We start from the raw sequence: 111,216 nt of genomic DNA, 5'->3' as shown, positions 1-111,216 counted from the left end.
GGCGGGTGCTCTTCGCGGCCGGCCTGACGCTGGCGCACGTCCACCTGGGCCTGTCGCGGGTCCGCGCCGGCGCCGAGGTGGGCAACGTCGCGAGCGCGCGGTCGCTGCAGGCGGCGGGGCTCGCCCGCGTCGCCGGCCCGCCGACGTACCGGCTGCCCGACGGCCGCGTCACCGAGGCGTGGTGGTTCCAGCACGACGTCCCTCGGCCGACGCGCTGCGCCGGACCGCAGGCGACGTGGTTCCCGGCGTCGCCGTTGCTCTGAAGCTTCGGTCGGCGCCGACGTTTTCCGTGGCTATTTTCGGCGCATGACTTCGCTTTCCGCTCCGGTTCCGCCCGTGCCTTCCGACGTTCCGGCGGGGACCATTGCCTGGCTGCGCGCGTCCGTGGCCCGGTTCAGCAACGGCTCCGACCACGTCCGGCGTCGCGCGCTCGCGGTGGACGCCCTGACGTCGATCGACGCGGATGCGTTGCAGGCGAAGGCTTTCTCGCGTACTCGCCGAATCATGGCGGGCCTCGACGTCGTCGACGTGATGGCCGAGATCGCGCGGCCGGTGCCGGTCGGCGTGCTCGCGGAGGCCCTCGGCCTGCCGGACGTCTCGGCGGAGGTGGCGCTGGTCGCGGCCGCGTACCACCCGCACGTCACGCCCGATGCGGACGCCGAAGCCGCGCTCGGACGGCTGATCGCGCACTGCGGCGGACCGACCGAACTCGCGGCGGCCCGGATCGGCCTGCTCGTCCAGGCCTGCGACGCCACGGCCGGACTCATCGGCAACGGGCTTTTCGCGTCGCTGACCGGAAAACCCGCCGAGCAGCCGGTGCTGCGCACGCGCCGCCGGATCGACGGTTCGGATGTGACAGTGCCCCTCGACGGGAGGCCGTTCGGTGCCGGACCGCGCGAATGCCCGGGGTCGCGGCACGCGATCGCCCTCGCGGCCGGCGTTCTCGAGGCGTTGCGCGGGTTCCGCCTGACAGAAACGGAAACGACGTGGATTTCTTCGCCGAATCTCCGGATGCCCGCGGTGCTGCGGGTGACCCGCGGCTGATCTGCTAAGAATTACCGCGTTCATCTTCTTTGGGGGAAGGCCGGAAATTGCTGTACTTCGATGGTCTGCTGGGGTTCGTCACGCTCGGGCTGTGGATCTTCTGCCTGGTCGACGTGATCACGACGGACGAGTCGTCCTGCCGCAACATGCCGAAGGGGCTGTGGCTGCTGGTGGTGCTGGTGGTGCCGCTGATCGGCTCGATCGTCTGGCTGGTCGCGGGCCGTCCGCAGCAGGTGACGCGGGCGCGCGGGCCGTACGAGCGGAGCGCGCCGGCGTTCCCGGAGTACGACCGCCCGGGCCGGTTCGCGGCGACGAGCCCGGAGGACGACGAGGAGTTCCTCCGCAAGTGCCGGGAACGCGCGGAGGCCCAGCGCAAGCTGGCCCGCGAAAAGCGCGGCGAGGACTGACTCGTCAGCAGGCGGGGCCTTCGCAGGTGCCGCGCTCGTACGCCTCCAGCGTCGTGATCACCAGCCGGCGCTCGGCCGGGGTCAGCGGCGTCAGGGCGTCGCTCCACGCCTTCGCGCCGCGGGCCAGCCAGGCGTCGACCGCCGGGCGTTTGTCCTCCGCGATGCTGACGATCGTGCGGCGGCGGTCGGCCGGGTCCTCGTCGCGGTTCAGGACGCCCTGGCGGCTGAGGTCGCCGATCATCAGGCTCGCCGTCGTCGGCGCGACCTGCAGGCGGGTGGCCAGCTCGGTGACCGTCATCGGGCCGTCGAACAGCAGGTAGGACAACAGCGAGAGGTGCCGCGGCGCCAGCGCGCAGCCGTTCAGCTCCTCGGGGACCGGCGTGCGCTTCGCACGGCCGACCAGGCGTGGCATGAGCAGCAGGAGCTGCCGCACGCCGTCTTCGACACTCGGTCCGGCCTCCGTTGACACCGCTCACCTCCCGTCGGTAATTTTGTTTGCAAAGCAAACACTCCGCCCGAGCGTACCTCGCGCCGTTCGAGCCTACCGGCCAGAAACAAGGGGATCCCATGACCGCACCAGCTGACATGAACGAGTTCAACAAGCAGATCGTCGAGGAGTTCCGCGCCAACGACGGCGTGGTCGGCGGCATGTTCGAGGGCAAGAACGTACTGCTCCTCACCACGATCGGCGCGAAGAGCGGCGCCGAGCGCCTGTCGCCGCTGGTCTACACCCGCGACGGCGACCGGTACGTCATCGCCGCGTCCATGGGCGGCGCGCCGAAGAACCCGGCCTGGTACCACAACCTCGTCGCGAACCCGAAGGTCACCGTCGAGGTCGGCAGCGAGAAGTTCGAGGCCACGGCCACCGTGATCGCAGACCGCGCCGAGCGCGACCGCCTCTACGCCGGCATGGTCGCCCACGCCGAGGGCTTCGCCGAGTACGAGACGAAGACCACGCGGGTCATCCCGATCGTCGTCCTCGAGCGCTGAGAAACTCGAACGCCAGGTGTGATGTCCGGGGAGGTTGTCCCGGGTTTGGGGCGGTGACGGCCTGTCGTGCCGACAGGTGAAAGCCTCCGGTTGTGAAGTGGAGCTGTCGAGGAACCACGTCAGCTGTCCGGAGGCCTTCGTGTCCCACCCTGACCCCACGAACCCGGCTGCGGCTGACCCGCTTGATCGTCGAGCAGGGCTGGACCTAAGTCGAAGCGACGAAGATTCATGGTCGCCGCCAAGACCGCGCAAATGGGCCGACCGCGCTACCGGCACGAAGGCATGGCCGGGGTGGTCGGCCGTAGCTCGCGTCCCGCACTCCGGCCCCGGTGGTGCGGCAGATCCTCCCCGGACAGCACAGCTAGGGAACGGGCGCGGGCCGGGGCTCGGGTTCGACGCGCGGTCCGGCGGGCTGCCGGGCCGCCTCCCGCTCCGCCCGCCGCGTCTCCTTGCGGGCGATGATCCGCTTGCCGACGTCGATCAGCGGCTTCTCGACCCAGCGGTGGATCAGGTCCGCGATGGCCAGCCCGACCAGGAACACCACCACCGCGGTGGTGGTGTGGTTCCGGCCCAGCCCGGGCACCGCCAGGATGACGACGAAGTGCACCGGTCCCTGCAGCAGGTACAGCGAGTACGACCGCTCGCCGACGAACCGCATCGGCGCCGTCCCCAGCAGCCAGCGCAGCGGGCCCGGGCTCACCAGCACGACCAGCAGCAGCATCGTCGCGAACGCGTACGCCACGAGCAGCCAGAGGTTCATCCGCGTGGCGTGCCACAGGCTGTCGAGGTTCGTGTGGAACACGAGGAACCCGCCCACGATCGGGATCGCGGCCAGCGGGTGCGTCAGCGGCTTGAGCAGCGCGTACCCCCGCCCGTAGTGCATGAGGATCGCGAGCAGGCAGCCGGCCGCCAGGATGAAGTAGTGCACGGTCGAGCGGTAGATCGGCACGTTCGCGCCGTTGAGCAGCCAGCCGCCGGTGGTCACCGGCACCAGCGCCAGCAGCACGACCATCGCCGCGCCGACCAGCAGGAACTTGCGCTTCGCCGCGCCGATGCCGATCGCGACCAGCAGGAACGGCCAGACCAGGTAGAACTTCTCCTCGATGCCCAGCGTCCACGAGCCGCTGAAGAAGTTGTCCGTGCCGTTGGTGAACGACGGCAGGAACTCGTTGAGGAACGTCAGGTAGAACCGCAGCGCGTTGGGGAAGTCGCGGTCGTGGAACTCGCCGCGCAGCAGCACGAACGCGACGATCCCGCCGAGGATGACCAGGTACGGCGGCAGGATCCGGAAGACCCGCCGGATGTAGAAGTTCGACAGCGAGATCCGGCCGGTGCGGTCCTGCTCGCGCAGCAGCAGCGTGGTGATCAGGAAACCGGACAGCACGAAGAAGATGTAGACGCCGACCCAGCCCGACAGCCACGTCCAGTTCGGACCGCCGAAGTGGAAGAAGATGACCATCGTCGCGGCCAGCGCGCGCAGGCCGTCGAGGCCGGGGAACCGTCTTTGGCCGAGGTAGTCCTCGTGGCTCATCGTGCGCAAGGCGGTTCCCCCATCGGTGTGATCGTCCGGGCGAGTATAGGACCTCCCTTTACCGGCCTTTTTGTCCGGCCGGTCCCGCCGGGAAGACGTTCCCCGTGTCCCAGCGGCGCTTGATCTCCTGAAGCCGCCGAAGATCGGTAGCCGAAAAAACGCTCTCCGCGACCTCTCCCGGCGCGTGTTCGCCGTACACGAACGGCAGCAACCGGCCGGTCGTCCACGGCGCCAGCGCGTCGAACAGCTTCCCGTGTGCGCGCCGCACAGCCGCGACGCCGTCGTCGCCGACCATCGACAGGGCGCGGACGACGTATTCGGCCGAGCTGTCCCAGCCCACCCCCGGCGTCTCCGGCTTCCGGGCGAGCGCGCCGCCCAGCAGGTCGACGATCAGGACCGGCGGTGTGGCCGTGCCCGGTCCCGCGTGCTCGAGGATCGCGTCGAGCATGGCGTCGTTCAGCTGGGAGACGGTCGCGTTGGTGCCGTGGTAGCCGTGCGGCTGCCGCGGCTCGGCCGCGATCGACCCGGACTCGGTGAACGGCATGGTCCGGAGCGTGTCGGCAAGGGTGGGCGCGGCGGCCCGCAGCGGTGCGACGAGTTCGTCGCCGTCCTCGCCGAGGTAGGCGATCCGGACCTGCGCGATGTGCCGTCCGCGCAGGGGTTCGGGCACCATCGGCAGGTCGGGGTACTGGATCATGGCCAGTGACGTCGTCAGCGTGTCCGGCGCGGCCGCCGACCAGGTGCGCCAGGCCCGCAGCGCCGCCGGCACGTCGGCGGTGTCGAAGGTGAGGCTGCCGCCGTAGAGCTCCGCCACCGGGAAGAGGGCGAACTCCATCGCCGTGACGACGCCGAAGCCGTCGCGGCCGCCGCGCAGCGCCCAGAACAGGTCCGAGCCGGGTTCGACGCGTCGCAGCTCGCCGTCGGCGGTGACGACGTCGAGCGCGCGGACGTGGTCGGCCGCGCGGCCGTACCGCCGGGCCGTCAGCCCGAAGCCGCCGCTGAGGGTGTAGCCGACGACGCCGACGTCCGGCGACGAGCCGCTGAGCGGCGCCAGGCCGTGCTTCCCGGCGGCTTCGATCACGGCCTCCCAACGGGTGCCCGCTTCGACCCGGGCGGTTTTCGCGTCGGCGTCGATCTCCACGCCGGTCATCCGGCGGGTGCTGATCAGGAGCCCGTCGGTCCCTGAGGTCAAGCCGTGCCCGGTGGCCTGGACCGCGACGGACAGGCCGTGCCCGGTCGCGTACCGCACGGCAGCGACGACGTCCTCGGCGCTTTCGGCGGCGACGACGGCCGCGGGCGAGCTGGGCACCGCCGTCTGGAACCCGGCGACTTCTTCGGCGTACCCGTCCTGACCTGGGCGGAGGATGTTCATCTCGGCTCCTTTCTTCGCTGCTTCCAGCTTCGGGCAGAGTCGGTCAGAAGTCCAAGATCTGGTTTTTCTCTCTACTAGAATCAACGCTTATGGAACTGCACCAGCTCGCGTACTTCGTCGCCGTCGCCGAGGAAGGCAGCTTCACGCGCGCCGCGGAACGGCTGCACGTGGCCCAGCCCGGGGTCAGCGCGCAGGTCAAGCGCCTCGAACGCGAGCTGGGGCAGGAGCTGCTGGACCGTTCGGGCCGGACCGTCCGGCTCACTGACGTCGGTGCCGCCGCCCTGCCGCACGCCCGGGCCGCGCTCGCGGCGGTGCAGGGCGTGCGCGAAGCCGTCGAAGAGCTGGCCGGGCTCGTCCGCGGCCAGGTCGCGATCGGCGCCGTGACGTCGGCCGGGCCGGTCGGGCTGCCGGACCTCCTGGCCGGCTTCCACGGGCGGTACCCGGCCGTCGAGATCACGCTGTCGGAAGCCAACTCCGACGTCATGCTCGCGGACCTGCGCGAAGGGCGCCTCGATCTCGCCGTCGTGGGTCTCGCGACCGACCCGCCACCGGGGATCGCGACGCAGGTGCTGCTCGACGAGCCGTTCCTGGCTGTCACGGCACCCGCCGGTCCATTGGCCGATCGGACGGCGGTCGACCTCCCCGAACTGGGTGATGTTCCGCTGATGGCCCTGCCGAAGGGGACGGGCCTGCGCACGGCGCTGGACGCCGCCTTCGCGCGCGAAGGATTGACGCCGCGGATCGCCTTCGAGGCGGCCGACCCGAACGTCCTGGTCCAGCTCGCGATGCGCGGGCTCGGCGTCGCGGTCGTGCCGGAGTCGCTGGCCCGGTACCACCAGGCCGACCTGCGGATCCTCGACATCGCCGAGGCCGGGCTGCGCGGCGTGCTGGCGCTGGCGTGGCGGACGGGCGGGCCGCTGAGCCCGGCCGCACGCGCGTTGATCGCGTTCGCCCGGGCGGCTTACCGCTCTTGACATGGCGTCAACAAGGTCGTTCCCTTGACTGATGACCGAGAACGCCCTTCGCGACGCCGTCGTCGGCGCCGGGCTGCTGGCCGGGAGCGCGAACGTGATCATGCAGCTCTCCCGCGCGCCGGTCGGGTACGGCGTCCTGGAGAGCCGGGTCGACAGCGGCAACCTCTTCCGCCACCCGGCGAAGCGGACCCGCACCACGCTGACTTACCTGGCGGTCGCGACGATGGGGACCGACGCCGAGCGCGCGGCCTACCGCCACGGCGTCAACCGGGCGCACGCGCAGGTGCACTCGACGACGTCGAGCCCGGTCGCCTACAACGCCTTCGACACCGACCTGCAGCTGTGGGTCGCGGCCTGCCTCTACAAGGGGTTCGAGGACGTCTACCGCGCCTTCGTCGGCGGCGATCCGGAGCGGTTCTACCGCGACTCCGCGAAGTTCGGCACGACCCTGCAGGTCCAGCCGGAGATGTGGCCGGCGGACCGCGAAGCCTTCGAGAAGTACTGGACCGCGGGGCTCGACGAGGTCGCCGTCGACGACACCGTCCGCCGCTACCTCACCCGGATCGTCGACCTGGAGTTCCTGCCCCGGGTCTTCGCCGTGCCCGGGCGGCGGTTCCACCGGTTCGTCACCACCGGGTTCCTCCCGCAGCGCTTCCGCGACGAAATGCGGCTGCCGTGGACGGCCGCGGACCAGCGCCGGTTCGACGCGCTGCTCGCGGCGCTCGGCCGGGTCGTCCGCGTCCTGCCGGGGCCGGTGCGGCGGTTCCCGTTCAACTTCTTCCTCGTCGATCTGCGGTGGCGGCTGCGCACCGGACGTCCGCTTGTCTGAGAGTTGACCGCTTCGCGCAGGAACGCGAAGGTGGGCCGATGAGCGACGAGATGCGGCACGGCGTCAAGCTGAGCAGTCTCGACCAGGAGGTCTTTCCCGGCGCGGGAGTCACCAAGCGCGAACTGCTCGACTACCTCGAAGCGGTGGCCGGCCGGATGCTGCCGGAGCTGCGCGACCGGCCGCTGACCGTGCTGCGGGTCCTGCGCGGGCAGGGCCCGTTCATGCAGAAGAACCTGCCGAAGTACACCCCGGAGTGGGTCGAGCGGGTCACGATGTGGGCCGAGACGTCCAAACGGGACGTCTCCTACGCGTTGTGCAACGACCTGCGCACGCTGGTCTGGTTCGGCAACCAGCGCGCGATCGAGTACCACACGGCCCTCTTCCGCGGCGACCCCGCGAGCGGTCCGACGCACCTGATCCTCGACCTCGACCCGCCCGAGGATGGCCCGTTTTCGCTGGCCGTCGGCGCGGCGAAGCTGGTGCGGGAGGCGTTGCGCAACGACGGCCTCGACGGCGCGGTCAAGACCAGCGGCTCCAAGGGCGTCCACGTCTTCGTGCCGCTCGCGCCGGGACAGTCCATCGAGGACATCGCCGCGGCGACCCGCGCGGTCGCGGCCCGGGCCGAGCGCATCGACCCGGCGCTCGGGACGACCGAGTTCGTCCGCGAGCGCCGCGAAGGCAAGGTGTTCCTCGATTCGACCCGGGCCGGCGGGGCGACGGTCGTATCCGTCTACAGCCCGCGTCACCGGCCGGGGGCGCCGGTGTCGTTCCCGGTCCGCTGGGCCGACCTCGACGGCGTCAAGCCGGCCGACTTCACCGTGCACACGGTCCCGGACCTGCTCGGCGATGGCGACCCGTGGACCGGGGAGATGCCGGAGCCGTTCGTGCTGCCCGCCGACCTGGTCGAGGAGGGCCACACGATCCCGATCGCCCGGGTGGTCGCGATGCACGAGGGCAAGCGCCGGGCCCGCGCGGCCCGCAATTCGAGCACCTGACAGGGAGCTTTCACGTGAAAGCTCGGGTCAGGCGGCCTGGTTGTGGCCGTAGCCGAGCGGGCGGCGCAGGGTCGGCCGGGTGAGGTGGACGATCCGGCCCGGGGTCCGGTCGGCGACCCGGTGGCGGGCCAGCCAGACGACGTCGCGGCCGAACGACCAGGTCAGCGAGGTCAGCGCGAGCGCGACCAGGGCCAACGTCACCGACGGCGGCAGCAGCCGCGAGACCGCGACCACCAGCACGACACCCTGCACCGCGGCCACCGTCTTCCGGGCCATGCTCGGGTACAGCGGCGCGGTCAGCCAGGGCATGGCCCACGAAGCCGCGACGAAGACGTACCGCATCAGGCCGATCGCCAGCACCCACAGCCCCAGCGTGCGGGACACCTGGACGCACAGCAGCAAGATCAGGAACGCGTCGACCTCCATGTCGAACCGCGCGCCGAACTCCGACGCCGTGCCGGTGCGGCGGGCCACCTGGCCGTCGAAGCCGTCGAGCAGCAGCGCCACGCCGACCAGCCCGACCAGCCACCCGAGAGAAAAGTCACCCTCGGCGATCAGTTCCGCGGCGCACCCGACGAGCGTCGCGCGGGCGAACGTGATCCAGTCCGCCGGCCCGAAGGCGGGGCGGCCGCTGCGGCGCAGCCCCCACTCGGTGAGCAGCACGAGCGCGAGGCCGTAGACGACTCCGGTCGCCCAGGCGAGGAGGGTGAAACCGCCCGCGACGACCCCCGCGGCGAGCACCGGCGCCGGCACCACCGCGCGCAGGAGAAGGTCCTGTTTGATCATCGTCGACTCCGCGAATTGCTCATAGGGTGTGGCGACACCAGCCTCCGGTCGCCGCTGAGGAGAAACACGTGGAACAGGCCTTCTGGGTTCAAAGTCCCGGCACGGGACAGCTGCGGGAGGCGGTGCTGCCCGAGCCGGGGCCGGACGACGTGCTCGTCCGCACGCTGTACTCCGGCGTGAGCCGCGGCACCGAAACCCTCGTCTTCCGCGGCGGTGTCCCGGCGAGCCAGCACGACGTCATGCGCGCGCCTTTCCAGGAGGGCGAGTTCCCCGGCCCGGTGAAGTACGGCTACCTCAACGTCGGCGTCGTCGAACGTGGCCCGGCGCACCTCGAGGGCAAGACCGTCTTCTGCCTCTACCCGCACCAGACCGCGTACGTCGTCCCGGCGAGCGCGGTGACGCCGGTGCCGGACACCGTCCCACCCGGACGGGCGATCCTCGCGGGCACAGTCGAGACCGCGGTGAACGCCGTGTGGGACGCGCGGCCGCGGCTCGGCGACCGGATCGCCGTCATCGGCGCCGGGATGGTCGGCTGCAGCGTCGCGAAGCTCCTCAGTGGCTTCCCGGCGACGCGGGTGCAGCTGATCGACGTCGACGAGTCCCGGGCGGAGATCGCCGGCGCGCTCGGTGTCGACTTCTCGACTCCCGGCGAGGCGCTCGGCGAGTGCAACCTCGTCGTGCACGCGAGCGCCAGCGAGGCGGGGCTCGCCCGTGCGCTGGAGCTGCTCGCGCCGGCAGGGGAGGTCGTGGAGATGTCCTGGTACGGCGACCGCCGGGTCAGCGTCCCGCTCGGCGAGAACTTCCATTCGCGGCGGCTGGTGATCCGCAGCAGCCAGGTCGGGACGGTCGCGCGGCCGGACCGCAGCTACGCCCAGCGGCTCGGCGTCGCCCTCGATCTGCTGGCCGATCCCGCGTTCGAAGCGCTGGTCAGCGCGGAATGCACGTTTAAGGATCTTCCTTCCGTGCTACCCCGGCTGGTCGCGAATGAACTTTCCGCCCTGTGCCTCCGTGTCATGTATCAGCCGCAGTGACCACGTCCACCCGAACGCATCGGAGGTCTTGGTGTTCAGCATCACCGTCCGTGACCACGTGATGGTCGCCCACAGCTTCCGCGGGGAGGTCTTCGGACCCGCGCAACGCCTGCACGGGGCGACCTTCGTGGTGGATGCGACCTTCCGCCGGGCCGAGCTCGACGAGGACAACATCGTCGTCGACATCGGCAAGGCCACGGAAGAGCTGGGGGCGGTGCTGAGCGACCTGAACTACCGCAACCTCGACGACGAGCCGCAGTTCAAGGGCATCAACACGTCCACGGAGTTCCTCGCGAAGGTCATCGCCGACCGCCTCGCCGACGCCGTCCACGCCGGACGCCTCGGCGCGGGCGCCCGCGGCCTCGACGGCATCGCCGTCTCCCTGCACGAGTCGCACGTCGCCTGGGCGAGTTACGAGCGTGCCCTGTGAACACTCTCTACGTCATCCTCCCCGGGGACATCGACGACACGTCGGTCCCGAGCGGCGGCAACACCTACGACCGGCGGATGTGCGACCGGCTCGCCGCGGCCGGCTTCGACGTGCACGAGATCGCCGTCTCCGGCAGCTGGCCGCGCCCGGACACCGAGGCCCGCGCGGTCCTCGGCCACCTCCTCTCCGCGCTGCCCACCGGGTCCGCGGTGCTGCTCGACGGCCTGGTCGCCTGCGGCGTGCCCGAGGTCGTCGTCCCGCAGGCGCGCCGGCTGTCGGTGTCGGTGCTGGTGCACCTGCCGCTGGCCGACGAAACCGGCCTGCCGCCCGCGCTCGCCGCCGAGCTGGACGCGCTGGAGCGCGAGACGCTGCGGGCCGTCGGCTCGGTCGTCGCGACCAGCGAGTGGGCCGCGCGCCGCCTGATCAGCCACCACGGCTTGGCCCGGCACCGGGTGCACGCGGTCACGCCGGGCGTCGACGAGGCGCCCCTGGCCATCGGCACCGACGGCGTGTCCCGCCTGGTCTGCGTCGCCAACGTGACCCCGCGCAAGGGCCAGGGCGTGCTCGCCCAGGCCCTCGAGACCGTCGCCGACCTGCGCTGGACCTGCGAATGCGTCGGCGGGATCCGCCGTGAGACCAAGTACGTCGAGCGGCTGCGCGAGCACCGGCTCGGCGACCGCTTCAAGCTCACCGGCCCCCGCACCGGCCGGGCGCTCGACGCGACCTACCACACCGCCGACCTGCTCGTGCTGCCTTCGCGCGCCGAGACCTTCGGCATGGTCGTCACCGAAGCCCTCGCCCGCGGCGTGCCGGTGCTGACCACCGACGTCGACGCGCTGCCCGACACCGTCGGCGTCGCGCCGGACGGCTCGGTGCCCGGCATGCTCGTGCCCGGCGACGACGTCGAAGCGCTCGGCGCCGCCCTGCGCCGCTGGCTCACCGAGCCGGCGCTGCGGACGCGGCTGCGCGCGTCGGCGAAGCTGCGCCGCGAGACCCTGACCGGCTGGGACGACACCGCCCGCCGGATCGCCGACATCCTTCTCCGGCAGGAGGCGGCGGCATGAGCGCGTTCGAGCCTGACTGGCTGTACCTGCGTGAACCCGCGGACGCCGCGGCCCGCGCCACCGAGCTCATCGACCCGCTGCGCGCCCACCTGCCCGAGGACTTCGTCGTCCGCGACCTCGGCTGCGGCACCGGCTCGCTCGGCCGCTGGCTGGCCGCGCGGCTGCCCGGCACCCAGCACTGGATCCTGCACGACCACGACACCGAGCTGCTCAGCCACGCGCAGGCGAGCCTCCCGGGCACCGCGCTCGACGGCAGCCCGGTCGACGTCGTCGCCGAGCAGCGGGACGTCACCGCGCTGCGGGCGGCGGACCTCGCCGGGACGTCGCTGGTCACCGCGTCCGCCCTGCTCGACCTGCTGACCAGGGACGAGATCACGGCGCTGGCCTCGGCGGTCGTCGAAGCGGGCTGCGCGGCGCTGCTGATGCTGTCGGTCACCGGCAAGGTGGAGCTCTCGCCCGCCGACCCGATCGACCCGGCGCTGGCCGCCGCGTTCAACGCCCACCAGCGGCGGGTCACCGAGGACGGCCGCCGGCTGCTCGGCCCGAACGCCGTCGACGTCGCCGCGACCGCGTTCAGCAGGCTCGGTGCCACGGTCGTCCGCGCGGACAGCGCGTGGCGGCTCGGCCCGGACCAGGCCGAACTGCAGCGGCAGTGGCTCGAAGGCTGGGTCGGCGCCGCCGTCGAGCAGCTGCCCCAGCTGCGCCCGGTCGCCGACGTCTACCTGCAGCGGCGGCTCGAGATGGCGGCGGCCGGCGAGCTGCACGCGGTGATCCACCACGGCGACCTGCTGGTCCTGCCGCCGAGCCTGGAGGTGGCGGCGTGAAGCGCGCGCTCGCCTGGCTGCGGATCGCGGGCGCGCTCGGCATCCTCGCCGTGCTCGTCTGGCAGCTCGGCAGCGCCGCCTTCCTCGACGGGCTCGGCCGGATCAGCGCGCCCGGCGTGCTCGCCGCCCTGGTCATCGGCCTGGCGACGACCGTGTTCAGCGCGGGCCGCTGGCAGATCGTCGCCACCCGGCTCGGCCTGCGGCTTTCGCTGCGCACCGCGGTCGGCGACTACTACCGCGCGCTGTTCCTCAACGGCGTGCTGCCCGCGGGCGTCCTCGGTGACGTCCACCGCGCGGTGCAGCACGGCCGCGACAGCGGTGACGTGCCGCGCGGTGTGCGGGCCGTCGTCCTGGAACGCACCGCGGGCCAGGTCGTGCTGATCGCCTCCGCGGTCACCGTCGTGCTCGCGGCTCCTTCGGTCGTGCCCGCCGCGTTCCGCGAGATCGTCGTGGGCGCCGGGGTGGTCGTCGTGCTCGCCGCCGTCGCCGGGCTGGTCGTCGGCCGCCTGCTCGGCGGGAAGTGGATCCACAGCTCGTCGAAGTGGCGTCGCGGCTTCGCCGTCACCCTCGCCGACGTCCGGCTCGGCCTGCTGACCCGGGAGACGTGGCCCAGCGTGGGCTTCCTGTCCGCCGCGACCCTGGCCGGGCACCTGGCGCTGTTCGTCGTCGCCGCCCGCGTCGCCGGGGTCGGCGCGCCGGTGTGGCAGCTCGTGCCGCTGATGGTCCTCGCGCTGCTCGCGATGGGCCTCCCGCTCAACGTCGGCGGCTTCGGCCCGCGCGAGGGCGTCTGCGCCCTGCTCTTCGGCGCGGCCGGTCTGGGGGCCGCCCAAGGTGTCACCGTCGCCGTGGTCTACGGCGTGCTCACGCTGGTCGCGAGCCTGCCCGGCGCCGGTGTCCTGCTCGTCCGGAGCGTCGCCGGGTTCCGCGAGACCCGCGCTCCGCACACCGGTGCCGTGCCCGCTCCGCGCGTCGCGGCCGGCACCGGGATCGAAACGGAAGTGGGGTTGCAGTCATGACCGCAAGTGAGATCGTCGGGGATCTGCCGCGCCGGGCCGTGGTCGAGCGGGTGGTCGAGACCCGGCTGCCGACCCGGCACGGGACGTTCCGCGCGGTCGGGTACCTCGACCGCACCGGCACCGAGCAGGTCGCGCTGGTGTACGGAGACGTCTCCCCGCTCGGCGCCCTGACCCGGGTGCACAGCGAGTGCCTGACCGGCGACGTCTTCGGCTCGACGCACTGCGAGTGCGGCGACCAGCTGGCGGCGGCGATGGACCGGATCGTCGAGGAGGGCTCGGGCGTGCTGGTGTACGTCCAGGGCCACGAGGGCCGCGGGATCGGCCTGCTCGCGAAGCTCGAGGCGATGCGGCTGCAGCAGGACGAGGGCCTCGACACGGTCGACGCGAACGTGGCGCAGGGCCTGCCGGTCGACGCCCGCGACTACCACGCGGCGGCGGGCATCCTGACCGATCTCGGCATCCGCTCGGTGCGGCTGCTGTCCAACAACCCGAAGAAGGTCGAACAGCTCACGCGCTACGGAATCCGCATCAGCGAGCAGGTGCCGCTGCTGGTTCCGCCGAACCCGGAGAACCTGCGGTACCTGCGGACGAAGGCCGAGCGGATGGCCCACCTGCTGCCGCACCTGGACCAGGTCTTTTCAGGCGCCTAACACCTCGAGCACCCCGGCGAAGCGCTGGACCAGCGTGTCCAGCAGGACGTGCCCCTTGGCCGCGCTCGCCAGCGAAGGACGGCCGACCACCCCCGACTCCGTGTACGCCCGCAGGCCCAGCGTCAGCAGGTGCTCCCGGTCGGTGACGTGGTCGGCCGTTTCGTGTCCCGGCCGGACCAGGTGCGGGTGCGCGTGCAGCAGGATCGACGTCTCCAGTTCGCCCGCGTGCATGTCGTCGTCCAGTGACGTCCGCAGGCCGGCCGCGGTGTGCGCCGCCTGCCAGTCGGCGACCCCCGGGAACAGCGCCATCGCGCCCGCCGCCTCCTGGACCACATTGGACAGTACGTAGTTGCCGCCGTGCCCGTTGACCAGCACCAGCCGGTCCACGCCGGACGCTTTCAGCGACGCGGCGACGTCGGTGACGACGGCGTGCAGCGTGCGGGCCGAGATGCTGACCGTGCCCGCCCACGCCGCGTGCTCGTGCGAGCACGAGATCGTGATCGGCGGCAGGTGCAGGACGGGGTACGCGTCGGCCAGCGCCTTCGCCAGGGTCGCCGCGATGACCGTGTCGGTCGCCAGCGGCAGGTACGCGCCGTGCTGCTCGAAGCTGCCGATCGGCAGCACCGCCACCGACGCCCGCCGCTCCCGCTCGTCGGCGGTGGTGGCGAGCGGGAACAGATCGGTCATCTCCGCGGCCCTTCACTAGGTTGGTGGCATGACCGAGCATGCCGCACTACTGGACGTCGCGCGCGAGGCCGTGGCGAAGGCGACGGAGATCGTCAGGTCGCGCCCGAGTTTTTCCGTTTCCGCGAAAGGCGATCGCGACCTGGTGACCGACGTCGACACGGCGGTCGAGGACGCGCTGCGGGAGTTCCTCGCCGCCGAGACGCCGGAGATCGGTGTCCTCGGCGAGGAGCGCGGCCGCAGCGGGGACGGCGGCGGCCGCTGGTGGGCGCTCGACCCCATCGACGGGACGGCGAACTTCGCGCGGGGAATTCCACTCTGCGGGATTTCCCTGGCGCTCGTGGACGGCGAACACAGCACGGTCGCCGCGATCACGCTGCCGTACCTCGGAGTCACGTACACCGCCGCGCGCGGCGAAGGTGCTTTCGCGAACGGAGAGCGCGTTGGCGCGTCGGCCGCGACGGAACTGCGTGACGCGATGATCGCCGTCGGCGACTTCGCGATCGGCGAGCTCGCCGAGGAGAAGAACCGCGCCCGGCTGACGCTGCTGTCGGACCTCGGCGCGCGGGCGCAGAAGATCCGGATGCTCGGCACCGCGGCGATCGACCTCGCCTGGGTCGCGGACGGAAAGCTCGACGCCGCACTGATCCTGTCCAACAATCCCTGGGACACCATGGCCGGCGTGCTGCTCGTGCGCGAGGCCGGCGGCGCCGTCGTCGACCGCGACGGCAGCGAGCACACGGTCGGTTCCGCGGCGACGATCGCCGTCGGCGCCGGGCTGCGCAAGGAGATCGTGGACGCACTTGATCGCGCGTACGGGGTTGTTCGTTAGGATTTCCGGGTACACCGTGGGCGGCGCCACAGCGCGAGTTTGCATCGTCGGGATTGCGCTGTCCGCGCAAGGTTTTCGGCTACGTTGGTACCGGTCGGCTCCCCAGCCTGGCATGCTGACCGGATCTCGTCGGCCACTCGGAGAATGGTGGATGCTCGTGGAAAGTCGCCGGATCCGCGATCGGTACCGGCTGCTCGAGCCGATCGGCGGCGGGGCGATGGGCACGGTGTGGCGCGCCCAGGACGAAAAGCTCGACCGCACGGTGGCGATCAAGGAACTCCTGCTGCCGCACGACCATGACGAGCAACGCACCGAAGAGGCGAAGAACCGCGCGATGCGCGAGGCGCGGATCGCCGCCCGGCTGCAGCATTCCCACGCGATCACCGTGTTCGCCGTCCTCGAAGAGGAGGACCGGCCGTGGCTGGTGATGGAGTACCTGCCGTCGAAGAGCTTGGCGGCCACGCTCGCCGACGGGCCGGCCACGGTGGACGACGCCATCCGCGTCGGCGTGCAGATCAGCTCGGCGCTGGCGGGCGCGCACCGGGCCGGGGTCGTGCACCGCGACGTGAAGCCGGCCAACATCCTCGTCGCCGAAGACGGCACGGCGAAGATCACCGACTTCGGCATCTCCCGCGCGATCGGTGACGTCAAGCTGACGGCCACCGGCGAGATCGCCGGCACGCCCGCGTACCTCGCGCCCGAGGTGGCCCGCGGCGAAGACGTCGACTTCGCGGCGGACGTCTTCTCGCTCGGTGCCACGCTGTACGCCGCCGTCGAGGGACAGGCGCCGTACGGCACGGCCGACAACCCGATCGCGTTGCTCTACAAGGCGTCCAGCGGCGAGACCATCCCGCCGGAGAAGGCGGGCCGGCTGACGCCGCTGCTGGAGCGGATGCTCGCCACCGAGCCTGCCGAGCGGCCCTCGATGGACGAGGTCGAGCGGGAGCTGCGGGCCCTGCTGCCCGAGGCGGAGCCCGGTGAGTCGGTACTCGCCGCGACGGTCCCGGAGGCCACCCCGCCGGCCGTGCCGACGGTGCCGGCCGCCGTCGCCGTGCCCGCGGCCGAGGTCACCGCGGTGTCGCCGGGCGCGCGCAAGGGCCTGATCGCCGTCGGGGCGGGGGCGGCGCTGCTGTGCGTCGCGGTCGTCGTGGCGATCCTGCTGGTCGTGCGGCAGAAGCCGCCGCAGGACACCGCCGCTCCGCCGGTCACGCCGCCGCCGTCCACCTCGGCTTCCGCGACGCCGTCGACGCCGCCGTCGACCCCGCCGACCTCCGCGCCGTCCTCGGCGACCTCCGCTCCGCCGCCCACCTCGCCGACGGTTTCGACCGTGTCCTCGTCGAAGACCGCCGTTGACGCCCTCACCGCTTACTACGGGCTGCTGCCGGGCAACCCGGCGGCGGCGTGGAACTTGCTCACGCCCCGTTTCAAGGCTTCCCGCAACCAGACCTACGAGACGTACAAGAGCTTCTGGGGAAAGTACAAGTCGGTGCAGGTGACCGGGCAGAAGGAGGTCGGGCCCGGCCGGGTGACCGCGCACGTCACCTACGACGGCGGCAACCCCGAGAACGACACCTTCACCCTGGTCCAGGTGGGCGGGGTCTGGATGATTGACGCACAGAGCTGAACCGTCCCGGCTTGGGGTGCGTGTGACGTATGAGCCGTCACCGCCGTCGACCCACGCTGGAGGTTGCCGTGTCCGTTCCCACCGACCTGCCCCGGCGCGCGCGATGAGAGCCGCCGACCCGATGGTGTTCATCCTCCCGGCCGCCCCGCCGGGCAGCGACACCTACGACAAGCGGATGTGCCAGAACCTGCCCGCCGTCGGCCAGCCGGTGCTGGAGCTGCCGATCGCCGGAGGCTGGCCGGAGCCGGACGCGGCGTCGCGGCGGCGGCTGGCGCGGTCGCTCGCCGCGCTGCCCGACCGGACCGTGGTGCTGCTCGACGGCATGATCGCCTCGGGCGTGCCCGAGATCGTCGTCCCGCACGCGCGGCGGCTGCGCCTGGCCGTGCTGGTGCACCAGCCCCTCGCCGACGAGCCCGGCCTCGACCCGGCGCACGCCGCCGAGCTGGACGCCTGCGAGCGGGAGACGCTGCGGATGGCCGGGATGGTCGTCGCGACCAGCCCGTGGCTGGCCCGGCTGCTGATCGACCGCCACGACCTGGACCCGAGCCGCGTCTACGTCGCCAAGCCGGGCACCGACGCGGCGCCGCTCGCGGCGGGCGCGGACGGCGTGTCCCGGCTGCTGTGCGTCGGCGACGTCACCCGCCGCAACGGCCACGACCTGCTGGTCCAGGCCCTCGGTGAGGTCGACCACCTCGCGCTGTCGTGCGTCTTCGTGGGCTCGCTGGAGGCGGACCGGGCGTTCGTCGACGAACTGGGCTGGTCGATCGAGCGCCTCGGCCTCGGCAACCGCATCACCCTCGCCGGCGACGCGGTCGACCTCGGCGCGGCCTACAACGCGGCGGACCTGCTGGTCGTCCCGGCGCGCGCGGCGACGCCCGGCATGTTCGTCGCCCAGGCGCTGGCCAGGGGCATCCCGGTGCTGGCCGCGGAGGTGGGCGGGGTGTACGACGCGCTGGGCGTCGACGCCGACGGCGAGATGCCGGGCCTGCTGGTCGAGCCGGACGACCCGTTCGCACTCGCCGACGCGCTCCACCGCTGGTACGCGGACCCGGAGCTGCGCCGCTCCCTGCGCACGGCGGCGCTGGGCCGCGGCAGCGCGCTGGAGGAGTGGGACGTCGCGGCGCGGCGGCTCACGCACGTCCTGTCGCGGCTGGCGTCCGAACCCCGGATCGTCGCTTGACGGCCTTGCCGGGGTGCTGAGATTCCACGACCCTGGCCCGATGCCGCCTCAACGCCCGGTGCCCGGTCGCACCCTCGATTCCGAACGCGGGTTCCTCGAAGTCGCCGGTCGTGATCCGGGCCGTTCGCTGCGTGACTCGCTGCTCGCTTTCCGGGACCTGATCTCGGGCGACATGGACTGGGTGGACAGCCGGAAGAGCCAGTTCCGCCGTCGCGCGTCGATGGTCCGGGTGAGCGCCCTCCTGCTCACGGCGGCGTCGACCGTGGTGCTCGGCATCCCGGAGATCCCGGCCAGGGCGTCGATCGCGCTGCCGATGGTCGCGCTGGTCACCGTGCTCGGCGGGCTCGAGACGTTCTTCAACTGGCGTTCGCGCTGGGTACTGATGACGGAGACGCGTTACCGCTTCAACCGCCTTCGCGACGAGGTGGACTACTACATCGTCACGACACCCGAGACCGAGCTGAGCCGCGAACGTCTCGAGGAGTTCTTCGCCCGGCACCAGGTCGTCTGGGACGAGACCAGCCGCCAGTGGGTCGAGTTCCGCAAGCTCGACCGCCCACCGCAAGCGCCCGAAGTCCGCGGCTGACGCCGTCACGTCAGGGTGAGCGCGTAGATCTCCACCCGCGGGTCGTTCGGCAGGCTCACCGACTGCAGCGTCTTCCCGCCGTCCACCCCGGCCGAGATGCCGAACAGCCGGACCGGCGGCCCGTCGACGCCGCTGCCCGCCTTGATCCGGTGCGGCATCTCGAGCAGCACCGGACTGCCCGACCCGGCCCAGTCGCCGAACGTCAACGCCAGGTCCGCGCTCGTGCCGTCGGTGTAGTGCGCGGTCAGCGTCGTCGACACCGGCCCGTTGTGCGACGCCCCGACGAGCTTCAACGCCGTCCGCTGGCCTGCCGGGAGCAGCAGCGACTGGCCGCGGGCCTCCACGAAGTTGGGTGAAGTCCCCGAAGCGTCCGGCGCGGCGTAGGTGACGCCGTCCCAGACCACCGGGCCGGCCGCCGGGAGCAGGGCGGCGTCGTAGCTCCAGCCGCCGCCGTCGAAGTTGCCTTCCGACGACGCCGTCACCGTGGCCGTGCCGTCGTGGTTGCGGTCGCGGCTCAGGTCCACCGCGCACTGCGGTCCGGAGGAAGCGCACGCCGAGGGCGTCCGGACCTCGACCGTCGCCGACCGCGTCACGGTGTTCGCGCCCAGCCCGGACACCGTGACCTGCACCGGATACGTCCCGGGCGCCGCGCCCGCGGGCACGGTGACGGTGATCGGCACCGTCTTCTGCACCGGCAGCCGCCCGGACCAGACCACGTCGAACGGTTGCATCCGGGCCTTCCAGCCGGGAGCCGAGACGGAAACCGTGACCGGCTGCAGGGCCGGGTTCTGCGCGAGGACGTCGAGGTCGAGGTGCACCTGCTGGGCCGCACCGGCGGGGATGACCACGGACGTCTGCCGCAGCGACGCGTCGACGTGCCGACGCAGATCGCCGGCGGCGTTGTTCACCGAAGGCGGCGCCGCGGCGGCGGACGTGCCCCAGTCCGACGGCTTCGCGCCGAGCTTGTGGTTCAGCGACCCGCCGTGGGCGATGGCGGCCCAGTCGAGGGACGTCTGCCGGACGGCGCGGCCGTTGAGGGAGACGCTCTGGATGTACCGGTTCGCGTCGCTCGCGCCCGGCGCCGACACGGTCAGCGTCCCGCCCTGGGAGGTTCCGTACTGTCCGATCCGGACGGTCGCCGACTCGAACTGCGGGCTCGACAGCGCGAGGAAGTTCGCGCCGCTCATCGTCGGGTAGAGCCCGAGCGAGGAGAAGACGTACCAGGCGGACATGGTGCCGAGGTCGTCGTTGCCGGTCATGCCGTCCGGCCCGGTGGTGAACAGCGTCATCGCCGCGCGGACGACGGTCGCGGTCTTCGCCGGCGCCCCGACCCAGTTGTACGTGTAGGGCGCGAGCAGATCGGGTTCGTTGTTCGGGTTGTAGGTGGCCTTGCCGTAGTAGTCGTAGGGGCTGGCGATCCAGTCCTTCCGCGCGGTACCGGCGGGGTCCTTGAGAAGGTTGTCGTACGCGAAGAAGGAATCGAGGCGCTTCTCGGTCGCGGTCCGGCCGCCCATCAGGGAGACGAGCCCGGCGGGGTCCTGCGGCACGAGCCACTGGTATTGGTGGGCGCCGCCCTCGTGGAACTGGTGATCGGCGTCGACGGGGTTGTACGGCGTGAGGAAGGTGCCTTCGGTGGTGCGCGGGCGGAACTGCCGGATCGTGGAGTCCCAGAGGTTGCGGTACCACTGACCGCGGTCGGCGAACATCCGCGCGTCGGCCTGGTGGCCCAGACCACGCGCCATGAGCGCGAGCGCCGCGTCGGCCGCGGAGTACTCCATGGTCGCCGAAGCCGGGTGCTCGCAGTCGTTGTCGCCGCCCTTGGCCGCGCAGTCCTTGCCGAGCTCCAGCCCGCTCGGGATGTACCCGCGCGCGTTGTAGTAGTCGACCCCGGACCGCCCGTTGTACGGCGAATCGGCGGGTGGTGTGCTGGTCGCGTTCTTCTTCAGAAGCGCGTAGGCCTCTTCTTCGTGTCCGGCGAGCAGCCCCTTCGACCACGCCTCGACGAGGAACGGCGTCACGGGATCGCCGGTCATGATGTTGGTTTCGCTCTCGGCGAGAGCCCACCGCGGAAGCCACCCACCATCCCGCCCGATGGCGACGACCGACAAGGCGACGTCCCGCGCGACCTGCGGTTCGAGCATTTCGAGGAGCTGGTTCTGCGGCCGGTAGGTGTCCCACAGGGAGAAGTTCTGGTAGGGCGTGTAGCCGTTCGCGGTGTGCACCTTGCCGTCGAAGCCGGTGTAGGCACCGTCGGTGTCGCCGGCGAGGTTCGGGTGCAGCTGCGCGTGGTAGAGCGCGGTGTAGAAGGCCGTCTGCCGCTCGCTGGTGCCCCCGGCGATCTTGATCGCACCCAGTTTGTCGACCCACTGCTGGTGCAGCGCGGTCTTCGTCGCGTCGAAGTCGAAGCTGTCCTTGGTCTCCGCCGCGAGGTTCTTCCGCGCGCCGTCGAGCCCGGTGTAGGACAGGCCGACCTTGAGGACGACGTCGTGATCGGTGGCGGCGTCGAAGCTGACCCAGGCACCGTTCCCACCGGTGCCGGCGGCGTCCCGGCTGCCTTCGGTGCGCGTCGAGCCTCGCCAGGTCCCGAAGGAACTGAAGGGGCGATCGAAGGAGGCGGTGAAGTAGACGGTGTGCTCGTCATGCCCGGCACAGAACCCACCGGCTTTGACCCGCCCTTCGAGGGTCCGATCGCCGACGACGTGGATCTCGGAGTCCTTGACGGACTGGTTGGCCTGACCGGTGTTGAACAGGACGTTCGCCTGCCCGGTGGCGGGGAAGGTGTAGCGCTGCCACCCGGTGCGCGCGGTGGCGGTCAGCTCGGCATCGATGCCGTACTTCTTGAGCCCGACGCGGTAGTACCCGGGCTCGGCATGCTCGTCGTCGTGGCGGTATTCGGACTTGTAGGCATCCTTGTCAACGTTGTCCACGGCGCCGGTGGTGGGCATGATGGGCAGCTCACCCATGACCCCGCAGCCGACGCCGGAGAGGTGCGTCTGGCTGAAGCCGTAGATGGAGTTCTGCAGGTAGTCGTAGCCACCCTGGCCACCGGTGTCGGGACTGACCTGCACCATCCCGAAGGGCGCACTGGCGCCGGGGAAGGTGTTGCCGAAGTTCTGCGTACCGACGAAGGGGTTGACCAAGCCCACCGGATCGACCGTCGTGGCGGCGTGCGCGGTGGCTTGCGTCGTGGCGGCGACCACGAGCCCGATGGCCGCGACCGCGGCGAGCCGTCTGCCTTGCGACCCCATGGCGCCTCCCGGGTGACAACGTTGTCAGAAGCTGACTGGTCAAAAGCTTTTCACATCGGGCCGCTTTTGAGAAGGCGGCAACCAGGTCAAGCCGTTGTCATCGCGTGGTCGGGGTAGCCGTAGGCACTCGTGCCACGATGGGTGGCGATGAACATGTTCGACGTGACCAAGCCTGCCCAGGACTGTGCGGCTTTCATCGAGATTCGCCGGATAGCGGAGTGGGTGGGCGACGGCAAGCCTGTGACATCCAAAGGCGTGCTCCGCCCGGCAGACCTGCGGCGTGCGAGCGCGGAAACCGGGATTCCGGTCCCGGAGAGGTTCCGCTCGGCCGGGGACATCCCGCATTGGAACCGCTTGTGGACAGCCGCGTTGGCCGTAGGGGCCATTTCGCTCGAAGGCGGCGTCGTGAAGGCCGGTCCGCCGATGGAGGTCACCCCATCGCTGTGGTTGCGGGCTCTCGCGGCGGCGCTCTCGGCGAACTTCGAAGACGAGGATCCCGTCGAGGCGCTGGCCGACGGCCATGCGGCACTCACCGCGCTCGCGGCAGGCGAACCCGCGCGGTCCCGTGCGTTACCGGTCGAGATCCTGATCGAGTTCGGCGCCGTGACGAAGCGGCGGCAGCTCACCGACCTCGGCCGTTGGGCACTGGGAGAACTCGCCCGCGGCGCCACGGTGTCCGCCGATCCGCATGTGGAACCAGGCCGGATCTGCCAGCTGAAGGTCACCCTGACGGGCATGGGTTCTTGGCGGCGCGTGCTGATTCACTCGGACGCGACCCTCGGCGACCTGCACCGGGTGATCCAGGTGGTGATGCGCTGGGACGACGAGCACCTGCACGGCTTCACCGTCGGCAACCGGCAGTACGGCAGCCCGGGCTACGACATGAACGACGAGGAAGAGATCACGGTCGGCGAGGCCTTCACCCGCACCCGCAAGCGCCTCGGCTACACCTACGACTTCGGTGACGACTGGCGCCATGACATCGAGCTGGAGCAGGTCTTGGACGTCGATCCGTCGCTCACCTATCCGGTGTGCGTGGCCGGTCGTGGGGAAGTGCCGGTCGAAGACACCCAGTTCCGGGTGATCCGGTTCGACCAGGACGACATCAACCGCCGCCTCAGCGGTGCTGTGGCCGAGCCGGAGGAGTCACCGTTCGACGCGGTGATCGAAACGGTCGTCACCCACGGCTGGTACGAGGATGAAGTCGAGGCATTCGCCGAGGCTCTGGAAACCGAGCTGGATCTGCCGGCTGAGGCGATCGCGAACGGCGAGCCGGTGAAGGTGCTGGAATTCGGCCGCGGAGACTGGCTGCGTCCTCCGTTCGCGGTGTGCCGCAGGGCCTCGGAAAATATCGAGCTCGACCTGGCGGACATCCGCTTCCCACCCGAGACGGCGGCTGCTTGGCTTCACGCCGCCTACCGGCACTATCTGGGGCTTGAGCCATTCCCGGCGGAGCCGCACCCGGATTGGAGCTGGCCCGAGTCTTGACGTTCCGATCGAGTCGTCAACCGCTTGCCCGCCGCGGGTCCGGAGAACGCGCCCGACGTACTGGACCAGACGGCCCCTGAACGCGATCGCAGCCGCAAGGAACAAGGTGTCGACCACCGGACAGTCGAACCCTTCGCCGACGTACGGTCCCGTGGCGACGGCCAGCAATGGTGCTTCGGCGGAAGGTACGAGTCGCTCCTGGGCGCCCGCGCGTGCTTTCGCGCCCATGCCGCCCCGGAGAACCACAGGGTCGAATCCCTTGCCGCGCAGCGCTTCGGCGAACCGTTCGACGTGGTTCGGGTCACGGTGACCTCGACGCCGAGCACCTCGGTCTTGAACGGCCTGGCCAGTCGCCCTGAGTGCAGTCTGCAGGGGCAGCGTGCCAGGTGACGGCGGCGGTCGGTGAGCTCGTCTGACTGCGCACGCCGCTTTGGCCAGTTGCTCTTGGGTGTCTCACGGCAAATCAGGATCGGAGTGCTCGGCAATGAATCGATCGGCGGTGTCACGGTCGATGAGTTCGTTGTCGGCGAGCCATTCCACCGCGCGACGTCGCGCCCGGATGTCACTGAATTCGTGCCAAGCATCGAGAAGTTCCGGGTACTCCTCATGCAACTCGTCCTTGAAGCGGCGAAAGGCACCTTTGCCGCGAATGGCTCTCGCCAGCCGCTGGCCGGCTCGCTCATCGCTGATAGCTTCGGCGAAGTCCGCCATGTCCTGGTACCAGACGTAGGAGGGCAGTGGCTGGATCGCGATCAGGTCCAGGTCGTCGAGGTCGACCGGGTGCCGGCCGTCGATCCCGCAGTCCCGGGTCCAGAATCCCATCTCGCCTGTTCGCGGGTCGACCAGGTGAAAGTGCTCGTAGTCGGTCTGGTCCTGCAAGGCCATCGCGATGTCGTCGAGGTCGAACTTGTCCAAGCCGAGCATGCGGACAGACTATCCCTGGCGCTCAATCCGGCATGCTCAAGCCGTGGGGCTGACCGACCGGGACAGCCGCGCTCCACCCCGCATCATCTGTCACATCCGTCGCAGATCCAGCTCGGGCGGCATGGCGCGGAAGAAAGGTCGGCACCGACCGATATCTTGCGGGGCATGCAGCGAGTCACTCTGCTCGACATCGATCCCGACGAGATCGAAGCGGTTGTGGGCCCGACTTTCTTCGCGAGAGGCGTCGACTACGCGCGCCGCAACGCGGTTCTGTCGTCGCGATGGAGCAACTCGGAGCACGCGCTGCACGGGCAAGTCCTGGGTAGGGGTGAAGTCTACGAGACGTCGGCCTATTTCTCCGTCGTCGACGGGCAACCCTACGGGTTCGAGCACGGCGAATGCACCTGCCCGGTGGGCTTCAATTGCAAGCACGTCGCAGCTCTGGCGCTCACGGCCGTCGCCGACGAGGAGCCGCCCGTGCGCGTTCACAAGCCGCGGACCGTGCGGGTCGGACGTCCCCTGACGCCGAAAGCCCCGAGCTGGGCGGCGTCCCTCGACTCCCTGCTCGGCTCAGCCGATCCGGCACGTCGGCCGGACGCCATCCCGCTGGCCATCGAACTGGCACTGTCGCCCGCCGGGCGGGCGACGGCAGTGTCCGCCCGGTTGGTCCAGCCGGGCCGGACCGGCTGGATCGGTGGCTCGCTGAGCTGGAGCAAGCTCGGCTCCCTCACCCATCAGGGCTATATCGAGGCACAGGTGCGGGTGCTCAGGGAATTCTACGCCGTCCATCGCACACGCGATCCGAATTCCGGCTACTACGCCGACGTGAAATCAATCGACTTCGCCGCGTTCGAGAGCCGGCGGCTTTGGCCACTTCTCGACGAAGCGGAAGCTGTCGGCATCCGTCTGGTGCACAACCGGAAAGCTCTCGGCGAGGTGGCGCCGTATCACCCGGCCGAGCTTTGCCTCGACGTCACCGATGAGGGGGCGTTCGTGGTGCGCCCAGCTTTCTACGTCGACGGCAAGCACGTGGACGTCGTGCCGATCCGGTTCGTCGGGCAAGATGGCCATGGGCTGGTCTACACCGACCCCACGGACGTGCAGGCCGGCGACGACCCCCGCCACTGGCACATCCGGCTTGCCCGGCTCACCAAGCCCGTGCCAGTGCCTCTGCAGCGGATGGTGCTCGCCGGCCAGAGCCTCGAGATTCCCGCCGAACAGGCATCCCGGTTCCGGGACGAGTACTACCCCCGGCTGCGGCACATTGCCCCGATCGTGTCGTCCGACGAAACCTTCACCCCACCGGTCATCTCGGATCCGACGCTGACCCTGCACGCGACCTACGGGACGGGCCACGCGCTGGAGCTCAGCTGGGAGTGGGCCTACCGGATCGACGAATCGGAGGTCCGTGCACCGCTGGGACCGGCCCGGCCGGAGGACGGGTACCGCGATGCCGCCGCGGAGCGGGCCGTCCTGACCTCGCTCGAGCAGTCCGGCCTGCCCATGCCGGGTTCGGCGGAGACGACGCTCGCCGGAATCGACACGATGCGGTTCACCACGGAAATGCTGCCGCAGCTGGCCGATCAGGCAGGCGTCGCGATCGAGATCGACGGCACCCCGGCCGACTACCGCGAAGCCGGCGACTCTGTGTCCATCGGCGTTTCCACCAAGGCCGGCGCGGGCGAAACGGACTGGTTCGACCTCGATGTCACGATCACCGTCGAGGGCCGGAAGGTCCCGTTGACGTCGGTGTTCACGGCACTGGCCACGGACCAGCCGTACCTGCTGCTCGACGACGGCGCGTACTTCTCCCTCGAGAAGCCGGAGCTGCGCACTCTGCGTCAGCTGATCGAGGAGGCGCGAGCCCTGCAGGACTCGCCCGGCGGCCCGCTGCGGATCAGCCGCTACCAGGTCGGGCTCTGGGACGAGCTCGCCGCGCTCGGAGTGGTCGGCCGCCAAGCCAAGGCGTGGCAGCGCCAGCTCGCGGCGCTGCGGTCGATCGACGAGGTCGACACGACGAACCCACCGGCGACGCTCGACGCGCGGCTGCGCCCGTACCAGCTGGACGGGTTCCGCTGGCTGGCGTTCCTGTGGAAGTTCCAGCTCGGCGGCATCCTGGCCGACGACATGGGGCTGGGCAAGACACTGCAGTCCCTGGCCCTGATCTGCCACGCCAAGCGGGAAGACCCCGCGCTCGCGCCGTTCCTCGTCATCGCGCCGACCAGCGTGGTGACGAACTGGGTGACCGAATCCGCCCGGTTCGCGCCCGGCCTGAACGTGGTGCCGATCGGAGACACCACGAGCCGCCGCGGCGGCACGCTCGCCGAAACGATCGCCGGCGCGGACGTCGTCGTCACCTCGCACACGTTGTTCCGGCTCGACTTCGACGAGTACGCCGAGCTCCCGTGGTCGGGCTTGATCATGGACGAGGCCCAGTTCGCCAAGAACCACCAGTCGAAGATCTACCAGTGCGTGCGGCAGCTGCCGACCTCGTTCAAGCTGGCCATCACCGGCACGCCGATGGAGAACAGCCTGATGGAGCTCTGGTCGCTGCTGTCGATCACCGCACCGGGCCTGTTCCCGAACCCGGCCCGGTTCGCCGAGTACTACGCGCGCCCGATCGAGAAGCAGGGCGACGCCGACCTGCTCGCGCGGTTCCGCCGGCGGATCAAGCCCCTGGTCAAACGCCGCACCAAGGAGCAGGTAGCCGCCGACCTCCCGCCGAAGCAGGAACAGGTCCTCGAAGTGGACCTCGCCCCGCGGCACCGCAAGATCTACGAGACATACCTCCAGCGGGAGCGGCAGAAGGTGCTGGGCCTGATCGACGACCTCAACCGGAACCGGTTCACCATCCTGCGTTCGCTGACCCTGCTGCGCCAGCTCAGCCTGCACGCCGGACTGGTGGACGAGAAACACGCCAAGCTGTCTTCCGCCAAGGTGGAGGCCCTGCTCGAACAGCTGCACGACGTCGTCGACGGCGGGCACCGAGCCCTGGTGTTCAGCCAGTTCACGGGATTCCTCGACTTCGTGCGCCGGAGCCTCGACGCCGCCGGGGTGCCGTACTGCTACCTCGACGGTAAGACCCGGAACCGGGCCGCCGTGGTGAAGCAGTTCAAGAGCGGCCAGGCGCCGGTGTTCCTGATCAGTCTCAAGGCAGGCGGGTTCGGGCTGAACCTCACCGAGGCGGACTACTGCTTCCTGCTCGACCCCTGGTGGAACCCGGCGACCGAGGCACAGGCGGTGGACCGCACGCACCGCATCGGCCAGACCAGGAACGTCATGGTCTACCGCCTCATCGCGAAGGGCACGATCGAAGAGAAGGTGATGGAGCTCAAAGCGCGGAAAGCTGCCCTGTTCGCCGGCGTCATGGACGAAGGAAACGCCTTCGGCAGCAACCTGGACGCCGACGACATCCGCGGACTGTTCGGCTGAGCCGTCGCAGCCGGACACATCGGCCCGAGCCGCGATTGACGGCGGAGATCACGGCAGGGCGGGATCGGAGTGCTCGGCAATGAACCGATCGGCGCTCCGCTATTTGGCATCATTCGCACGCGCGCAGACCACGACTATTCGATACAACAACCGCCAACGCCTGCCACCACAACACACAATGGACTCGACCGATACACCGCTCGACGAACCATCTGCAGTGTCGCCTGGACCAACGTCGCCCTGGGCCGGCCCTGCAGGAGGAACAGGGGCGACCGGTCGAAACGCCTGGTCAGTGAGTGCCCCCGGCAGGATTCGAACCTGCGACACCCGCTTTAGGAGAGCGGTGCTCTATCCCCTGAGCTACGAGGGCCTGCTGCTGCGAGGCAAGCTTAGCTTGCCGAAGGGTGGCCCAGCACCAGGGGCACGGATGGAGCAACCCGACGGTCGTAGTCACCCAGGTGAGTGGTTCTCACCCGCAGCCGACAGGCGGGGTACACCCCGCCGCAGGGGCCACCGCACCTGACCTGGACGGACCAGTGCCTCACCTGGTCGTGTCTGGTTTCGAACTGCTGAACAACAGTAGGTAACCTTCGTTAACGGGATGCGGGGAGCCGCCTCCACCGGCTGCTGCGGAGGGCTTCGTTGATCAAGCTCATGTTCGCCGACGACGAGGAACTGGTGCGCTCGGGACTGCGCGCGATGATGTCCGGGGCCCAGGACATCGAGATCGTGGGCGAGGCGAGCGATGGCAGATCCGCGGTGGAGGTCGCTCGGCGGTATCACCCGGACGTGGCGCTTCTCGACATCAAGATGCGGGCTCCCGACGACGGCATCCGCGCGCTCAGGGCCATCCTCGCCCTGCCCGATCCGCCCACTGTGGCCATGCTGACCACCTTCGACATCGACGAATACGTCAGCCTCGCGCTCAGGCTGGGCGCCAACGGCTTCCTCCTCAAGGACATCGATCCGGCGGCGCTCCTGCGCGCGGTCAGGGACCTGGCCAGGGGCGGCGCCGTGCTCGATCCCGGCGTGGCCGCGCGGATGGTTCAGTCTCATCGGGACGAACAACGCGCTGCTCAGCCCGCCCGCAAGCTGCTCGCCTCGCTGTCCGAACGCGAACGTGAGGTCGTCGCCCTGATCGGCCAGGGACTCTCCAACGCCGAGATCGGTGGGCGGCTTCACCTCTCCGAAGCCACCGTCAAGGGGTACGTCTCCGCCGTGCTCTCCAAGATCGGCGCCGCCAACCGGGTGCAGGCCGCGCTGCTGGCCTACCGCGGTGGACTCCTAGACCAATAAATGCTGCTCACGGCCCTGGAGTTCGTCGGGCTCGTCGCCTTCGCGGCGTCCGGGGCGCTCGCCGCCGTGCGGGCTCGGCTCGATGTCTTCGGTGTTGTCGTCGTCGGGCTCACCACCGCGCTCGGCGGCGGCGTCATCCGGGACGTCCTGCTGGGCATCCACCCGCCCACGACCCTGCGGAACTGGCCCTACCTCGCCGTCTGCGCCGGGACCGCCCTCGTCGTCTTCGTCTTCCACCCGCAGGTCGCGCGGCTGCGGCGGGGCGTTCTCCTCGCGGACGCGCTCGGGCTCGGTGTCTTCGCCACCGCCGGGACCACCATCGCGCTCAACGCCGGCGCGACCGTCTACGCCGCGTGTCTGATCGGGATGACGACCGGCATCGGGGGCGGTGCCGTGCGCGATCTCCTGCTCCGGGAAATCCCGCTCGTCCTGCGGAAGGAGATCTACGCCGTGGCCGCGCTGGCCGGCTCGGCGCTCGTCGCCGTCGGTCACGCTGTGCGACTGCCCGAAGGTCCCGTGACCGTCGTCGCGGCGGCCGTCGTGGTTTCCGTCAGGATGGTCGCGCTCTGGCGGCACTGGAACGCGCCGGTCGCGCGCGGTCCCGAGTGAGAAATCCTTTGTGAGTTCTGCGTGTGTTCTTAGGCGGGTCTCAGCACGCTGCGTAAAACTAGCGCCATGCGCATCCTTGTGGTGGACGACGACCGCGCCGTCCGTGAGTCGCTTCGGCGGTCCCTGGAGTTCAACGGCTACCAGGTCCAGCTGGCCAGTGACGGTGCGCAGGCGCTGGAGGCGATCATCGCCGACCGGCCGGACGCGATGGTGCTGGACGTCATGATGCCCCGGCTGGACGGCCTCGAGGTGGCCCGCCGCCTGCGCAGCACCGGCGACGACCTGCCGATCCTCGTGCTCACCGCCCGCGACACCGTCTCCGACCGCGTCTCCGGGCTGGACGCCGGCGCCGACGACTACCTGCCGAAACCGTTCGCGCTCGAGGAGCTGCTCGCCCGGCTGCGGGCGCTGCTGCGCCGCGCCGTCCCGGAGGGCCAGAACGGCCAGGCGTCGGAGGTCCTGTCCTTCGCGGACCTGACCCTCGACCCCGGCACCCGGGAGGTCCGCCGCGGCGGCCGCGAGATCAGCCTGACCCGCACCGAATTCGCCCTGCTGGAACTGTTCCTTTCCTACCCGAAGCACGTCCTCACGCGTGGCCGGATCCTGGAGGAAGTATGGGGTTACGACTTCCCGACGTCGGGCAACGCGCTGGAGGTCTACGTCGGCTATTTGCGCCGCAAGACGGAGGCGGAGGGGGAGCCGAGGCTGATCCACACGGTGCGGGGGGTCGGGTACGTCCTGAGGGAAACCCCGCCGTGATCGAGCCCGGCGACCCCCGCGGCACGCGCTGGGGGACGCGCCGGTTCTCGCTGCGGGGCCGGGTCACGCTGCTCGCCGCCGCCTGTGTCGCCGGCGCCGTCGCGCTGGTGTCGATCGGTGCGTACATGGTCGTGCGCAGCAACCTGTACCAGCAGCTGGACGACGGCCTCATGGCGCGCGCCCAGGCGGCGGTCGACTCGCCGCAGGTGCAGACCGAGCTGCGGCAGGTCCCCGGCGCGTTCCTCGCCAGCGCCGACCTGCAGATCGGGCAGCTGAACGCCGCTCCCGACGTCCAGCACGCCGTGATGACCTACCCCCTGTCGAGCTCGGCGCCGCCGTTCGACCAGCGCGAGCTGGACGTCGCGAACGGCGACTCGCCGCAGTCGCTGCGGACCGACTTCCGCACCGACAGCCGCGTGGTCGCGCTGCCGTCCGGGCACGGCGAGGCGATCGTGCTCGCCCAGTCAATGGGGCCGACCAAGCGCACGCTGAACGAGCTCGCCCTGGTCCTGTTCCTGATCGGCGGCGCGGGCATCCTGGTCGCCGCCGCGGCCGGCACCGCGGTGGCGCGCGCCGGCCTGCGCCCGGTCGACCGGCTGACGTCGGCCGCCGAGCGCGTCGCCAAGACCGGCGACCTGAGGCCGATCCCGGTCAGCGGCGACGACGAGCTCGCGCGTCTCACGCAGACCTTCAACACCATGCTCGGCACGGTCGCGGACTCGCAGGAACGCCAGCGCCAGCTGGTCGCGGACGCCGGGCACGAGCTGCGGACGCCGTTGACGTCGCTGCGCACCAACCTCGAGCTGCTGCTCGCGGCGAGCAAGCCGGGGGCGCCGCCGCTGCCGGACGAGGACCGCGCGGACATCGTCGCGGACATCAGCGGCCAGCTCGACGAGCTGACCCAGCTCATCGGCGACCTGGTCGAACTCGCGCGCCAGGACGAGCCGCGCGAGCGCTTCGAACGCGTCGAGCTGCTGGACGTCGTCGAGCGGGCGCTCGACCGGGCACGCCGGCGCGCGGGCGAGATCAACTTCGACGTCTCGCTGCAGCCGTGGGTGCTCACCGGCGACAACAGCTCGCTCGAGCGCGCGGTGCTGAACCTGCTCGACAACGCGGTGAAGTTCTCGCCGCCCGACTCGACGGTCTGGGTGCGGCTGTACCCGCTCGGCGACGGCACCGCGGTCGTCGAGGTGGCGGACGCCGGCCCGGGCATCGCCGAAGAGGACCTGCCCAAGGTGTTCGACCGCTTCTACCGCTCGTCGGAGGCGCGAACGCTGCCCGGCTCGGGCCTTGGGCTGGCGATCGTGAAGCACGCGGCCGAGCGGCACGGCGGCGCGGTGTACGCGTCTCGGGCTCCGGAAGGCGGCGCGTTGATGACGATCCGGTTGCCGGGGGCTCCCGGCTGAGCCGTTCTCGGCCAGTATCCGCGGATGTCGTTTCGCGAATGGGCCCGCCGTTGCCTGGTGTCGGCGGTCGGCGGGGTGCTCGCGGCGCTGGTCCTGCTGGTGGTGCCGGCGCACCTGTGCACCGGCACCGGCTGCTGGGTCGTGCCCATCCTGCAGGAGCCGCTCCTGTTCGCCGGTGCGTGGCTGCTCTCGGCGGCGGCGATGGCGCTGGGCCGCGTCCGGCCGGCGTGGCCGGTTGCTTCGGCCGGGCCGTTCCTCGCGCTGGCGCTGGTCGTTCCGGTCGTCGACACGGCGAACCGGCCGGTGGTGGCGATCTTGGCCTTGACCGCCGCCGGCTACGCGCTCGCCGCGATCGTCACCGCGGCGGAGCTGCCGCGGGCGTGGCGGGTTGCGCTCTTGACGCCCGCGGTGGTGTTGTTCGTCTGGAGCGTGACACCTCATCTCCTGCCTGCGCCGTGACCTGCTGTTTCGAAGTTCACCCGCACTGACCCTGCGGATCCTGTGTTGAATCGTGTAGGATTTTGTGTGGTTGAGGTGCGGACGGGACGGAGTTGAACGGTGCTGGCGCGTCAGCGACAGGCGGTGATCCTGGAAGAGGCACGCCGGACCGGCGCGGTCCGGGTCAGTGACCTCGTCACCAGGCTGGGCGTGTCCGACATGACGGTGCGCCGCGACCTCGACGTCCTCGCCGGGCGCGGGCTGGTCGAGAAGGTGTACGGCGGCGCCACCTCGGTCGTCGGCAAGAGCACCGATGAACCCGGGTTCGAGGCGAAGTCCGTGCGTCAGCGGGCGCAGAAGGAAGCCATCGCCGAACTCGCCGCGACGCTCGTCCGGCCCGGCACCGCGATCGGCATCTCCGCCGGCACCACCACGTGGACCCTCGCCCGCGCGCTCGACGCCATCCCCGGCCTCACCATCGTGACCAACTCGATCCAGGTCGCCGACGTGCTCCGCGGGTCGACGCAGCCGGACCGCACGGTCGTGCTCACCGGCGGGGTGCGGACGCCGTCGGACGCGCTGGTCGGCCCGGTCGCCGTGCACAGCCTGCGGTCGCTGCACCTCGACGTCGTCTTCCTCGGGGTGCACGGGATGGCCGACGGGCCGGGGTTCACGACGCCGAACCTCACCGAGAGCGAGACCGACCGCGCGCTGGTCGAGGCCGGGCGCAAGCTGGTCGTGCTCGCCGACCACACCAAGTGGGGCACCGTCGGGATCTCCACGATCGCCGACCTGGACGAGGCCGACGTCGTCGTCACCGATGACGGGATTCCCGACGAGGCCAAGGAAATACTCGCCGAACGGGCGGGAGAACTCATGATCGCCGAAACGGCGGAGACGGACGAGGCCCAAGAAGCGTGAAGCGCACCGTACGACACCTGGCCGACGGCCGGGAGATCATCTACTTCGACCAGTCCGGCGCGCCCGACCGCGTCGCCGAGGACACCCGCGACCTGCCGCCGGTTTCGGCCGCGTCGGAGATCCGGCTGGACCCGCTGACCGGTGAATGGGTCGCGATGGCCGCCCACCGGCAGACGCGGACCTACAAGCCGCCCGCGGACCTCTGCCCGCTGTGCCCGAGCAAGCCCGGCAAGCCGAGCGAGATCCCGGAAAGCGATTACGACGTCGTCGTCTTCGAGAACCGGTTTCCCTCCTTCGCCGAAGACGTCATCGGCGAGCCGTCCACTGTGGATGGTCTCGGGCTGGTGCCGGTGCGGCCCGGCCGTGGCCGCTGCGAGGTCGTCTGCTTCACCAGCAACCACGACGGCTCCTTCGGCGGGCTGAGCCCGAAGCAGGTGCGGGCCGTGGTCGACGCGTGGGCGGACCGCACGGCCGGGCTGTCCGAAGTGCCCGGAGTGGAGCAGGTCTTCCCGTTCGAGAACCGCGGCGAGGAGATCGGCGTCACGCTGTCGCACCCGCACGGGCAGATCTACGGCTACCCGTTCGTCACGCCGAAGACCGAGCGCATGCTCGAAGTCGCCCGCGCCTACCAGGCCGAACACGGCCGCCCGGTGCTCGGCGACGTGCTGGCGGCCGAGCGCAAGTCCGGCGCGCGCGTGGTGGCTTCCGGCGAGCACTGGACGGCGTATGTGCCGCCGGCCGCCCGCTGGCCGGTCCAGGTCCAGATCGTGCCGCACCGGCAGGTCCCGGACCTTCCCGCGCTGACCGACGCCGAGCGCGACGACTTCGCCGACGTCTACCTCGACGTCCTGCGCCGCTGCGACGCGCTGTACGACCGGCCGCTGCCCTACATCGCGGCGTGGCACCAGGCGCCGGTGCGCCGCGACCGCGACCTCGGCTGGCTCCACCTGGAACTGTTCTCCGTGCTGCGCGCGAAGGACAAGCTCAAGTACCTGGCGGGGTCCGAGTCGGGCATGGCGGTGTGGATCAACGACGCGACGCCGGAGCAGATCGCGGAACGGCTCCGCGCGGCGGGCTGAACCCGGCCATACTCATCTCCGATGCACAGGTTCGGCTCAGGAACCTCTCAGGACCATCGCGCAAGGTGAGGACATGACCGAGAACGACCCCAGCGCACACGACCCCGCGGCGCCGAGGCACCCCGAGACCGGCCGGCAGGCGGCTCAGGGCGGTTGGCCGGGGAGCTCGTACGGTGAGCAGGCCCAGCCCGAGTCCGGCGGCGCGCCGCAGTACTCCGAGCCGTCCTACCACGCGGTGACCGGGGCCGATCCGTCGTACGGCGCGCAGCACGCGAACCCCTGGTCCGCCCAGGGTGCGCAGATGCCGTCCGGCCAGAACCCGCAGAGCGTCTACCCGCCGCCGAACCCGTACGGGCAGCCCGGCACGGCCGTCTACGACGCGGCCCCGCCGCAGCCGAAGCGGTCCGGCGGGAAGCTGCTCGCCGGCGTCGCGCTGGTCGCGTTGCTGGTCGGTGGCATCGCGGGCGGGACGGTCGGGTACCTGACCGGCGGGACGTCCGGCCCGGTCACCAACGCGCTCAACGCGCCCAAGCCGGCCCAGCAGACGGGCAACGCGCCCGCCGGCACGGTCGAGGCGGTCGCCCAGAAGCTGTCGCCGAGCGTCGTCGAGCTGCAGGTCAGCGGGCAGCAGGGGGCCGGCGAGGGGTCGGGGTTCATCCTCAGCACCGACGGCTACATCCTGACCAACAACCACGTCGTCGAGGTTGCCGCGAACGGCGGGCAGATCCAGGCCGTGTTCCAGGACGGCAGGAAGGCCGCCGCCAAGGTCGTCGGCCGCGACCCGACGACCGACATCGCGGTGGTCAAGGTCAGTGGCGTCGGCAACCTGACGCCGGTGGAGCTCGGCCGGTCCGACGACCTGCGCGTCGGCCAGTCGGTGGTCGCCATCGGCTCGCCGTTCGAGCTGGCCGGCACGGTCACCTCGGGAATCGTCAGCTCGCTGCACCGGCCGGTGCGCGCCGGCGGCAGCACCGGCGACCAGACCACGGTGATGGACGCGGTCCAGACCGACGCGGCGATCAACCCCGGCAACTCGGGCGGCCCGCTCGCGAACATGGCGGGCCAGGTCATCGGCATCAACTCCGCGATCTACAGCCCGCAGTCGGCGAGCGGCAGCGGCCAGGGCGGTTCGGAAGGCGGCAACGTCGGCATCGGCTTCGCCATCCCGATCGACCAGGCCCGCCGCACCGCGGACACGATCATCAAGACCGGCCAGGCGGTGCAGACGTTCATCGGCGCCCAGGTGAAGGACGCCCCGCAGGGCGGCGCCGAACTCGGCGCCATCAGCCCGGGCAGCCCGGCGGAGAAGGCCGGCCTGAAGGCCGGCGACGTGGTCGTCAAGATCGACGACCGCGCCATCGACAAGGCCGACACGCTGGTCGCGGCCGTCCGCACGCGGGCGCCGGACGAGAAGGCGACGTTCACGCTCGCCGACGGCCGCACGGTCGAGGTGACGCTCGGCGGACAGCCCGTCCAGCCCAACTGATCCGTTTCCCAGTCGCTCGGCCGCCTGGTGCGGCCGAGACCAACTTCGGCTCGACCCCCGCTTCCGGGGCCGGACCCACAAGGCCACGCGCGACCAGGCACTCGATGCCGGTCGCGCGTGGCCGCATTCATGCCCGGGTTCCGGTGCCCGGAGGGGCGGCTGGCGTGCCTGGAGGGTCGGTTCGCGTGTCGCGGGGGGCATCTCGCGTGATTGGGCGGGCATCACGTGTGATTGAAGGGGCATCACGTGTGATTGGAGGGGCGACGCGGTGGGCCAGGGCCGTCAGGATGGCGACGAGCCAGACCGTTGCCACGGTGAGGGTGAGGCCGAGGGTGGGGTTGCCGTCGTGGAGGCCGGGCATGGGTGGGGTGCCGTACGGGCGCCAGAGCAGCGGGAACGCGAGGATCGCCAGCACGCCGGTGATCACCGTGGCGGCGACCACCGGGGTCTTCCACGGTGGCGGGAGGAGGCGGGCCAAGGCGACGCCGAGCAGCGCCGTCAGCGGCGCGACGACCGCGTCGTTGAGGATCGGGCCGCCGACGATCCAGCCGACCGTGCCGAAGACGTCCGGACGCAAGGGCAGCGCGTATTCGGCGAACAGCACCACGCCCCACGCCAGCGCGGCGAGGCCCGGCAGGGCGAGGAGCGCGCGAGCGATCTTCACAGCGCCTCCAGCTTCGTGACCCATTTCGTCTGCAGTACGCCCGGACGGTTCGGGGCGATGATCCGGCACGGGAAGCCGTGGTCGGGGGCGAGGACCTCGCCGTTCAGCTCCAGCGCCAGCAGCGTCAGTTCGTCGGCCGTGTGCTCGCCGGGCAGCACGCTGACGCCGTAGAGCCCGGAACGCTCCGAAGAGGACACTCGCAGCGGCATCCCGGGCGGTTCCCCGACGGCTTTCAGCAGCGTCGGCAAGGAGATTCCACGCCAGGTGGCCGACTGGCTCCAGCCTTCCACGCACGCGATCGGCAGCTCGGCCGTCGTCTGCGGCAGGGCGCGCAGCTCGTCGAGCGAGAACTTGGTCGTGCCGCGCGGGGTCACCACCGAGAGGCGCCAGGCCGGCGACCACGTGACCCCCGCGGCCGCTGCCGTGCGGTTCACCGGGAGGTCCTGGGGGCCTTTGCCGGTCTTCCAGGAAAGCCCGGAAACGCCGCGGAGGAACGGGACGGTCGCGCCCGCGGTCGCCACGACGGCGACGCCGGTCGCCAGCCCGGCGGTGAGCAGGAATCCCCGCCGGGACAACCCCTCGGCCGGCGGTTCTTCGGTGGTGGGCCGGCTCAAGGCACGCCGGATGATCGGCAGCTTCACCGCGACGTGCACCAGGATCGAGCCGATCGCCAGCCACGCGACCGCGTAATGCACCTGCGGGAAGTAGAAGCCCCAGGGGTAGTTCTGCGCGACGTTCAGCAGCCCGGTCGTCAGTTCGAAGAACGCCGCGCCGGACAGCACCAGGATCGAGAGCCGCTCCAGGGCGTGCGGAAGCGAGCGGACCAGCGGACGGCCGAACAGCTTCGGGTAGACGCTCCAGAGTTTCGCCAGGAGCAAGGGAATCGACGCCACCCCGGAGATCACGTGCAGCCCCTGCGTGACGCGGTACAGCCCGGCCGGGCGGCTGGGCCAGGAGAACCACGTCGGCGGGTGCTGGATCAGGTGGCTGATCAGGCCCGTCACGAAGCACGTCGTGAACGTGACCGCGAGCGCCAGCCCGATCTTCGACGTCACCCGTTCGTCGTGCGCGGCTGCCTTGAACTGGTCTTCCTGGGGAATCGGCAGCTTCACGGCCGCTCCAGCCGTGCGAACCAGCGGTGGCCGTGCCGGGTCGTCCAGGCGACCCGCAGCCCGGCGCGCAGGGCGACTTGGGCGATCGCGTCCACCCCGACCCAGGCCCAGGTGAACCATGCGACAGGAGCATTGGCAGTATCGGCATCGGCGCGTCCGGGCCGCAGCCGGACGCGCTCGTGCCGCAGGCCGTGCCCGGGCGGCTCCAGCTCGACGAGGACGTCGCCGTCGGCCGCGATCAGCCGCGCCACGCGCCGCAGCAGCGCCGCCGGGTCGCCGCCGATGCCGATGTTGCCGTCGGCGAGCAGGGCGTGCCGCCACCGGCCTTCGCCCGGCAGGTGGTCGAAGACGTTGCGCAGCAACGCGTTTCCGCCGCGGCGGCGGGTCAGGTGGACGGCCGTGCGCGAGCTGTCCACCCCGAGCGCGACGATCCCGCGTCCGGCCAGCGCCGCGGTGAGCCTGCCGGGACCGCACCCGATGTCGAGTGTGGGACCGGAACAGGCGTCGAGCAGGACGTCGTCGCCGTCGGAGGGAGCGGACCAGCGTTCGACCGGCAGCTCGATCCGCTCACCGTTCGCCAGTTCGAGCCAGCACCGGTGGCCGAGCAGGCCGTGGTCGAATTCGTTGCCGGTCGTCGCCGGGGCGGTCATCACGCGACCGCCCGTCCGCCGACCGCCGCGACGGCGCGGGCGAACCGGCCGTCCGGGCACGCCGCCGCCACCGCACGGGCGTCCGCCATTGTGTCCACATCGGACAGACGGGGGGTGCCGCTCGGCCTCAACCCACTCGCCACCAGAGCCTGCAGTGTGCGTATGCCGGTGTCGTCGCGGGACATCGGGACGTTCGCCAGGACCCGGGCGTGCCGCGGGTCGGCGAGCCCGAGCGCCCACCAGCCGCCGTCCACGGCGGGGCCGAGCACCGAGTCCTGCCCGCCGTGCCGGATCGGTGCGACCGCCGCGCTGAGCGCCGCCGGCGTGACCTGCGGGGTGTCCATGCCGATCTGCAGGATGGGCAGGCCGGCGTGCACCGCGGCGGCGTCCTCGTGGGCGTTCGCCAGCCGGGCGCCGAAGTCCCGGCCACGCTGCGGGATGGTGGTGACGTGCCGCAGCGCCTCGGCGATTTCGGCGGTACGGGCCGCGGCGCCGAGGTTGCCGGTCATGGCGACGACGGGCATGGCCCCGGGCACCGCGCAGACGGCATCGAGCGTGTCGAGCAGCGCGGCCGCGGCGATCTCGGCGGCCTGCGGCGGTGTCGCGGGCGGGCAGAGCCGGGTCTTGGCCAGTCCCGGGACCGGCGCCTTGGCCACGACCAGCAGGACGAAGGGGTGTGTCATCGGGCCAGCACCCGCCCGAAGTCGCGGACCGCGCGCAGCGTGCCGCGCACCGAACCGGACACCTTCGACTTCGTGCCCTTCGCGCGCTCGCCGTAGCGGACGTCGAACTCGCGGACCCGCCACCCGGCGCGCTGGGCCTTGATCAGCAGCTCGAGGGGGTAACCGAACGCCCGGTCGGCGACGCCGAGGCGCAGCAGCGCCAGCCGGTCCGCGGCCCGCAGGGGCGCAATGTCCCGCACCGGCAGCCCGCGGCTGCGCAACAGCTGCGCCAGCACGACGTTGCCCGCTCGCGCGTGCCACGGCCACACCCCGGGCCCGGCCGGCACCCGGCGGCCGACGGCCAGGTCCGCGCCGCCCTCGACGGCGGCCACCAGCCGCGGCAGGTCGGCGAGGTCCAGGGACCCGTCGGCGTCGGCGAAGCACACGACGTCCGCGGTGGCGACCTCGAGTCCCGTGTGCACGGCCGCGCCGTAGCCGCGGCGCGGCTCGTGGACGACCTTCGCGCCGAGCGAGGCCGCCACTTCGGGCGAGCCGTCGGCCGAACCGTTGTCGACCACGATCGCGCGGTAGCCCAGCGGGAGGCCGGCCAGCACGCCGGGAAGGGCACCCGCTTCGTCGAGGCAAGGGAGGACGACATCCACTTCTGAGTCAGTCACGGCGCCGACCGTAGAGCCGGACGATAGGCCGCAGAACCCTTGCGGGGCTTACCGAATCATGACATCGGACGAGTTCTTACCGCGTCGTTACGGCTGCCGCTCCCGGGGCGCGAATCGCCCTTCGCGGACCTAGGGTGGGCGGCGATGAGCGAGCCGAACCCGGCAGCCCGGCTCGTCGAGCCGCCTGCCCGCGACCCCGATGCGGAACCCGAAGCCCCGGTACGCGGCCGCCGCGCCGACCTCCTCGCCGTGGCAGCGGCCGTGGTGCTCGTCGCCGCGGCGACCGCGGTCGGCCTGTACTACAACCGCCCGAACTCCGGCGTGGTCATCTTCGTGTCGGCGCCGCCGTTGTTCGCCGACTGGCTGCCGCACGTCGGCCCGGGCTCGGTGTTCGCCGTGCTCGTCGCCGTCGCGGTGGTGCTCCACGGCCCGGCACTGGCCGCCCGCCTGCCGTGGCGCCGCGCGCTCGCCGCCGGCTATCTCGCCTCGCTCGCCTGGATCTTCTCGCTGGCCATGGTCGACGGCTGGACCCGCGGGTTCGCCGGCCACCTCACCATTCCGCAGGAGTACCTCCACGAGGTGCCCGGCATCACCGACATCCCGCGCATGCTGCGCGAGTTCTCCGCCCGAATCCTCGACTTCCAGCCGAACTCGTGGACGACGCACGTGTCCGGCCACCCACCGGGCGCGACGCTGGTCTTCGTCTGGCTGGACCGGATCGGCCTGCACGGCGGCGCGTGGGCGGCCACGGCCGTGGTGCTCGTCGGCAGCCTGGTCGCGGTGGCCGTGCCCGCCACGGTCGCCCTGCTCGGCCGGGCCGAGGCCGCCCGCGAGGTGCTGCCGTTCGCCGTGCTCACCCCCGGCGCGGTGTGGATCGGCGTGTCGGCCGACGGCCTGTTCGCCGGGGTGACCGCCACCGGGCTGGCCCTGCTTGCCTTGTCCGCGAAGGGTTTCGCCCGGGGAGGCCGGTACGCCGTGCCGGCCGGGCTGGCGGCCGGCGTGCTCCTCGGCTTCGGGATCTTCCTGTCCTATGGCCTGGTGCTGCTCGGCGTGCTCGCGGTGGCCGTGGCCGTTCTCGGCAGGCAGTGGCGCGCCGCGGCCCTGGCGATCACCGCGGCGCTGGCCGTCGTCGGCGTGTTCGCTTGGGCGGGTTTCTGGTGGCTCGACGGCTATCACCTGGTCGTCGAGCGCTACTACCAGGGAGTCGCGCTGGTCCGCCCCTATTCGTACTTCGTCTGGGCGGATCTGGCGGCGGTGGCCGTCGCCCTCGGCCCCGCGGTGGTGGCCGCTCTCCGGCGAGGGCTCGCCGAGACGTTCCTGCCGCCCCGCCGCGCGGTGTTCGCCGACCCCGTCCTGCTCCTGGGCATCGCCGCCCTGCTCGCCATCGTCTTCGCCGACGTTTCTGGCCTGTCGAAGGCCGAAACCGAGCGGATCTGGCTACCGTTCGGGGCGTGGTTGCTGCCGATGACGGCGTTGCTGCCGCGGCCCGGACGCCGGTGGTGGCTCGCCGCGCAGGCGGTGACGGCGCTGGCGGTCAACCACCTGCTGCTGACCGGCTGGTGAGGGAGACGTGATGAACGATCAGGCCGGGCGGGTGCTCGTGGTCGACGACGACGAGACGGTCCGCGACGTCGTCCGCCGCTACCTCGAGGTGGCCGGGTTCGTCGTCGACATGGCGGGCGACGGCGCCGAGGGGCTGGCGAAGTTCGCCGCGCACGCGCCGGACCTCGTCGTCCTCGACGTGATGATGCCCGGGATCACCGGCCTGGAGGTGTGCAAGCGGCTCCGGCAGACCAGCCAGGTGCCGATCGTCATGCTCACCGCCCTCGGCGAGGAGGAGAACCGCATCGCCGGGCTCCAGCTCGGCGCCGACGACTACGTGACGAAACCTTTCAGCCCCCGGGAACTCGCCCTGCGCGTGGCCTCGGTGCTGCGCCGCGTGCGGATGCCGCGCCCGGAACCGGTCGCCGCGGAGCTCGTCGACGGCGACCTGTGCCTGCAGATGACCGCGCGCACCGCCACCCTCGGCGGCCGCGAACTGCCCCTCACCACCCGCGAGTTCGACCTGCTGGCGTTCTTCCTCGCCCACCCCGGCGTCGCCTACTCACGCGCGGACCTGCTGGAAAAGGTGTGGGGCTGGGACTTCGGCGACCAGTCCACAGTGACCGTCCACGTGCGACGGTTGCGCGAGAAGATCGAGCGCGACCCGGCCAAGCCGGTCCGGGTGGCGACGGTGTGGGGCGTCGGCTACCGCTACGACCGGGGGCAATCGTGATCGGCTCAGGCGAATCCTTCCCGGAGATGCTGGCGCATCTCTGGCACATCCTGCCGTTGGCGCTGCTGTTCTCGCTGCCGGTCGCGGCGCTGGGCGGCGTGACGCTCTACATCCTGCGCCGCGGTTCGCTGGCCACCACGCTCACCGTGCTGGTGCTGATCCCGGTGCTCGCCACCCTGGTCGGCGTCCTGGGGATCAGCGGGTTCATGTTCACCCCCGCCCTGACGACGATGCTGCTGGTCTGCCTGCTCGTCGGGCTGGTCACCGTGCCGGCGGCGATCATCCTCGGCCGCGCGATCGCGCGCCGCAGCGTGTGGGAGCGGGAAGCGCGCGAGCGGGAACGCGCCGCCGAGGCGTCCCGGCGCGAGCTGGTCGCGTGGATCAGCCACGACCTACGCAGCCCGCTGGCCGGCATCCAGGCGATGGCCGAAGCCCTGGCCGACGGCGTGGTCTCCCAGCGCCACGAAGTCGCCGACTACGCCCAGCGGATCAGTGGCGAGACCCGGCGCCTGTCCGCGATGGTCGGCGACCTGTTCGAGCTCTCCCGGATCACCGCCGGCGCCCTGGAGCTCACGATGTCGGCGGTGCCGCTGCGGGACGTCGTCAGCGACGCCGTCGCCGCCCAGTCCCCGGTCGCCCAGCGGAAGCGGGTACGGGTGCTCGCCAACGCGTCGACCTGGCCGGTGGTGACGGGCAGCGACCCGGAATTGGCCCGGATCGTCCGCAACCTGGTGTCGAACGCGATCCGCCACACCCCGCCGGACGGGACGGTAGCGGTCCAGATCGGCGTCGACGGCGATGAGGCCCTCCTGGCCGTCGACGACTCCTGCGGCGGCATCCCGGACGACGAGATCAACCGGGTGTTCGACGTCGCGTTCCGCGGGACGCAGGCGCGGACTCCGGAGCGCGGGGGCACCACCAGTGGTGGCGGGCTGGGGCTGGCCATCACCAAGGGCCTGGTCGAGGCCCACCGCGGGAAGATCGGCGTCCACAACCACGGACCGGGGTGCCGGTTCGAGGTCCGCCTGCCCTTGGCGATGTCCTAGCCGGCCCGGGTCTGACTGGGATCTGACCGGTCTGGACCGGCTGGGCTCGGTCTGGACCGGCTCGGCCTGGCGCAACCCGGCCTGGACCGGGCTGGGCCCGGCTCGGCCCGGCCCGGCCCGGCCTGGCTCGGCCCGGCCTGGCTCGGCCCGGCCCGGCCTGGCCTGGCTCGGCCCGGCCCGGCCCGGCCTGGCCTGGCTCGGCCCGGCCCGGCCCGGCCTGGGCTCGGCCCGGCCTGGCTCGGCTCGGCCTGGCTCGGCTCGGCCCGGCCCGGCCTGGCTCGGCCCGGCCTGGCTCGGCCCGGACCGGACCGGACCGGCCAGGCATGACTTGGCTCGGCCTGGACCGGCCTGGACCGACCAGGCATGACTTGGCTCGGCTTGCATCGGCTCGGCCTGGGCAGGGCTGTCCTGGACCGGCCACTGGATTGGCCCGGCTTGGATTGGCCCCGCTTGGACCGGCCCCGCTTGGACCGGCCCCGCTTGGACCGGCCCGGTCTGGACCGCGCTGCGCCGCGCGGATGGACCGGGCCGAACCCGGCTGTGCTGGACCCGGGGCCGCGCCGTGCGGCGGTCCGGTCAGAGGGAGACCGGTTCGCGGAGTTCGGCCGTGGCGAAGTCCGCCATGCCCTTCGCGAAGCCGATTTCCGCGGTGAACCCCAGCAGCTCGCGGGCGCGGGCCGGATCGGCCACCACATGCCGGACGTCGGCGGCACGCGCGCCGCCGACCACCTGCGGTGCCGGGCCGTCGCACGCCCGCGCCAGCTCCTCCGCCAGCTCACCCACCGTGTGCGGGGTGCCTGAGCAGACGTTGACCGGGGTGATGTCGCCGGCCGGGCCGGCTGTCCTGAGGGCCAGGACGTTCGCCCTCGCCACGTCGTGCACGTGGACGAAGTCGCGCTGCTGGCGTCCGTCCTCCAGGACTCGCGGTGCCTCGCCGCGCACGAGTGCCGAACGGAAGAGCGACGCGACCCCGGCGTACGGCGTGTTCTGCGGCATCCGCGGGCCGTAGACGTTGTGGTAGCGCATCGCCCACACACTGCCGCCCGTCTGGCGCGCCCACGCACCGGCCAGGTGTTCCTGCGCGAGCTTCGTCGCCGCGTACGTGCTGCGCGGGTTCAGGGGTGCGTCCTCGGGTACGAGCTCCCAGCCCAGCTCGGCTTCACACGAGGGACACCGCGGCTCGAACCGCCCGGCGTCCACATCGGACGGGCGGCGCGGCGACGGCGTCACCACGCCGTGGTCCGGGCACGAGTACCGGCCTTCGCCGTAGACGACCATCGACGACGCCAGCACCAGCTTCCGCACCCCGGCCGCGTGCATCCCGGCCAGCAGCACCGCCGTGCCGTAGTCGTTGTGCAGGGCGTACGACGGCGCGTCCGAGGGGTCGATCCCGTGCCCGACCACCGCCGCCTGGTGGCACACCGCGTCGACGCCGTCCAGCAGCTCCGCGACGATTTCGGTGTCGGTGACGTCGCCGCGCAGGAAGCGGTGCCTGCCGGTGTACGGCGGCGGGGTACGGGTTCCGTGCGCCGTCGGGAGCAGGTTGTCCAGCACCACGACGTCGTCACCCCCGTCCGCCAGGAGATCGGCGATGTGGGACCCGATGAACCCGGCTCCGCCGGTGACCAGCACGCGCATACCGGCCACGCTAGGGGGCCGGGGCGGGGCTCGGTCCGGCTCGCGTGCCCACGTCACCGAATCGTCAGAACTCACCCGGCACCTCCCGGCGCCGGGTGGTCGAAACCGACTACGGTGGGCGCCATGGAACGGAGTGCACAACGGCTGGGCCGGGCCCTCGTGGTCATCGTGGACGATCGCGTGGCGCACGGCGAGCACGAGGACACCAGCGGCCCGCTGGTCACGGAGCTGCTCGAAGAAGCGGGCTTCATCGTCGACGGTGTCGTGGTCGTCGAGGCCGAGACCGCGGGGATCCGCAACGCGCTCAACACGGCCGTGATCGGCGGCGCCGACCTGGTGATCACCGTCGGCGGCACCGGTGTGCTGCCGCGTGACCGCACCCCTGACGCCACCGCCGGTGTGCTCGACCGCCCCATCCCGGGCATCAGCGAGGCGATCCGCGCGTCCGGCCTGGCCGCCGGCGCGGTCGACGCCGGGATTTCGCGCGGGCTCGCCGGCGTGTCGGGCAGCACCCTGGTGGTCAACCTCGCCGGCTCGCGGTCCGCGGTCCGCGACGGGATGGCGACGCTGACCTCGCTCGTGCCGCACGTGATCGACGAGCTTTCGGGTATCGAAGAGGTGTGACCGGGCCGGACCTCGGCCAGATCGAGCCGGGTCACTCGGGGAGTGGCTGATCGCTGGGCCGTGCAGCGGCTCAGCGACGACTTCGCGGACCGGTCTCGGCCGGGCCGCCTCCGGTCGACGTTCTCTCTGGAGTTGTCAAACAACGCGTCGTGGGAGACTGGGGACATGCCCGGTCAGAAACGCGACCCCAAGGCCGACGGCGACCAGCGCCGCCGGGTCGACGAGATCTTCGGGGACGTCCTGCCCGAGACGACCTCCGACGAACGCGATCCGGAGCGGCGCTCCGGGCTCCCGGACGACTGGTACCGGGAGAACCGGCCACCGCACCACGACCGCTGACCGCGTCAGTCGCGGCCGCTGTCGCGCTGGTACTGCGCGCGCAGCAGGTCGCGGATCTCGATCAGCAGTTCCACGTCCGTCGGCTCCGACGGGCCCGGCTCCTGACCGCGCTTGCGGCGTTCCTGCAGCTTCTTCACCGGCATCACGATCACGAAGTAGACGACCGCCGCGACCAGCACGAAGTTGATCGCCGCGTTGATGACGCCGCCGAAGTCCAGGAACGTCGAGGGGTTGCTGGGGAAGATCTTGAAACCCAACCCCTGCGCGGCGTCCGTGCCGCCGATCGTGTTGATCAGCGGCTTGATCAGGCCGTTGGTGAACGCCGTGACGATCGCCGTGAACGCCGAGCCGATGACCACCGCGACGGCGAGGTCGACGACGTTGCCACGCATCAGGAAGTCCTTGAAGCCTTTGAACACCTTGCTCTCCTCACGAACCGGGAAGGGGACGCCGTCGCCCGTCTCGGCGGGCGTGGGCTAGCGGAGAGTAACCGTTACCGGACGCTCCAGTGAAATCGCCGCCACCCTGGTCGCGATCGCTTCGGGGAGCCGGAGCAGCACGAGCGGTCCTTTGTCGGGTGGGCCGAGCGCCTTCGGCGACGCGTCCTGGCGCCCCACCTCGACCACCGTCGCGCCGGCGGCCAGCACGGACGCGGACGCTCCCGGTTCGGGCGGGGCCACGACGTCGACGTGCCGGCCGGGTGCCAGCAACCCGGCAACCGCCGCGTCGGCCAGCCGGACCGGCACGGTCGCCGTCCCGGGATCACCCGAGGCGGCGAGGGCCGTGGCCAAGCGGACGTCAGTCAGGGGTTCACCGGCGCGGACGGCGCCCGCCAGCTGGCGCCCTTCGACGACGTCCAGAGTGCTCAGCGCGCCCTCGGGCCGGGTTTCGCCGGGGAAGTCGGCCAGCCGGACGTCACCGGCGTGCAGACTCGCGCCGGCAGGGAGGTCGCGGGCCGCGACGACGGTCGGAGTCGTCGGCGCACCTCGCGCGGAGCCGGGATGGGCGAACAGCACCACCCCGGTCACCAGCAGGCAAGCGGCGAGCCAGCGGCGGATCAGCCGCGTCCGCCTGCCCGGCAGCCGGGTGAAAACGGGTGGGTGGAGCTTCGACAGGACGTCCACGGTGCCCCCTCGGTCGGATCGGATGCGGCGGTGTGCCGCACGAGATCGACGTTAGGGAAGCCGGACGGACCGCCGGAAGGGCCGCGTCCGGCATCTGTGGACAACTGGGGTGTTGTGGACAACCTCCGGCGTCAGGACGCCGCGGCCGCCGTTTTCGTCGTACCCGAGGAGGACGATGTCGCGCTCGTGTCCGGCTTCGACTCGGTCTTGGTCTCGGTCTTCGCCGGCGTCGCGGCGGTGCTCGACTTGCCCGAGTCGCGCGAGTCGGTGCGGTAGAACCCGCTGCCCTTGAAGACCACGCCGACCGAGCTGAAGACCTTGCGCAGTGCGCCGGAGCACTGCGGGCACACGGTCAGGCTGGGGTCCGAGAACGACTGCACGGCTTCGAACCGGTGGTCGCATTCTTTGCAGGCGTACTGGTACGTAGGCACTGACGGCTCCTTTGCTGGCACTCATCCGACCAGAGTGCTAACCCGATTGTGCTTGAAAGCATTCCCCGAAAGCAATTCCTCGTTGCTCACATCGGCAGCTCGAGCACGCCTCGACCCGGCGTCAAGGCCCCGCTCATGCGCACGTCGTGAGGTTCCCCGGGCAGCCGTTCGACCAGCTCTTCGTCGCGGACGACCGCCAGCAGCGTCGCGCCGGCCGCGGCGAACACCAGCGAGCGATCGTAATGGCCGGCACCCCGGCCCAGCCGGACGCCCCGGCGGTCCACGGCGAGCGCGGGTACGAGGACCAGCTCCGCCGTCCCCACGGCGTCGGTACCCAGGCGTTTCCCGCCGGGCTCGCGGATGCCGCGGAACCGGCTGGGCACGAGGTCGGCCTCGCCCGTGTACTCGGCCCACTCGAGCGGCTCGGTCCGCGAGAGGATGACGGGCAGCAGCACCCGCGCGCCGCTGGCCGCGAGCGCGTCGACGAACGCCGTCGTGCCCGGTTCGTTACCGAAGGGTAGGTAGGCGCACACGGTGCCGACTGTGACCTTCGACACTGCATTGACCAGCGCGGATGCTTCGCGAGCGTGCGATTCCGCTGTCTGGTCCGCTCGCGCGCGCGTGAGCCGGTCGCGCCACTCCGCCTTGCTCAGGTGCTCATTGCCCAGCGCATGCATGACCTCACGTTAGGCTTTGCGCCCATGACGGGCGCCGCAACCACCCAGACGTTCAGAACCGCCATCGTGCCTGCCGCCGGCCTGGGGACACGGTTCCTCCCGGCGACGAAGGCCGTGCCCAAGGAACTGCTGCCGGTGGTGGACACCCCGGGGATCGAGCTGGTCGCGGCCGAGGCCGCCGCCGCGGGCGCGGTACGCCTGGTCATCGTGACTTCGCCGGGCAAGGACGCGGTCGTCAAGTACTTCGAAGCCCAGCCCGAGCTGGAGCAGAACCTCGAGGCCAAGGGCAAGACCGAGCTGCTCGCCAAGGTGCGCCGCGGGTCGGACCTGCTGGCCGTCGAGACCGCCATCCAGGAGCAGGCGCTCGGTCTCGGCCACGCCGTCGCGCAGGCCGAGCCGAACCTGAAGCCCGACGACGAGGCCGTCGCCGTGCTCCTCCCGGACGACCTGGTGCTGCCCACCGGCGTGCTGGAGCGGATGAGCGCGGTGCGCGCCCAGTACGGCGGCAGCGTGCTGTGCGCGTTCGACATTCCCAAGGCCGAGATCTCGCCGTACGGCGTCTTCGACGTCACCGACACCGACGACGAAGACGTCAAGCGGGTGCACGGGATGGTCGAGAAGCCGAAGCCGGAGGACGCGCCGTCGACCTACGCCGCGGCGGGGCGCTACCTGCTCGACCGGGCGATCTTCGACGCGCTGAAGCGGATCACGCCGGGCAGCGGTGGCGAGCTGCAGCTGACCGACGCGGTCGCGCTGCTGATCAGCGAGGGACACCCGGTGCACGTCGTCGTCCACCGCGGTGGACGTCACGACCTGGGGAATCCGGGTGGTTTCCTGCGCGCCGCGGTCGATTTCGCGCTTGAAACGCCCGAGTACGGTCCATCTTTACGGGCGTGGCTGACGGAACGGATCGGGACAGAGCGCCCATGACGGAATCCCTCGACGCGGCGCGGCCCGAGGTGGCCGGGGACGAGGCCGAGCTGCGCTCGGTGGACGCGCAGATCTCGATGACCTTGGAAGCCGCCGTCCGGCCCCAGCCGGTGCGCGTGGCGATCTCCGAGGCCCAGGGCCTGCTCTGCGCCGAGGAGGTGGTCGCCGAGCACGCGCTGCCCGGCTTCGACCAGGCCGCGATCGACGGGTACGCCGTGCGCAGCGTCGACGTGCGCAACGCCGGGCAGGAGCCGGTGCAGCTGCCGGTCGTCGGGGAGATCGCGGCGGGTTCGCGCCAGCCGAGACGGCTCCAGCCCGGCCAGGCCGTGCGGGTCGACACCGGCGCGCCGCTGCCGACGCTCGCCGACGCGGTGGTGCCGCTCGCCTACACCGACGGGCACCAGGCTCGCGTCACCGTCCACCGCTCGGTGCCTTCGGCGGGATACGTGCGCCGGGCGGGCGAGGACGTCCAGATCGGCGACGTCGCGGTGCGCCGCGGCGACACGATCGGGTCGGCGCAGGTGGGCCTGCTGGCCGCGGTCGGCCGGGCGAAGGTCCTGGTCTACCCGCGACCGCGCGTGTCGATCGTGTCCGTGGGCGACGAGCTGGTCGACATCGACCGGACGCCGTCGGTCGGGCAGGTCTACGACGTCAACTCCTACGCGCTGGCCGCGGCCGCCCGGGACGCGGGCGCCGAGGTCAGCCGGGTCGGCATCGTGCCGAGCGAGCCCAAGCGGCTGCGGGAAGTCGTCGAGGGCCGGCTGCTGATGTCGGAGATCGTCGTGGTCGCGGGCGGCGCCGGGGGCGCCACCGGCGACGAGGTGCACGCCGCGCTGTCCGACCTCGGCCGGATCGACATGACGCGGGTGGCGATGCACCCCGGCTCGGTCCAGGGCTTCGGCAGGCTCGGTCCCGACTCGGTGCCGACGTTCCTCATCCCGGGCAACCCGATGAGCGCGCTGGTGGTGTTCGAGGTGCTGGTGCGGCCACTGATCCGCGCGGCGCGCGGGACCCGCAACCCGCACCGGCGGATCGTCGGGGCGCGGCTGCTGTCGCCGATCACGTCGACCGAGGGCAGGCGGGGCTTCCTGCGCGGCCAGCTGCTGCGCGACGAGGCCAACGGCGAGTACCTGGTCCAGCCACTCGGGCAGTCCGGGGCGCATCTGCTCGCGTCGCTGGCCGAGGCGAACTGCCTGATCAACGTGCCGGAGGAGCTGACCGAGGTACCCGCCGGCGACCAGGTCCAGGTCACCTTCCTGGCGCAACGGGCCTGATGAACTCCGTGTCGGGCGTGTCCTACCCGGTCGAAAGCCGGCACCCGGGCTGGCCGGCCCGGCTCGGCCCGTTGCGGGTGCCCGCGGGCGAGGTCGCGATCCGGCCGGTGAGGCTGCGCGACGCGGGCGAGTGGAGCCGGATCCGGCTCCGGGACCGGGCGCACCTCGAGATGTGGGAGCCGACCGGCGTCGGGCCGTGGCCGGAACGCAACGCCTTCTGGTCGTGGCCGTCGCAGTGGGCGGCGTTACGTTCGCTCGCTCGGCGTGGTCAGTGCCTGCCGTTCACGATCACCCTGGACGGGCGCCTGGCGGGTCAGATCACTGTCGGTAACGTCATCCGGGCCTCGCTGAGATCGGCCTGGATCGGCTACTGGGTGTCGTCCGAAGTGGTCCGAGGCGGGGTAGCGACGGCCGCCGTCGCCCTCGTCACCGACCACGCCTTCGGCCCGGCCGGGCTGCACCGGCTGGAGGCCACCGTGCGGCCGGAAAACGCCGCCAGCCTGCGGGTGCTCACCAAGGCGGGGTACCGGCAGGAGGGGCTGTTCGAGCGGTATCTCGACGTCGCCGGCGCCTGGCGGGACCACTTTTGCTACGCCGTCACGCGCGAGGAGACCGGGGCCGGGCTGGTGTCGCGGCTCGTCGCGTCGGGCCGCGCCGACTACGCCTGAAGGTGACTACCCACCCGGGTCAGTAGCCGCGTTACCACATGCTGTGAGTTTCACCTAATCCGGTGAGGCATTTCCGTGATCGAAACCGGCGAGCCTCCGCCCGATCTGTTACTCCTGTGACTAGCGTGATTCATGGTGGAAGGATCGGGGGAGGTGACGGGAGATGCCCAGCTCCGTGATCATCGTCGCGCTCGCCGCGGCATGGCTCGTCGTTCTCGTGCCCATGGTCGCGCGCCGGCGGCAGCAGGTCGCGAGGACGACCGACTCGGCGCTCGCGGCCAGGGTCGTACGTAGTGGACGCAACGAAGACCGGGAGGAATTCGCCATGTCCGATCCCGGGAAGTCCCGGCCTTCGGTCGAGGACGACCTCGCCGAGCTGGAGGCCGAGCTCGAACTGGAAGACGACGTCGACGAGCCGGAATCCGAGCCGGAGCCGCTCCCGCAGCCGAAGCGCGGTTCACGAGCCGAACGCGACCGGCCGAGCTACCGTCCCGGCCGAGGTGGCTTCGACCCCGAAGCCGCGGAGATCGCGGCGCGCGCGAAGTACAGCTTCCGGCAGCGCGTGGTGGTCATCCTGCTGGTGATCGCGGTGAGCACTGGCTTGGTGGCCGGATTCGTCATCCCGCTGGTGTGGTGGGGCCACGGCGCGGTCGACGTCGTGCTCGTCGGTTACCTGGTGTACCTGCGCCGCCAGGTGCGCATCGAGGAGGAGATCCGCCAGCGCCGTCTTGCCCGCTTCAACAGCACCCGCGCGCCGCGGCGCGCGTCTTCGCCTCCGGCGCCTTCAGTGCCTCCGGCAGCGGAAGAAGAGCCGCCGGAGGTCGAGGACGTCGAGGTCGTGGAGCCGGTCCGCCGCGAGGTGGTCGAGCGCCGCCCGTCCCCGACATCCCGCGTCCGCCGCAGCGCGGTGGTCGTCGACCTGGACGACGAGGACCCGGCATTCGAGGAGCTCGACGAGCCTGGGACCGGCCCCTACCGGCGTGCGGTCGGAGAGTGACCCCCCTGCGGGAGGTGCTCGTAGGGCACTGCTAAGCTCTACGAGCACAACCAAGGGGCTGTAGCGCAGTTGGTAGCGCGTCTCGTTCGCATCGAGAAGGTCAGGGGTTCGATTCCCCTCAGCTCCACAGGCACGAAACACCGCCCGCCGGATCAAGAGATCCCGCGAGGCGGTTTTTTCGTTGCACCGCCCGCGGTCGGAGAACTCGGGCGGGTGCCGGCCGGCGGATGCTGGGGGTGTGACCGGAATGGAACGACGGGTCGCGTTGGTCACCGGTGGAGCGTCGGGCATCGGTGCCGCTACGTGTGTGGCTCTTCACGAGGATGGGTTCGACGTCGCGGTGCTGGACCGCGATGGGCGCGGTGCCGATGCCACGGCGAAGCGCTGTGCCAACGCGCTGGTGCTGACCGTGGACCTTCGCGACGAACGCGCCGTGCGCCAGGCCGTCGCGGACGTGATCGCGTGGCGTGGGCGGCTCGACGTTGTCGTCAACTCCGCCGGGGTGCTGCACCGGACCGGTCTGGCCGACACCGACGCCGAAACCTGGGCGAGGGTGCTCGACATCAACCTCACCGGCGCCTTCCGGGTCTGCCAGGCCGCTCAACCCCATTTGCTCGACGGTGCCGAGCGCGGGACCAAGAGGATCATCAACATCGGCTCGTGCGCCGGCGAGATCGGCTACGCCTATCCCGCGTACACCGCCTCGAAAGGCGGGATCATCGCCTTGACCCGGCAGCTCGCCGCGGAACTCGCGCCTTACCGGATCACCGTCAACGTCGTCAATCCGGGGTTCATCCGCACCCCGATCAACGACGACGCTTTCGCCGATCCCACGCGGATGGAACGCGTCGCCGAGCGTATTCCGCTGGGCCGTATGGGACATCCTGAGGAAGTGGCCGCGGCCGTCCGCTTCCTCGCCTCACGCGGCGCCGGGTACATCACCGCCGAGACGATCCGGGTCGACGGTGGCCAGACCGCCATCGGTGCGATCGGATCCCCGAAGACGACCGGGGGCACGGAATGAGCGAACCCCTGCCCCAGCGCCGCAAGGAATCGGCGCGAACCTTGGCGTCGGCCCACCCGACGCACGTCGGTGGCCGACCGGATCCGGCAGGCGGAACGACACACGACGGCGGAGAGTCCGCTCCCGGCCGCGGTTACCTGCTGGACAACGCGCGCGCCGAGGCCGGCGAGCGATTCCGCTGGCTGGCCGAGCTGTTCGACGGTGTGACGCGCGGGCACTTCGATCGGCTGGGGGTCACGGCCGGCTCGCGTTGCTGGGAAGTGGGGGCCGGTGGCCGCAGTATTCCGGAGGCGCTCGCCGCGGCCGTCGGTCCGAGCGGGTACGTGCTGGCCACGGACATCGATCCGGCATGGCTGGAGGCGGGCGACGGGTACGAGGTGCGCCGGCACGACGTCGCCACTGATCCGGCTCCGGAGCCGGGGACCTTCGATCTGGTGCACGCCCGGCTCGTGCTGGTCCACGTACCCGACCGGGCCCGGGCGCTGGCCACCATGGTGGCGGCGCTGCGGCCCGGCGGCCGGCTGCTGGTCGAGGACGCCGATACCGCTCTGCAGCCACTGGCGTGCCTGGACGACAGCGGCCCCGCGCAGCGGCGGGCCAACCGGCTGCGCGACGCGGTCCGGGAACTGCTGACGCGCCGCGGCGCGGACCTGCGCTATGGCCGGACACTGCCGCGGGCACTGCGTGAGGCCGGCTTGGTGGACGTCGCCGCGGCGGGCTCCTTCCCGGTCGGTGGGCTTGCCTGCGACCGGCTGGAGGCGGCGACCATCCGGCTCGTGCGCGGTGAGCTGCTCGCGGCCGGCCTGGCCGACGACGCCGAGATCGACGCGCACCTGGCCGCCATCCACGCGGGCGAACTCGATCTGACGCTCGCGCCGCTGATCTCGGCCTGGGGACGTCGCCCAGCGGCAGGAGACCGCGGTGGCAGCTCGCTGTCAGGGAGCCTGTCCGGCTAGCGCCGAAGGCAACCGCCAAGGCCGACACGACCTTCTCCGAGTACTGCTGCTGCACCGCTGGGCTTTCAACCGGTGAGCAGGTCCGGGAAGCCGAACAGCACCACCAGCGCCGGGTCGTGGAACTCGGTCACCCGGGTCACTCCGGTGGTTGTCGGGGCCAGCACCACGATGCCGTGGGCCTGGAGCGTGCCGTCGGTGCGGTGGTACACGGCTGCCGCCGGCTGGCCGTTGGCCTCCGTGGCGATCATTCGCCAGTCGCCCGGTGTGCCGAGGACGTGGTCGGCCAGCATGTCGAGGCAGTTCTGCTTGCCCGCGTACCAACTGTGGAACGGCGTTGCCTCCAGCGTGGCGTCCGTGCGCAGCACCTTTTCCAGCAGGTTCGGGTCCGAGCGTTCGAAGGCTGTGATGTAGCCGTCCAGCAACGCCCGCGCTCGCTCGTCCGTGGGTTCGAGCAGTTCGCCGGGCTGGGGTTCCAGCTCTTCCAGGCGAGCGCGGGCACGCTGCAGGCCGCTCTTCACCGCCGCCGTTGTCGTGCCGAGGATTTTCGCCGTTTCGGGGGCGGAGAAGGCCAGCACTTCGCGCAGGATCAGGATCGCGCGCTGGCGGGGCGGCAGGTGTTGCAGGCTCGCGATGAGCGCCAGCCGGAGCGACTCGCGTGCCACCGCCGTCGCGGCCGGGTCGTCGGTGGTCCAGGTGTTCGGGAACGGTTCCAGCCACGCGACCTCGCCCGGCGCGACCTGGCTCGGTGGGCCGTCGTGCGGGCCTGCCAGACCCGATGGCAGGACCCGGATCGGGCGCGGCCGACCCGCCGTCAGGCAGACGTTCGTGGCGATCCGGTAGAGCCACGACCGGATCGACGCACGGCCTTCGAAGCCTTCGTAGGACCGCCAAGCCCGCAGGTAGGTCTCCTGGACCAGGTCTTCGGCGTCGTGCGCCGAGCCGACCATGCGGTAGCAGTGCGCCAGCAGCTCACGGCGGAACCGCTCGGTCTCCGCCGTGAACCGGTTCCGGTCCGCCGCGGCGGATTGCCTGCCTGTCATGTGCTGCTCCTTCGCTGCCGGTCACCGGCAATATGACCCGGATGCCGGTGCGAAGGAATCGAAACGCAGGTCAGCCGGCACGTGCGGAGCGAGCCAGGTTCACGACGAATCGCGCCGTCACGGGCGCAGGGCCAGTTTGCCGGTGGTCGCCCTGGCTTCGAGTTCCGCCAGGGCCTTCGGGCCGTCCGCCAGGTCGTACGTCGTGGGGTGCGTCGGAGTGAGCACTCCCGTGGCGATGAGCGCCGACAGCTCGCCCATCACTGTGCCGAAGACCTTCGGTGCGGCCTGGATCAGCACGCCGAGGTTGAGGCCGATGACCTGGACCTGGTGCCGGTACACCAGGTCCCAGTTGGTGACCGGGGCTTCGCCGCCCGCCAGTCCGTAGACGACGACCCGGCCCGTGACGCGCTTGGCCGCGGCCAGGCTCGCCTCGAAGGTCGCGCCACCCGCGGACTCGAGCACCAGGTCGGCGCCGTCGGTCAGCCGGCGCACCTCGGTGGCGAGATCCTCGCCTCGGCTGGAAAGCACGTGGTCGGCTCCCAGCGCCAGCACCGTCTCGTGCTTGCCCGGTGACGCCGTGGCGATGACCGTCGCGCCGTAGTGCTTGGCCAGCTTCACCGCGGCCTGGCCCGTTGCTCCCGCCGCGGCGTGGATCAGCACGGTCTCCCCGGCGGCCACGCGGCCCAGCGGCCTGAGCGCCGCCAGCGCGGTGGGCCAGTTCACGGCCAGGCCCAGCGCCTGCTCGGCGCTCCAGCCGGCCGGTACCGGCGTCGCCGCGGCCGCCGGGAGGACCAGGTACTCCGCGAACGCTCCGGAGCCGACGCCGGCCACGAGGTCCCCGAGCCGCGGGGCGGCCACCCGCACACCGCGTGCCACGACTTCGCCCGCCGCCTCGAAACCCGCCACATATGGTGGGCGTGGTCCGTCCAGGAACGTGCCGTGGGCCTTCGAGATGTCGGCGAAGTTGACCCCGGCGGCGGTGACCCGGACCAGGACCTCGCCCGGACCCGGGGCCGGCACCGGCGCGCCGGGGAGCAAACGCATGTCCTGTGGACCCCGCAGGGAGGTCTGCTCCAGGGCGCGCATGGTGGTGGGAATGCTCACGGCCATCTGCTTTCTGCTCGGCGGTGTCGTCGAGCGGGTAGACCGTCGCCGCCGCGGAAAGGAATCGGTGTTCAGGGCCGATACGTCAGGCTTACGAGGCTGTCCCCGATGATGCGGCTGTCCGTCAGGCGCAGGGGTTTCCGGCGCTCGACCGGGCGCTCGCCCTCGCCGAGCGCGAACGGGCACACGATCAGCCGCAGCTCGTCGAAGATGTCGCGCTCGATCAGTGACTGCACGAGCCGGCCGCTGCCGTAGACGACTATCTCGCCGTCCACCTGCTGCTTCAGCTTCATGACGTCGCCCTCGAGGACCGTCGAATTGGCCCACGTGAGGTCTTCCAGCGTCGACGACACGACGTACTTCGGCAGCGCACGCAACCGGTCCGGCCAGTCGCCGTCGCGGGACGCCCAGCCTCGCGCGACCAACCACTCGTAGGTGCGGCGGCCCATCAGCAACGCTTCCGCGCCCATCGCCTCCTCGAACCCGGCCTTGGCCCACGCCTGGCGGTCCGCGTCCGTGAGCTGGTCGAACCAGCCGGCGAACCGGAAGCCCCCGGCGCCCACCGGGTCCTGGAACACCCCGTCGAGCGATACGGTTTCGCTGATCACGATCTTTCCCATGGCGGTTCTCCTTCGCTTCTCGACAGCCGGCGATACGGACGCCGCGAAACCGGAAAAGGGGTCGCGCCCCCTTTGAGCCGCGGCCGGCGTCCGTACCCGATGGAAAGGTGGTGCCAGTGGAAACAGACCTGATCAGCCGGGCGCGGGCCGGGGACGACGACGCGTTCCAGGCGCTGACCGAGCCGCACCGGCGCGAGCTGCAAGTGCACTGCTACCGGATGCTCGGCTCGTTCCAGGACGCCGAGGACGCCCTCCAGGACACCCTGGTGTCGGCCTGGCGAGGTCTCGGCGGGTTCGACGGCCGTGCCTCGCTCCGCACCTGGCTCTACCGGATCGCCACCAACCGGTGCCTGAGCACGCTGCGCTCGGCCGGCCGGCGGCCGGCCACGGTGTGGGACATCCCCGGCGTGGAACCGCCGGAGCCGACCCGGCTCGGTGAGATCGTCTGGCTGGAACCCTATCCGGACGCCCTGCTCGACGGGGCGATCCAGGTGCCACTCGGCCCGGAGGCCCGGTACGAGCAGGCCGAATCCATCTCACTCGCTTTCGTCACCGCGTTGCAGGCCCTGCCGCCTCGCCAGCTCGCCGTGCTGATCCTGCGTGACGTCCTCGGTTTCCCGGCGAGCGAGGTGGCCGGCATGCTCGACACGACCGTCGACTCGGTCAAGAGCGCGCTCAAGCGGGCCCGGGCGACCCTGCGGCGCAACCGGTCGCCCGAACCACCTCCCGCCGTCGCATCGCCAGCGGAGAACGAGGTCGTGGCGGCCTTCGTGCGTGCCTGGGAGACCGCCGACGTCGACGCGCTGGTGGCGCTGCTGACCGACGACGTCTTCATGTCCATGCCGCCGCTGCCGCTGGAGTACCAGGGCCGGGACGTCGTCGGCCGCTTCTGCGGTGCCATCTTCGACGCGGGCCGCAGGTTCGCCCTGGTGCCGACGCGTGCCAACGGCCAGCCGGCGTTCGGCGCCTACCTGGCCGGTCCCAGCGGCGTCCGCCACGGGACCGGCCTGTACGTCCTGACCCTCGCGGGCGACCGGATCAGCGCCATGACCCGCTTCGAGAACAGCATGCTGTCGGCGTTCGGGCTGCCTCGGTCGCTTCCCTCATGACAGGGACTTCAGCCAGCCGGCCGTCACTCCGAAGTAGTCCGGGGCGTCGGGGGCGTAGTCGATCGCGTGGCCGTAGCCGTTCAGGATGTACGTTTGGAGGTTCGGCGTGCCGAAGAACGGGGCCTCCGAGGCGCGCAGGGCTTCCGGGGACGAGCAGTCGCTGCCCAGGGTTCCGCAGAAGTTCGGGTCGTTGCCGACCACCAGCAGGACCGGGGCCGTGATCTGCTGGGATGCCGGGGTGACCACCGTCGTCAGGGTCAGGCTGTCCACTGCCTCCGTCGCCGCGAAGACGTCCTTTGTGGACTCGTCGTACGCCATCGCCGCGTCGTCGTACGGGCCCGGGGTGTGGAACGCCGCGTAGCGGGTGCCCGGGTCGGTGGTCAGGTAGCCCGCGTCGCGGCCGGGGAGGTTCGGATCCAGCGGGGCCGGCATCATCTGGGCCAGCGTCGGGATCACCGAGACCAGGTTCATCCGGTGCGTCATGCCCGTGACCAGCACGCCGTCGACGTCGTGGTAGCGGCCGGCCTCGATCATCGCCATCGCCGCCCCGATCGAGTGGCCGCCGACGACCACCTTCGCGAACCGGGGTCGCACCGACTGGATCACCTGGTGCGCCGCCGTGGCCTGGACCGAGGCGCTCAGCAGCGTGCTCAACGGCTTCGAACTGCTGCCCGTGCCCAGGCGGTCCAAGGCCAGCGTCGCCACGCCCGCCTGGTTCATCGCCAGGCGGAACGACCGGATCTCCGGTGTGTAGCCGATGTCCCAATAGGACGCGTTGTACGTGCCGCCCGGGATCAGGACCACCACCGTCGACGCCTGGGGCGGCGCGCACAGGCGGCCGTGCATCGTCTGCGGGAGCAGGGCCACCGTCACCGGGACGTTCAGGTCTTCGCAGCTCGTGGCCGCGGCGGCCGGGGCAGGGGTGAATAGTGCCGCCAGCAACAGGAAAACGGCAGCACAAAAACGTGGGCGGGACAAGGAGAACGACCTCCAGCTAGCGGGGGACTGCCGTCATCGGCAGGCTTTCGGGGTAGGCGGCGGAGGTGAACTTCACGCGCACCGGCCGGCCCGGGATCGGGACCAGCCGCCAGCGCGCGGCCACCGTGGCCACCGTGATGACGATTTCGTTCTGGGCGAAGCGGTTCCCGATGCATTGCCGGTTGCCCGCCCCGAACGGGACGAACGCGCCCTTCGGCACGTCGGTGGCCCGCTCCGGCGCCCAGCGGCCGGGATCGAACCGGTCCGGGTCGGCGAAGGACGCGGGGTCGTGGTGGAGCGCGAGCGGGCTGACGATCACCTCGGCGCCCTCCGGGAGGCGCACCCCGCCGAGGTCGACTTCGGTGAGGGTGCGGCGCATCAGCATCCACAGCGCGTACCGCCGCAGCACCTCGTCGACCACCTGCCGGACGTAGGTCAGCCGGGGGAGGTCGTCGACGGTGACCGGGCGGCCGCCCAGCACCTCGTCGATTTCGGCGTGCACCCGTGCTTCCACTTCCGGGTGCTCGCCGAGCTCGTGGAACGTCCAGGCCAGCGCGAGCGCGGTCGTCTCGATGCCGGCCGTGAGCAGGGTGAGCACTTCGTCCCGCGCCTGCTCGTCGGTCATGCCCGCCAGCAGCAACGTCGAAAGCAGGTCGCCGCGGTCGGTGCTCTCGCGCCGCCAGTCGCGGATCACCTCGACCACGATTCCCTGCATCCGCGCGATGGCCTCGTCGAACCGCCGGTTCCCGGGAACCGGGAGCTTTTCCACGAACTTCGGGGACAACGCGCGGATCATTCCCTGCTGGATGATCACGAAAATCGAACGGCGGGCCTCGGCGATCGCCTCTTTGCCCAGGTCGGTCGAGAACAGGGCCTCGCCGACGATCGTCACCGCGAGACCCTGCATATCCGCTTCGACCATTCGCACTTCACCGGCTCGCCACGTGCCGCTCAGGCCGGCCGCCGCGCGTCGCATGATCTCCGCGTAGGCGGCCAGGCGGTCGCGGTGGAACGCCGGCTGCATCAGCCGTCGCTGCCGCAGGTGGAAGTCCCCGTTCGAAAGCACCAAGCCATTTCCGACGAACGGCCGGAACTTGTCGAACATGGCGCCCTTGCGGAACTTCGGTCCCTCGGTGACCAGCACTTCGTGGACCAGTCGCGGGCTCGCGACGAAGTAGACGGGCGACGGCCCGAGGTAAAGTTTTACGATCTCGCCGTGTTCGTGCAATGAGTTGGTGAACGCGAAGCGTTGCCGCAGCAGTGCCGGAGTGTGCCCGAGAAAAGGCCACCGGCCCGGCGCGACCGGGACGCTCATGCGGACTCCTCGATTGAGCCATTCGTTCGGGTCATTGCGTGGATTCCCAAGGAGACGGTCTACGGTAGGCGCGTCCGGGCGAACGGGACAGTGCCCGATCGGGTGGTGCGGGCTCACGCATATGGCGCAGTAGCCGATCCGTGGGGAATCGCTAAGCTCTTTCCGGTCCGATCAGACGAGAAGGTGTTCTTCGTGACACGATCACCGGAATGGGTACCGGCGGGTGTCGATATCTCGGTGCCGAGCATCGCCCGCCTTTACGACTTCATGCTCGGCGGCGGCCACAACTTCGCCGTCGACCGTGCGGTGGGCGAGCAGATCGAACGCACGATGCCCGGCCTGCGTGACTCCGCGCGCGTGAGCCGCGCGTTCCTCGGCCGCGCGGTGCGGTTCATGACCGGACAGGGGATCCGGCAGTTCCTCGACATCGGCTCGGGGATCCCGACGGTGGCGAACGTCCACGAGGTGGCCCAGGCGCAGGACCCGGACTGCCGGGTCGTGTACGTCGACCGCGACCCGGTCGCGGTCGCGCACAGCGAACTGATGCTCGCGGGCAACGACCGCGCGGCGATCGTGCAGGCCGACATGCGGGACCCGGAAAAGATCCTCGACTCGCCGCAGGTCCGGGAGCTGATCGACCTCGACGAACCGCTGGGCCTGCTGATGCTGCTCATGATGCACTGGGTCCCGGACGAATCCGGTCCGCTGGAACTCGTCGGGCGGTACCGCGCGGCGCTCGCCCCCGGCAGTTTCTTCGCGATGACCCATGTCAGCGGCGACCACCAGGGCCGGAAACTCGGCGAAGCGGCCGAGGTGATCAAAGAGAGCCGGAGTCCCGATCAGGTGACCCTGCGGACGCACGCCCAGGTTTCCGCGCTTTTCGCGGGATTCGAACTCGTCGAACCGGGCTTGGTCGGCTGCGGGGAATGGCGGCCGTCCGGGCCGGCCGATATCGCCGACGCGGCCGCGATGAACATGCTGGTTTACGCCGGAATCGGCCGGAAGAGCTGAGCGGGCGCCACGCATGCCGATGATCGACAAACTGCCGGAACCGCAGCCCACGCGTCCCGAGGAGGACCGCGGGCGGACCGTGCTCGCGCGGAAATGGGCCTACCTGCTCAGCGGCGTGACGGTCGTTTCGCTGAGCCGGGAGGAGCTCGACCGGGAACTGCGCGACCTGCTCGACACGCTGGTCGACAGCCTGCAGCGCGGGTCCGCGGACAGGACGGCCGCCGAGCGGATCGGCGCGCGGCTGGTGACGCTCGGCTACGTCGGCGAGCGGGGACTGCGGTGCACGCTCGACGTCCTGGGCAAGGGGCTGCCGTCACTGCCCGAACTCCAGTCGGCGGACCGCCTCACCGAACGCATCGTGCTCGCGCTGGGAGCGCTCTCGTGCGGGTTCCTGCTCGCGCACGAACGCAGCGTCCTCGACCAGCAGGAGATCATGCACCTGGCGCTGCTCAAGGCGGTGCGGGACGCGCAGTGGAACCTCAAGCAGAGCGAAGCGCGCTTCGACGAGGTGGTGACGTCGTCGGCGAGCGGCATCGCGCTGGTCGCCCTCGACGGCCGGATCGTGCGGGCGAACGCGGCGCTGGCCGAGATGCTCGGCCACCCGGACGGGGAGCTGACCGGGACCCTGCTGACCGACGTCGTGCACCCGGACACCTACGAGGTGCTCCGTGACGCGATGGACGCGTTGATCGACGGCGGCAAGGACCGGATCCGGCAGTCCCAGCGGCTGCTGCGCAAGGACGGCGACGTCGCCCGCATCTCGCTCACCGCGTCGCTGCTGCGCGACGCCGAAGACTGCCCCGGTCACTTCGTCTTCGTCATCGAGGACGGCACCGAGCTGATGCTGCTGCAGGGTGAGCTGAGCCGCCAGGCCCTGCACGACGTCCTCACCGGGCTGCCGAACCGCCAGTACTTCGGCACCCACCTGGAGGCGGCGCTGCGGCGCGCCGACCCGGTGTACGGCGTCACGCTGTTCCACGTCGACCTCGACGCGTTCGGCATGGTCTGCAACAGCCTCGGCCGCCGCGTCGGCGAGCAGCTGCTGGTGCACTTCGCGCAGCGCCTGAAAGCCGTGATGGCCCGGGAGAAGGCCATGATCGCGCGGTTCCACAGCGACGAGTTCGGCATCCTGGTCGAGAACACCGAAACCACCCCCGACATCGACACGATCGTGCGCGCGATCAACGACGAGCTCGCCGAGCCGTTCTTCGTCGACGGGCACGGGCTCGCGCTGTCGGCCAGCGCGGGCGTGGTGCACCGGCCGGCGAAGGGCATCGACCCGCTGGAGCTGCTGCGGCAGGCGGACCAGACGCTGCGGCGCGCCAAGGCGCGGCGGCGCGGCCAGTGGAAGATGTTCGACCGGGAAGCCGACGCCCACGACCGGCGGACGCAGGCGCGGGCCGTCGGCATGGCCGGCGCGTGGGAGCACGGCGAGATCAGCGTGCGGTACCGGCCGGTGGCCCGGCTCGAGGACGGCGCCACCGCCGGCCTCGAAGCCCGCCTGCACTGGGACCGGCCGGACGACAAGGCGCTTTCGCACGAGTGCTGCGTGGAGCTCGCCGAGTCGACCGGGCTCGTGCTGCCGCTCGGGGACTGGCTGCTGCGCGCGGCGAGCCGTCAGGGCGAATGGTGGCGCCAGCGCGCGGGGTTCGGCCTCCCGATGCTCGCCGGCCTGACCGGGCACCAGGTGTCGGACGACGCGCTCGGCACGCGCGTGACGCGGCTGCTGGCCGACACCGGCCTGCCGCCGGAGCAGCTGATGCTCGGCGTCCCGGTCGGCGCGCTGCCGGTGTCGGGCGTGCTGGAGAACGTCATGGCGTTGGCCGACCTCGGCGTCCACGTCATGCTCGACGAGTTCGGGCTCGGGCCCGACGACCTGCGCGCGATCGAGGACCTGCCGGTGGACATCGTGCGCGTCGACCGGCGGCTCGCCGAGTGGCAGGCGTGGTCGGACTCGACGTTCCTCGGCGCGCTCGTCCCGCTGGTCCGGCAGGTCGGCGCGACGCTCGTCGTCGACGGCATCCACACCGAGGACCAGGCCGACTGGTGGCGCACGGCCGGCGCCGACCTGGCCACCGGCGACTACTTCGGGATCGCGAGGCCGCCGGGCGAGCTGGCCGGGCAGTTCGCCGGCACCTGAGCGGGCCAGAGCCGTTCCCCGAACAGCGACAACGAGGCCGGCAGCAGCACACCACGGACGAGCGTCGCGTCGAGCAGCACCGCGAACGCCATGCCGAGACCCAGCATCTTGTACTCGATCGCCGCGAGGCTCAGGAAGACGCTGAACACCCCGGTCATGATCAGCGCGGCGCTCGTGACCACGCCGGAACTGCTCGCGGTGCCGTCGACGATCGCCTGCCGCGCCGGAACGCCCGAACGCCGCCGCTCGCGAATCCGGCTGAGGATGAACACGTGGTAGTCGGTGCTCAGCCCGAACAGCAGCACGAACAGGAACATCGGCAGCCAGCCGAGCACGCCGCCGTAGGGCGTGAAACCCAGGAGTGGCGCGAGAAAACCGTCCTGGAACACGAGCGTGAGCACGCCGTAGGCCGCACCGACCGACAGCAGGTTGAGCAGGATCGACACCACCGGCACCGCGACCGAGCGGAACACCACGAGCAGCAGCACGAAGGCGAGCAGCAGGATGAAGCCGACGACGAGCGGTGCCCGGGCGAGCGTCTGCGCGGTGAAGTCGTGGGCTTCGGCGGTCCGGCCCGCCACTGCGTACCCCACGCCGTCGACGCGTCCGACCGTTCGCGGCAGCAGGGTTTCGCGCAACGTCGTGAGCGTGCGGCTCGCCGTTTCGTCGTTGCCGGTGCCGCCGAGCGGGATCCGGACGACGAGTGCCTGGTCCACCGGGACGACCACGGCCGGTTTCGGGGTTTCCGCGGTGAGCGCGGCGATCGCCTGCCGCACCGCGGGCGTGTCGACCGGGCCGCCGCGGGTGTTCCAGAGGACGACGTGCGCGGGCATCGTGATGCCGGGGAACGCTTCCTGCATCCGCGTGGCCGCGTCGATCACCGGGACACTGCGTGGCAGGCTCTCGGTCGGTGCCGGGTCCTGCAGCCGGATTCCCAGCGCGGGCAGGGTGAGCAGCACCAGCACCGCGGTGGCGATCCCGCTCCACAGCGCGGGCTTCCGGGTGACGACGCCGGCCACGGCGGCCCAGAACCGAGAGCGCGTCCGCCGCCGGCCCAGCCACGGGATCCGGCCCCCGTCGACGCGGTGGCCGAGCAGGGAGAGCGTCGCGGGCAGCACGGTCACCGCGGCCAGGACGGCCAGCCCGACGACGAGGACCGTGCCCACGGTCAGGCCGCGGAGGTTGTCGAGGCCGGTGAACAGCAGGCCGGTCACGCACAGCACGACCGTCAGGCCCGACACGACGATGACGTGCCCGGACGTGCGTGCCGCGATCCGGATCGACTCGTCGACGCCGTGAGCGCGTTCCTCCCGGGCGCGGCGCAGGAAGAACAGCGAGTAGTCGACGCCGACCGCCATGCCGATCAGCAACGTGATCGCGGAAGTGGCGCTGTTGACCGGAACCCCATTGTCCACAACGGACAGAATGCCGAAGGCCGCGAACACCGTGGTGCCCGCCAGGAGCACCGGGACCGCCGCCGCGACCAGCGAACCGAACACCAGCAGCAGGATCAGCACGGTGAGCGGCAGCGAGCGCGTTTCCGAACGCTTGATGTCCTCCTTGATGCTCTGGTCGACCGCGCCGGACACGCTGAGGTCGCCGGCCTGCGCCAGCCGGATGCCGGGGTGGCGGGCGGCGACCGTGCCGACGGCCGCGGTCGCCGTCGCCAGGTGTGACCGGATTTCGGTACCGGTGCCGGTGATCCGGAAGGTGACCAGCTCCGACCGGCCGTCGGCGGAGACCTGGGAACGGACATCCGCGACCGCGCCCGACGTCGTCAACGTGCTCACGAGGTCGGCCGTGGCCGCCGGGGACCGGGGCTGGACGAGAACGTTCTCCCAGAACGGTTCGCGGGTGGACTGGCGGTCGAGGACGGCTTGGCCGGTGCCGGCGTCGCCGGCGGGGGTCGACCGGGCGTCGGTGCCGGGGGCGAACGCGCCGACGGCCCAGGCCAGCGCGACGAGCGCCAGCCAGCCGAGGATCGCGGCGGCGCGGTGCCGCAGCGACCAGTTCGTGACGCTTTCGACCACTGGGGGTTTCGCGGGCAGCATGAACTAAAGTCCTTCCGTGAAGGAGTGATCCGATGAGCGCTCGCCCTCGGGCGAGTGGGTGCTTCTTCCTCCTGGGCCGTCGAGTTGCCGCTCGGCGGCCCAGGGCCGTCAGTCAGTCAGTCAGTCAGCCGGTCAGTCGACCTCCTTGAGCACGCGTTCGATGGACCGCAGGCGGTCCTGGACGTCCCGCAGCTGCCGTTCGGTCTCTTCCTGCGTCCGGACGGCTTTCTCGGCCAGCGAGCGGTATTCGTGCTCCCGCGCCAGCTTCGCCTTGGCACGCCAGGTCGAGGCGAGCTGCACGATCGCGATCGAAAGCACGACGGTGATCAGGACGAAGATCCCGACGACGCCGAGGACCTCCTGCCACTGGTGCCAGTTCATGTCCGTCCCTCCTCGCCGTCCGCGTTTCCGTGAACGGATTCCGGTGTGGTCAGCGTCGGCACGGCGGCCGCGATCGTCTCCGGCGTCAGCACGACGGAGAACGCGGTGAGCTCGTAGAACCGCAGCGTCTTCCCGTCTTCGCCGACCTCGAAGCTGGCGGTGACCAGGCCGGCGGCTTCGAGCTTGCGCAGGTGGACCTGCAGGAGCGCGCGGCTGATCCGCAGCTCGCGGGCGAGCTTGCTGACGTAGGTGCGCTCGGCCCGCAGGGCCGCGACGATCCGCAGCCGGTGCGGGTTGCCCAGCGCGCCCAGCTGCCGCAGGAGCTCGTCGCCGGTCCACATGCCAACAAAAGTTAGCAGGTGCCGCCGCGGGTGGGTATCAGGGTGATCCCGGAGATCACATCGGGTGTTCCATCCAGACGTTCGGCTCGACGTACGTCGCCGTGTCGTAGGCGGTCGACGCGGTCACCGGGGCGATGCCGCCCGGGATGAAGTTCTCGCCGTCCTCGAGCTTCACGCCGGTCCACTCGCGCCAGTCGGCCAGCGAACCGGCCAGCGTCACCGCGAACGGACACACCTTGACGACACGGGCGCCCAGCCGCTCGTGGGTGCGCAGCCAGCGGTCGGCGAGCAGCCCGTCGGACCGGCGGCGGGCCGCGTACTCCGGCATGGGGACCGCGGGCTCGGCCTCCTTGCCGATCGGCCGCACCGAGACGATCAGCTTGCGCAGGCCCGTTTCCGCGGCCCGCGCCTTCAACGCCTTCAACATCGGTGCGGACAGGCCGGTGCCCCGCAGGTGCGGCGCGATGACGACTTCCAGCGCGCACAACGCGTTCGGCGCGCGGCCGTCCATCACGTCCTGCGCCGCCCACTCGATCGCCTGGTCCCAGCCGTGGTCGGGGAGCTCGGTGCGGTCCGGCGCCGGATACGCCAGCGGGACCGACAGGGCGCGGGCGATCGGCACGCCGTCGTCGTCCAGTGCGATCAGGAAGTACTTCGCCCAATGCCGCACGAACCGCTCGCCGGTGATCATCCGGCCGCTGGCGCCCTGGTAGATGAACTGCCCGCCGACGTCGCCGAGGTTCAGCGCGGGTTCGAGGAGATCGGGACGACCGGCGAGATCGACGACGCGCATCCGCCCAGTGAAGCGGAAAAGATCAATTCCCGGATAGCGGCAACCGGGCGAAGTTCAGCGCAGGGCCTTGCGACGGCGGGTCAGCGCGGAGGGGTCGAGGTTCGCCTTGGAACCGGCGTCGTGGCCGTCGAAGTAGCCGCTGCCGGACAGCAGCCGCGGCGCGGCCGCGCGCAGGCCGCCGTACTCCGCGTCGAACGCCTGCTGCACCAGCTGCGCGCGGTCGCGGACCACCAGTTCCGCCGAGCGCTCGCCCGGCGCCGCCGTGCGGACCGCTTCCTGTTCCGCGCGGGAAAGCCGCTCGTGCACCGCGCGGGCGAAGCCGTGCAGCCACGTCCGCCGGTAGGCGGCCAGCGACTCGCCGGGGAACAGACCGCCGGGCCGGACGCGGGTCAGCTGCGTGCCGGCCTGCAGCAGCAGGCTGGTGAACAGCAGCTCCACCCGGCCGATGTCGGAGCGGAACCCGAACACCGTGACGCTTTCGACCTTCTGGCCGCGGCGGTGCAGCAGCGTCCGGCACCGCAGCGGGTACGCGACCGAGGTGAGCAGGCTCGCCTTGTCCCGGCTGTACGGGTCGTTCATCGGGATCGTCAGCGTGCCGAGTTCGTCCGCGCTCGCCCCCGACGCCGCGAGCATCGCTTGGTCGATGCCGTACCGCGCGACGAGCTCGGCGGCTTTCTGGTTGTACGCCTCTGCTTCCGCCTCGGTGACCGCCGGGTCCTCGGCCTTGGCCAGCAGCTTGCGGATGCGCTCGAGCTGCGGATCTGACTCGGACATGGCCCCCCTCTCCTGGTCGGGCCCGGCGCGCCCGGCCGGACGTGGGGTGCACCGTCGGCGTCGACGATATTGGTTCAGGTGTTCGCCGTCCGGATGGGGGGAGCGTGTCGCAGGTACGCGTCGAGCGTGACGGCCAGCGCCGCTTCGGGCGACGGCGCGAAGCTCGCCCCGGCCAATCCGCCCCACAACCACAGCTGGGCGAGGCCGTGCAGCGCCGCCCAGAGCGACGCGGCGACCAGCCGCGGGTCGGTGTCCGCGGGCGTTTGCGCGGCGGCGACCAGGGCCGCGAACTCGTCGAACACCGCGCTGCTCGCGGCCCGGAGCGCGGGCTCGTCCGGGTCGATCAGGTCGCGGCGGAACATCAGCTCGAACATCGCCGGGTTCCGCAGGGCGAAGCCGACATAGCCGTGGCAGGCGGCGACGAGCCGTTCGCGCGGGCCGCCGTCCGGCAGGCTCGCCCGGAGCTCGAGCAACTGGGTGAACCCCAGGGTGGCGACGGCGGACAGCAACTCCGCACGACCGGAGAAATGCCGTAGCGGCGCGCCGTGCGAGACGCCGGCGGCCTTGGCGATCCCGCGCAGCGTGACCGCGCCGACGCCCTCCTCGGCGAGCAGCTCCGACGCCGTCGTGATCAGGCGTTGCCGGGTGCCCACGCCTCGTCCCGGGTCATGGGGAGCAGGTCCGGGCGCTTCGGGAGGAAGCCGTCGCCGGGCTGGCGGCCGATCAGCCGGTTACGGGTGCGCGTCACCGCGACCGGCAGGACTTCGCGGAGCAGCCAGTGAACGTCGGCGCGCCAGCCGTGCCCGGCCGCGACCCCGGGCAACGGCGCGAGCCACGCCGGGTCGTGGTCGAGGCCGAGGCAGGCGAGGACGTAGGCGGCGAGCCGGCGGTGCCCGTGGGCGGACAGGTGGAGGCGGTCGGCGCCGAAGTACCGCGAGTCGGTGACGGCCGGGTCGGGCCACAGGTCGATGAGCAGGGCACCGTGGCTGACGGCCGCTTCGCGGATGGCGTCGTTGAGCGCGACGATCCGCGGCCGCATCCGGCCGCCGAGCGGCATCCGGCGGGAGACGTCGCTGAGGGTGAAGGTGACGACGACCGGCGAGATTTCGGTGCACGCGCGGACGGCGGCGTCGACCCGGCGGCTGACCGTGCGCGCGTCCCAGCCGCGGCTCATGACGTCGTTGCCGCCGCCGAAGAGGGCGACCAGGTCGGGCTCGAGCTTCGTGGCCGCCGGGATCTGCTCGGGGACGATCTGGTCGAGCCGCCGCCCGCGGACGGCGAGGTTGGCGTAGCGGAACCCCGGTTCGTCCTCGGCCAGCCGCGCGGCGACGAAGTCGGCCCAGCCGCGGTAGTGGTCTTCCCCGGGGTACGGGTCGTCGAGGCCCTCGGCGCAGCTGTCGCCGAGGACGACGAAACGGTGGTAGCTCATCCCGATCTCCGTAACCCGTGGTTCACCTGGTAGACACTGTCTATCAAACTGAGGTAGACGGTGTCTACTTCGGGTTCACCCGAGCCAGGGCCGCAGCTTCTCCGGGTTCCGCATCGCCCAGATCCGCGTGATCCGGTCGTCGGCGATGTCGAACGCGTACACGGCGGCGAGTTCGTCCCCGCGCTGGAGTACCAGCCCGGGAGAGCCGTTGACCGTGCGCTCGACGAGCGTCAGCTCGCCGAAGGACGCGAGGTCGGCCACGTACCGCGCGACCAGCTCGCCGCCTTCGATCGGGTGCAGCGCGGCGCGGACGACACCGCCGCCGTCCGCGGTGAGGGTCGCGCCGGGGTCGAGGAGGCCGACGAGGGCGTCGATGTCGCCCGCTTCCCAGGCCTGCTTGAAGTCCTTGACCAGGTCCGCCTGCCGGGCAACCGGAGTCAGCGGCCGTGCCGCGCGGATCCGGCGGCGGCCCGACGAGGCCAGTTCGCGGCACGCCGCCTGGGTGCGGCCGGTGATCTCCGCAACTTCGGCGAAGGAGTAGCCGAAGACGTCGTGCAGGACGAGCGCGACGCGCTGGGCCGGGGTCATCGCTTCGAGCGCGACGAGGAAGGCCATGGTGACGGATTCGTCCAGGGTGATCCGGTCGGCCGGGTCGTTCTGGTCGGGCAGCGGCTCGGGCAGCCACTCGCCCACGTACCGCTCGCGCCGGACCCGCGCCGAACCGAGCAGGTCCAGGCAGACACGGCCGGCGACCGTCGTCAGCCAGGCGCCTGGCGAGGCGATGGCGTCCCGCTGCTCCGGCGTGAGGCCGTACCAGCGCGCGTAGGTCTCCTGGACGGCGTCCTCGGCTTCGGCCAGCGAGCCGAGCAGCCGGTAGGCGAGGTTGAGCAGGTGACGTCGTTCGCCGACGACCGGTTCCGATGGCGTTGTCATGACTCCTCCGACGACACAGCCTTCCCGAACGTCAGGTCCTGACATCTCGGCGGGCCGTTTCGTCGTACCGGTCGAAGCCCACCGAACAGGGGAGAACGAAGATGAAGATCGGAATCGTGCTCGGCAGCACCCGTCCCGGCCGCGTCGGGGACCAGGTGGCCCGCTGGGTCCACGAGCGGGCGGCGCGGCGGGGTGACGCCGAGTTCCGGCTGATCGACCTGCGCGACCACCCGCTGCCGCACCTCGAGGAGCCACCGGGCTTCTCGGGCCGGTACGAGGACGAGCGCACCCGGGCCTGGGCCGCGACCGTCGCCGCCCGTGACGGGTTCGTGTTCGTCACGCCGGAGTACAACCACTCCGTTCCCGGCGTGCTCAAGAACGCCATGGACCACGTGCACGTCGAATGGAACACCAAGGCGGCCGGGTTCGTCTCGTACGGCGGCGTGGGTGGCGCCCGCTCGGTCGAGCAGCTGCGGCTGGTCTGCGGAGCGCTGCAGATCGCCGACGTGGCTCCGCAGGTCACGCTGCCCTTGGCGACGGAGTTCGAGAGCCGCACGGTCTTCAAGCCGGGTGACCACCAGCTCGCCGCGCTGGACATGCTGCTCGACCACGTCGTCGCCTGGAGCACGGCGCTGGCGCCGCTGCGGGGCGGGGACGCCGAAGCCGCGGTCAGGGGCCGGCTCGACGAGGTCGTCGAAGCGCTCCGGGCCAAGGATCTCGAGGCACTGCGCGGGGTCTACGCGCCGGACGTCGTGTCCTTCGACGTCGAACCGCCGCTGCAGCACGTCGGGGTCGACGCGAAGCTGAAGAACTGGGCGAAGGTGTTCACCATCTTCGAGAAGGTGGACTACGAGCTGCGGGACCTGACCGTCACGGTGGGCGCCGGCCTGGCCGTCGGGCACGGCTTCGGGCGGGTCAGCGGCACGCTGCCGACCGGGGAGGCCGTGGCCGGGATGTGGGTGCGGGCCACCTTCGTCTTCCGGAAGACCGGGGCCGGGTGGGTGATCGTCCACGACCAGGCTTCCGTGCCGTTCGACATGGTGACCGGCCGGGGCGTGGCCGACCTCGAACCCTGAGGGCTCAGGTGAGCCGGCCGCGGTGGGCCGTCACGGCGGCCCGTCGCGGGTCGGCCGCCGGGAGGGTGGCCAGGAGCGCGTCCAGCACCGCGAGGTCGTCCGTCCCGCAGTCGGTCTCCCAGAACGACCACAGCACCGCCGGGTCGGCGCTGTTCAGCGCGACCTGGCGCACCTGGGCCGTCAGCGTCTCGCGTTCCTCGCGGATCGCCGGGGCTTCGGACTCCGGGAGCAGCGGGCCGCGGAAGGCGCGCAGGACCGCGGCCGGCGAGCCGGTGCGCAGATCCCGCCGGGCCCGGAGGAAGTCCGCGTCGACGTCGGCGGCCAGCCGGTACGGGCGCGTCTGCACCACCGACGCGCCCAGCTGGGAGCGCAGCCGGTGGATCTCCGCGCGGACCGTCACCGGGTTGCCGGTCTCGCCGTAGAGCTGCAACGCCAGCCGCTCGGCCGAGAGGCCGCTCGGGTGCAGGGTCAGCAAGGTCAGGATTTCCGCGTGCCGCAACGTCAACGGCACTTCGCGACCGTCCACAGTGGTCGAATGGGCGCCGTCGGACAGGTACTCGAGGCTCAGCCGGGCGCGGTGGGTCCCCGGTGCGGACGACAGCCGGAGCAGGTAGCCCTCGGACAGGGGTTCCACCGTGGCGAGGCGGCCGTCCGGCAGCGCGATCGTCCCGCCGGCCCGACGGACGTCCACTGTGGACGGAAGCGGGCACGACTGGGCGGCCAGGACCCGGCCGGCCGGCGAGAGCAGCGCGCCGGGGCGGCCGCGCAGGGCCTCCAGGTGCGGCATGTTGACCCGGCGCAGGCGCTCGTCGCGGACCGCCAGCCGGGCCCGCAGCTGCCCCTCCGCGAGCTGCGCGGTCGCCGTGACCAGCGCGAGCATCGCCGGGTGGACCGTGCGCAGCGGCCCGCTGACGTCGATCGACCCGAGCAGCACGCCGGTCTCGGGGTCGCGCACGGGCGCCGCCGCGCACGTCCACGTGTGGTAGCGCCGGACCAGGTGCTCGGCCGAGTAGATCTGCACCGGTTCGCCGGTGGCCAGCGCCGTGCCCATGGCGTTCGTGCCGATCGCGGCTTCGCTCCAGCGCGTGCCCTCGGTGAGGCCCACGCGGTCGCCGCGCAGCAGCTGGCCCGCCGCGCCCTCCCGCCACAGGATCAGGCCGTCCGCGTCGGTCACGATCATCAGGTGCTCGGCGTCGTCGGCGATGCTCACCAGCATCTGCCGCAGCACCGGCAGCACCGGCGCCAGCGGGTGGGTCTCGCGCAGTGACGTGAGGTCGTCCGACGCGTAGACGAACGGGGCCTCGCCGTCGTCGGGGTCGACGCTGGCGGCGAGCGAACGGCTCCACGAGTCGGACACCACGGAGCGTGGCAGCCGGGGCCCGGGAACGCCCTGGAGCACGGCCTCGCGGACGTGCTCCAGTAACCGCGCGTACGACTCGGGGTCGCGCAGCAGCTCGGGTTCGGGCGACTCTGCCACGTCCACCAGCGTAGATAGCCCGCTCATCGCGGTGCAACGCGCGTGCAACGTTGCCGGACCTACCTTCGTCCCAACCCGTCACTCCGAGCAACGAGGCAGGGAAGATGGTCCAGTACGCCGCACCGAACACCGAAGGCAGCGTCGTCGGCTACGCACCGCGCTACGACCACTACATCGGCGGCGAGTACGTGCCGCCGTCGAGCGGCCGGTACTTCGAGAACCCCACGCCGGTCACCGGGAAGACGTTCACCGAGATCGCCCGCGGCGACGCCGAGGACGTCGAGAAGGCGCTCGACGCGGCACACGGCGCGGCGCCGGCGTGGGGGCGGACGTCCATCGAGGAACGCGCGAACGTCCTCCTCAAGATCGCCGACCGGATGGAGCAGAACCTCGAGAAGATCGCGGTCGCCGAGTCCTGGGAGAACGGCAAGCCGGTCCGCGAGACCCTCGCCGCCGACATCCCCCTCGCCATCGACCACTTCCGCTACTTCGCCGGCGCCCTGCGCGCCCAGGAGGGCGGCATCTCCCAGATCGACCAGGACACCGTCGCCTACCACTTCCACGAGCCGCTCGGCGTGGTCGGCCAGATCATCCCGTGGAACTTCCCGATCCTGATGGCGGTCTGGAAGCTCGCCCCGGCGCTGGCCGCCGGCAACGCCGTCGTGCTCAAGCCGGCCGAGCAGACCCCGGCGTCGATCCACCTGCTGATGTCGATCATCGGCGACCTCATCCCGCCGGGCGTGGTCAACATCGTCAACGGCTTCGGCGTCGAGGCGGGCAAGCCGCTGGCGTCGAGCAACCGGGTGCGCAAGATCGCGTTCACCGGCGAGACGACCACCGGGCGGCTGATCCTGCAGTACGCCAGCGAGAACATCATCCCGGTGACGGTCGAGCTCGGCGGCAAGAGCCCGAACATCTTCTTCGACGACGTCGCCGCGCGGAACGACTCCTTCTACGACAAGGCGCTGGAGGGTTTCACGCTCTTCGCGCTGAACCAGGGCGAGGTGTGCACCTGCCCGTCGCGGGCGCTGATCCAGTCCGGCATCTACGACAAGTTCCTCGGCGACGCCGTTTCGCGGGTGCGGAAGATCAAGCAGGGCAACCCGCTCGACACCGAGACGATGATCGGCGCGCAGGCCTCCAACGACCAGCTCGAGAAGATCCTGTCCTACATCGACATCGGCAAGCAGGAGGGTGCGGAGATCCTCACCGGCGGCTCGCGCAGCGACCTCGGCGGCGAGCTGTCCGGCGGCTACTACGTCGAGCCGACGGTGTTCGCCGGCGACAACAAGATGCGGATCTTCCAGGAGGAGATCTTCGGCCCGGTGGTGTCGGTGACGAAGTTCGACGACTACGCCGACGCGCTGAAGATCGCCAACGACACGCTGTACGGCCTCGGCGCCGGGGTCTGGTCGCGGGACGGCAACGTCGCCTACCGCGCCGGCCGCGACATCCAGGCGGGCCGCGTGTGGGTGAACAACTACCACGCCTACCCGGCGCACGCGGCCTTCGGCGGCTACAAGGCGTCCGGCATCGGCCGCGAGACGCACAAGATGATGCTGGACCACTACCAGCAGACGAAGAACATGCTCGTGTCCTATTCGGACCAGGCGCTCGGGTTCTTCTGATGACGTCGCGGGTGGACCTGACGCCGGCCGCCGCGGACCTGCTGCGGCGGCTGGTGTCGAGTCACGGGCCGGTGATGTTCCACCAGTCCGGCGGCTGCTGCGACGGGAGTGCCCCGATGTGCTACCCGGCAGGCGAATTCCGGGTCGGCGCTTCGGACGTGCGGCTCGGCTCCCTGGTGGTCGACGGCATCGACGACGTGCCGGTCTGGATGTCCGGGCCGCAGTTCGAGTACTGGAAGCACACGCACCTGACGATCGACGTCGTCCCCGGCCGCGGGAGCGGATTCTCCTTGGAGGCGCCGGAAGGCGTGCGCTTCCTGATCCGCTCCCGCCTGCTCACCGGCGAAGAGTCGGCCGCCCTCAGTTGATTCCCCGTCGGCGGTGGGCGACGACCAGGGCGGCGACGCTCAGGCACGCCGTCAGCACGAGGTAGTACCCCGGCGAGACCGGCGACCCGGTCGTGGCGATCAGGGTCGCCGCGACCGTCGGGGTGAAGCCGCCGAAGATGCCGACCGTCGCGTTGTAGCCGAACGAGAGCCCGGTCGCCCGGGTGTGCGGCGGGAACGCGTCGGCCATCACCGACGGCAGGGCACCGAAGTACGCGGCCTTCAGCACCCCCAGGATCGCCATCGCGATCGTCAACGTCAGGAACGACGGCGCCTTCGTGACCCAGACGTAGAGCGGCACCGCGCTCATGCCGATCAGCACGGCGGAGCCGGCCATGAGCCGGATCCGGCCGTGGCGGTCGGCGAGCAGGCCCGCCACCGGGGTGCCGAGGGTGAGCACGACGCCGGTGATCAGCAGCGCCACGAACGAAAGCGAGGGGTTGATGCCGAGGCTCTTGATCGCGAAGGCGGGCAGCGACTGAAGGATGAAGTTCAGCGACGTCGACACGACCAGCGCGCCGCCGGCGATCAGCAAGCCGCCCCAGTGGTGGCGGAACAGCTCCCGGACCGGCGCCTTGTCCGCGGGGGTGGCGGGCGATTCGTCGACGTGCCGGCGGATGTACCAGCCGATCGGGCCGATGAGCAGCCCGAAGGCGAACGGGACCCGCCAGCCCCACGACGTCATCGCGTCGTCGCTCAGCACCGCGGTCAGCCCGGCCGCGAACCCGGCCGACAGCAGTGTCGAAAGGCCCTGGCTCGCGAACTGGAAGCTGCCGAGGAAGCCCTTGCGCCGGTTGTCCTGTTCGATCAGGAACGACGTCGCGGCCCCGAACTCGCCGCCCGCGGCGAACCCCTGGACCAGTCGCGCGACGATCACGCCGAGCGGCGCCAGGATCCCGATCTGGGCGTAGCCGGGCAGGAGCACCAGCAGGAGGGTGCCGAGCACCATCAGCCGGATCGTCAGGACGAGGGCCTTCTTACGCCCGTGCCGGTCCGCGTACGCGCCTAGCACGAGGCCGCCGAGCGGGCGGATCAGGAAGGTGATCCCGAAGACGGCGTACGCCTGCACCAGCTGGACAGCGGCGTTGCCGCCGGGGAAGAACGTCTTGCCGATGTAGGCCGCCATGGCCGTGTACGCGATGAGGTCGAACCACTCGAGCGCGTTGCCGATGGTCGCCGCGGCGATCGCGCGCCGGTCGGTGACGCGGGGCCGGATCTGCGTCTCGGTCATCGACGCTCTCCGAGGGCGTGGAAGAGTGCCGTCGCGAGCACGACGCCTTCGCGGGCGACGGACGCGAGCAGGTGCTCGTCCGGCGCGTGCTGCAGGCAGCCGGGGTAGGAGTGCGGCAGCCACAGCGTCGGCAGCCCGAGGACGTCGGTGAAGACGTGGTTGGGCAGGCCGCCGCCGAAGTTCGGCAGGAGCACGGCCGGCTTCCCGGCGACTTCGTCCAATGTGGACTTCGCCCAGCCGGCCCACGGGTCGTCGACCGGAGTACGGCTGGCCCGGAAGTTGCCGTCGACCGTCACTTCGACCATCGGTAGCCCTTGTGCGGCAAGGTGTTTCGTGATCGCCTCGGCGATCCCGTCGACGTCGGTGCCCACGACGTATCGCAGCTGCAGCACCGCGCGGGCGCGGCCGGGGATCGCGTTGACCGGGCGGTCGACGTCCGCCGCGCCGAGGGAGAGGACCTCGAGGGTGTTCCAGCCGTAGAGCCGTTCGGCGGCGGTCAGCCGCGGGTCGCCCCAGCCCTCGTCCGGTACCGGATCGCCCGGCGTGTTCGCGACGACGACGCCTTCGAGCGTCGCGCGGACGGTGTCCGGCAGTTCCGGCGGGAGCAGTTCGGGGACCTGGATGCGGCCGTGGCCGTCGACCAGGCTCGCGATGGCCGCGGCCAGCGTCGTCGCCGGGTTGCGCAGGATGCCGCCCCAGTTCCCGGAGTGGTACGCGTCCGGGCGCAGGTCGACGTCGAGGGCGATCCGGACGCTGCCGCGCGCGCCGAGGAACAACGTCGGCGTCGCCGCGTCGAGGCGTGGACCGTCGGAGGCGATGAGGACGTCGGCGCGCAGCAGATCCCGGTGCGCTTCGGCGAACTCGGTCAGGCCCGGTGAGCCGATCTCCTCGCCCGTCTCGAACAGGAACTTCAGGTTGAAGCCCAGCGATCCCTTTTCGGCCAGCAGCAGGCGCAACGCCGTGAGGTTGACCAGGTGCTGGCCCTTGTTGTCGGCGGTGCCGCGGCCGTACCAGCGGTCGCCCTCCGCGGTCAGCGTCCATGGATCCCGGCCTTCGCTCCACGGCCCGGCCTCCCCGACGACGTCGGCGTGGCCGTAGCAGAGCAGCGTCGGCAGCTCGGGCGACTCCACGCGGGTGCCGACCAGGAACGGGCCGCCCGCCGGGTCCGGGTTGGGGTACGTCTCGACCGCGCAACCGAGCGCCTCGAGCCGAGGCGTGAGGACTTCGTCCAGGTATGCCTTGATGGCAACGCGGCCTTCGGGAGCATCGCTCACCGTCGGGTATCGCACGAGTGTGGCGAGTTCGGCGAAGAACGCGCCGGAATCGACTTCGGCCTGTGCTTTCGCGATCAGTTCGGCAGGGATCACGGGGCCTCCCGGGTCGTGTTCGGGAAAGCGTAAGGCGGTGCCGGGTGAGTGACCATTGCCGTTTTGGCCGCCGTGCGTTCTCATGAAGGCAAACCGGGAGGATCGATGCGCCTGCTGCCCACGGGACTGACCTACTTCCTCGAGGTCGCCCGCACCGGTTCGGTGTCCGAGGCCGCCGTCGCGCTGACGGTGGCGCCGTCGGCGATCAGTCGCCAGATCACCAAGCTCGAAGCCGCGATCGGCGTGCCGCTGTTCGTCCGGCACCCGCGCGGCATGATCCCGACCGACGCCGGGAACCTGCTGCTCGACCACGTCCGCCGCAGCGAGGCGGAGTCGGCGGCGCTGCTCGGCGAGCTGCGCACCGGACGCGGGCTGCAGGCCCGCTCGATCACCGTGGCTTGTTCGGAAGGCTTCGCCTGGCGGGTCGTGCCGCGCGCGATCGCGCAGTTCCGGCATGACCACCCCGAGGTGGCGTTCCACGTCGACGTCGTCCGGCGCGACGAGGCGACGCGGCGCGTGCTCGACGGCGAGGCGGACGTCGCCGTCACCTACGCGACCGGTCCGCTGCACGGCGTGCGCGTGGAAAGCGCCGTCGTCGTGCCGGTGTACGCGATCGTGCCGGTCGGGCACGAGCTGGCCGGCCGCGACCGGGTGAGCCTGGCCGAGCTGTGCGCGTACCCGGTCGCGGTGCCGACCACCGGCCAGAGCCTGCGCGAGCTGTTCGACATCGCCGCCCGGATCGGCAACCTCGCCGTCCGGCGGGTGCTGGAGTGCGACGAGCTCGCGCCGCTCTACGAGTTCGTCCGCCAAGGGGGCGGGGTCTCGCTGGTCGGCGGGCTCGGGGACGTCGACGGGGACGCCGCCGCGGAGGGCGTCGCCTATGTCCACCTCGACGATCCCGCCTTCCGCCAGCGGGAAGCGCAGGTGCAGACGATGGCCGGCCGGGCGCTTTCGCTGACGGTGACGCGCTTCACGGCGTTGCTCGTCTCGCTGGTCCGGCCCGCGAAGCCGGAAAAATGACGGGACCGGCGTGTTAGCTTCGAGGGATGGAGCTGGCGGGTGTCTACGTGGGAGAACCGAGCGTGCTGGGGTACCGCCGCGAGCGGCCGGTGCTGAGCGCGATCACGAAGGCGCGCGTGACCGCGCCGGAGCTGGCGCTGACCGAGCTGAACCTCGACGGCGACCGGCAGGCGGACCTGAAGGTGCACGGCGGTGTCGACAAGGCCGTCTACGTCTACCCCGCCGAGCACTACCCGGCCTGGGCCGCGGACGGCTTCGACGTCGAGCCCGGCGGGTTCGGCGAGAACGTCTCCGTGACCGGCGCGACGGAAGCCGGCGTGCGGATCGGCGACGTCTGGGCCTGGGGTGACGCGCTGGTGCAGGTCTCGCAGCCGCGGCAGCCGTGTTTCAAGCTGGCGATGAAGACCGGCCGCAAGGACGTCGGCCCGGCGATGATCGACTCCGCGCGCAGCGGCTGGTACCTGCGGGTGCTGCGGCCCGGCACGGTGCCGACGTCGGGCGCGATCGAGCTGGTGGAACGGGCCGACGCGCCGACCGTCGAGGAGGTGCACCTGGTCGCGTTCACGAACTTCGGGCGGCTGCCCGCCGAGCACCTCGACGCGGCCCTCGCCCTGGCGGAGCGGATCCTGGCCACGAAGGCGCTTTCGGCGTCCTATCGCGACGGTGTCCAGTCCACTGTGGACCGGTGGCGGGCCCGGCTCGCCGGTTGACGGCCGGGCCCGTACCCGGGGTTACTTCCAGTCGACCTGCGGGGAGCGGTAGAAGTCGATCCCCTGCAGCACCCAGCGCGGGCTCTGCTTCGCGAGGCGGGCGCGGTAGGCGTCCCAGTCGTGCGACGCCTTGGGCGACCAGCCGATCTCGGCGATCCCCGGCAGCCGCGGGAACGCCATGTACTCGATGTCGTCACTGGTCCGGATCGTCTCGGTCCACAGCGGCGCTTCGACGCCCGCGACCTGGTTCTCGCCGACGCCGGTGACCAGTGTTGCCGGGTCCCAGCTGTAGCCGTCCTTGACCTCGATCAGCGCGGCCCAGTCCTGGCCGAGCGGCGTCTGCGGGTTGTACTTCATGTCGAGGTACGCGTAGTTCGCCGGCGACATGAGGATCTTGTTGCCGCGCGCCGCTGCCGCCGCGACGTCCGGGTTGTCGCCGCCGAAGTCCCAGTACTGCGGGACCGCGGACGAGGGCGGGTTCGTCTTCGCGATTTCGTGCCAGCCGGTGATCTTCTTGCCGTACTTGGCGACGATCGGCTGCACCTTCCGCTCGAAGGTCAGGTAGTCCGCGGGCGGCGTCGCGTGCGCCTCGTCGCCGCCGATGTGCAGGTACGGGCCGGGGGTGAGGGCCGCCAGCTCGCGCACGACGTCGTCGACGAACTTGTAGGTGATCGGCGAGGAGATGCACAGCGAGCTGTAGCCGACCTCGGTGTCGGTCCGCGGCGGGACGGCCTTGCCGTCGCAGTTCAGCTCGGCGTAGGTCGACTGCGCCGCGTTCGTGTGGCCCGGCATGTCGATCTCCGGGATCACCGTGATGTGCCGCGAAGCCGCGTACGCGACGATTTCCCGGTACTGCGCCTGCGTGTAGTAGCCGCCCGGGTCGCCGTCGACGGCGGTCTTGCCGCCGACCGTCGCCAGCTTCGGCCAGCTCTTGATCTCGATGCGCCAGCCCTGGTCGTCGGCCAGGTGCAGGTGCAGCGTGTTGACCTTGTACTGGGCGATCTGATCGATGTACAGCTTCACCTGGTCGGGGCGGAAGAAGTGCCGGGCGACGTCGAGCATCGCGCCGCGCTCGGCGAAGCGCGGGTAGTCGAGGATCGTGCCGCCCGCGACGGTCCACGTCCGGTGCTGCACGCGCTTGGCCTCGATCGCCGACGGCAGCAGCTGCCGCAGCGACTGCACGCCTTCGAAGAGCCCGTCCGCGGTGTTGGCCTTCAGCGTGACGCCGTCGCGCGCGACCTTCAGCTGGTAACCCTCGGTGCCGATCCGCGGGTCGTGGCCCAGTTCGAGCGAGATCGCGGGCAGGCCGGCCGCGTGGGGCACGACCGGCAGCGGGTAGCCGGTGGCCGGGCGCAGCAGGCCGCGCAGGTAGTCCGCGACCTGGCCGGCACCGCGGCCGGCGCTGATCACGGTGGCCGGCGTGAGCCGGAAGCCGCCCTTCGGGTCGGCCTTCGCCGACACCGGCGCCGGGACGACATCGGTCACACTGCGTTCCGGCGCGGCTGGCGCCGCCCCGGCCGACGCGGGCAGGCCGACGGCGGTGAGACTCACGACGGCCGCGGTCACAACGGCTCTGGACAAGCGCATCAGGGCACCTCCGGTCGGGGACTCCTCCCAAAGGTACAGACCAACCCCGCCATTTGGAACAGTCCCTTACGAAGGGGAGCGCCCAAGTCCGTGAAGGCCTCCTTCCCGGCCATAAGAGCCGGTAAGGGGGCCTTCACGGACTTTCAGCCGCGCAGGGCCGAGCGGAGCGCGTCCAGGACGCCCGGGTCCTCGATCGTGGAGGGCACGGGCTCGTCGCGGCCGTCGGCGATCGCACGCATCGTCTTGCGCAGGATCTTGCCGGACCGCGTCTTCGGCAGCGCGTCCACAATGGACACATCACGGAACGCGGCGACCGGGCCGATGTCCCGGCGCACCATGGCCACCAGCTCGTCGCGCAGCTGCTCCGCGGCGATGTCCGCGCCCGCCTTCAGCACCACGAACCCGCGCGGCAGCTGGCCCTTGAGCTGGTCGGCGACGCCGATCACCGCGCACTCGGCGACCGCCGGGTGCGCGGCCAGCACCGCCTCCATCGACCCGGTGGACAGCCGGTGCCCGGCGACGTTGATGACGTCGTCGGTCCGCCCCATGACGAACAGGTAGCCGTCTTCGTCGAAGTAACCCGAGTCGCCGGTCAGGTAGTGGCCCTCGTAGCGGGAGAGGTAGGCCTCGCGGTACCGGTCGTCGTCGCCCCACAACGTCGGCAGCGATCCCGGCGGCAGCGGCAGCTTCACCGTGATGGCGCCTTCGCGTCCGGCCGGCAGCTCGTCGCCGGCCTGGTCGAGGATCCGGACGTCCCAGCCGGGGACGGGCTTGGTCGCGGACCCGGCCTTGACGGCCATCGGCTCGAGGCCGCGGGGGTTGGCGGCGATCGGCCAGCCGGTCTCGGTCTGCCACCAGTGGTCGATCACCGGCGTGCCGAGGTGCTCGTGCGCCCAGTGGTAGGTCTCCGGGTCGAGCCGCTCGCCGGCCATGAACAGCGTCCGGAACGCCTTGAGGTCGTACTTCTCCAGCTCGCGGGCGTCCGGGTCGACCTTCTTGATGGCCCGCAGCGCGGTCGGCGCGGTGAACAGCGCCTGGACGCCGTGCTCGGCGATGACCCGCCAGAACGCGCCCGCGTCGGGGGTTCCGACGGGCTTGCCTTCGTACATCACCGAGGTCGCCCCCACCAGCAGCGGCGCGTAGACGATGTAGGAGTGCCCGACGACCCAGCCGACGTCGGACGCCGTCCACCAGACGTCGCCGGCGTGGACGTCGTAGACCGCCTCCATCGAGTAGGCGAGCGCGACGGCGTGGCCGCCGGTGTCCCGCACGACGCCCTTCGGCTTTCCGGTCGTCCCCGACGTGTAGAGGATGTACAGCGGGTCGGTCGCCGCCACCGGCACGGGATCGGCGGGGTCGGCGCCGGCCGCGAGCTCGCGCCAGTCGAGGTCGCGCCCGGTAAGCACGGCCGGGGCCTGCTCGCGCTGCAGCACGACGACGTGGTCCGGCTGGTGCCCGGTCATCCCGAGCGCGGCTTCGATGATCGGCTGGTACTCGACCACCCGCTTCGGCTCGATGCCGCAGGACGCCGCGAGGATCACCTTGGGTTTCGCGTCCTCGATCCGCGCGGCCAGCTCCTTGGGCGCGAACCCGCCGAAGACGACCGAGTGCACGGCGCCGATCCGCGCGCAGGCCAGCATCGCGATCGCCGCCTCCGGCACCATCGGCAGGTAGACGATCACCCGGTCACCCTTCGTGACCCCCAGCGAGCTGAGCGCACCGGCGAAACGCGCGACCGTGTCGCGCAGTTCCTCGTAGGTGTAGGTGCGTTGCCGTCCGGTCACGGGAGAGTCCCAGATCAGCGCGGCCTGGTCGCCGCGACCGGCCTCGACGTGCCGGTCCAGGGCGTTGTACGACGTGTTCAGCTCGGCGTCCGGGAACCACCGGAAGAAGGGCGGGTTCGAGTCGTCGAGGGCCCGCTCCGGCGGCTTCGTCCAGCTGATCGACCCGGCCGCGGCCAGCCAGAACGCGTCCGGCTCGGCCAGGCTTCGCCGGTAGGCTTCGGAGTACGCGCCCATGACCCGCTCCTTCGCGTCGAACGTCCCGCCGATGCCCATCATGGCGCGGGAGCGGCGGCCGTGCCGGATTCCGGGCGGGGAAGACCCGGCAACCTCACGGCGGCCGGGAGCGTCCTAAGCTGGACCGCAGGCAAAAGCGGCGTTACGACCACGATGTGAACACGCACAGTGAGGGGAGCCCGGCGGTGAACGGACTCGCGAGCGCGTTGCTCTCGCTAGCCCATACCTTGTTCGGCCCGGGTTTCTGCCCCGGCGACTGGGTGTGGGCCACGAGTGCGGCCGGCGCGCTCGTCGCGCTGATCCCGCCGATCGGCGCGGTCGTCGTGTCGATCATCCGGAAGGGCACCGGCAACCGCTACGACGCCACGACGCTGTCGGTGTTCGGCGCGATCGGCCTGTTCAGCGCGCTGATCCTGCCGTGGCTGCTGGCGAACGGCGTGTCGGGCGTCTACCAGGCGGCGTTCTCGGGCGCGAAGACCGGCCTGAGCCCGACGGAACTGAGCACGCTCAACAGCGGCGGCGGCTGCTGGGTGGGCAAGCAGACGGAGTACCTGGGCGGCGGCCAGACCGTCTTCGACGTGCTGTCCTCGCAGAGCGGGAAGGAGATCCCGTTCTTCGTCTACCTGCTGGCGTTCATCGTCCTCGGCGCGGGCTCGCTGTTCTTCGTGATGCTGCAGGGCCGCACGGCCTTCCGCCGCGGCCCCAAGTGGCCGTCGCGGTTCTTCTGGATCCCGTTCGCCCTGCTGCTCGTGTTCAGCGTCGGCATGGAGGCCAACACCGCGCTGCACTTCTGGCTGGGTTTCCTGCCGGTCAGCGTGCTGGGCCTGATGCCGGTCGCGATGGTCGGCCCGCCGCCGTGGTCGGTGATCAACCGGTCGGACCGGTCGGACGAGCCGCCGCGCCGTGAACCCGAGCCGCACCGGCCGCCTCAGTCGCAGGTCCAGCCGCGCCCGACCCCGCCACCACCGCCGCCCCCGCCGATCAACAAGCCGTACCCGAAGACCGCACTGGCCTCCGCGCCCGAGCCGCCGATGGCCGGCGCCCTCGCCGCGGCACCCGGCCCGATCCCGGCGCCGCCCGGCTCGCGCAACGCCGGCGGCAGCCGCTACCGGCGGATGAAGCAGCTCGGCGCGGGCGGTTTCGGCACCGTGTGGCAGGCCGTCGACACCCAGCTCAACCGCACGGTCGCGCTGAAGATCGCGCACGCGCCGGACCGCGACACCGCCGAGCGCATGCAGCGCGAGGCCCGCGCGCTCGCCGTGGTCAGCCACCCGAACTGCGTGAAGGTGTACGACCTGGTCGAGGAGCCGGACGGGCTCGCGCTGGTGATGGAGTACCTGGAAGGCCGCCCGCTGGCCGAGCTGGTCGACGGGCAGGGCCCGCTCGACGACATCGCCGCGGGCCGGCTGTGGGCGACGATGGCGGGCGCGCTCGCCGCGGCGCACGAGAAGGGCGTCCTGCACCGCGACATCAAGCCGTCGAACATCGTGCTGGACCCGAGCGGCCTGGCCCACCTGATCGACTTCGGCATCGCCCGCAGCCAGGGCGACTCCAAGATGACGGCCACCGGGATGATGATCGGCACGCCCGACTTCGTCGCCCCGGAGCAGGCGATGGGCGCGGTGGCGTCACCGGCGTCCGACGCGTGGCAGCTGGCGGCGACGATCAGCTACGCGCTGTCCGGCCAGCCGCCGCGCGGCACCCGCGAGACGCCGATGGCCGCGCTGATGGCCGCGGCCCGCGCCGAACCGGTGACCCGGCTGCCCCAGCGCAGCGCGCACGCCCGGCTCCTGGCGGCGTCCCTGGACCCCGAGCCGCGCCGCCGTCCGACGTTGAACGCGGTACGGCGTGAGGTCGAGGGCTGGCTGTCGCGGGCGGGCAAGTCCCCGGACGGCCCGGTGACCCGGGTGGTGCCGCGCCAGCCTCACCGCTGACCGGGCTTGACGGCTTCGAAGTCGACCAGTTGCTTCGGTCGTGCCTTCACTTTGACGTGCTCGAAGCCGGCCTTCTCGAGCCGCGCCGGGAGGCCGTCGGCGTCGACCACGTTCATCGTGTCGCCGATGTGCAGCAGCCGGAAGCCGAAGCTGAGCTGGCTGTCGGTGCCGCAGAACCGGCCGCCCGGCCGGAGCACGCGGGCGGCCTCGGCGAAGATCGCGTCCTGCAGTTCGGCGGTCGGGACGTGGTGCAGCATCGTGAAGCAGACCACCGCGGAGAAGCGGTTTTCCCCGAACGGCATTTCGGCGCCGCTGCCCTCGTGGACGTCGGCGTGGCCGCCGAACTTCGCCCGCAGCAGCTCGGTCGAGGCGGGGTCGATTTCCAGGACCGTCAGCTTCGGGACGACGTCGAGCAGCACCTTCGTGGTGGCGCCGAAGCCGGGACCGATCTCGAGGACGTCGTCCCCCAGATCGTGCTTCGCGAGCCAGCCTGGCAGTACCCCGGCGACCATCGACGCCCACTTCTCGGAGCTGCAGAACTTCCGGTGGATGAGGTTCATCGGCATGACGTCGACGCTATTTCCGCGCGTGCGTGACCGGTAGCCGATACGCTGCCAACCGATGTCGCCAAACGGCCAATACGGTGCCATGCTGCTCGGCGCGTTCGACCTGCCCGCCGGCACCTGGTTCCCGTGGCACGAGCACCCGGTGCACCAGCTGGTGTGGTCGGCGAGCGGGGTCGTCGCCGTCAAGTCGGGCGACGCGGCGTGGGTGCTGCCCCCGACGCGAGCCCTTTGGATGCCGGCCGGCGTCCGGCACCGCACGGGCGCGCTCGGCCGGGCGGCTCTGCGGGGCATCTACGCCCATCCGGAGTTGTCCCCGGTGTCGTGGCCCACGCCGCGGATGGTCGTCGTCCGCCCGCTGCTGCGCGAGCTGCTGGAGTACCTGACCGGCGACGGCGTCGCACGGGCGGCCCGGCTGCGCGCCGAAGCCGTGGCGTTCGACCTGCTGGAACCCCTGGACGTGGTGCCGATCGTGGTGCCCTCGCCGGTGGACCCGCGGGCCAGGGACGTGGAAGCGGCGTTGCTGGCGAACCCGGCGGACCCGCGCGGCCTGGCCGAGTTCGGCCGCGACGTCGGCGCCGGGGAACGGACGTTGGCACGGATCTTCGTCCGCGAGTGCCGGATGCCGTTCGGGACGTGGCGCACCCAGGTGCGGCTGCGGGCGGCACTGCCGTTCCTGGCCCAGGGCACGCCGTTGGAGACGGTGGCCCACCGGGTGGGCTACAGCTCCGCGAGCGCGTTCGTCGCGGCCTTCCGGCGCGCTGTCGGGATGACGCCGGGCACGTACTTCGCCGGCTGACCCACCGTCCCCAACACCCCAATGTGGCGTTGGGTGCGTTCAACGCACCGAACGCCACATTGGGTGCGTTCAACGCACCCAATGCCACATTGGGGCGCTTTACGCCGGGCTCACCGCCAGGAGGGGAGCCAGCGTTCGGCTTCCCAGTGGCCGCTGGTGATCGCGACGCCGTTCAGGATCGGCCACAGCCAGGCGAAGTTCGCCACCACCAGGCCGACGTACAGCGACACCACCAGCAGGCCCGTCCCGCGTCGCTCGAAGCCGCGGCGGGCGCTGCCCAGGATCTGGCCCAGGCACAACGTCAGCCCGAGGACCAGGAACGCCGCCAGCGGGGTCGCGTAGAAGAAGTACATCTGGCGGTCGATGTTCGTGAACCAGAAGACGTACCCGCCCAGGTAGCCCACCAGCACCGCCGCGTAGCGCCAGTCCGCGCGGAAGATCGAGCGCCACGCCGCCCAGCCGAGCATCGGGATCGCCAGCCACCACATCGCCGGCGTGCCGATCAGCATCGTCGCGCTGATGCAGCGGGCCTCGCCGCAGCCGGTGACCTCGCCGTCGTAGCTGTACAGCATCGGGCGCAGGCCCATCGGCCACGTCCACGGCTTCGACTCCCACGGGTGCGGGCTGTCCTTGGGTGTCAGCAGCGTTTCGTGGAAGTGCAGGACGTTCGCCGTGTAGTCGCCGAGCGAGCGCAGCGCCGGCGGCATCCACGACCAGAAGCCGGGCGCGATGTCCTTGATCTCGGTGTAGTGCCGGTCGGTCGCCGTTTCGCTGGCGAACCACGCCCAGTACGCGGCGAGGTACATCAGGAACGGGATGACCAGGATCGCCCACAGCGCGGGCAGCACGTCACGGCGGATCGTGCCCAGCCAGGGCCGCTCGACGCCGGCCGCGCGCCGCGCCGCGACGTCGAAGCCGACGCAGAGCAGGCCGAACGCGACGATGTAGTACAGCGCCGACCACTTGACGCCGAAGGTGAGCCCGATCATCAGCCCGGTCGCGAACCGCCACCAGCGGAACCCGAGCTTGGGGCCCCACACGGACTCGTTGACCCAGCCCTCGCGGACCGCCGTCGCGAGCCGCTCGCGCACCTGGTCGCGGTCGACGAGCAGGCAGGCGAACGCGGCGAGCACGAACAGCGCGATGAAGATGTCGAGCATGCCCATGCGCGACTGCAGGTGCAGCACGCCGTCGCTGATCACCAGGATGCCGGCGATGCCGCCGAGCAGCGTCGAGCGGGTGAGCCGGCGGGCGATGCGGACGACCAGCAGCACCATCAGCGTGCCGGCCAGCGCGGGCATGATCCGCCAGCCCCAGCCGTTGTAGCCGAACAGCCATTCGCCGATCGCGATCAGCTGCTTCGCCAGCGGCGGGTGGACGACCAGTTCGTAGCCGTAGTTGTCCTCGTAACCGCCGTTGCGCAGCACCTGCCAGGCCTGCGGCACGTAGTGCTTCTCGTCGAAGACCGGGCTGCCCTTGTCGGTCGGGACGCCGAGGTTCTGCAGGCGGACGATGCCGCCGATGACGGTCAGCACGATCGTGACGACCCACCCGCGCAGCCGGTCGGCCGGCATGCCGCGGCCGAGCAGCGTCAGCTCGCGATCGGTGGGCGGCCGGAGCGCTTCGGCCGGGTCCGGCCGGACGCTTTCGTCGTCGGGACGGGTCAGCACGGCGGTCACGGGGGCGATCCTACGGGCGGGCCGGGGCGTCCGTCGTCCGGATCCGCTGATCAGCCTAGGCTGGCCGGGTGACCCAGGGCCGTCTCATCCTCGCTGCCACCCCGCTCGGCGACGTCCGCGACGCCTCGCCGCGGCTGGCTTCGGCCTTGGCGGAAGCCGACGTCATCGCGGCCGAGGACACGCGGCGGCTGCGCTCGCTGGCGTCCGCGCTGGAGGTGACCCCGCGCGGCCGGGTGGTGAGCTTCTACGAGGACGTCGAGACGGCGCGCTTGCCCGGGCTGCTCGAGGCGTTGCGCGGGGGCGAGACGGTGGTGCTGGTGACGGACGCCGGCATGCCCAGCGTGTCCGACCCGGGCTTCCGCCTGGTGGCGGCGTGCGTCGAGGAAGATCTGCCGGTGACGTGCCTGCCGGGCCCGTCCGCGGTGACGACGGCGCTCGCGTTGTCCGGTTTGCCGTGTGACCGCTTCTGTTTCGAGGGCTTCGCGCCGCGCAAGCCGGGCGAGCGGTCCAAGTGGCTTTCGTCGTTGCGCGACGAGCCGCGGACGGCGGTGTTCTTCGAGTCCCCGCACCGGCTGGGGTCGCTGCTGGCGGACGCGGTGTCCGTGCTGGGCGGTGACCGACGGGCCGCGGTGTGCCGGGAGCTGACCAAGACGTACGAAGAGGTGAAGCGGGGGACGCTGTCGTCGCTCGCGGAGTGGGCTTCGGAGGGCGTCCGCGGGGAGATCACGGTGGTCCTCTCCGGAGCGGTGCCGCGCTCGGTTTCGGTGGCCGACCTGGTGGAAGAGGTCTCGGCCCGAGTGGCGTCCGGCGAGCGGCTCAAGGCCGCGGCGGCGGAGGTCGCCGAGGCGGCCGGTGTGTCCAAAAAGGAGCTTTACGACGCCGTGCTGGCGTCGCGGGTCAAGTGAGCAGCGCCGTGACCGCCGCGTGCGCCTTCGAGGCGTCCGGCGCGTCTCCCGTGATCACGTCCGTGTACACGAACGACTCGCCGATCCGCACCAGCAGGTAGGCCAGGTCCGGCACCGGCAACGGCGGATCCAGCCGCCCGGCCGAGACCTCGCCCGACAGCAGCGCCGCCAGCTTCTCCGTGGTCCGCTTCTGGCAAACGCTTGCGCGGGTCGTCAGCAGCCGCAACGCTCGCTCGGGCTCCCGGCGCAGGAAGTCGCGGAACGGCGGTGAGTCGTTCGCGATCCGGACGTACCCGCTCACGAAGTCGGCGATCCCGGCCGCGCCCCGGCCGACGCACGACGGCCACAGCCGCGTGATCGACGCCGACGACAGCGACCACAGGATCTCCCCGAGCAGGCGGTCTCGGGAGCCGACCCGGCGGTGCAGGGTCGCCCGGCTGATCGACAGTGCCTGCGCCAGTTCGCCCATGTCCACCCGGCGGCCGGCCAGGAACCAGTCGCGGGCCAGTTCGAACTCGTGAGACATATGTCAGAATGTCTCACAACCACGACGGAGAGGGAACGCGACATGCGCGCAGTGCAGGTGACCGAGTTCGGCGGACCCGAGGTGCTCACCCCCGTCGAGCTGCCCGATCCGGTGGCCGGCCCCGGCGAGGTCCTCGTCGACGTCGAGCGGATCGGCGTCAACTACGCCGACACCCACCAGGCCGAGAACTCCTACCTCGCGCCGAGCAAGCTGCCGCTCGTTCCCGGCGGGGAGGTCGTGGGGACCCACGACGGCAAGCGCGTCGTCGCGCTGCTCAACGGCGGTGGCGGGTACGCCGAGAAGGCCGTCGCCCCGGCGGTCACCACCTTCCCCGTGCCCGACGGCATCGACGACCTCACCGCGCTGTCCATGCTGGTCCAGGGCACGACCGCGTGGATCCTGCTCAAGAAGAACGCCCACCTCGCCGCGGGCGAGTCCGTCGTCGTGCACGCCGCCGCCGGTGGGGTCGGAACCGTCGCCGTGCAGCTCGCCAAGGCGTGGGGCGCCGGCCGCGTGATCGCCACCGCCAGCAGCGACGAGAAGCGCGCGCTCGCCCTCGAGCTCGGGGCCGACGTCGCCATCGACTCCCGCGCCGGGGACATGACCGCCGCCCTCATCGAGGCGAACGACGGCCGCCGGGTCGACGTCGTGCTCGACATGGTCGGCGGGACGACGACCGACCAGAGCATCGCCGCGCTCGCCCCGTTCGGGCGGCTGGCCTTCTACGGCATGGCCGGGCGCGAGAACCCGAAGCCGGTCGAGCTGCGCAACCTGCTCGGCCACAGCACCACGATCAGCGGCATGTGGCTGCCGCACATCTTCCGCGTGCCCGGCAACGTCTTCGCGACGGCGCTGAACGAGCTGTTCGACCTGGTCCTGGCCGGCAAGCTGAAGGCGATCCCGGGCGGCGAGTTCCCGCTGTCGGACGCGCGCGGCGCGCACGAGGCCCTGCGTTCCCGCAAGACCGTCGGCAAGCTACTGCTCGACCCCGGCAAGTAGGCGTTCCAGGGGTGCCGCCTTGTGGAGGCACTCCTGCCACTCCGCCTCCGGGTCCGAATCCGCCGTGATGCCGCCGCCGACGCCGAGGGCGATCGAGCCGGCGGCGATCTCGAACGTCCGGATCGCGACGTTCAGCTCCAGCCCCGCCACCGGGGACAGCAGGCCGATCGCGCCGGTGTAGACACCGCGGCCGCACGGCTCCAGCGTCGCGATCAGGTCCAGCGCGCGGATCTTGGGCGCGCCCGTCACCGACCCCGGCGGGAACGTCGCGTCGAGCAGTTCGGCGTCCGAGACCGCGGGGCGCAGAACGCCCGTCACCGTGGAATCCAGGTGCCAGACTCCCGGCGCCGGCCGGACCCGCAGCAGCGACGGCACCGTCACCGACCCCACTTCGCACACCCGGCCCAGGTCGTTGCGCACCAGGTCGGTGATCATCACGTTCTCCGCCACGTCCTTTGTGGACTGACGCAGCAGCCGCGCGTTCCCGTCGTCGGCGGGGCCGCGCCGGGGGAGGGTGCCCTTGATCGGTGTCGAGCGCACGGAACGCCCGTGGCGGGCCAGGAACAGCTCCGGCGAGAAGGAAACCACCGAGCCCCACGAGCCGGACAGGAAGGCCGCCCGGCGCGGCGCCAAGGACGACACGCCGGAAGCGAACAAGGCCGCGGGCGAGCCCGCGAACGAGCCGGTGAACCGGCTGCAGATGTTGGCCTGGAACAGCTCCCCGGCCTCGATCGCGTGCACGCACGCCTTGACCGCATCCCGGTGCTCCGAGGGCAGCGGACGCCGCAGCGGCCCGGCCGTCCACGCCGGCGAGGGTGACGGAGAGGTCAGCAACGACTCCATTGTGGACACCGACGGGCCGCCGCCGTCCAGGGACTCCAGGTGGCACTCCCCGGAAGCGGACCACCGCAGCACGTGGTCCGCCCAGCCCCACGCGGCCGCGGGCAGCGATCCCGTCCGGCGCGAAGGATCCGCCAGGTCGTAGGACAGGTAGCCGAACCAGCCGCCTCCGATCACGCCGGGCGGGCCGTCGACCTCCGCGGCGGCGGGAAAACCCCGCGGCGACACGGTGAGCGACGGGGCGATGACGGCCTGCGACCCGAACCAGTCACCCGAGAGCATCGCGGGCGGCGGCAGGCCACGAGAAGCCGCGTGCGCGGCCAGCACCGAAAGCGCGCGCGACGGCGTCACGTCCGTCCGGAGTGGCCTGCTCGTCACGCGCATGGCGACATATCACCACACGTCAGAGCAGCAAGTCGCCCAATGTGAACGGGTACACGACGGCGTTCTGCTCGACCGGCCCGTCGATGCCCGGCACGTCCGGCGCGAAGGCGTGCTGGTGCACGCCGAGCCGCGAGTGGAACCAGCCCGGCCGCCCGGGGATGCCGTTGTGCCGGGCCAGCCACAGCACGACCTCGCTGTCGGCCCAGCGGTCCGGGTGCAGCCGGTGGGCCCAGCAGTCGTGGTCGGCGTAGACCAGCACCCGCTCGATGCGCGCCGCGTGCCGGACGTGCTTGATCCACGCCTTGATGAACCGGTCGTCGACGCTCGGCGCCGCCACTTCCAGCGTCGGCGCCAGCGATCCGGGGGCGAACGCGCCGAGCCGGCTCGCCGTCCGCACGAAGAACTCGGCCTGGTCGTGGACCGCGCCGGGCCGCGCGTAGTGCCGGCCGCCGACGTGCAGCCCGGCCTCCTGCGCGCCGAGCAGCGAATGTTCCGCGGCCGAGCTGGTCCAGTTGACGTTCTCGCTGATGGTCACGGACACGAACCGGGTCTGCGCGGCGCGCACGGCCTGCCAGTCGGCCACGCGCTCGCGGTGCGACAGCGAAATGCCGAGCTCACTCTCCGGCTCTGTCACGGTCCGCCCCCGGCGCGTCGGTGGAGAGCACACCATACGTCGCCGGAGGCGGACCCGCAGTGACAAACTCGCGGTTGATCAGGCGTTTTCGCGGTGGAACGTTCGTGTTCCCCACCACACCGACAACACCGCCATCACCAGCACCACGACACCGCCGGTGAACAACGCGTCCATCGTGAAGTCGCCGCGGAACGAGTTCCGCTCGACGTCCACGACGTGGCGGAACGGGTTGATCTGGGAAACCGTGTAGAGCCACTTCGGCGCGACCCCGGCCGTGATCGGCAGGAGGATTCCCGAAAGCAGCAGCAGCGGCATGAGCACCGCGTTGAGCAGGGCCGGGAATGTCTCCTCGCTCTTCAGCGTCAGCGCCAGCGCGTAGGAACACGATGCCAGTGACACCGCCAGCAGGAACACGATGACCAGGCACAGCAGCACGCCGCCGGGCGGCGCGTCGAGGTCGAACACGAGGTACGCCAGCGCGATGATCAGCAACGCCTGCACCACGGCCTGCAGGGCGTTGGCCAGCACCTTGCCCAGCAGTAGCGCGGTGCGGCTGACCGGCGTCACCCGGAACCGCTCGACGACGCCGGAGCGGAACTCGGCCAGCAGCCCGAAGCCGACGAACGAGCTGCCGAACAGCGCCAGCTGGGCGATCAGCGCCGGCGTCAGCAGCATCCAGCCGTCCACTTCGGACAGGCCCTGCCCCTGCATCGCCTTGACCATCAGCGGTCCGAACAGGAACAGGTACAGCAGCGGCTGCATGAGCCCGATCAGCACCCAGGTCGGGTTGCGCAGTGCCGCGGCCATGTCGCGGCGGAAGATCAGCCAGGTGTCACGCAGCACGGGTGCCCTCCTCCGCTTCCCGCAGCGAACGTCCGGTCAGGGTGAGGAAAACGTCGTCGAGCGTCGGCCGGTGCACCTGGACCGACAGCATCGCGATGTTCTTCCCGTCGAGCGCGCGCAGCAGCTCCGGCAGCGCGACGTCACCGCGCGGCACCCGGAACCGGACCTCGCCGCCGTCGACGGACAGCTCCCGCGCCCCCGCGAGCCGTCCCGCGATCTCGGCGGCGTCCGTGGCCTGCTCCGGCTCGACGCCGACCTCGACGCGGTCGCCGTTGACGCGCGCCTTCAGCGCGTCCGGCGTGCCCTCGGCGACGATCCGGCCGTCGTCGATCACGATCAGCCGGTCCGACAGCGCGTCCGCCTCGTCGAGGTAGTGGGTGGTGAGGAAGACCGTGAGGCCCTGCTCGGCGCGCAGCCGGCGGATGTGGTCCCACAGGTTGGCGCGGCTCTGCGGGTCGAGCCCGGTCGACGGCTCGTCGAGGAACACCAGCCCCGGCGAGTGGATCAGCCCGAGCGCGATGTCGAGCCGCCGTCGCTGGCCGCCCGAGAGCGTCTTGGTCGGCCGCTGGTCCAGGCCGGTCAGGTCGAGCTGCTCGGCGAGCTCCGCGCCGCGCGCGATCGCGTCGGCCTTGCTCATCCGGTAGAGCCGTCCCTGCAGCTCCAGCTCGTCGGCGACCTTGCTTTCGGGCGCGCTGCCGCCGCCCTGGGCGACGTAGCCGATGCGCTTGCGCACGCCCAGCGGGTCGGCCAGCAGGTCGCAGCCGCCGACGGTCGCGGTGCCCGCGGTCGGCTTCAGCAGCGTGGTCAGCATGCGGAGCGTGGTCGTCTTCCCGGCGCCGTTGGGCCCGAGGAAACCGACCAGTTCGCCCGCTTCGACGTCGAGGTCGACGCCCTTCACCGCGTGGACTTCGCCCCCAGTGCGGCCCTTGCGGCGGAACCGCCGCTCGAGACCGCGTGCCGTGATCATGAGAACCCCTCTCGAATGTAGTCAAGCTTGACTAGCTGAGGCGCACACTGTGCCCGAGAAGGATGCGCTAGTCAAACTTGATTACCCAGCCGGTGGTTCGCCGAACGGCTCGCCCGGTTCGCCGTCCATCACGTAGTCGCCCGCTTCGAGCCGCTCGATCAGACCCTGCAGCCAGGTCAGGCTCGCCTTCGTGATCCCGCCCCACAGCCGGTACAGCTCGCCGACGTGCTCGGGCGTGCCCAGGCCCATGTTCACCTTCAGCTCTTCGAGCATCAGTCCCGCCTGACGATCCTCGGCCTCCAGGTGCACCAGCCGGTGCCGGAGCAGGTTGATCACGCGCGCCCGCGGCAGCGTGGTCATCAGCGAGATCGCGGCCGACAGGTCGGGGTGGTTGAGCTGGGGGTCGGACAGCGCCTTCGACAGCAGGACCTGGTACTCCTGCTCGCCTTCGGCGGTGAGCCGGTAGGCGGTCCGGTCCGGGCCGCCCTCGCCCGGCTCGACGTCGACCTGCTCCAGGAGGTCTTCGGCGGTCATCTTCTTCAGCGCGTGGTAGATCGAGCCCGGCTGGACGTTGGCCCACTTGTCCGCCGACCAGGTCAGCAGCTCGCGCCGCACCTGGTAACCGTGCGCGCGGCCGTACATCCGCACCACCCCGAGCACGAGCAGCCGTGTCGCCGACAACCGGACCTCCCTCCCGACAAAGCGCGTGACGCCCTCCGTAGGCTAATAAGGTATGAGCACCCCTGTGTTGACCGCGGTGGCCTGGCCCTACGCCAACGGCCCCCGCCACATCGGCCACGTGTCCGGATTCGGCGTCCCGTCCGACGTCTTCTCCCGCTACCAGCGAATGGCCGGCAACCGGGTGCTCATGGTGTCCGGGACCGACGAGCACGGCACGCCCATCACCGTCCAGGCCGACCGGGAGGGCCTGACCCCGCAGCAGACCGCCGACAAGTACACGCTGCAGATCGCGAACGACCTGCAGGGCCTCGGGCTGACCTACGACCTGTTCACCCGGACCACCACCGGCAACCACGCCGAGGTCACGCAGCAGATCTTCCTGGCGCTGCACCGCAACGGCTACGTCGTGCCCAAGACCACGCGCGGGGCGATCAGCCCGTCCACCGGCCGCACGCTGCCCGACCGCTACGTCGAGGGCACCTGCCCGATCTGCGGGTACGACGGCGCGCGCGGCGACCAGTGCGACAACTGCGGCAACCAGCTCGACGCCGCCGAGCTGATCAACCCGAAGTCGCGGATCAACGGCGAGACGCCGAAGTTCGTCGAGACCGAGCACTACTTCCTCGACCTGCCCGCGTTCACCAAGACCCTCGGCGACTGGCTGGCCACCAAGACCGACTGGCGGCCCAACGTCCTCAACTTCACCAAGAACCTGATCGACGACATGCGGCCGCGGCCGATCACCCGCGACCTCGACTGGGGCGTGAAGATCCCCCTGGACGGCTGGCGCGACCAGCCGCTCAAGCGCTTCTACGTCTGGTTCGACGCGGTGATCGGGTACTTCTCCGCCAGCGTCGAATGGGCCCGCCGGGCGGGTAACCCGGACGCGTGGCAGGAGTGGTGGACCAACCCGGACGCGCGGTCCTACTACTTCATGGGCAAGGACAACATCACCTTCCACGCCCAGATCTGGCCGGCGCTGCTCTTCGGCCACAACGGCGAAGGCGACAAGGGTGGCGAGCCGGGCAAGTACGGCCGCCTGCACCTGCCCGACGAGATCGTCTCCAGCGAGTTCCTCACCATGAGCGGCTCGAAGTTCTCGACCTCGCGCGGGCGCGTGATCTACGTCGAGGACTTCCTGCGCGACTTCGGCCCGGACACGCTGCGGTACTTCATCTCGGTCGCCGGCCCGGAGACCCAGGACACCGACTTCACCTGGGACGAGTTCGTCCGCCGGACCAACTTCGAGCTGGCCAACGAGTGGGGCAACCTCGTCAACCGGTCGATCTCGATGGCGCACAAGAACGTCGGCGCCATCCCGCGCCCGGAGGCGCCGACGGCGGCCGACGAAGAGCTGAAGGCGTTGTCCCGCAAGGCTTTCGACACCGCGGGCGCGCACCTGGCCCGGTCCCGGTTCAAGCTGGCGGCGGGCGAGGCGATGAAGGTCGTCACCGCGGCGAACAAGTACATCTCCGACCAGGAGCCGTGGAAGCTCAAGGACGACCCCGCGCGGCGCGACACCGTGCTGCACACCGCGCTGCAGGTCGTCAGCGACGCCAACACGCTGCTGACGCCGTTCCTGCCGCACTCGGCGCAGAAGGTGCACGAGGCCCTCGGCGGCACCGGCGTCTGGGCCGCCCAGCCGGAGCTCAAGCAGGTCGACGACCTCGACATCGACGGCCGGGTCAACCCGATCCTCACCGGCGACTACGCGGCCGAGCAGGCCGAGTGGGCGTCCAAGCCGATCGAGGTGGGCCGGCCCCTGGAGAAGCCGTCGCCGCTGTTCACCAAGCTCGACGCGGCGCTCGGCGAGACCGGCCCGGAGTGGGCGCCGATCACCAAGGAGTAAGAAGGCATGCATGGGTGACGAGAAGCGCGAGCTACCGCCGGTTCCGGACCGGCTCCCGGTGACGGTGGTGGACGCGCACACCCATCTCGACGCGTGCGGCGCGGTCACCGCGGCCGAAGTCACGGCCATGGTCGACCGCGCCGAGCGCGCCGGCGTCGCCCGCGTCGTCACGGTCGCGGACGACCTCGCCTCGGCCCGCTGGGCCACCGAGGCGGCGGGCTGGGACCCGCGCGTCTTCGCCGCGGTCGCGATCCACCCGACCCGGACCAAGGGGTTCGGCGAGGCGGAGAAGTCCGAAGTGGAGCGGCTGGCCGCGGACGGCCGCGTGGTCGCCGTCGGCGAGACCGGCCTCGACTACTACTGGGACTACTCGCCGCACGACGCCCAGCAGGAGGCGTTCCGCTGGCACATCGACCTCGCGAAGCGGCTGGACAAGCCGCTGATGATCCACGACCGCGACGCCCACGACGACGTGTTGCGCATCCTGGCCGAAGAGGGTGCGCCGAATGCCGTAATTTTCCATTGTTTTTCCGGGGACGCGGAAATGGCCCGCAAGTGCGTCGACGCGGGGTATGTCCTTTCCTTCGCGGGCACGGTGACGTTCAAGAACGCGAAGGGGCTCCACGAGGCGGCGCGGCTCTGCCCGCCGGGGCAGTACCTCGTCGAGACCGACGCGCCGTTTCTGACCCCCCACCCGTTCCGTGGGCGGCCGAACGAGCCCTACTGCGCCGCCTACACCGTCCGTCACCTCGCGGCGCTCAGGGGCGAAGCTGTCCACGAAGTCGCCGAATCGGTCCGGACCACCGCCGAGCGGGTGTACCGACTCCCGAGTGTCACATCGGGGTGAACGCATTGCGACAACAGGGTTCCCGGCTCGTCCACCTGATGGAGTGACCCAGATCACGACACTCCGGGGGGTGTTTGCGCAACCCGGCGGGACCCGTTACTGTCCCGTGATCGTGCCGGTCGGTACTGCACTCAGCAGTTGCCGGCTGTTACGCCCACAGTCACGTCAGTGCACGTCGGGGAAGCGGAACCAGGAGCGGTACGGCCTGGAACCGTGACGATGGCGCCGGCTGAGGGCCCAGACGTAAAGGTGCCGCCCCGAACGGCACCTTGGGAAAGGGAACGACCCGGTGACAGGTAGCAGACAGGCTGGAGCGCGCTCCGCGGCCGTCCTCGACCGCGAATTCGGCTTCGAGGACCGTGCTTTCGCGGACACTGCGTACGGCCAGCTCGACTTCTCCGACGACCCGAACATCACGCAGCAGGACATCCTCGCCGCGCTCGGCCCCGACGCCGACGCGATGATGGCCGAGATCGACGTCGACGTCGACGAACTGATCCGCCTCATCAACGCCGAGACGACCTACCTGCCGCCCATCGTCATCCCGGACGAGTTCGAGGCCGACCGCACCGCTTCCCCCGAAGCGCGTCGCGCGGCCCTGGACGAGGGTCTCCGCGAGACCACCAAGGTCTGGAAGCGCCGCTTCCTCAAGGGCGCCGTCCTCAGCGTCATGATCAGCGTCGCCGGCGGCGGCGCGGCCGCGCTGGCGATGAACAAGAGCATCACCGTCGACGTCGACGGCCACCAGCAGACCGTGCACTCCTTCGGCGACACCGTCGGCGAGGTGCTCGAGGACGCGGGCCTGTCCGTCGGCGCGCACGACTCGCTGTCCCCCTCCCCGCAGGCGGAGGTCGGCGACGGCGGCGTCATCAAGCTCGAGCGGGGCCGCCAGCTGAAGCTGATCGTCGACGGCGCCGAGCACACCTCCTGGGTCCGCGCGACGCACCTGGGCGACGCCCTGTCCCAGCTCGGCATGGCCCAGGCCGAGCAGGCCGGCACGTGGATGTCGATGCCGAAGGACGGCGAGCTGCCGCTCCAGGGCGCGACCGTCGAGATCAAGACGCTCAAGCACATCACGCTCTACGACGGTGCGAACGAGCCGAAGAAGGTCACCACCACCGCGGTCACCACCAAGGAGTTCCTGGGCGAGTACAAGCTCACCCTGGGCCCGGAGGACGCCGCCGAAGGCGGCCTGGACGTCAAGCTGACCGACGGCGCCGAGGTGCACATCAGCCGCACCGGCGTCTCGACGGTCGTCCAGAAGGAGACCATCGCCCCGCCCGAGCAGCGCGTCGACGACCCGGACCTCGAAAAGGGCAAGACCAACGTCGAGGACCCGGGCACGCCCGGCGAGAAGATGGTGACCTACAAGGTCACGCAGAAGAACGGCAAAGAGGTCTCCCGCGAGAGCATCTCCGAGCAGGTCATCACGCCGGCCAAGCCGAAGATCGTCCACGTCGGCACGAAGAAGCCCGCCGACCCGGACATCGGCGACACGAGCGTCTGGGACCGCATCGCGCAGTGCGAGTCGGGCGGCAACTGGTCGATCGTCAACGCGTCCGGCAAGTACTACGGCGGCCTCCAGTTCGACAAGCAGACCTGGGACGCCTACGGCGGCGACCAGTACGCGGCGTACCCGAACCAGGCCACCAAGGCCCAGCAGATCGCGATCGCGGAGAAGGTCCGCGACGCCCGCGGCGGCTACAGCGCCTGGCCGGTCTGCGGCAAGAAGGCCTGACAGCGGCTTCGAAACGGCCCCCGTCCACCTCGGACGGGGGCCGTTCCGCGTGTCGACCCCCCAATCACGCGTGCCGACCCTCCAATCACGCGTGTCGACCCCCCAATCACGCGAGCCGACCCTCCAATCACGCGAGCCGACCGTCCGGGTACGTGAACCGACCCCCTGGGTACGCTCGTCCGGTGGTTGAACTGTTGGGGCCTGCCGAGATCCGCGGGCTGGCGGCCGAGCTGGACGTGCGGCCGACCAAGAAGCTCGGGCAGAACTTCGTGCACGATCCCAACACCGTCCGGCGGATCGTCGAGCTGGCGAACATCGACGAAGACGACGTCGTCCTCGAGGTCGGGCCCGGGCTCGGGTCGCTGACCCTCGGGCTGCTCGCCACCGGCGCGCGGGTCGTCGCCGTCGAGATCGATCCCAAGCTCGCCGAACGGCTGCCCAAGACCGTCGCCGAACGCGGGCCCGAAGCCGCGGAACGGCTGACCGTCATCGGCGCCGACGCCCTGCGCGTCACGCGCGAGCAGCTGCCCGAGCCGACCGCCCTCGTCGCCAACCTGCCGTACAACGTCGCCGTGCCCGTCGTGCTGCACCTGCTCGCCGAACTGCCGTCCTTGAAGACCGGTCTCGTCATGGTCCAGACGGAGGTCGCCGACCGGATGGCGGCCGGGCCCGGCAGCCGGATCTACGGCGTGCCGAGCGTCAAGCTCGCCTGGTACGGCACCGCGCGCAAGGTCGCCGCGGTGCCACGCTCGGTGTTCTGGCCGGTACCGAACGTCGACTCCGCGCTCGTCGCGTTCGAACGCGGTGACGCGCCGGCGTCCGGGGACCGCGACCGTCTCTTCGGGCTCGTCGACGCCGCCTTCTCACAACGCAGGAAGACGCTCCGGGCCGCGCTCGCGGGCTGGGCGGGCTCGGCCGAGCGCGCCGGCGAGCTGCTGGCCGCCGCCGGGATCGATCCGAAGACCCGCGGTGAGCAGCTCGGTGTGCACGACTTCGCGCGGATCGCCACCGCGCGTTAGCACGTCCACAGTGGAGGCGGTGAAAATACGCCCGCGCGGCCGCTCATCCCGCGATTCGGACACCTCCACTCGTGTGATCTGGGCCAACGGGCTTGCTTTCGCTCCGTGGGATCGGTTTTACTCAGTACGTCCATCCCGAGCGACTGAGAGACCTGGCTCGCCGAAGTCGCAGCAACCACCCTCCGCAGGGCAGGTGCTACCGCCAGGACCGATGGAGGCCGTTTTCGATGAAGAGGGTAGCCCGCCCCCTGCTCCTGACCAGGCGTCGCGTTGTCGACGAAGGCCGCCGCTCCGTGACCGCATGTCGGCGCTCCCACTGAGCTAGCCCCTGCCGGTCCACCTCTTCTTCATGCACCGTCCAAAGCGGACGGAACTCGCTTGCGGCCGGGTGCCGCGTGCTGCGCGCACCCCGTTTTCTGGAGCCTTCGTGATCACCGTCGAAAACCTGTCCAAATCCTTTGCCGCCAACGGAAATCCGGTCGTCGCCCTGCGGGACGTGAGTGTCGACGTCCAGGCGGGCTCGCTGTTCGGCGTGGTCGGCCCGGCCGGGTCCGGCAAGTCCGTCCTCGCCCGCTGCATCGCGCTGCAGGAGCGTCCCGACCGCGGTGTCGTCCGCCTCGACGGCCTCAACACCGGCACGCTCGACGGCCGCCGGCTCCGCGAAATCCGCCGTCAGCTGGGTGTCGTCTCCACGAAGCCGGAGCTGATCGCCGAGCGCACGATCGCCGGCAACATCGCTTCGCCGCTCGAACAGCTCGGCGTCGACGGCCCGCAGCGCCGCAGCCGGGTCGGCTCGCTGCTCGACCTCGTCGGCCTGACGCCGCGTGCCGCGCAGCGTCCCGGCGAGCTGTCCGCCGGTCAGCTCCGCCGCGTCGCGGTCGCGAAGGCGCTCGCGGCGGCCCCCGCCGTGCTGCTCGCCGACGACCCGACCGCCGGCGTCGACCCGGAGGAGGCCGGTGCCGTCCTGGCCGTCCTCGACCGGGCGCGGTCCGAGCTGGGGGTCACCGTCGTGGTCACCACGCCGGACGCGGGCGTGGTCCGCCGGCTCTGCGACGACGTCGCCGTGCTGGAAGACGGCACGGTCGTCGAGCGCGGCACGGTGCTCGACCTGATCTCCGACCCGGCCAGCCGCACCGCGCAGGCGCTGCTGCCCGCCATCGAGACGTCCCGTTCGCAGGCGGCGCGCTACGACCGCTCGGCCGACGTCGTGCTGATCGGCTTCGCGTCGGTGGGTGCGCTGCTGCCCGAGGCCGCGGGCCGCTTCGACGTCGAGTTCGCCACGATCGGCGGCGGCCTGACCCGGATCGGCGACACGCCGGTCGGCCGGTTCCGCCTCGGCGTCCGCGGCGAGCGGGCCGACGCGGCGCTGGCGTGGGTCGCCGAGCGCGGCGGCCACGTGACGCACACCGCGCGCGGTCCGCAGGGCATCGCCGCCGCCTGACCCGGCCTGGCCCCAAGCGCCCCAATGTGGCGTTGGGTGCGTCCAACGCACCGAACGCCACATTGGGTGCGTCAGATGCACCCAACGCCACATTGGGGTGTTTTGGCGAGCACGTAGGCTGGTCGGGTGCTCGCAGTCGTTCCGCCTCCAGTCACCGTCCGGGTCCCGGCGAAGGTCAACCTGCACCTTTCCGTCGACGACCTGCGTGAAGACGGTTACCACGAGCTGGTGACCGTGTTCCAGGCCCTGTCGCTGACCGACGAGGTGACCGTCGCGGTCACCGACGAACCCGGCATCGAGGTCTACGGCGAGGGTGAGGGCTCGGTGCCGACCGGGCCCGAAAACCTGGCCTGGCGGGCCGTCGAAGCCCTGGCCGCGCACGTCGGCCGCACCGGCGAGCCGAAGGTCCGGGTGGTGCTGCGCAAGGGCATCCCGGTCGCCGGCGGCATGGCGGGCGGCAGCGCCGACGCGGCGGCGACCCTGGTCGGGCTGGCGAGCCTGTGGAACCTCGACGTCACGCGCGACGAGCTGGCCGAGATCGCGGCCGGCCTGGGCAGCGACGTCCCGTTCGCGCTCTACGGCGGCACCGCGCTGGGGACCGGCCGCGGCGAAAAGCTCGTCCCGGTGCTGTCGCGGCACACGTTCCACTGGGTGCTGGCCTTCGACTCCGAAGGGCTGTCGACGCCGAAGGTGTTCGGCGAGCTGGACCGCCTGCGTGCGGCGGGCAACCCGCCCCGGATCGGCTCGCACACCCCGGTCGTCGAGGCGCTGGCCTCCGGCGACCCGCGCCAGCTGGCCCTCCTGCTGGGCAACGACCTCCAGGCGGCGGCGGTTTCACTGCGGCCCGAGCTGCGCCGCACGCTCCGGGCGGGCGTCAACGCCGGCGCGCTGGCCGGCACGGTGTCCGGCTCCGGCCCGACGTGCGCGTTCCTGTGCGAAGACGCGCAGTCCGCGGTGGAGGTCGCCGCGGAGCTGTCGGGGGCGGGGGTGTGCCGCACGGTCCGGGTGGCACACGGCCCGGTCCCCGGCGCCCGCGTCGTCGGCGGGGACGACGCGCCCCGCCCGGCACCGCCGCGGGTGCACGCGTGAAGCACGCCGAGTTCGCGTTCCCCGGCCCGCTGCGCGACAAGCTGGTCGCGGCGATCCTGCGCGGGGAGAAGACGTCGACCACCGGCCTGGTCGCCGAATACGAGAAGTACGGCGAAGAGCTGCCCGTCGTCGGGGAGCGCGAGCTGATGATCGACTCGGCGGGAGAAGGGCTCGCGGTGCTCGAGACCACCGAGGTCCGCGTCCTTCCACTGTCCGAAGTGGACCTTCAGCACGCGCTCGACGAAGGCGAAGGCTTCACGAGCGTCGCCGAGTGGCGCGCCGACCACACGGCTTACTGGCAGAGCGCGGAAATGCGCGCCGCCCTGGAAGACCCGGAATTCACCGTGGACGACACGACCATGGTCGTGGCGACGCGGTTCGTGATCGTAGAGAGGATCGGCTGAGCGGATGGCCAACCTGGTCAATCTCGAGGCGGTGAGCAAGTCGTACGGGGTGCGCCCGCTGCTGGACGGCGTGTCGCTCGGCGTCGCGGCCGGGCAGCGCATCGGCGTCGTCGGCCTCAACGGCGGGGGCAAGACCACCCTGCTGGAAGTCCTTTCCGGACTCGCCGAGCCGGATTCCGGGCGGGTGAGCCATGTTCGCGATCTGCGGATGGCCGTCGTCACCCAGCGCACGGAACTGCCCGACGGCAGCACGGTCGGCGACGTCGTGCTGGAACGGTACGGCGCCGAGCACGAATGGGCCGCCGACGCGCGCGTCCGGTCCATTGTGGACGGCTTGGGCATCACGGCGATCGGCCTGGACACCCCGACGGCGAACCTGTCCGGCGGCGAGCGCCGCCGGGTTTCGCTGGCCGCCGCGCTGACCGGGGAACTCGACCTGATCGTGCTCGACGAGCCGACCAACCACCTGGACGTCGAAGGTGTCCGCTGGCTCGCCGACCACCTGCTGGCCCGGAAGGTCGCCGTCGTGGTCGTCACGCACGACAGGTGGTTCCTCGACACCGTCGCGACCTTGACGTGGGAGGTCGCGAACGGCCGCGTCGAGCAGTACGAAGGTGGTTACGCGGACTGGATCTTCGCGCGCGCCGAGCGAGCGCGGCTGGCCGCGACGGCCGAGGAGAAGCGGCAGAACCTGGCCCGCAAGGAGCTGGCGTGGCTGCGCCGCGGCCCGCAGGCGCGTTCGTCGAAGCCGCGGTACCGCGTCGAGGCGGCCGAAGCGCTGATCGCCGACGTCCCGCCGCCGCGCGACTCCGTCGAGCTGCAGGCGTTCGCGAAGCGGCGGCTCGGGAAGACCGTGCTGGAGCTGGAAGACACGACGTACGCGGTGGGCGAGCGGAAGCTGCTCGACCACGTCACCTGGCGGATCGGGCCGGGCGACCGGATCGGCCTGGTCGGCGTCAACGGCTCGGGCAAGACGTCGCTGCTGAAGCTGCTCGGCGGGGACGTCGAACCGTCGACCGGCCGCCGCATCGAAGGCAAGACCGTCGCGCTCGCGCACCTGCGCCAGGAGCTCGACGACCTGCCCGGCGACCTGCGCGTGCTGCAGGCGATCGAGCAGGTGGCCGGGCGCGTCGTGTTCGGCAAGCAGGAGATGACCGCGTCGCAGCTGGGGGAGAAGCTCGGCTTCCCGGCGGCCCGGCAGTGGACGCCCGTCGAGGACCTCTCCGGCGGCGAGCGACGTCGGCTGCAGCTGTGCCGGCTGCTGATGGCCGAGCCGAACGTCCTGCTGCTCGACGAGCCGACGAACGACCTGGACATCGACACCCTGCAGCAGCTGGAGGACCTGCTCGACGGCTGGCCGGGCACGATGGTCGTCGTCTCGCACGACCGTTACCTGGTGGAGCGCGTCTGCGACACGATCGTCGCGCTCTTCGGCGACGGCCGGATCACCCACCTGCCCGGCGGGATCGACGAGTACCTGAACCGCCGCGCGGCGGCCCAGGACGTTGCGGGCCCGGCGCCGTCGGCGGCCAAGACCGAGGCGAAGAAGTCCGCGGCCGACCTGCGGGCGGCGCAGAAGGAGCTCGGCCGGCTGGAGCGCAAGCTGGACCAGTTGCACGCCAAGGAGGAGAAGCTCCACGCGTCGCTCCTGGAGGCGGCGACCGACCCGGCGAAGCTGATGGAGCTCAACGCCGAGCTGAAGGGCGTCCAAGGCGAGATCGAGGACGTCGAAGGCCGCTGGCTCGAGACGTCCGAGCTGCTGGAATGAGGGTCGTCGGGCCCGACGACCCTCTCGGTGTGCTCCGGCGCGTCGCCGTGGCGGGCTCCGCCGGATCGGGCAAGTCGACGCTCGCGCGCATGCTGTGCGAGCGCCTGGGGGTGCCGTTCGTCGAGATGGAGACCTTCTTCCACGGGCCAGGCTGGACCGTGCGGGAAACCTGGCAGGCCGACCTGCTCGAGTACCTGGACCGCGACGTCTGGGCCATCGAGTGGCAGGGCGAAGAAGTCCGGGAGCGGATGACGGCCCGGCTCGACGTGCTGGTGTGGCTCGACCACCCGCGTGCCCTGGCCATGGTCCGGGTCATTTCCCGCACGCTGCAACGCCGGTTCGGCCGGGGCACGAAGATCGCCGGCGGCAACGTCGAAGGCCCGTTGCACACCTTCTTCACCGACCGGAACCACATCGTCCGGCTCGCGTGGCGGTACCACCCGATCATGCGCGCGCGGGTCCGCAAGCTGATCGACGAGAACCGCCACCCCGACCTCGTCGTCGTCCGGCTGCGGGGGCAGCGGCAAGTGGACCGCTGGCTGCGAGGCCCGGTTTCCGCGTTGGTCGGCGGATGTTGACGCCCAGACAGTAATCTGACGCACATGAGCAGGTTCGTGGACACGCTCGTCGCCACCGCGACGCAGCGGGGTCAGCAGCGTGGCATGGTCACCGGGGAGCCGAAGGAGCCGGTCCGGCGGACCTGGGCCGAGGTGCACACCGAAGCCCGGCGGATCGCCGGCGGGCTGGTCGCCGGCGGGTTCGGGCGCGGCGGGGCCGTGGCGGTGCTGGCCGCCGCGCCGGTGCTGATCGCGCCGACCGTGCAGGCCGTGTGGCTCGCCGGTGGCAGCGTCACGATGCTGCACCAGCCGACCCCGCGGACCGACCTCGCCGAATGGGCCGAGGACACCGTGCGCGTGCTCGGGATGATCGGTTCGGACCTCGTGCTGCTGGGCGAACCCTTCGACCAGCTCGCGCCCGTCTTGAGCGAAAAGGGTATCGGGTTCAAGCTCATCACCGAGCTGGCCGAAGCCGAGCCGCTCGCCGACGTCGTCCCGACCGACGAGGGCGACACCGCGCTGCTGCAGCTGACGAGCGGTTCGACCGCCGACCCGAAGGCCGTGCGGATCACCTACGGGAACCTGTACTCCAACGTCAAGGCCATGGTCGACCGCGCGGAGTTCGACTTCGACACCGACGTGATGGTGTCCTGGCTGCCGACGTTCCACGACATGGGGATGGTCGGCTTCCTGACCGTGCCGATGACCTTCGGCGTCGAGCTGGTCAAGATCACGCCGGTCGAGTTCCTGTCGGGCCCGTTGATCTGGCCGGAGCTGATCACCAAGTACGGCGGCACCACCACGGCGGCGCCGAACTTCGCGTACGCCATCGTCGGGCGCCGGATGGCCCGCGTCGACGACGACACCGCGTACGACCTGTCGAAACTGCGTATCGCGCTCAACGGCGCCGAGCCCATCGACGAAACCGCCGTCCAGACCTTTGTGGACGCCGGCGCCCGGTTCAAGATGCCGGCGGAGTGCGTCTTCCCGGCCTACGGCATGGCCGAAGCGACGCTCGCGGTCTCGTTCGCGCCGCTGTTCACGGGGCTCACCCTCGACGTCGTCGAGGCCGACGCGCTCGAGGCGGAAAACCGCGCGGTGCCGGTCCCCGAAGGCGACCCGCGGCGCGGCACCGACAGCGTCCGGTCGTTCGCGCTGCTCGGCCGTCCGCTGGACGGGCTGGAGGCCGAGATCGTCGACGACTCCGGTGCGCGGGTCGGCGAGCGCGAGGTCGGCGAGATCCGGCTGCGCGGCGAGGCCGTGACGCCCGGCTACCTGACCATGGAGGGCCCGGTCGCCACGCAGGACGACGACGGGTGGCTGAACACGGGCGACCTCGGTTACCTGGTGGACGGCCAGATCGTCATCTGCGGCCGCCGCAAGGACGTCATCATCATGGGCGGCCGCAACCTGTACCCGACGGACATCGAGCGCGCGGCGACCTCGGTCGAAGGGGTGCGCGCGGGCAACGCGGTGGCGGTCCGGCTGGACGCGGGCAGCCGTCGCGAGCGGTTCGCGGTGGTCGTCGAGTCGAAGCTGGCGGGTGACGCGGAGGCCGAGAAGAACCTGATGAAGCAGGTGTCGGCCCGGGTCCGCGACGCCGTCGACATGCGGCCGTACGCAGTGGTCGTGCTGCCGGCCGGAAGCCTCCCGAAAACGCCGTCCGGCAAGGTCAAGCGCGCCGCGACCGCGGTCCAGTTCGCGGACCGGATCAAGCGGAACGCCGACGCCTGACCCAAGCGCCCCAATGTGGCGTTCGGTGCGTTGGACGCACCGAACGCCACATTGGGGCGCTTGGGTCAGGCGGTCAGCGCGTGCGGGTCACCGGCCACGGCGTGCGCCGTGAGGGACCGCTGGGCCGAACGCTTCTGCGCCGTCAGCGACTTCGACTTGGCCTTGCCGGGCTGGACGCCGTTGATGCTCTCGGTGCTCGTCGCGTAGACGCCGAGGGCCCAGGCGACGCCGTCCGCGTTGCGCTCCAGCGCGACGCGGTCGATGTTGCCGAGGTTGTCGCAGGCCTGGTGGTAGCACGGGTCGAACGCGATGCCGGCCGTGCCGCCCCACTTCGCCGCCTGCGCCGGGGTCTTCAGCACCTCGGCACCGGTGTCCAGGCCGCCGGCCGGGATGCCGACGGCGATGAACTCGCCGTAGTCCGAACGCCCGGTGAAGTCGGTGCCGTCCAGCGAAACACCCTTCGCGGCCTGCATGAAGTCGACGAGGGTCTTCTCGATCTGCGCCGAGCCGTACGGGCCGGGGCCCGCGCCGACACCGTCGGAGTTGTCGCCGTCGTAGGCGAAGTACCCGGCGTTCGGCGAGCCGATCATGTCGAAGTTCAGGTACAGCGCGATGTCGAGCTGCTGCTCGAAGGTCAGCTGGTCGACGTAGTAGGTCGAGCCGATCAGGCCGAACTCCTCCGCGCTCCAGAAGCCGAACCGGACGGCGTTGTTGACCTTCGGCGTGCTCCCCAGTTGCAGCGCGGTCTCGAGCAGGGCGGCCGAGCCGGAGCCGTTGTCGTTGATGCCGGGACCGGCGGCGACGCTGTCGAGGTGCGACCCCAGCATCACGACGTTGTCCTTGCGCCCGGTCTTGGTCTCGGCGATGACGTTGTAGCTGGTCCGCGCCTCTTGGAAGGCCCGCAGCTCGAGCGTCACGTTCTGCCCGCCGAGCGTGGCCAGCTGCGCCCCCGCGGCCGCCGTCACGCCCCCGGTCGGGATCTTCGCGTTCTCCGGGCCCCCGAGCGTCCCGTTCAGCGCGCCGTCGGTGTTGTTGTAGACGATCGCGCCGATCGCGCCCGCGGCCGCGGCGGTCTGCTGCTTCTGCGCGAACGTGCAGCCGCCGCGCTTGATCAGCGCGATCTTGCCGGCCACGTCGGCGGTGTAGTCGGTGGCCTCGCAGCCGCTGGTGGCGTCGACCGCGACCACCGCGAGCGGGGCGGTGATGCCGCCGACCGGCGTCGACGGCGTGTACGACATCGCGATGATCGGCACGTTCGCGCCGCCCGCGGTCAGCTTCTCGGCCAGGGTCTGTGAATAGGTGAACGGGAACTCCTGGCGCGTCACCTGGAAGCCGGCCGCCTCGAGCTTGGTCGCGATGTATTCGGCGGACTTCTTGTGCCCCTCGGTGCTCGCCGCGCGCGTACCGGCGTTGGTGTCGGCGATGCGCTGGAGGGCGATCAGGTGCCGGTTGACACCGTTGACGCCGACCTTGTCGACGAGTTGTTTCGCCAGAGCGGGACCTTCGGGGAGCGTCGGCGCGGCGGCGGCCGGGGTGAGGCCGAGCACCAGCGTCGCGCCGGCGGCCAGGGCCACCGGCGGGAGGATTCTCTTTCGGAAGAGTGACATGGTTGCTCACTTTTGTTCGCTTTGCGAAGTCCGTCAATGCGCCTTTCGGCGGGTCCTTCGGCCGCGGTATACAGTCGACACATGTACGCGATCACCATCCGTGAACCAGGTGACCCGGACGTTCTCGAGTGGGCGGAGGTCGCGGATCCGCGTCCCGGCCCCGGCGAAGTGCTGCTGGATGTCGCCGCGAGCGCGGTGAACCGCGCGGACCTGCTGCAACGCCAGGGCCACTACCCGCCGCCGCCCGGCGCCAGCGAAACCCTCGGCCTGGAGTGCTCCGGCACGATCGCCGAACTCGGCGAGGGCTTGGAAGACGCTGCGGGCTGGAAAGTCGGCGACGAGGTCTGCGCGCTGCTCGCCGGCGGCGGCTACGCGGAGAAGGTCGTCGTCCCGGCCGGGCAGCTGCTGCCGGTGCCGGGCGAGATCGACCTGCTCACCGCGGCCGCGCTGCCCGAGGTGGCCTGCACGGTGTGGGCGAACGTCGTGATGCACGCGAAGCTCGCCGAGGGCGAGGTGCTGCTGGTCCACGGCGGCGCCGGCGGGATCGGCACGCACGCCATCCAGGTCGGGAAGGCGCTCGGCGCCACCGTCGCCGTCACCGCGGGCTCGGCCGACCGGCTCGAGAGCTGCCGCCAGCTCGGCGCCGACATCGCGATCAACTACAAGGAGGACGACTTCGTCGAGGTGCTCCGCAAGGAGACCGGCGGCGCGAACGTCATCCTCGACAACATGGGCGCGTCCTACCTGGGCCGCAACGTCGACGCGTTGCAGCAGGACGGGCGGCTGGTCATCATCGGCATGCAGGGCGGGGTCAAGGGCGAGCTGAACGTCGGCGCGCTGCTCGGCAAGCGGGCCTCGGTGTTCGCGGCGGGCCTGCGGTTCCGCCCGCTGGACCAGAAGGCCGCGATCGTCGCCGACGTCCGCGAGCGCCTGTGGCCGCTGGTTTCCGACGGCCTCGTCAAGCCGATCGTCGGCCAGGTCGTGCCGATGGCCGAAGCCTCGACCGCGCACCGGGTCCTCGAAGAGGGCAGCGTGTTCGGCAAGGTCCTGCTGGCGGCGAAGTCCTAACGGAGTTCTTCGAGGACTCGCACCAGCTGGTTGATCTCGAAGACGTTGGAGTAGTGGGCGAGCCCGATCCGCACGGCGCCGCCCACTTCTCCGACGCCGAGTGACGCGAAGACGCCGCTCGTGCCGTCATCGGCGAAGGCACACAACCCCTGCGTCGCCAGGTACTCGGCGACCTCGGGCGCCTTCTTGCCGGCGACGGCGAAGGCCAGCGCCGGGATGCGGCGCATGGCGTTGCCGATGACCATGATGTGCCGCAGCGAGAGCAGTTCCGTGGACAGCTGCGCGAGCAACCCGGCGTGGTACGACTTCGCCGATCCGAGCGAGGTGACGAGACGCTCGCGCCGCGATCCGGTCGCGGCGTCGTCGAGGCCCGAGAGGTAGTCGATCGACGCGATCAGCCCGGCGAGCAGCGGGTAGGCGTGCGGGCCGAGCTCCAGGCGCGCGGCGCCGCGCGCCATCGGGTCGAGCGAGGCGGCCGGGATCCGCTCGATCAGCTCCGGGTCGCGGAACACGAGCGCGCCCACCGACGGCCCGCCCCAGGCCTGCGCGGACACGACCATGACGTCGGCGCCGAGGGCGTTGATGTCGAGCGGCAGGAACGGCGCGGCGTAGGTGGCGTCGACGACGACGAGCGCGCCGACCCGCTTGGCGAACTCGATGATCGTCGGCACGTCCGGCCGGGTGCCGACGGACCCGGACGCGAGCGTGACGGCGACGGCCTTGGTGCGCGCCGACACGAGCTGCTCGTACTGCCACGCGGGCAGCTCGCAGGTCTCGATGTCGATCTCACCCCAGCGCACGACGGCGCCGACCCGCTTCGCGGCGCGCTGCCACGGCGCCAGGTTCGCTTGCTCGTCGAGCCGGGACACGACGACTTCGTCGCCGATCGTCCAGCGCTCGGCGAGCGCGTCGACGAGCCGGCGCAGCATGACCGGCGCGCTCGGCCCGAGCACGACGGCGGCCGGGTCGGCCCCGACCAGGTCGGCCACGGCCCGGCGGGCCGCGGTCACGATGCTTTCCGCACGTTGTGAGGCCGGAAACGCTCCGCCCGGCCCGGACACCGGTGCGCGCATCGCCGTGGAAACGGCCGAAGCGACCTGTTCCGGTACCAGCATTCCGGCGGCGCCGTCGAAGTGAATCCAGCCGTCACCCAGCGCGGGAAAGAGCCCACGGATACGAGCGACGTCGAACGCCATGGGGACACCGTACGGACGTGCGGTTTCGCCGTGCGCCCGGGGTTGGGTGGAGAGCCACCGGGAACCCCGTTTACGGCTACGCTCGGAGACGGACACCCCATGGGTGTCGCGGAGCGTGTCGAAGGCAAGCCAGGATGGAGCACATGACCGAGCCGAACTTCACAGCGGGTGACCCGGGCCAGGAATCTTCACCCCACGTGGTGGTCGTCGGACCGGACGGCACGCCGGTGGGCGCAGCCAAGCTGACCCCCTCTGGCGGCGTTGACGGCGACGACCACCCCGAGTCGGTGGGCGACCTCGTCGAAGAGCCGGCGAAGGTGATGCGGATCGGCACGATGATCAAGCAGCTCCTGGAGGAAGTCCGAGCGGCCCCGCTGGACGACGCTTCGCGCACGCGCGTGCGCGAAATCCACCAGACGTCGATCCGCGAGCTGGAGAAGGCGCTGGCCCCGGAGCTGCAGGACGAGCTGGAGCGGCTGGTCCGCCCGTTCACCGACGACTCGACGCCGTCGGACGCGGAGCTGCGGATCGCCCAGGCCCAGCTCGTGGGGTGGCTGGAGGGATTGTTCAGCGGGATCCAGACGGCCCTGTTCGCCCAGCAGATGGCTGCTCGGGTGCAGTTGGAGCAGATGCGGCGGGGGTTGCCGGCCGGGCCTTCCGGGGCCGCGGGACATGGGCATGAGCACGGGCCGGGGATTTCCGGGACCGGGCAGTACCTCTGAGGTTCGCCGCGGAGTTGTCCACAGACCGGTGGGGTTGTGGACAACTCCTGTGGACAACTCACTTTGCGGCCGGTTCCGTCCGAGGGTGCCGACCGGTGTCGCGAATGACTCATTCGGGACGTCCGAGGTCCCCCCCACTTAACTCGAGACACCTAGGCACACAGCCCCCCCCCCGGAGACCCCCCCACACCCCCCCGCCCC

At 71.3% G+C, this 111,216-nt stretch carries 108 protein-coding genes, 2 tRNA genes, 1 pseudogene and 1 riboswitch (1 of these 112 only partly in view); of the genes and pseudogenes, 65 read left to right on the top strand and 46 right to left on the bottom strand.

Going from position 1 to position 111,216, the window contains the following annotated elements; all coding sequences use genetic code 11:
• From AB0G28_RS23840 to AB0G28_RS23830, 3 genes are all read left to right on the top strand, one after another.
• Window positions 1-263, top strand: partial view of a GNAT family N-acetyltransferase gene (locus AB0G28_RS23840; protein ID WP_361092725.1) — the final stretch only. 415 nt of this gene lie to the left of the window's left edge; only the last 263 of its 678 coding nucleotides appear in the window; the start codon falls outside the window, past its left edge; it ends in the stop codon at window positions 261-263.
• A 121-nt stretch (window positions 264-384) separates the two neighbouring features.
• Window positions 385-1,044, top strand: a complete 660-nt coding sequence (locus AB0G28_RS23835) for a hypothetical protein (RefSeq protein ID WP_361092795.1) — start codon at window positions 385-387, stop codon at window positions 1,042-1,044.
• Window positions 1,045-1,091: 47 nt separating this feature from the next.
• Window positions 1,092-1,451: a PLDc N-terminal domain-containing protein gene (locus tag AB0G28_RS23830; RefSeq protein ID WP_361092722.1), complete on the top strand. Its 360-nt coding sequence runs from the start codon at window positions 1,092-1,094 to the stop codon at window positions 1,449-1,451.
• A gap of 4 nt (window positions 1,452-1,455) precedes the next feature.
• Here AB0G28_RS23830 and AB0G28_RS23825 read toward each other — a convergent pair whose 3' ends face one another.
• Window positions 1,456-1,920, bottom strand: coding sequence for a MarR family winged helix-turn-helix transcriptional regulator (locus tag AB0G28_RS23825; protein WP_361092719.1), 465 nt, complete (start codon window positions 1,918-1,920; stop codon window positions 1,456-1,458).
• Window positions 1,921-2,018: 98 nt separating this feature from the next.
• Between AB0G28_RS23825 and AB0G28_RS23820 the strand changes: the two genes are divergently transcribed.
• Window positions 2,019-2,441, top strand: coding sequence for a nitroreductase family deazaflavin-dependent oxidoreductase (locus AB0G28_RS23820; protein ID WP_361092716.1), 423 nt, complete (start codon window positions 2,019-2,021; stop codon window positions 2,439-2,441).
• A gap of 149 nt (window positions 2,442-2,590) precedes the next feature.
• Window positions 2,591-2,756, top strand: a pseudogene (locus AB0G28_RS23815) (leucine zipper domain-containing protein); the annotation flags it as partial.
• Window positions 2,757-2,802: 46 nt separating this feature from the next.
• Here AB0G28_RS23815 and AB0G28_RS23810 read toward each other — a convergent pair.
• Window positions 2,803-3,972 carry an acyltransferase gene (locus tag AB0G28_RS23810; RefSeq protein WP_361092792.1) on the bottom strand — a complete coding sequence of 390 codons (1,170 nt, stop codon included), beginning with the start codon at window positions 3,970-3,972 and terminating at the stop codon, window positions 2,803-2,805.
• Window positions 3,973-4,030: 58 nt separating this feature from the next.
• Window positions 4,031-5,344, bottom strand: coding sequence for an FAD-binding oxidoreductase (locus tag AB0G28_RS23805; protein ID WP_361092713.1), 1,314 nt, complete (start codon window positions 5,342-5,344; stop codon window positions 4,031-4,033).
• Window positions 5,345-5,433: 89 nt separating this feature from the next.
• Between AB0G28_RS23805 and AB0G28_RS23800 the strand changes: the two genes are divergently transcribed.
• From AB0G28_RS23800 to ligD, 3 genes are read left to right on the top strand one after another with little or no spacing between them, the layout of a single operon-like run.
• Complete coding sequence (locus AB0G28_RS23800; RefSeq protein ID WP_361092710.1) at window positions 5,434-6,318, top strand: LysR family transcriptional regulator; 885 nt, start codon at window positions 5,434-5,436, stop codon at window positions 6,316-6,318.
• Window positions 6,319-6,349: 31 nt separating this feature from the next.
• Entirely contained in the window at window positions 6,350-7,147 is a 798-nt protein-coding gene (locus AB0G28_RS23795) for an oxygenase MpaB family protein (RefSeq protein ID WP_361092707.1), read from the top strand.
• A 38-nt stretch (window positions 7,148-7,185) separates the two neighbouring features.
• A complete protein-coding gene (gene ligD / locus AB0G28_RS23790; protein WP_361092704.1) occupies window positions 7,186-8,142 on the top strand; it encodes a non-homologous end-joining DNA ligase in 957 nt (318 codons plus the stop codon).
• A gap of 27 nt (window positions 8,143-8,169) precedes the next feature.
• Here the strand turns inward: ligD and AB0G28_RS23785 are convergent, their stop codons facing one another.
• Complete coding sequence (locus tag AB0G28_RS23785) at window positions 8,170-8,928, bottom strand: CDP-alcohol phosphatidyltransferase family protein (RefSeq protein WP_361092701.1); 759 nt, start codon at window positions 8,926-8,928, stop codon at window positions 8,170-8,172.
• A 68-nt stretch (window positions 8,929-8,996) separates the two neighbouring features.
• On the opposite strand from AB0G28_RS23785, the gene AB0G28_RS23780 reads away from it, so the two are divergent.
• From AB0G28_RS23780 to ribA, 6 genes are read left to right on the top strand one after another with little or no spacing between them, the layout of a single operon-like run.
• Window positions 8,997-9,959 (top strand): zinc-binding alcohol dehydrogenase, encoded by a 963-nt coding sequence (locus tag AB0G28_RS23780; RefSeq protein ID WP_361092698.1) that lies wholly within the window; start codon window positions 8,997-8,999, stop codon window positions 9,957-9,959.
• Window positions 9,960-9,990: 31 nt separating this feature from the next.
• Window positions 9,991-10,389, top strand: coding sequence for a 6-carboxytetrahydropterin synthase (locus AB0G28_RS23775; protein ID WP_361092695.1), 399 nt, complete (start codon window positions 9,991-9,993; stop codon window positions 10,387-10,389).
• Window positions 10,386-11,453: a glycosyltransferase family 4 protein gene (locus AB0G28_RS23770; RefSeq protein ID WP_361092692.1), complete on the top strand. Its 1,068-nt coding sequence runs from the start codon at window positions 10,386-10,388 to the stop codon at window positions 11,451-11,453. The genes AB0G28_RS23775 and AB0G28_RS23770 overlap by 4 nt, the downstream gene beginning before the upstream one ends.
• The gene (locus tag AB0G28_RS23765; RefSeq protein ID WP_361092689.1) at window positions 11,450-12,277 is read left to right on the top strand and encodes a class I SAM-dependent methyltransferase; all 828 of its coding nucleotides are present in this window, start codon (window positions 11,450-11,452) and stop codon (window positions 12,275-12,277) included. Before AB0G28_RS23770 ends, AB0G28_RS23765 begins: the two co-directional genes overlap by 4 nt.
• Window positions 12,274-13,293, top strand: coding sequence for a lysylphosphatidylglycerol synthase transmembrane domain-containing protein (locus AB0G28_RS23760; RefSeq protein ID WP_361092686.1), 1,020 nt, complete (start codon window positions 12,274-12,276; stop codon window positions 13,291-13,293). The genes AB0G28_RS23765 and AB0G28_RS23760 overlap by 4 nt, the downstream gene beginning before the upstream one ends.
• On the top strand, window positions 13,290-13,943 hold the full coding sequence (ribA, locus tag AB0G28_RS23755) for a GTP cyclohydrolase II (RefSeq protein WP_361092683.1): 654 nt from the start codon (window positions 13,290-13,292) through the stop codon (window positions 13,941-13,943). The genes AB0G28_RS23760 and ribA overlap by 4 nt, the downstream gene beginning before the upstream one ends.
• Here the strand turns inward: ribA and AB0G28_RS23750 are convergent.
• Window positions 13,932-14,630, bottom strand: a complete 699-nt coding sequence (locus AB0G28_RS23750; RefSeq protein WP_361092680.1) for a creatininase family protein — start codon at window positions 14,628-14,630, stop codon at window positions 13,932-13,934. The genes ribA and AB0G28_RS23750 overlap by 12 nt on opposite strands.
• Window positions 14,631-14,658: 28 nt before the next feature.
• On the opposite strand from AB0G28_RS23750, the gene AB0G28_RS23745 reads away from it, so the two are divergent.
• The 4 genes from AB0G28_RS23745 to AB0G28_RS23730 all read left to right on the top strand — a co-directional run bounded on the left by AB0G28_RS23745 (window position 14,659) and on the right by AB0G28_RS23730 (window position 18,849).
• The gene (locus tag AB0G28_RS23745; protein ID WP_361092677.1) at window positions 14,659-15,459 is read left to right on the top strand and encodes an inositol monophosphatase family protein; all 801 of its coding nucleotides are present in this window, start codon (window positions 14,659-14,661) and stop codon (window positions 15,457-15,459) included.
• 151 nt (window positions 15,460-15,610) lie between these two features.
• Window positions 15,611-17,083: a serine/threonine-protein kinase gene (locus tag AB0G28_RS23740; protein WP_361092674.1), complete on the top strand. Its 1,473-nt coding sequence runs from the start codon at window positions 15,611-15,613 to the stop codon at window positions 17,081-17,083.
• Window positions 17,084-17,204: 121 nt separating this feature from the next.
• Complete coding sequence (locus AB0G28_RS23735; RefSeq protein ID WP_361092789.1) at window positions 17,205-18,263, top strand: glycosyltransferase; 1,059 nt, start codon at window positions 17,205-17,207, stop codon at window positions 18,261-18,263.
• 40 nt (window positions 18,264-18,303) lie between these two features.
• The gene (locus AB0G28_RS23730) at window positions 18,304-18,849 is read left to right on the top strand and encodes a DUF4231 domain-containing protein (RefSeq protein ID WP_361092671.1); all 546 of its coding nucleotides are present in this window, start codon (window positions 18,304-18,306) and stop codon (window positions 18,847-18,849) included.
• A gap of 5 nt (window positions 18,850-18,854) precedes the next feature.
• Here AB0G28_RS23730 and AB0G28_RS23725 read toward each other — a convergent pair whose 3' ends face one another.
• Complete coding sequence (locus tag AB0G28_RS23725) at window positions 18,855-22,097, bottom strand: GH92 family glycosyl hydrolase (protein WP_361092668.1); 3,243 nt, start codon at window positions 22,095-22,097, stop codon at window positions 18,855-18,857.
• 147 nt (window positions 22,098-22,244) lie between these two features.
• Here AB0G28_RS23725 and AB0G28_RS23720 point away from each other — a divergent pair, with 147 nt between their 5' ends.
• Together AB0G28_RS23720 and AB0G28_RS23715 are read left to right on the top strand one after the other, a co-directional pair.
• Entirely contained in the window at window positions 22,245-23,585 is a 1,341-nt protein-coding gene (locus tag AB0G28_RS23720; RefSeq protein WP_361092665.1) for a plasmid pRiA4b ORF-3 family protein, read from the top strand.
• A 24-nt stretch (window positions 23,586-23,609) separates the two neighbouring features.
• A complete protein-coding gene (locus AB0G28_RS23715; protein WP_361092662.1) occupies window positions 23,610-23,975 on the top strand; it encodes a hypothetical protein in 366 nt (121 codons plus the stop codon).
• A gap of 63 nt (window positions 23,976-24,038) precedes the next feature.
• On the opposite strand, the gene AB0G28_RS23710 is transcribed toward AB0G28_RS23715, so the two are convergent.
• On the bottom strand, window positions 24,039-24,509 hold the full coding sequence (locus tag AB0G28_RS23710) for a UPF0158 family protein (RefSeq protein WP_361092659.1): 471 nt from the start codon (window positions 24,507-24,509) through the stop codon (window positions 24,039-24,041).
• A gap of 165 nt (window positions 24,510-24,674) precedes the next feature.
• Between AB0G28_RS23710 and AB0G28_RS23705 the strand changes: the two genes are divergently transcribed.
• Window positions 24,675-27,941 (top strand): SNF2-related protein, encoded by a 3,267-nt coding sequence (locus AB0G28_RS23705; RefSeq protein WP_361092656.1) that lies wholly within the window; start codon window positions 24,675-24,677, stop codon window positions 27,939-27,941.
• A 297-nt stretch (window positions 27,942-28,238) separates the two neighbouring features.
• Here the strand turns inward: AB0G28_RS23705 and AB0G28_RS23700 are convergent.
• Window positions 28,239-28,311: transfer RNA gene (locus AB0G28_RS23700), tRNA-Arg, on the bottom strand.
• Window positions 28,312-28,583: 272 nt separating this feature from the next.
• On the opposite strand from AB0G28_RS23700, the gene AB0G28_RS23695 reads away from it, so the two are divergent.
• The 8 genes from AB0G28_RS23695 to AB0G28_RS23660 all read left to right on the top strand — a co-directional run bounded on the left by AB0G28_RS23695 (window position 28,584) and on the right by AB0G28_RS23660 (window position 35,935).
• Complete coding sequence (locus AB0G28_RS23695; protein ID WP_003087851.1) at window positions 28,584-29,237, top strand: response regulator transcription factor; 654 nt, start codon at window positions 28,584-28,586, stop codon at window positions 29,235-29,237.
• On the top strand, window positions 29,238-29,846 hold the full coding sequence (locus AB0G28_RS23690; protein WP_361092653.1) for a TRIC cation channel family protein: 609 nt from the start codon (window positions 29,238-29,240) through the stop codon (window positions 29,844-29,846).
• 66 nt (window positions 29,847-29,912) lie between these two features.
• On the top strand, window positions 29,913-30,605 hold the full coding sequence (locus tag AB0G28_RS23685) for a response regulator transcription factor (RefSeq protein WP_361092650.1): 693 nt from the start codon (window positions 29,913-29,915) through the stop codon (window positions 30,603-30,605).
• Entirely contained in the window at window positions 30,602-32,011 is a 1,410-nt protein-coding gene (locus tag AB0G28_RS23680) for a HAMP domain-containing sensor histidine kinase (RefSeq protein ID WP_361092647.1), read from the top strand. Before AB0G28_RS23685 ends, AB0G28_RS23680 begins: the two co-directional genes overlap by 4 nt.
• Window positions 32,012-32,035: 24 nt before the next feature.
• On the top strand, window positions 32,036-32,470 hold the full coding sequence (locus tag AB0G28_RS23675; RefSeq protein WP_361092644.1) for a hypothetical protein: 435 nt from the start codon (window positions 32,036-32,038) through the stop codon (window positions 32,468-32,470).
• 99 nt (window positions 32,471-32,569) lie between these two features.
• Window positions 32,570-33,370, top strand: coding sequence for a DeoR/GlpR family DNA-binding transcription regulator (locus tag AB0G28_RS23670; protein WP_361092641.1), 801 nt, complete (start codon window positions 32,570-32,572; stop codon window positions 33,368-33,370).
• The gene (gene galT, locus AB0G28_RS23665; protein ID WP_361092638.1) at window positions 33,367-34,449 is read left to right on the top strand and encodes a galactose-1-phosphate uridylyltransferase; all 1,083 of its coding nucleotides are present in this window, start codon (window positions 33,367-33,369) and stop codon (window positions 34,447-34,449) included. The genes AB0G28_RS23670 and galT overlap by 4 nt, the downstream gene beginning before the upstream one ends.
• Before the next feature lie 73 nt (window positions 34,450-34,522).
• Complete coding sequence (locus tag AB0G28_RS23660) at window positions 34,523-35,935, top strand: trypsin-like peptidase domain-containing protein (RefSeq protein WP_361092635.1); 1,413 nt, start codon at window positions 34,523-34,525, stop codon at window positions 35,933-35,935.
• Window positions 35,936-36,062: 127 nt separating this feature from the next.
• Here the strand turns inward: AB0G28_RS23660 and AB0G28_RS23655 are convergent, their stop codons facing one another.
• From AB0G28_RS23655 to AB0G28_RS23635, 5 genes are read right to left on the bottom strand one after another with little or no spacing between them, the layout of a single operon-like run.
• Entirely contained in the window at window positions 36,063-36,599 is a 537-nt protein-coding gene (locus AB0G28_RS23655; RefSeq protein WP_361092632.1) for a hypothetical protein, read from the bottom strand.
• On the bottom strand, window positions 36,596-37,711 hold the full coding sequence (locus tag AB0G28_RS23650; RefSeq protein ID WP_361092629.1) for a molybdopterin-dependent oxidoreductase: 1,116 nt from the start codon (window positions 37,709-37,711) through the stop codon (window positions 36,596-36,598). The genes AB0G28_RS23655 and AB0G28_RS23650 overlap by 4 nt, the downstream gene beginning before the upstream one ends.
• Window positions 37,708-38,361 carry a class I SAM-dependent methyltransferase gene (locus AB0G28_RS23645; RefSeq protein WP_361092626.1) on the bottom strand — a complete coding sequence of 218 codons (654 nt, stop codon included), beginning with the start codon at window positions 38,359-38,361 and terminating at the stop codon, window positions 37,708-37,710. Before AB0G28_RS23645 ends, AB0G28_RS23650 begins: the two co-directional genes overlap by 4 nt.
• Window positions 38,361-39,044: a DUF2064 domain-containing protein gene (locus AB0G28_RS23640; protein ID WP_361092623.1), complete on the bottom strand. Its 684-nt coding sequence runs from the start codon at window positions 39,042-39,044 to the stop codon at window positions 38,361-38,363. The genes AB0G28_RS23645 and AB0G28_RS23640 overlap by 1 nt, the downstream gene beginning before the upstream one ends.
• Window positions 39,041-39,685 carry a glycosyltransferase family 2 protein gene (locus tag AB0G28_RS23635; protein WP_361092786.1) on the bottom strand — a complete coding sequence of 215 codons (645 nt, stop codon included), beginning with the start codon at window positions 39,683-39,685 and terminating at the stop codon, window positions 39,041-39,043. Before AB0G28_RS23635 ends, AB0G28_RS23640 begins: the two co-directional genes overlap by 4 nt.
• A 159-nt stretch (window positions 39,686-39,844) precedes the next feature.
• On the opposite strand from AB0G28_RS23635, the gene AB0G28_RS23630 reads away from it, so the two are divergent.
• The 3 genes from AB0G28_RS23630 to AB0G28_RS23620 are packed head-to-tail and all read left to right on the top strand — an operon-like array spanning window position 39,845 to window position 43,021.
• The gene (locus AB0G28_RS23630; protein ID WP_361092620.1) at window positions 39,845-41,263 is read left to right on the top strand and encodes a hypothetical protein; all 1,419 of its coding nucleotides are present in this window, start codon (window positions 39,845-39,847) and stop codon (window positions 41,261-41,263) included.
• 10 nt (window positions 41,264-41,273) lie between these two features.
• Entirely contained in the window at window positions 41,274-41,975 is a 702-nt protein-coding gene (locus AB0G28_RS23625; RefSeq protein ID WP_361092617.1) for a response regulator transcription factor, read from the top strand.
• On the top strand, window positions 41,972-43,021 hold the full coding sequence (locus AB0G28_RS23620; RefSeq protein ID WP_361092614.1) for a HAMP domain-containing sensor histidine kinase: 1,050 nt from the start codon (window positions 41,972-41,974) through the stop codon (window positions 43,019-43,021). The genes AB0G28_RS23625 and AB0G28_RS23620 overlap by 4 nt, the downstream gene beginning before the upstream one ends.
• 576 nt (window positions 43,022-43,597) lie before the next feature.
• Here the strand turns inward: AB0G28_RS23620 and AB0G28_RS23615 are convergent.
• Window positions 43,598-44,659, bottom strand: a complete 1,062-nt coding sequence (locus AB0G28_RS23615; RefSeq protein ID WP_361092611.1) for an NAD-dependent epimerase/dehydratase family protein — start codon at window positions 44,657-44,659, stop codon at window positions 43,598-43,600.
• Between the two features lie 123 nt (window positions 44,660-44,782).
• On the opposite strand from AB0G28_RS23615, the gene AB0G28_RS23610 reads away from it, so the two are divergent.
• Both AB0G28_RS23610 and AB0G28_RS23605 read left to right on the top strand, forming a co-directional pair.
• The gene (locus tag AB0G28_RS23610) at window positions 44,783-45,283 is read left to right on the top strand and encodes a MogA/MoaB family molybdenum cofactor biosynthesis protein (RefSeq protein ID WP_361092608.1); all 501 of its coding nucleotides are present in this window, start codon (window positions 44,783-44,785) and stop codon (window positions 45,281-45,283) included.
• A gap of 165 nt (window positions 45,284-45,448) precedes the next feature.
• A complete protein-coding gene (locus AB0G28_RS23605; protein ID WP_361092606.1) occupies window positions 45,449-45,622 on the top strand; it encodes a hypothetical protein in 174 nt (57 codons plus the stop codon).
• A 5-nt stretch (window positions 45,623-45,627) separates the two neighbouring features.
• Here AB0G28_RS23605 and mscL read toward each other — a convergent pair whose 3' ends face one another.
• The 4 genes from mscL to AB0G28_RS23585 all read right to left on the bottom strand — a co-directional run bounded on the left by mscL (window position 45,628) and on the right by AB0G28_RS23585 (window position 47,854).
• Complete coding sequence (gene mscL, locus AB0G28_RS23600; RefSeq protein WP_361092604.1) at window positions 45,628-46,041, bottom strand: large-conductance mechanosensitive channel protein MscL; 414 nt, start codon at window positions 46,039-46,041, stop codon at window positions 45,628-45,630.
• Window positions 46,042-46,098: 57 nt separating this feature from the next.
• Window positions 46,099-46,746 (bottom strand): SAF domain-containing protein, encoded by a 648-nt coding sequence (locus AB0G28_RS23595; protein WP_361092601.1) that lies wholly within the window; start codon window positions 46,744-46,746, stop codon window positions 46,099-46,101.
• Between the two features lie 131 nt (window positions 46,747-46,877).
• Window positions 46,878-47,177 carry an FmdB family zinc ribbon protein gene (locus AB0G28_RS23590; RefSeq protein WP_361092598.1) on the bottom strand — a complete coding sequence of 100 codons (300 nt, stop codon included), beginning with the start codon at window positions 47,175-47,177 and terminating at the stop codon, window positions 46,878-46,880.
• An 86-nt stretch (window positions 47,178-47,263) separates the two neighbouring features.
• Entirely contained in the window at window positions 47,264-47,854 is a 591-nt protein-coding gene (locus tag AB0G28_RS23585; protein WP_361092595.1) for a 5-formyltetrahydrofolate cyclo-ligase, read from the bottom strand.
• A gap of 24 nt (window positions 47,855-47,878) precedes the next feature.
• Here AB0G28_RS23585 and AB0G28_RS23580 point away from each other — a divergent pair, with 24 nt between their 5' ends.
• The 7 genes from AB0G28_RS23580 (at window position 47,879) to AB0G28_RS23550 (ending at window position 53,703) form a co-directional block, all read left to right on the top strand.
• Window positions 47,879-48,784 (top strand): UTP--glucose-1-phosphate uridylyltransferase, encoded by a 906-nt coding sequence (locus AB0G28_RS23580; protein ID WP_361092592.1) that lies wholly within the window; start codon window positions 47,879-47,881, stop codon window positions 48,782-48,784.
• A complete protein-coding gene (glp, locus tag AB0G28_RS23575; RefSeq protein WP_361092589.1) occupies window positions 48,781-50,058 on the top strand; it encodes a gephyrin-like molybdotransferase Glp in 1,278 nt (425 codons plus the stop codon). The genes AB0G28_RS23580 and glp overlap by 4 nt, the downstream gene beginning before the upstream one ends.
• Complete coding sequence (locus tag AB0G28_RS23570) at window positions 50,058-50,726, top strand: GNAT family protein (RefSeq protein ID WP_361092586.1); 669 nt, start codon at window positions 50,058-50,060, stop codon at window positions 50,724-50,726. The genes glp and AB0G28_RS23570 overlap by 1 nt, the downstream gene beginning before the upstream one ends.
• Before the next feature lie 163 nt (window positions 50,727-50,889).
• A complete protein-coding gene (gene glpR, locus AB0G28_RS23565) occupies window positions 50,890-51,723 on the top strand; it encodes a gephyrin-like molybdotransferase receptor GlpR (RefSeq protein ID WP_361092583.1) in 834 nt (277 codons plus the stop codon).
• A 54-nt stretch (window positions 51,724-51,777) separates the two neighbouring features.
• Window positions 51,778-51,850: transfer RNA gene (locus tag AB0G28_RS23560), tRNA-Ala, on the top strand.
• A 120-nt stretch (window positions 51,851-51,970) separates the two neighbouring features.
• Complete coding sequence (locus AB0G28_RS23555; RefSeq protein WP_361092783.1) at window positions 51,971-52,747, top strand: SDR family NAD(P)-dependent oxidoreductase; 777 nt, start codon at window positions 51,971-51,973, stop codon at window positions 52,745-52,747.
• Entirely contained in the window at window positions 52,744-53,703 is a 960-nt protein-coding gene (locus AB0G28_RS23550; RefSeq protein WP_361092580.1) for a methyltransferase domain-containing protein, read from the top strand. Before AB0G28_RS23555 ends, AB0G28_RS23550 begins: the two co-directional genes overlap by 4 nt.
• 65 nt (window positions 53,704-53,768) lie before the next feature.
• On the opposite strand, the gene AB0G28_RS23545 is transcribed toward AB0G28_RS23550, so the two are convergent.
• The 3 genes from AB0G28_RS23545 to AB0G28_RS23535 all read right to left on the bottom strand — a co-directional run bounded on the left by AB0G28_RS23545 (window position 53,769) and on the right by AB0G28_RS23535 (window position 56,467).
• Window positions 53,769-54,743, bottom strand: coding sequence for a sigma-70 family RNA polymerase sigma factor (locus AB0G28_RS23545; protein WP_361092577.1), 975 nt, complete (start codon window positions 54,741-54,743; stop codon window positions 53,769-53,771).
• A gap of 117 nt (window positions 54,744-54,860) precedes the next feature.
• Window positions 54,861-55,853 (bottom strand): zinc-binding dehydrogenase, encoded by a 993-nt coding sequence (locus AB0G28_RS23540; protein WP_361092574.1) that lies wholly within the window; start codon window positions 55,851-55,853, stop codon window positions 54,861-54,863.
• Between the two features lie 65 nt (window positions 55,854-55,918).
• Window positions 55,919-56,467, bottom strand: a complete 549-nt coding sequence (locus AB0G28_RS23535; protein ID WP_361092571.1) for a dihydrofolate reductase family protein — start codon at window positions 56,465-56,467, stop codon at window positions 55,919-55,921.
• Between the two features lie 116 nt (window positions 56,468-56,583).
• Here AB0G28_RS23535 and AB0G28_RS23530 point away from each other — a divergent pair, with 116 nt between their 5' ends.
• The gene (locus tag AB0G28_RS23530) at window positions 56,584-57,576 is read left to right on the top strand and encodes a sigma-70 family RNA polymerase sigma factor (RefSeq protein ID WP_361092568.1); all 993 of its coding nucleotides are present in this window, start codon (window positions 56,584-56,586) and stop codon (window positions 57,574-57,576) included.
• Here AB0G28_RS23530 and AB0G28_RS23525 read toward each other — a convergent pair.
• Both AB0G28_RS23525 and AB0G28_RS23520 read right to left on the bottom strand, forming a co-directional pair.
• Window positions 57,571-58,518, bottom strand: coding sequence for an alpha/beta hydrolase (locus AB0G28_RS23525; RefSeq protein WP_361092565.1), 948 nt, complete (start codon window positions 58,516-58,518; stop codon window positions 57,571-57,573). The two genes, AB0G28_RS23530 and AB0G28_RS23525, sit on opposite strands and share 6 nt — an antisense overlap.
• Window positions 58,519-58,570: 52 nt before the next feature.
• Window positions 58,571-59,869, bottom strand: a complete 1,299-nt coding sequence (locus tag AB0G28_RS23520; protein WP_361092562.1) for a cytochrome P450 — start codon at window positions 59,867-59,869, stop codon at window positions 58,571-58,573.
• A 192-nt stretch (window positions 59,870-60,061) separates the two neighbouring features.
• On the opposite strand from AB0G28_RS23520, the gene AB0G28_RS23515 reads away from it, so the two are divergent.
• Both AB0G28_RS23515 and AB0G28_RS23510 read left to right on the top strand, forming a co-directional pair.
• Window positions 60,062-60,880, top strand: a complete 819-nt coding sequence (locus AB0G28_RS23515; RefSeq protein WP_361092559.1) for an SAM-dependent methyltransferase — start codon at window positions 60,062-60,064, stop codon at window positions 60,878-60,880.
• Window positions 60,881-60,893: 13 nt separating this feature from the next.
• The gene (locus tag AB0G28_RS23510; RefSeq protein WP_361092556.1) at window positions 60,894-63,020 is read left to right on the top strand and encodes an EAL domain-containing protein; all 2,127 of its coding nucleotides are present in this window, start codon (window positions 60,894-60,896) and stop codon (window positions 63,018-63,020) included.
• Here the strand turns inward: AB0G28_RS23510 and AB0G28_RS23505 are convergent.
• The 8 genes from AB0G28_RS23505 to sigJ form a co-directional block, all read right to left on the bottom strand.
• Window positions 62,963-65,071: an MMPL family transporter gene (locus AB0G28_RS23505; RefSeq protein ID WP_361092553.1), complete on the bottom strand. Its 2,109-nt coding sequence runs from the start codon at window positions 65,069-65,071 to the stop codon at window positions 62,963-62,965. The genes AB0G28_RS23510 and AB0G28_RS23505 overlap by 58 nt on opposite strands.
• Before the next feature lie 132 nt (window positions 65,072-65,203).
• Entirely contained in the window at window positions 65,204-65,452 is a 249-nt protein-coding gene (locus AB0G28_RS23500; RefSeq protein WP_361092550.1) for a hypothetical protein, read from the bottom strand.
• Entirely contained in the window at window positions 65,449-65,793 is a 345-nt protein-coding gene (locus tag AB0G28_RS23495; RefSeq protein WP_361092547.1) for a winged helix-turn-helix domain-containing protein, read from the bottom strand. The genes AB0G28_RS23500 and AB0G28_RS23495 overlap by 4 nt, the downstream gene beginning before the upstream one ends.
• A 55-nt stretch (window positions 65,794-65,848) precedes the next feature.
• Window positions 65,849-66,586 carry a Long-chain-fatty-acid--CoA ligase gene (locus tag AB0G28_RS23490; protein ID WP_361092544.1) on the bottom strand — a complete coding sequence of 246 codons (738 nt, stop codon included), beginning with the start codon at window positions 66,584-66,586 and terminating at the stop codon, window positions 65,849-65,851.
• 54 nt (window positions 66,587-66,640) lie between these two features.
• Complete coding sequence (locus AB0G28_RS23485; protein ID WP_361092541.1) at window positions 66,641-67,360, bottom strand: DUF2786 domain-containing protein; 720 nt, start codon at window positions 67,358-67,360, stop codon at window positions 66,641-66,643.
• A 74-nt stretch (window positions 67,361-67,434) separates the two neighbouring features.
• A complete protein-coding gene (locus AB0G28_RS23480) occupies window positions 67,435-68,013 on the bottom strand; it encodes a TetR/AcrR family transcriptional regulator (protein ID WP_361092538.1) in 579 nt (192 codons plus the stop codon).
• Window positions 67,992-68,789 (bottom strand): SGNH/GDSL hydrolase family protein, encoded by a 798-nt coding sequence (locus tag AB0G28_RS23475; protein WP_361092535.1) that lies wholly within the window; start codon window positions 68,787-68,789, stop codon window positions 67,992-67,994. The genes AB0G28_RS23480 and AB0G28_RS23475 overlap by 22 nt, the downstream gene beginning before the upstream one ends.
• Window positions 68,790-68,864: 75 nt before the next feature.
• Window positions 68,865-69,722, bottom strand: a complete 858-nt coding sequence (gene sigJ / locus AB0G28_RS23470) for an RNA polymerase sigma factor SigJ (protein ID WP_361092532.1) — start codon at window positions 69,720-69,722, stop codon at window positions 68,865-68,867.
• 101 nt (window positions 69,723-69,823) lie between these two features.
• Here sigJ and AB0G28_RS23465 point away from each other — a divergent pair, with 101 nt between their 5' ends.
• Complete coding sequence (locus AB0G28_RS23465; protein ID WP_361092529.1) at window positions 69,824-70,798, top strand: NAD(P)H-dependent oxidoreductase; 975 nt, start codon at window positions 69,824-69,826, stop codon at window positions 70,796-70,798.
• 4 nt (window positions 70,799-70,802) lie between these two features.
• Here the strand turns inward: AB0G28_RS23465 and AB0G28_RS23460 are convergent, their stop codons facing one another.
• Entirely contained in the window at window positions 70,803-72,302 is a 1,500-nt protein-coding gene (locus tag AB0G28_RS23460) for a GAF domain-containing protein (RefSeq protein WP_361092526.1), read from the bottom strand.
• A gap of 77 nt (window positions 72,303-72,379) precedes the next feature.
• On the opposite strand from AB0G28_RS23460, the gene adh reads away from it, so the two are divergent.
• Both adh and AB0G28_RS23450 read left to right on the top strand, forming a co-directional pair.
• Window positions 72,380-73,903 carry an aldehyde dehydrogenase gene (gene adh / locus AB0G28_RS23455; protein ID WP_361092523.1) on the top strand — a complete coding sequence of 508 codons (1,524 nt, stop codon included), beginning with the start codon at window positions 72,380-72,382 and terminating at the stop codon, window positions 73,901-73,903.
• A complete protein-coding gene (locus AB0G28_RS23450) occupies window positions 73,903-74,271 on the top strand; it encodes a DUF779 domain-containing protein (RefSeq protein ID WP_361092520.1) in 369 nt (122 codons plus the stop codon). The genes adh and AB0G28_RS23450 overlap by 1 nt, the downstream gene beginning before the upstream one ends.
• On the opposite strand, the gene AB0G28_RS23445 is transcribed toward AB0G28_RS23450, so the two are convergent.
• A complete protein-coding gene (locus AB0G28_RS23445; protein WP_361092517.1) occupies window positions 74,264-75,520 on the bottom strand; it encodes an MFS transporter in 1,257 nt (418 codons plus the stop codon). The genes AB0G28_RS23450 and AB0G28_RS23445 overlap by 8 nt on opposite strands.
• Window positions 75,517-76,887 (bottom strand): M20 family metallopeptidase, encoded by a 1,371-nt coding sequence (locus AB0G28_RS23440; protein WP_361092514.1) that lies wholly within the window; start codon window positions 76,885-76,887, stop codon window positions 75,517-75,519. Before AB0G28_RS23440 ends, AB0G28_RS23445 begins: the two co-directional genes overlap by 4 nt.
• A 105-nt stretch (window positions 76,888-76,992) precedes the next feature.
• On the opposite strand from AB0G28_RS23440, the gene AB0G28_RS23435 reads away from it, so the two are divergent.
• Window positions 76,993-77,907, top strand: coding sequence for a LysR family transcriptional regulator (locus tag AB0G28_RS23435; protein ID WP_361092511.1), 915 nt, complete (start codon window positions 76,993-76,995; stop codon window positions 77,905-77,907).
• A 26-nt stretch (window positions 77,908-77,933) separates the two neighbouring features.
• On the top strand, window positions 77,934-78,617 hold the full coding sequence (locus tag AB0G28_RS23430) for an MOSC domain-containing protein (protein ID WP_361092508.1): 684 nt from the start codon (window positions 77,934-77,936) through the stop codon (window positions 78,615-78,617).
• A 21-nt stretch (window positions 78,618-78,638) separates the two neighbouring features.
• Here the strand turns inward: AB0G28_RS23430 and AB0G28_RS23425 are convergent, their stop codons facing one another.
• Both AB0G28_RS23425 and AB0G28_RS23420 read right to left on the bottom strand, forming a co-directional pair.
• The gene (locus tag AB0G28_RS23425; RefSeq protein ID WP_361092505.1) at window positions 78,639-80,204 is read right to left on the bottom strand and encodes a beta-N-acetylhexosaminidase; all 1,566 of its coding nucleotides are present in this window, start codon (window positions 80,202-80,204) and stop codon (window positions 78,639-78,641) included.
• Between the two features lie 143 nt (window positions 80,205-80,347).
• Complete coding sequence (locus tag AB0G28_RS23420; protein ID WP_361092781.1) at window positions 80,348-82,222, bottom strand: propionyl-CoA synthetase; 1,875 nt, start codon at window positions 82,220-82,222, stop codon at window positions 80,348-80,350.
• A 185-nt stretch (window positions 82,223-82,407) separates the two neighbouring features.
• Between AB0G28_RS23420 and AB0G28_RS23415 the strand changes: the two genes are divergently transcribed.
• On the top strand, window positions 82,408-84,156 hold the full coding sequence (locus AB0G28_RS23415; protein ID WP_361092502.1) for a serine/threonine-protein kinase: 1,749 nt from the start codon (window positions 82,408-82,410) through the stop codon (window positions 84,154-84,156).
• Here AB0G28_RS23415 and AB0G28_RS23410 read toward each other — a convergent pair.
• Window positions 84,147-84,722 (bottom strand): methyltransferase domain-containing protein, encoded by a 576-nt coding sequence (locus AB0G28_RS23410; RefSeq protein WP_361092500.1) that lies wholly within the window; start codon window positions 84,720-84,722, stop codon window positions 84,147-84,149. The genes AB0G28_RS23415 and AB0G28_RS23410 overlap by 10 nt on opposite strands.
• Before the next feature lie 82 nt (window positions 84,723-84,804).
• Here AB0G28_RS23410 and AB0G28_RS23405 point away from each other — a divergent pair, with 82 nt between their 5' ends.
• Window positions 84,805-85,518 (top strand): helix-turn-helix transcriptional regulator, encoded by a 714-nt coding sequence (locus AB0G28_RS23405; RefSeq protein ID WP_361092779.1) that lies wholly within the window; start codon window positions 84,805-84,807, stop codon window positions 85,516-85,518.
• 110 nt (window positions 85,519-85,628) lie between these two features.
• Here the strand turns inward: AB0G28_RS23405 and AB0G28_RS23400 are convergent, their stop codons facing one another.
• Window positions 85,629-87,197 carry a phospholipid carrier-dependent glycosyltransferase gene (locus AB0G28_RS23400; protein WP_361092498.1) on the bottom strand — a complete coding sequence of 523 codons (1,569 nt, stop codon included), beginning with the start codon at window positions 87,195-87,197 and terminating at the stop codon, window positions 85,629-85,631.
• A 68-nt stretch (window positions 87,198-87,265) separates the two neighbouring features.
• Between AB0G28_RS23400 and rsmI the strand changes: the two genes are divergently transcribed.
• Window positions 87,266-88,102: a 16S rRNA (cytidine(1402)-2'-O)-methyltransferase gene (gene rsmI, locus AB0G28_RS23395; protein ID WP_361092496.1), complete on the top strand. Its 837-nt coding sequence runs from the start codon at window positions 87,266-87,268 to the stop codon at window positions 88,100-88,102.
• Here rsmI and AB0G28_RS23390 read toward each other — a convergent pair.
• The gene (locus AB0G28_RS23390; RefSeq protein ID WP_361092493.1) at window positions 88,095-88,628 is read right to left on the bottom strand and encodes a QsdR family transcriptional regulator; all 534 of its coding nucleotides are present in this window, start codon (window positions 88,626-88,628) and stop codon (window positions 88,095-88,097) included. The two genes, rsmI and AB0G28_RS23390, sit on opposite strands and share 8 nt — an antisense overlap.
• 42 nt (window positions 88,629-88,670) lie before the next feature.
• Between AB0G28_RS23390 and AB0G28_RS23385 the strand changes: the two genes are divergently transcribed.
• Window positions 88,671-89,627 carry a zinc-binding dehydrogenase gene (locus AB0G28_RS23385; RefSeq protein WP_361092491.1) on the top strand — a complete coding sequence of 319 codons (957 nt, stop codon included), beginning with the start codon at window positions 88,671-88,673 and terminating at the stop codon, window positions 89,625-89,627.
• Here the strand turns inward: AB0G28_RS23385 and AB0G28_RS23380 are convergent.
• The 5 genes from AB0G28_RS23380 to AB0G28_RS23360 all read right to left on the bottom strand — a co-directional run bounded on the left by AB0G28_RS23380 (window position 89,604) and on the right by AB0G28_RS23360 (window position 93,976).
• Window positions 89,604-90,851, bottom strand: coding sequence for an aminodeoxychorismate synthase component I (locus AB0G28_RS23380; RefSeq protein ID WP_361092488.1), 1,248 nt, complete (start codon window positions 90,849-90,851; stop codon window positions 89,604-89,606). The two genes, AB0G28_RS23385 and AB0G28_RS23380, sit on opposite strands and share 24 nt — an antisense overlap.
• 19 nt (window positions 90,852-90,870) lie before the next feature.
• Complete coding sequence (locus tag AB0G28_RS23375) at window positions 90,871-91,485, bottom strand: GH25 family lysozyme (RefSeq protein ID WP_361092485.1); 615 nt, start codon at window positions 91,483-91,485, stop codon at window positions 90,871-90,873.
• A 78-nt stretch (window positions 91,486-91,563) separates the two neighbouring features.
• The gene (locus tag AB0G28_RS23370) at window positions 91,564-92,328 is read right to left on the bottom strand and encodes an ABC transporter permease (protein ID WP_361092482.1); all 765 of its coding nucleotides are present in this window, start codon (window positions 92,326-92,328) and stop codon (window positions 91,564-91,566) included.
• On the bottom strand, window positions 92,318-93,295 hold the full coding sequence (locus AB0G28_RS23365) for an ATP-binding cassette domain-containing protein (protein WP_361092479.1): 978 nt from the start codon (window positions 93,293-93,295) through the stop codon (window positions 92,318-92,320). The genes AB0G28_RS23370 and AB0G28_RS23365 overlap by 11 nt, the downstream gene beginning before the upstream one ends.
• A gap of 81 nt (window positions 93,296-93,376) precedes the next feature.
• A complete protein-coding gene (locus AB0G28_RS23360) occupies window positions 93,377-93,976 on the bottom strand; it encodes a PadR family transcriptional regulator (protein WP_361092476.1) in 600 nt (199 codons plus the stop codon).
• 52 nt (window positions 93,977-94,028) lie between these two features.
• Here AB0G28_RS23360 and metG point away from each other — a divergent pair, with 52 nt between their 5' ends.
• From metG to AB0G28_RS23310, 10 genes are all read left to right on the top strand, one after another.
• Window positions 94,029-95,825, top strand: a complete 1,797-nt coding sequence (gene metG / locus AB0G28_RS23355) for a methionine--tRNA ligase (RefSeq protein WP_361092473.1) — start codon at window positions 94,029-94,031, stop codon at window positions 95,823-95,825.
• Between the two features lie 10 nt (window positions 95,826-95,835).
• Window positions 95,836-96,672, top strand: coding sequence for a TatD family hydrolase (locus tag AB0G28_RS23350; protein ID WP_361092470.1), 837 nt, complete (start codon window positions 95,836-95,838; stop codon window positions 96,670-96,672).
• A gap of 289 nt (window positions 96,673-96,961) precedes the next feature.
• The gene (locus AB0G28_RS23345) at window positions 96,962-98,410 is read left to right on the top strand and encodes a transglycosylase family protein (protein ID WP_361092467.1); all 1,449 of its coding nucleotides are present in this window, start codon (window positions 96,962-96,964) and stop codon (window positions 98,408-98,410) included.
• A 182-nt stretch (window positions 98,411-98,592) separates the two neighbouring features.
• A complete protein-coding gene (rsmA, locus tag AB0G28_RS23340) occupies window positions 98,593-99,429 on the top strand; it encodes a 16S rRNA (adenine(1518)-N(6)/adenine(1519)-N(6))-dimethyltransferase RsmA (RefSeq protein ID WP_361092464.1) in 837 nt (278 codons plus the stop codon).
• Window positions 99,430-99,556: 127 nt separating this feature from the next.
• Window positions 99,557-99,647, top strand: a riboswitch (SAM riboswitch).
• A gap of 209 nt (window positions 99,648-99,856) precedes the next feature.
• Window positions 99,857-100,870, top strand: coding sequence for an ATP-binding cassette domain-containing protein (locus AB0G28_RS23335; RefSeq protein WP_361092462.1), 1,014 nt, complete (start codon window positions 99,857-99,859; stop codon window positions 100,868-100,870).
• 126 nt (window positions 100,871-100,996) lie between these two features.
• Entirely contained in the window at window positions 100,997-101,959 is a 963-nt protein-coding gene (locus AB0G28_RS23330) for a 4-(cytidine 5'-diphospho)-2-C-methyl-D-erythritol kinase (protein WP_361092459.1), read from the top strand.
• On the top strand, window positions 101,956-102,363 hold the full coding sequence (locus AB0G28_RS23325; protein ID WP_361092456.1) for an ASCH domain-containing protein: 408 nt from the start codon (window positions 101,956-101,958) through the stop codon (window positions 102,361-102,363). The genes AB0G28_RS23330 and AB0G28_RS23325 overlap by 4 nt, the downstream gene beginning before the upstream one ends.
• A gap of 4 nt (window positions 102,364-102,367) precedes the next feature.
• Window positions 102,368-104,131 (top strand): ABC-F family ATP-binding cassette domain-containing protein, encoded by a 1,764-nt coding sequence (locus AB0G28_RS23320; RefSeq protein ID WP_361092453.1) that lies wholly within the window; start codon window positions 102,368-102,370, stop codon window positions 104,129-104,131.
• Entirely contained in the window at window positions 104,128-104,709 is a 582-nt protein-coding gene (locus tag AB0G28_RS23315) for an adenylate kinase (RefSeq protein WP_361092450.1), read from the top strand. Before AB0G28_RS23320 ends, AB0G28_RS23315 begins: the two co-directional genes overlap by 4 nt.
• Before the next feature lie 24 nt (window positions 104,710-104,733).
• On the top strand, window positions 104,734-106,422 hold the full coding sequence (locus AB0G28_RS23310) for a fatty acyl-AMP ligase (RefSeq protein WP_361092447.1): 1,689 nt from the start codon (window positions 104,734-104,736) through the stop codon (window positions 106,420-106,422).
• A 65-nt stretch (window positions 106,423-106,487) separates the two neighbouring features.
• On the opposite strand, the gene AB0G28_RS23305 is transcribed toward AB0G28_RS23310, so the two are convergent.
• On the bottom strand, window positions 106,488-108,029 hold the full coding sequence (locus AB0G28_RS23305) for a M28 family metallopeptidase (RefSeq protein WP_361092444.1): 1,542 nt from the start codon (window positions 108,027-108,029) through the stop codon (window positions 106,488-106,490).
• Between the two features lie 81 nt (window positions 108,030-108,110).
• Here AB0G28_RS23305 and AB0G28_RS23300 point away from each other — a divergent pair, with 81 nt between their 5' ends.
• Window positions 108,111-109,097 (top strand): NAD(P)H-quinone oxidoreductase, encoded by a 987-nt coding sequence (locus tag AB0G28_RS23300; RefSeq protein WP_361092441.1) that lies wholly within the window; start codon window positions 108,111-108,113, stop codon window positions 109,095-109,097.
• Here AB0G28_RS23300 and AB0G28_RS23295 read toward each other — a convergent pair.
• Complete coding sequence (locus tag AB0G28_RS23295; protein WP_361092438.1) at window positions 109,094-110,293, bottom strand: cysteine desulfurase-like protein; 1,200 nt, start codon at window positions 110,291-110,293, stop codon at window positions 109,094-109,096. The two genes, AB0G28_RS23300 and AB0G28_RS23295, sit on opposite strands and share 4 nt — an antisense overlap.
• Window positions 110,294-110,427: 134 nt before the next feature.
• On the opposite strand from AB0G28_RS23295, the gene AB0G28_RS23290 reads away from it, so the two are divergent.
• A complete protein-coding gene (locus tag AB0G28_RS23290) occupies window positions 110,428-111,015 on the top strand; it encodes a bacterial proteasome activator family protein (protein ID WP_361092435.1) in 588 nt (195 codons plus the stop codon).
• Window positions 111,016-111,216 lie beyond the last annotated feature (201 nt).

Origin of the sequence: Amycolatopsis sp. NPDC021455, assembly GCF_040640995.1 — a bacterium.
Classification (GTDB): Bacteria; Actinomycetota; Actinomycetes; order Mycobacteriales; family Pseudonocardiaceae; genus Amycolatopsis.
This window is presented reverse-complemented; position numbering and strand designations above follow the sequence as displayed.

Bases quoted from the DNA above. Each gene is read 5' to 3' on its own strand.
- AB0G28_RS23570 (WP_361092586.1), top strand. From the start codon at position 50,058: ATGAACTCCGTGTCGGGCGTGTCCTACCCGGTCGAAAGCCGGCACCCG.
- AB0G28_RS23500 (WP_361092550.1), bottom strand. From the start codon at position 65,452: ATGAACTGGCACCAGTGGCAGGAGGTCCTCGGCGTCGTCGGGATCTTC.
- AB0G28_RS23410 (WP_361092500.1), bottom strand. From the start codon at position 84,722: ATGCCGATGAACCTCATCCACCGGAAGTTCTGCAGCTCCGAGAAGTGG.
- AB0G28_RS23605 (WP_361092606.1), top strand. From the start codon at position 45,449: ATGCCCGGTCAGAAACGCGACCCCAAGGCCGACGGCGACCAGCGCCGC.
- AB0G28_RS23800 (WP_361092710.1), top strand. From the start codon at position 5,434: ATGGAACTGCACCAGCTCGCGTACTTCGTCGCCGTCGCCGAGGAAGGC.
- AB0G28_RS23745 (WP_361092677.1), top strand. From the start codon at position 14,659: ATGACCGAGCATGCCGCACTACTGGACGTCGCGCGCGAGGCCGTGGCG.
- AB0G28_RS23675 (WP_361092644.1), top strand. From the start codon at position 32,036: ATGTCGTTTCGCGAATGGGCCCGCCGTTGCCTGGTGTCGGCGGTCGGC.
- AB0G28_RS23365 (WP_361092479.1), bottom strand. From the start codon at position 93,295: ATGATCACGGCACGCGGTCTCGAGCGGCGGTTCCGCCGCAAGGGCCGC.
- AB0G28_RS23725 (WP_361092668.1), bottom strand. From the start codon at position 22,097: ATGGGGTCGCAAGGCAGACGGCTCGCCGCGGTCGCGGCCATCGGGCTC.
- AB0G28_RS23380 (WP_361092488.1), bottom strand. From the start codon at position 90,851: ATGCGCGTGACGAGCAGGCCACTCCGGACGGACGTGACGCCGTCGCGC.
- glpR (WP_361092583.1), top strand. From the start codon at position 50,890: ATGCCCAGCTCCGTGATCATCGTCGCGCTCGCCGCGGCATGGCTCGTC.
- sigJ (WP_361092532.1), bottom strand. From the start codon at position 69,722: ATGACAACGCCATCGGAACCGGTCGTCGGCGAACGACGTCACCTGCTC.
- AB0G28_RS23445 (WP_361092517.1), bottom strand. From the start codon at position 75,520: ATGACCGAGACGCAGATCCGGCCCCGCGTCACCGACCGGCGCGCGATC.
- AB0G28_RS23465 (WP_361092529.1), top strand. From the start codon at position 69,824: ATGAAGATCGGAATCGTGCTCGGCAGCACCCGTCCCGGCCGCGTCGGG.
- AB0G28_RS23520 (WP_361092562.1), bottom strand. From the start codon at position 59,869: ATGAGCGTCCCGGTCGCGCCGGGCCGGTGGCCTTTTCTCGGGCACACT.
- metG (WP_361092473.1), top strand. From the start codon at position 94,029: ATGAGCACCCCTGTGTTGACCGCGGTGGCCTGGCCCTACGCCAACGGC.
- AB0G28_RS23420 (WP_361092781.1), bottom strand. From the start codon at position 82,222: ATGGGCGCGTACTCCGAAGCCTACCGGCGAAGCCTGGCCGAGCCGGAC.
- AB0G28_RS23705 (WP_361092656.1), top strand. From the start codon at position 24,675: ATGCAGCGAGTCACTCTGCTCGACATCGATCCCGACGAGATCGAAGCG.
- AB0G28_RS23290 (WP_361092435.1), top strand. From the start codon at position 110,428: ATGGAGCACATGACCGAGCCGAACTTCACAGCGGGTGACCCGGGCCAG.
- AB0G28_RS23740 (WP_361092674.1), top strand. From the start codon at position 15,611: ATGCTCGTGGAAAGTCGCCGGATCCGCGATCGGTACCGGCTGCTCGAG.
- AB0G28_RS23505 (WP_361092553.1), bottom strand. From the start codon at position 65,071: ATGCTGCCCGCGAAACCCCCAGTGGTCGAAAGCGTCACGAACTGGTCG.
- AB0G28_RS23495 (WP_361092547.1), bottom strand. From the start codon at position 65,793: ATGTGGACCGGCGACGAGCTCCTGCGGCAGCTGGGCGCGCTGGGCAAC.
- AB0G28_RS23585 (WP_361092595.1), bottom strand. From the start codon at position 47,854: ATGCATGCGCTGGGCAATGAGCACCTGAGCAAGGCGGAGTGGCGCGAC.
- AB0G28_RS23350 (WP_361092470.1), top strand. From the start codon at position 95,836: ATGGGTGACGAGAAGCGCGAGCTACCGCCGGTTCCGGACCGGCTCCCG.
- AB0G28_RS23310 (WP_361092447.1), top strand. From the start codon at position 104,734: ATGAGCAGGTTCGTGGACACGCTCGTCGCCACCGCGACGCAGCGGGGT.
- AB0G28_RS23435 (WP_361092511.1), top strand. From the start codon at position 76,993: ATGCGCCTGCTGCCCACGGGACTGACCTACTTCCTCGAGGTCGCCCGC.
- AB0G28_RS23690 (WP_361092653.1), top strand. From the start codon at position 29,238: ATGCTGCTCACGGCCCTGGAGTTCGTCGGGCTCGTCGCCTTCGCGGCG.
- AB0G28_RS23785 (WP_361092701.1), bottom strand. From the start codon at position 8,928: ATGATCAAACAGGACCTTCTCCTGCGCGCGGTGGTGCCGGCGCCGGTG.
- AB0G28_RS23300 (WP_361092441.1), top strand. From the start codon at position 108,111: ATGTACGCGATCACCATCCGTGAACCAGGTGACCCGGACGTTCTCGAG.
- ligD (WP_361092704.1), top strand. From the start codon at position 7,186: ATGAGCGACGAGATGCGGCACGGCGTCAAGCTGAGCAGTCTCGACCAG.
- AB0G28_RS23475 (WP_361092535.1), bottom strand. From the start codon at position 68,789: ATGAGCTACCACCGTTTCGTCGTCCTCGGCGACAGCTGCGCCGAGGGC.
- AB0G28_RS23490 (WP_361092544.1), bottom strand. From the start codon at position 66,586: ATGCGCGTCGTCGATCTCGCCGGTCGTCCCGATCTCCTCGAACCCGCG.
- AB0G28_RS23805 (WP_361092713.1), bottom strand. From the start codon at position 5,344: ATGAACATCCTCCGCCCAGGTCAGGACGGGTACGCCGAAGAAGTCGCC.
- AB0G28_RS23390 (WP_361092493.1), bottom strand. From the start codon at position 88,628: ATGTCTCACGAGTTCGAACTGGCCCGCGACTGGTTCCTGGCCGGCCGC.
- AB0G28_RS23535 (WP_361092571.1), bottom strand. From the start codon at position 56,467: ATGGGAAAGATCGTGATCAGCGAAACCGTATCGCTCGACGGGGTGTTC.
- AB0G28_RS23750 (WP_361092680.1), bottom strand. From the start codon at position 14,630: ATGACCGATCTGTTCCCGCTCGCCACCACCGCCGACGAGCGGGAGCGG.
- AB0G28_RS23510 (WP_361092556.1), top strand. From the start codon at position 60,894: ATGCCGATGATCGACAAACTGCCGGAACCGCAGCCCACGCGTCCCGAG.
- glp (WP_361092589.1), top strand. From the start codon at position 48,781: ATGACGGAATCCCTCGACGCGGCGCGGCCCGAGGTGGCCGGGGACGAG.
- adh (WP_361092523.1), top strand. From the start codon at position 72,380: ATGGTCCAGTACGCCGCACCGAACACCGAAGGCAGCGTCGTCGGCTAC.
- AB0G28_RS23730 (WP_361092671.1), top strand. From the start codon at position 18,304: ATGCCGCCTCAACGCCCGGTGCCCGGTCGCACCCTCGATTCCGAACGC.
- AB0G28_RS23450 (WP_361092520.1), top strand. From the start codon at position 73,903: ATGACGTCGCGGGTGGACCTGACGCCGGCCGCCGCGGACCTGCTGCGG.
- AB0G28_RS23640 (WP_361092623.1), bottom strand. From the start codon at position 39,044: ATGACACACCCCTTCGTCCTGCTGGTCGTGGCCAAGGCGCCGGTCCCG.
- AB0G28_RS23630 (WP_361092620.1), top strand. From the start codon at position 39,845: ATGAGCGAGCCGAACCCGGCAGCCCGGCTCGTCGAGCCGCCTGCCCGC.
- AB0G28_RS23295 (WP_361092438.1), bottom strand. From the start codon at position 110,293: ATGGCGTTCGACGTCGCTCGTATCCGTGGGCTCTTTCCCGCGCTGGGT.
- ribA (WP_361092683.1), top strand. From the start codon at position 13,290: ATGACCGCAAGTGAGATCGTCGGGGATCTGCCGCGCCGGGCCGTGGTC.
- AB0G28_RS23710 (WP_361092659.1), bottom strand. From the start codon at position 24,509: ATGCTCGGCTTGGACAAGTTCGACCTCGACGACATCGCGATGGCCTTG.
- AB0G28_RS23610 (WP_361092608.1), top strand. From the start codon at position 44,783: ATGGAACGGAGTGCACAACGGCTGGGCCGGGCCCTCGTGGTCATCGTG.
- AB0G28_RS23550 (WP_361092580.1), top strand. From the start codon at position 52,744: ATGAGCGAACCCCTGCCCCAGCGCCGCAAGGAATCGGCGCGAACCTTG.
- AB0G28_RS23485 (WP_361092541.1), bottom strand. From the start codon at position 67,360: ATGTCCGAGTCAGATCCGCAGCTCGAGCGCATCCGCAAGCTGCTGGCC.
- AB0G28_RS23685 (WP_361092650.1), top strand. From the start codon at position 29,913: ATGCGCATCCTTGTGGTGGACGACGACCGCGCCGTCCGTGAGTCGCTT.
- AB0G28_RS23580 (WP_361092592.1), top strand. From the start codon at position 47,879: ATGACGGGCGCCGCAACCACCCAGACGTTCAGAACCGCCATCGTGCCT.
- AB0G28_RS23385 (WP_361092491.1), top strand. From the start codon at position 88,671: ATGCGCGCAGTGCAGGTGACCGAGTTCGGCGGACCCGAGGTGCTCACC.
- AB0G28_RS23660 (WP_361092635.1), top strand. From the start codon at position 34,523: ATGACCGAGAACGACCCCAGCGCACACGACCCCGCGGCGCCGAGGCAC.
- AB0G28_RS23460 (WP_361092526.1), bottom strand. From the start codon at position 72,302: ATGAGCGGGCTATCTACGCTGGTGGACGTGGCAGAGTCGCCCGAACCC.
- AB0G28_RS23555 (WP_361092783.1), top strand. From the start codon at position 51,971: ATGGAACGACGGGTCGCGTTGGTCACCGGTGGAGCGTCGGGCATCGGT.
- AB0G28_RS23405 (WP_361092779.1), top strand. From the start codon at position 84,805: ATGCTGCTCGGCGCGTTCGACCTGCCCGCCGGCACCTGGTTCCCGTGG.
- AB0G28_RS23305 (WP_361092444.1), bottom strand. From the start codon at position 108,029: ATGTCACTCTTCCGAAAGAGAATCCTCCCGCCGGTGGCCCTGGCCGCC.
- AB0G28_RS23320 (WP_361092453.1), top strand. From the start codon at position 102,368: ATGGCCAACCTGGTCAATCTCGAGGCGGTGAGCAAGTCGTACGGGGTG.
- AB0G28_RS23810 (WP_361092792.1), bottom strand. From the start codon at position 3,972: ATGAGCCACGAGGACTACCTCGGCCAAAGACGGTTCCCCGGCCTCGAC.
- AB0G28_RS23315 (WP_361092450.1), top strand. From the start codon at position 104,128: ATGAGGGTCGTCGGGCCCGACGACCCTCTCGGTGTGCTCCGGCGCGTC.
- AB0G28_RS23625 (WP_361092617.1), top strand. From the start codon at position 41,274: ATGAACGATCAGGCCGGGCGGGTGCTCGTGGTCGACGACGACGAGACG.
- AB0G28_RS23645 (WP_361092626.1), bottom strand. From the start codon at position 38,361: ATGACCGCCCCGGCGACGACCGGCAACGAATTCGACCACGGCCTGCTC.
- AB0G28_RS23735 (WP_361092789.1), top strand. From the start codon at position 17,205: ATGGTGTTCATCCTCCCGGCCGCCCCGCCGGGCAGCGACACCTACGAC.
- AB0G28_RS23540 (WP_361092574.1), bottom strand. From the start codon at position 55,853: ATGGCCGTGAGCATTCCCACCACCATGCGCGCCCTGGAGCAGACCTCC.
- AB0G28_RS23720 (WP_361092665.1), top strand. From the start codon at position 22,245: ATGAACATGTTCGACGTGACCAAGCCTGCCCAGGACTGTGCGGCTTTC.
- AB0G28_RS23615 (WP_361092611.1), bottom strand. From the start codon at position 44,659: ATGCGCGTGCTGGTCACCGGCGGAGCCGGGTTCATCGGGTCCCACATC.
- AB0G28_RS23430 (WP_361092508.1), top strand. From the start codon at position 77,934: ATGGAGCTGGCGGGTGTCTACGTGGGAGAACCGAGCGTGCTGGGGTAC.
- AB0G28_RS23795 (WP_361092707.1), top strand. From the start codon at position 6,350: ATGACCGAGAACGCCCTTCGCGACGCCGTCGTCGGCGCCGGGCTGCTG.
- AB0G28_RS23545 (WP_361092577.1), bottom strand. From the start codon at position 54,743: ATGACAGGCAGGCAATCCGCCGCGGCGGACCGGAACCGGTTCACGGCG.
- AB0G28_RS23820 (WP_361092716.1), top strand. From the start codon at position 2,019: ATGACCGCACCAGCTGACATGAACGAGTTCAACAAGCAGATCGTCGAG.
- AB0G28_RS23425 (WP_361092505.1), bottom strand. From the start codon at position 80,204: ATGCGCTTGTCCAGAGCCGTTGTGACCGCGGCCGTCGTGAGTCTCACC.
- AB0G28_RS23765 (WP_361092689.1), top strand. From the start codon at position 11,450: ATGAGCGCGTTCGAGCCTGACTGGCTGTACCTGCGTGAACCCGCGGAC.